107 protein-coding genes (2 of these 107 only partly in view) are annotated in these 113053 nt (G+C 63.1%); 48 read left to right on the forward strand and 59 right to left on the reverse strand.

Annotation, left to right across the window (positions count from 1 at the left end):
• From ACP146_RS18700 to ACP146_RS18715, 4 genes are all read right to left on the reverse strand, one after another.
• Window positions 1–130: the start of a C45 family autoproteolytic acyltransferase/hydolase gene (locus ACP146_RS18700; protein ID WP_422368267.1), read on the reverse strand. It extends 2081 nt beyond the left edge of the window; 130 of the gene's 2211 nt are visible here — the first part of the coding sequence; it begins with the start codon at window positions 128–130; its stop codon lies off the left edge, out of view.
• Between the two features lie 215 nt (window positions 131–345).
• The gene (gene pobA / locus ACP146_RS18705) at window positions 346–1518 is read right to left on the reverse strand and encodes a 4-hydroxybenzoate 3-monooxygenase (RefSeq protein ID WP_422368268.1); all 1173 of its coding nucleotides are present in this window, start codon (window positions 1516–1518) and stop codon (window positions 346–348) included.
• A gap of 134 nt (window positions 1519–1652) precedes the next feature.
• On the reverse strand, window positions 1653–2609 hold the full coding sequence (locus ACP146_RS18710; protein ID WP_422368269.1) for a nuclear transport factor 2 family protein: 957 nt from the start codon (window positions 2607–2609) through the stop codon (window positions 1653–1655).
• Between the two features lie 253 nt (window positions 2610–2862).
• A complete protein-coding gene (locus ACP146_RS18715; protein ID WP_422368270.1) occupies window positions 2863–3243 on the reverse strand; it encodes a MerR family transcriptional regulator in 381 nt (126 codons plus the stop codon).
• A gap of 234 nt (window positions 3244–3477) precedes the next feature.
• Here ACP146_RS18715 and ACP146_RS18720 point away from each other — a divergent pair, with 234 nt between their 5' ends.
• Complete coding sequence (locus ACP146_RS18720; protein ID WP_422368271.1) at window positions 3478–3720, forward strand: YdcH family protein; 243 nt, start codon at window positions 3478–3480, stop codon at window positions 3718–3720.
• A gap of 105 nt (window positions 3721–3825) precedes the next feature.
• Here the strand turns inward: ACP146_RS18720 and ACP146_RS18725 are convergent, their stop codons facing one another.
• The 3 genes from ACP146_RS18725 to ACP146_RS18735 form a co-directional block, all read right to left on the reverse strand.
• Window positions 3826–5424, reverse strand: coding sequence for an ABC transporter substrate-binding protein (locus tag ACP146_RS18725; RefSeq protein WP_422368272.1), 1599 nt, complete (start codon window positions 5422–5424; stop codon window positions 3826–3828).
• Between the two features lie 97 nt (window positions 5425–5521).
• Entirely contained in the window at window positions 5522–7120 is a 1599-nt protein-coding gene (locus ACP146_RS18730; protein ID WP_422368273.1) for an MBL fold metallo-hydrolase RNA specificity domain-containing protein, read from the reverse strand.
• 87 nt (window positions 7121–7207) lie between these two features.
• Window positions 7208–8392 (reverse strand): mandelate racemase/muconate lactonizing enzyme family protein, encoded by a 1185-nt coding sequence (locus tag ACP146_RS18735; RefSeq protein WP_422368274.1) that lies wholly within the window; start codon window positions 8390–8392, stop codon window positions 7208–7210.
• A 215-nt stretch (window positions 8393–8607) separates the two neighbouring features.
• Here ACP146_RS18735 and ACP146_RS18740 point away from each other — a divergent pair, with 215 nt between their 5' ends.
• Complete coding sequence (locus tag ACP146_RS18740) at window positions 8608–9555, forward strand: NAD(P)-dependent oxidoreductase (RefSeq protein WP_422368275.1); 948 nt, start codon at window positions 8608–8610, stop codon at window positions 9553–9555.
• Between the two features lie 32 nt (window positions 9556–9587).
• Complete coding sequence (locus tag ACP146_RS18745; RefSeq protein WP_422368276.1) at window positions 9588–10589, forward strand: Gfo/Idh/MocA family protein; 1002 nt, start codon at window positions 9588–9590, stop codon at window positions 10587–10589.
• On the opposite strand, the gene ACP146_RS18750 is transcribed toward ACP146_RS18745, so the two are convergent.
• Window positions 10586–12118, reverse strand: a complete 1533-nt coding sequence (locus tag ACP146_RS18750; RefSeq protein WP_422368277.1) for an alkaline phosphatase family protein — start codon at window positions 12116–12118, stop codon at window positions 10586–10588. The genes ACP146_RS18745 and ACP146_RS18750 overlap by 4 nt on opposite strands.
• Before the next feature lie 240 nt (window positions 12119–12358).
• Between ACP146_RS18750 and ACP146_RS18755 the strand changes: the two genes are divergently transcribed.
• The 10 genes from ACP146_RS18755 (at window position 12359) to ACP146_RS18800 (ending at window position 23044) form a co-directional block, all read left to right on the forward strand.
• Window positions 12359–12742, forward strand: coding sequence for a hypothetical protein (locus tag ACP146_RS18755; RefSeq protein WP_422368278.1), 384 nt, complete (start codon window positions 12359–12361; stop codon window positions 12740–12742).
• A 31-nt stretch (window positions 12743–12773) separates the two neighbouring features.
• The gene (locus ACP146_RS18760) at window positions 12774–14276 is read left to right on the forward strand and encodes a methyl-accepting chemotaxis protein (protein ID WP_422368279.1); all 1503 of its coding nucleotides are present in this window, start codon (window positions 12774–12776) and stop codon (window positions 14274–14276) included.
• Between the two features lie 120 nt (window positions 14277–14396).
• On the forward strand, window positions 14397–14990 hold the full coding sequence (locus ACP146_RS18765) for a hydrolase (protein WP_425032961.1): 594 nt from the start codon (window positions 14397–14399) through the stop codon (window positions 14988–14990).
• 128 nt (window positions 14991–15118) lie between these two features.
• Window positions 15119–15634: a PAS domain-containing protein gene (locus ACP146_RS18770; RefSeq protein ID WP_422368281.1), complete on the forward strand. Its 516-nt coding sequence runs from the start codon at window positions 15119–15121 to the stop codon at window positions 15632–15634.
• A 190-nt stretch (window positions 15635–15824) separates the two neighbouring features.
• Window positions 15825–17006, forward strand: coding sequence for a glycosyltransferase (locus tag ACP146_RS18775; RefSeq protein WP_422368282.1), 1182 nt, complete (start codon window positions 15825–15827; stop codon window positions 17004–17006).
• A 100-nt stretch (window positions 17007–17106) separates the two neighbouring features.
• Window positions 17107–17991: a squalene synthase HpnC gene (gene hpnC / locus ACP146_RS18780; protein WP_422368283.1), complete on the forward strand. Its 885-nt coding sequence runs from the start codon at window positions 17107–17109 to the stop codon at window positions 17989–17991.
• A complete protein-coding gene (gene hpnD / locus ACP146_RS18785; RefSeq protein ID WP_422368284.1) occupies window positions 17988–18851 on the forward strand; it encodes a presqualene diphosphate synthase HpnD in 864 nt (287 codons plus the stop codon). The genes hpnC and hpnD overlap by 4 nt, the downstream gene beginning before the upstream one ends.
• Before the next feature lie 4 nt (window positions 18852–18855).
• Window positions 18856–20151 (forward strand): hydroxysqualene dehydroxylase HpnE, encoded by a 1296-nt coding sequence (gene hpnE, locus ACP146_RS18790; RefSeq protein ID WP_422368285.1) that lies wholly within the window; start codon window positions 18856–18858, stop codon window positions 20149–20151.
• A 166-nt stretch (window positions 20152–20317) separates the two neighbouring features.
• Window positions 20318–22303 carry a squalene--hopene cyclase gene (shc, locus tag ACP146_RS18795; RefSeq protein WP_422368286.1) on the forward strand — a complete coding sequence of 662 codons (1986 nt, stop codon included), beginning with the start codon at window positions 20318–20320 and terminating at the stop codon, window positions 22301–22303.
• 30 nt (window positions 22304–22333) lie between these two features.
• The gene (locus tag ACP146_RS18800; protein WP_422368287.1) at window positions 22334–23044 is read left to right on the forward strand and encodes a nucleoside phosphorylase; all 711 of its coding nucleotides are present in this window, start codon (window positions 22334–22336) and stop codon (window positions 23042–23044) included.
• Here ACP146_RS18800 and hpnH read toward each other — a convergent pair.
• Together hpnH and hpnA are read right to left on the reverse strand one after the other, a co-directional pair.
• The gene (hpnH, locus tag ACP146_RS18805; protein WP_422368288.1) at window positions 23024–24175 is read right to left on the reverse strand and encodes an adenosyl-hopene transferase HpnH; all 1152 of its coding nucleotides are present in this window, start codon (window positions 24173–24175) and stop codon (window positions 23024–23026) included. The genes ACP146_RS18800 and hpnH overlap by 21 nt on opposite strands.
• A gap of 345 nt (window positions 24176–24520) precedes the next feature.
• Window positions 24521–25513, reverse strand: coding sequence for a hopanoid-associated sugar epimerase (gene hpnA, locus ACP146_RS18810; protein ID WP_422368289.1), 993 nt, complete (start codon window positions 25511–25513; stop codon window positions 24521–24523).
• A gap of 112 nt (window positions 25514–25625) precedes the next feature.
• Between hpnA and ACP146_RS18815 the strand changes: the two genes are divergently transcribed.
• Window positions 25626–26249 (forward strand): ABC transporter substrate-binding protein, encoded by a 624-nt coding sequence (locus tag ACP146_RS18815; protein WP_422368290.1) that lies wholly within the window; start codon window positions 25626–25628, stop codon window positions 26247–26249.
• An 11-nt stretch (window positions 26250–26260) separates the two neighbouring features.
• On the opposite strand, the gene ACP146_RS18820 is transcribed toward ACP146_RS18815, so the two are convergent.
• Window positions 26261–27265, reverse strand: coding sequence for a zinc-dependent alcohol dehydrogenase family protein (locus tag ACP146_RS18820; RefSeq protein WP_422368291.1), 1005 nt, complete (start codon window positions 27263–27265; stop codon window positions 26261–26263).
• 157 nt (window positions 27266–27422) lie between these two features.
• Between ACP146_RS18820 and ACP146_RS18825 the strand changes: the two genes are divergently transcribed.
• A complete protein-coding gene (locus ACP146_RS18825; RefSeq protein WP_422368292.1) occupies window positions 27423–28472 on the forward strand; it encodes a hypothetical protein in 1050 nt (349 codons plus the stop codon).
• A gap of 20 nt (window positions 28473–28492) precedes the next feature.
• On the opposite strand, the gene ACP146_RS18830 is transcribed toward ACP146_RS18825, so the two are convergent.
• The gene (locus ACP146_RS18830; RefSeq protein WP_425032962.1) at window positions 28493–29257 is read right to left on the reverse strand and encodes a hypothetical protein; all 765 of its coding nucleotides are present in this window, start codon (window positions 29255–29257) and stop codon (window positions 28493–28495) included.
• A gap of 327 nt (window positions 29258–29584) precedes the next feature.
• Between ACP146_RS18830 and dapA the strand changes: the two genes are divergently transcribed.
• On the forward strand, window positions 29585–30496 hold the full coding sequence (gene dapA, locus ACP146_RS18835; RefSeq protein ID WP_422368294.1) for a 4-hydroxy-tetrahydrodipicolinate synthase: 912 nt from the start codon (window positions 29585–29587) through the stop codon (window positions 30494–30496).
• Window positions 30497–30506: 10 nt separating this feature from the next.
• Here dapA and ACP146_RS18840 read toward each other — a convergent pair whose 3' ends face one another.
• The 5 genes from ACP146_RS18840 to ACP146_RS18860 form a co-directional block, all read right to left on the reverse strand.
• Window positions 30507–31706, reverse strand: a complete 1200-nt coding sequence (locus ACP146_RS18840; protein ID WP_422368295.1) for an O-succinylhomoserine sulfhydrylase — start codon at window positions 31704–31706, stop codon at window positions 30507–30509.
• Between the two features lie 38 nt (window positions 31707–31744).
• Complete coding sequence (locus ACP146_RS18845) at window positions 31745–32167, reverse strand: rhodanese-like domain-containing protein (RefSeq protein WP_422368296.1); 423 nt, start codon at window positions 32165–32167, stop codon at window positions 31745–31747.
• Between the two features lie 132 nt (window positions 32168–32299).
• Window positions 32300–33958, reverse strand: coding sequence for an ABC transporter substrate-binding protein (locus ACP146_RS18850; RefSeq protein WP_422368297.1), 1659 nt, complete (start codon window positions 33956–33958; stop codon window positions 32300–32302).
• A 114-nt stretch (window positions 33959–34072) separates the two neighbouring features.
• On the reverse strand, window positions 34073–36616 hold the full coding sequence (locus tag ACP146_RS18855) for a mechanosensitive ion channel domain-containing protein (protein WP_422368298.1): 2544 nt from the start codon (window positions 36614–36616) through the stop codon (window positions 34073–34075).
• Between the two features lie 58 nt (window positions 36617–36674).
• The gene (locus ACP146_RS18860; protein ID WP_422368299.1) at window positions 36675–37403 is read right to left on the reverse strand and encodes a hypothetical protein; all 729 of its coding nucleotides are present in this window, start codon (window positions 37401–37403) and stop codon (window positions 36675–36677) included.
• Window positions 37404–37715: 312 nt separating this feature from the next.
• Here ACP146_RS18860 and ACP146_RS18865 point away from each other — a divergent pair, with 312 nt between their 5' ends.
• Together ACP146_RS18865 and ACP146_RS18870 are read left to right on the forward strand one after the other, a co-directional pair.
• A complete protein-coding gene (locus ACP146_RS18865; RefSeq protein WP_422368300.1) occupies window positions 37716–37952 on the forward strand; it encodes a hypothetical protein in 237 nt (78 codons plus the stop codon).
• Window positions 37953–38009: 57 nt separating this feature from the next.
• A complete protein-coding gene (locus ACP146_RS18870) occupies window positions 38010–38633 on the forward strand; it encodes a LysE family translocator (protein ID WP_422368301.1) in 624 nt (207 codons plus the stop codon).
• Between the two features lie 23 nt (window positions 38634–38656).
• Here the strand turns inward: ACP146_RS18870 and ACP146_RS18875 are convergent, their stop codons facing one another.
• A complete protein-coding gene (locus ACP146_RS18875) occupies window positions 38657–39583 on the reverse strand; it encodes a LysR family transcriptional regulator (protein ID WP_422368302.1) in 927 nt (308 codons plus the stop codon).
• Between the two features lie 162 nt (window positions 39584–39745).
• Between ACP146_RS18875 and ACP146_RS18880 the strand changes: the two genes are divergently transcribed.
• A complete protein-coding gene (locus ACP146_RS18880; RefSeq protein WP_422368303.1) occupies window positions 39746–40630 on the forward strand; it encodes a DMT family transporter in 885 nt (294 codons plus the stop codon).
• A 14-nt stretch (window positions 40631–40644) separates the two neighbouring features.
• On the opposite strand, the gene ACP146_RS18885 is transcribed toward ACP146_RS18880, so the two are convergent.
• The 5 genes from ACP146_RS18885 to ACP146_RS18905 form a co-directional block, all read right to left on the reverse strand.
• On the reverse strand, window positions 40645–41040 hold the full coding sequence (locus tag ACP146_RS18885) for a type II toxin-antitoxin system death-on-curing family toxin (RefSeq protein ID WP_422368304.1): 396 nt from the start codon (window positions 41038–41040) through the stop codon (window positions 40645–40647).
• The gene (locus tag ACP146_RS18890; RefSeq protein WP_422368305.1) at window positions 41040–41264 is read right to left on the reverse strand and encodes an AbrB/MazE/SpoVT family DNA-binding domain-containing protein; all 225 of its coding nucleotides are present in this window, start codon (window positions 41262–41264) and stop codon (window positions 41040–41042) included. Before ACP146_RS18890 ends, ACP146_RS18885 begins: the two co-directional genes overlap by 1 nt.
• 86 nt (window positions 41265–41350) lie before the next feature.
• Complete coding sequence (locus ACP146_RS18895) at window positions 41351–42145, reverse strand: ABC transporter ATP-binding protein (RefSeq protein ID WP_422368306.1); 795 nt, start codon at window positions 42143–42145, stop codon at window positions 41351–41353.
• The gene (locus ACP146_RS18900; RefSeq protein ID WP_422368307.1) at window positions 42142–43044 is read right to left on the reverse strand and encodes an ABC transporter permease; all 903 of its coding nucleotides are present in this window, start codon (window positions 43042–43044) and stop codon (window positions 42142–42144) included. Before ACP146_RS18900 ends, ACP146_RS18895 begins: the two co-directional genes overlap by 4 nt.
• 59 nt (window positions 43045–43103) lie before the next feature.
• Entirely contained in the window at window positions 43104–44063 is a 960-nt protein-coding gene (locus tag ACP146_RS18905) for an ABC transporter substrate-binding protein (protein WP_422368308.1), read from the reverse strand.
• Between the two features lie 212 nt (window positions 44064–44275).
• Here ACP146_RS18905 and ACP146_RS18910 point away from each other — a divergent pair, with 212 nt between their 5' ends.
• Window positions 44276–45283, forward strand: a complete 1008-nt coding sequence (locus ACP146_RS18910) for an aldo/keto reductase (protein WP_422368309.1) — start codon at window positions 44276–44278, stop codon at window positions 45281–45283.
• A 38-nt stretch (window positions 45284–45321) separates the two neighbouring features.
• Here ACP146_RS18910 and ACP146_RS18915 read toward each other — a convergent pair whose 3' ends face one another.
• From ACP146_RS18915 to mgrA, 4 genes are all read right to left on the reverse strand, one after another.
• On the reverse strand, window positions 45322–45828 hold the full coding sequence (locus ACP146_RS18915) for a DinB family protein (protein ID WP_422368310.1): 507 nt from the start codon (window positions 45826–45828) through the stop codon (window positions 45322–45324).
• 20 nt (window positions 45829–45848) lie between these two features.
• Entirely contained in the window at window positions 45849–46979 is a 1131-nt protein-coding gene (locus ACP146_RS18920) for a hypothetical protein (protein ID WP_422368311.1), read from the reverse strand.
• A 59-nt stretch (window positions 46980–47038) separates the two neighbouring features.
• Window positions 47039–47584, reverse strand: coding sequence for a PAS domain-containing protein (locus ACP146_RS18925; protein WP_422368312.1), 546 nt, complete (start codon window positions 47582–47584; stop codon window positions 47039–47041).
• A 179-nt stretch (window positions 47585–47763) separates the two neighbouring features.
• Window positions 47764–48807 (reverse strand): L-glyceraldehyde 3-phosphate reductase, encoded by a 1044-nt coding sequence (gene mgrA / locus ACP146_RS18930; RefSeq protein ID WP_422368313.1) that lies wholly within the window; start codon window positions 48805–48807, stop codon window positions 47764–47766.
• Window positions 48808–49131: 324 nt separating this feature from the next.
• Between mgrA and gcvA the strand changes: the two genes are divergently transcribed.
• The 3 genes from gcvA to ACP146_RS18945 are packed head-to-tail and all read left to right on the forward strand — an operon-like array spanning window position 49132 to window position 51591.
• Entirely contained in the window at window positions 49132–50028 is an 897-nt protein-coding gene (gene gcvA, locus ACP146_RS18935; RefSeq protein WP_422368314.1) for a transcriptional regulator GcvA, read from the forward strand.
• Window positions 50029–50074: 46 nt separating this feature from the next.
• Window positions 50075–50662 carry a TetR/AcrR family transcriptional regulator gene (locus ACP146_RS18940; protein WP_422368315.1) on the forward strand — a complete coding sequence of 196 codons (588 nt, stop codon included), beginning with the start codon at window positions 50075–50077 and terminating at the stop codon, window positions 50660–50662.
• The gene (locus ACP146_RS18945) at window positions 50659–51591 is read left to right on the forward strand and encodes a DMT family transporter (RefSeq protein WP_422368316.1); all 933 of its coding nucleotides are present in this window, start codon (window positions 50659–50661) and stop codon (window positions 51589–51591) included. Before ACP146_RS18940 ends, ACP146_RS18945 begins: the two co-directional genes overlap by 4 nt.
• On the opposite strand, the gene ACP146_RS18950 is transcribed toward ACP146_RS18945, so the two are convergent.
• Window positions 51548–51985 (reverse strand): nuclear transport factor 2 family protein, encoded by a 438-nt coding sequence (locus ACP146_RS18950; protein WP_422368317.1) that lies wholly within the window; start codon window positions 51983–51985, stop codon window positions 51548–51550. The genes ACP146_RS18945 and ACP146_RS18950 overlap by 44 nt on opposite strands.
• A 187-nt stretch (window positions 51986–52172) precedes the next feature.
• Here ACP146_RS18950 and ACP146_RS18955 point away from each other — a divergent pair, with 187 nt between their 5' ends.
• Window positions 52173–52490, forward strand: coding sequence for a helix-turn-helix domain-containing protein (locus tag ACP146_RS18955; RefSeq protein ID WP_422369675.1), 318 nt, complete (start codon window positions 52173–52175; stop codon window positions 52488–52490).
• A gap of 20 nt (window positions 52491–52510) precedes the next feature.
• On the opposite strand, the gene ACP146_RS18960 is transcribed toward ACP146_RS18955, so the two are convergent.
• From ACP146_RS18960 to ACP146_RS18975, 4 genes are all read right to left on the reverse strand, one after another.
• Window positions 52511–53272: an anti-sigma factor family protein gene (locus tag ACP146_RS18960; protein ID WP_422368318.1), complete on the reverse strand. Its 762-nt coding sequence runs from the start codon at window positions 53270–53272 to the stop codon at window positions 52511–52513.
• A gap of 8 nt (window positions 53273–53280) precedes the next feature.
• Window positions 53281–53793: a sigma-70 family RNA polymerase sigma factor gene (locus tag ACP146_RS18965; protein WP_422368319.1), complete on the reverse strand. Its 513-nt coding sequence runs from the start codon at window positions 53791–53793 to the stop codon at window positions 53281–53283.
• Window positions 53794–53964: 171 nt separating this feature from the next.
• Window positions 53965–54768: an extracellular solute-binding protein gene (locus ACP146_RS18970; protein ID WP_422368320.1), complete on the reverse strand. Its 804-nt coding sequence runs from the start codon at window positions 54766–54768 to the stop codon at window positions 53965–53967.
• Window positions 54769–54966: 198 nt separating this feature from the next.
• The gene (locus tag ACP146_RS18975; protein WP_422368321.1) at window positions 54967–55755 is read right to left on the reverse strand and encodes an SDR family NAD(P)-dependent oxidoreductase; all 789 of its coding nucleotides are present in this window, start codon (window positions 55753–55755) and stop codon (window positions 54967–54969) included.
• A gap of 124 nt (window positions 55756–55879) precedes the next feature.
• On the opposite strand from ACP146_RS18975, the gene ACP146_RS18980 reads away from it, so the two are divergent.
• On the forward strand, window positions 55880–56353 hold the full coding sequence (locus ACP146_RS18980; protein WP_422368322.1) for a DUF1203 domain-containing protein: 474 nt from the start codon (window positions 55880–55882) through the stop codon (window positions 56351–56353).
• 4 nt (window positions 56354–56357) lie between these two features.
• Here ACP146_RS18980 and ACP146_RS18985 read toward each other — a convergent pair whose 3' ends face one another.
• The 9 genes from ACP146_RS18985 to ACP146_RS19025 form a co-directional block, all read right to left on the reverse strand.
• Window positions 56358–59219 (reverse strand): DEAD/DEAH box helicase family protein, encoded by a 2862-nt coding sequence (locus ACP146_RS18985; protein WP_422368323.1) that lies wholly within the window; start codon window positions 59217–59219, stop codon window positions 56358–56360.
• 88 nt (window positions 59220–59307) lie between these two features.
• The gene (locus tag ACP146_RS18990; protein WP_422368324.1) at window positions 59308–61095 is read right to left on the reverse strand and encodes an acyl-CoA dehydrogenase C-terminal domain-containing protein; all 1788 of its coding nucleotides are present in this window, start codon (window positions 61093–61095) and stop codon (window positions 59308–59310) included.
• A 22-nt stretch (window positions 61096–61117) separates the two neighbouring features.
• Complete coding sequence (locus ACP146_RS18995) at window positions 61118–63448, reverse strand: 3-hydroxyacyl-CoA dehydrogenase NAD-binding domain-containing protein (protein WP_422368325.1); 2331 nt, start codon at window positions 63446–63448, stop codon at window positions 61118–61120.
• Window positions 63448–64587, reverse strand: a complete 1140-nt coding sequence (locus ACP146_RS19000; protein WP_422368326.1) for a thiolase family protein — start codon at window positions 64585–64587, stop codon at window positions 63448–63450. The genes ACP146_RS18995 and ACP146_RS19000 overlap by 1 nt, the downstream gene beginning before the upstream one ends.
• 43 nt (window positions 64588–64630) lie before the next feature.
• On the reverse strand, window positions 64631–65029 hold the full coding sequence (locus ACP146_RS19005; protein ID WP_422368327.1) for a MerR family transcriptional regulator: 399 nt from the start codon (window positions 65027–65029) through the stop codon (window positions 64631–64633).
• Window positions 65026–66738: a long-chain-fatty-acid--CoA ligase gene (locus ACP146_RS19010; RefSeq protein WP_422368328.1), complete on the reverse strand. Its 1713-nt coding sequence runs from the start codon at window positions 66736–66738 to the stop codon at window positions 65026–65028. Before ACP146_RS19010 ends, ACP146_RS19005 begins: the two co-directional genes overlap by 4 nt.
• Window positions 66739–67077: 339 nt before the next feature.
• Window positions 67078–71400, reverse strand: coding sequence for a beta strand repeat-containing protein (locus tag ACP146_RS19015; RefSeq protein ID WP_422368329.1), 4323 nt, complete (start codon window positions 71398–71400; stop codon window positions 67078–67080).
• A gap of 377 nt (window positions 71401–71777) precedes the next feature.
• A complete protein-coding gene (locus ACP146_RS19020) occupies window positions 71778–72440 on the reverse strand; it encodes a DUF2306 domain-containing protein (protein ID WP_422368330.1) in 663 nt (220 codons plus the stop codon).
• Window position 72441: 1 nt separating this feature from the next.
• Window positions 72442–73260 carry a MipA/OmpV family protein gene (locus ACP146_RS19025; protein WP_422368331.1) on the reverse strand — a complete coding sequence of 273 codons (819 nt, stop codon included), beginning with the start codon at window positions 73258–73260 and terminating at the stop codon, window positions 72442–72444.
• 326 nt (window positions 73261–73586) lie between these two features.
• On the opposite strand from ACP146_RS19025, the gene ACP146_RS19030 reads away from it, so the two are divergent.
• Window positions 73587–74144 (forward strand): TetR/AcrR family transcriptional regulator, encoded by a 558-nt coding sequence (locus tag ACP146_RS19030; protein WP_422368333.1) that lies wholly within the window; start codon window positions 73587–73589, stop codon window positions 74142–74144.
• 44 nt (window positions 74145–74188) lie between these two features.
• On the opposite strand, the gene ACP146_RS19035 is transcribed toward ACP146_RS19030, so the two are convergent.
• From ACP146_RS19035 to ACP146_RS19050, 4 genes are all read right to left on the reverse strand, one after another.
• A complete protein-coding gene (locus tag ACP146_RS19035; RefSeq protein ID WP_422368334.1) occupies window positions 74189–75175 on the reverse strand; it encodes a zinc-dependent alcohol dehydrogenase family protein in 987 nt (328 codons plus the stop codon).
• 83 nt (window positions 75176–75258) lie between these two features.
• Window positions 75259–76539, reverse strand: a complete 1281-nt coding sequence (locus tag ACP146_RS19040; protein ID WP_422368335.1) for a TRAP transporter large permease — start codon at window positions 76537–76539, stop codon at window positions 75259–75261.
• A gap of 16 nt (window positions 76540–76555) precedes the next feature.
• Window positions 76556–77125 (reverse strand): TRAP transporter small permease, encoded by a 570-nt coding sequence (locus ACP146_RS19045; RefSeq protein WP_422368336.1) that lies wholly within the window; start codon window positions 77123–77125, stop codon window positions 76556–76558.
• 18 nt (window positions 77126–77143) lie between these two features.
• Window positions 77144–78142 carry a sialic acid TRAP transporter substrate-binding protein SiaP gene (locus ACP146_RS19050; RefSeq protein ID WP_422368337.1) on the reverse strand — a complete coding sequence of 333 codons (999 nt, stop codon included), beginning with the start codon at window positions 78140–78142 and terminating at the stop codon, window positions 77144–77146.
• Between the two features lie 178 nt (window positions 78143–78320).
• On the opposite strand from ACP146_RS19050, the gene ACP146_RS19055 reads away from it, so the two are divergent.
• Genes ACP146_RS19055 through ACP146_RS19065 form a run of 3 tightly spaced genes read left to right on the forward strand, consistent with a single transcriptional unit; the run spans window position 78321 to window position 81777 of the window.
• Entirely contained in the window at window positions 78321–79085 is a 765-nt protein-coding gene (locus ACP146_RS19055; protein ID WP_422368338.1) for a FadR/GntR family transcriptional regulator, read from the forward strand.
• A 23-nt stretch (window positions 79086–79108) separates the two neighbouring features.
• The gene (locus ACP146_RS19060; protein ID WP_422368339.1) at window positions 79109–80662 is read left to right on the forward strand and encodes a UxaA family hydrolase; all 1554 of its coding nucleotides are present in this window, start codon (window positions 79109–79111) and stop codon (window positions 80660–80662) included.
• Window positions 80659–81777 (forward strand): Ldh family oxidoreductase, encoded by a 1119-nt coding sequence (locus tag ACP146_RS19065; protein ID WP_422368340.1) that lies wholly within the window; start codon window positions 80659–80661, stop codon window positions 81775–81777. Before ACP146_RS19060 ends, ACP146_RS19065 begins: the two co-directional genes overlap by 4 nt.
• 13 nt (window positions 81778–81790) lie before the next feature.
• Here ACP146_RS19065 and ACP146_RS19070 read toward each other — a convergent pair whose 3' ends face one another.
• Together ACP146_RS19070 and ACP146_RS19075 are read right to left on the reverse strand one after the other, a co-directional pair.
• Entirely contained in the window at window positions 81791–82582 is a 792-nt protein-coding gene (locus ACP146_RS19070) for a hypothetical protein (RefSeq protein WP_422368341.1), read from the reverse strand.
• A gap of 161 nt (window positions 82583–82743) precedes the next feature.
• Complete coding sequence (locus ACP146_RS19075; protein ID WP_422368342.1) at window positions 82744–82968, reverse strand: DUF2061 domain-containing protein; 225 nt, start codon at window positions 82966–82968, stop codon at window positions 82744–82746.
• Window positions 82969–83166: 198 nt separating this feature from the next.
• On the opposite strand from ACP146_RS19075, the gene ACP146_RS19080 reads away from it, so the two are divergent.
• The 3 genes from ACP146_RS19080 to ACP146_RS19090 all read left to right on the forward strand — a co-directional run bounded on the left by ACP146_RS19080 (window position 83167) and on the right by ACP146_RS19090 (window position 85638).
• Window positions 83167–83877, forward strand: coding sequence for an HD domain-containing protein (locus ACP146_RS19080; RefSeq protein ID WP_422368343.1), 711 nt, complete (start codon window positions 83167–83169; stop codon window positions 83875–83877).
• Between the two features lie 110 nt (window positions 83878–83987).
• Entirely contained in the window at window positions 83988–84773 is a 786-nt protein-coding gene (locus ACP146_RS19085) for a transporter substrate-binding domain-containing protein (protein ID WP_422368344.1), read from the forward strand.
• A 79-nt stretch (window positions 84774–84852) separates the two neighbouring features.
• The gene (locus ACP146_RS19090) at window positions 84853–85638 is read left to right on the forward strand and encodes an amino acid ABC transporter permease (protein ID WP_422368345.1); all 786 of its coding nucleotides are present in this window, start codon (window positions 84853–84855) and stop codon (window positions 85636–85638) included.
• Here ACP146_RS19090 and ACP146_RS19095 read toward each other — a convergent pair.
• From ACP146_RS19095 to ACP146_RS19110, 4 genes are read right to left on the reverse strand one after another with little or no spacing between them, the layout of a single operon-like run.
• Window positions 85635–86357: a glutamine amidotransferase gene (locus ACP146_RS19095; RefSeq protein WP_422368346.1), complete on the reverse strand. Its 723-nt coding sequence runs from the start codon at window positions 86355–86357 to the stop codon at window positions 85635–85637. The genes ACP146_RS19090 and ACP146_RS19095 overlap by 4 nt on opposite strands.
• Window positions 86354–86923 (reverse strand): redoxin domain-containing protein, encoded by a 570-nt coding sequence (locus ACP146_RS19100; protein ID WP_422368347.1) that lies wholly within the window; start codon window positions 86921–86923, stop codon window positions 86354–86356. The genes ACP146_RS19095 and ACP146_RS19100 overlap by 4 nt, the downstream gene beginning before the upstream one ends.
• Window positions 86923–87585 (reverse strand): protoglobin domain-containing protein, encoded by a 663-nt coding sequence (locus tag ACP146_RS19105; protein WP_422368348.1) that lies wholly within the window; start codon window positions 87583–87585, stop codon window positions 86923–86925. The genes ACP146_RS19100 and ACP146_RS19105 overlap by 1 nt, the downstream gene beginning before the upstream one ends.
• Before the next feature lie 19 nt (window positions 87586–87604).
• Complete coding sequence (locus ACP146_RS19110; protein ID WP_422368349.1) at window positions 87605–88291, reverse strand: MarR family winged helix-turn-helix transcriptional regulator; 687 nt, start codon at window positions 88289–88291, stop codon at window positions 87605–87607.
• A 176-nt stretch (window positions 88292–88467) separates the two neighbouring features.
• Between ACP146_RS19110 and uxaC the strand changes: the two genes are divergently transcribed.
• From uxaC to ACP146_RS19150, 8 genes are all read left to right on the forward strand, one after another.
• Entirely contained in the window at window positions 88468–89883 is a 1416-nt protein-coding gene (uxaC, locus tag ACP146_RS19115) for a glucuronate isomerase (RefSeq protein WP_422368350.1), read from the forward strand.
• 22 nt (window positions 89884–89905) lie between these two features.
• Window positions 89906–91393 carry a mannitol dehydrogenase family protein gene (locus ACP146_RS19120; protein WP_422368351.1) on the forward strand — a complete coding sequence of 496 codons (1488 nt, stop codon included), beginning with the start codon at window positions 89906–89908 and terminating at the stop codon, window positions 91391–91393.
• 110 nt (window positions 91394–91503) lie between these two features.
• Window positions 91504–92514, forward strand: a complete 1011-nt coding sequence (locus ACP146_RS19125; RefSeq protein WP_422368352.1) for a LacI family DNA-binding transcriptional regulator — start codon at window positions 91504–91506, stop codon at window positions 92512–92514.
• A 56-nt stretch (window positions 92515–92570) separates the two neighbouring features.
• Window positions 92571–93857, forward strand: a complete 1287-nt coding sequence (locus ACP146_RS19130; RefSeq protein ID WP_422368353.1) for an ABC transporter substrate-binding protein — start codon at window positions 92571–92573, stop codon at window positions 93855–93857.
• Window positions 93858–93954: 97 nt separating this feature from the next.
• A complete protein-coding gene (locus ACP146_RS19135) occupies window positions 93955–94800 on the forward strand; it encodes a carbohydrate ABC transporter permease (RefSeq protein ID WP_422368354.1) in 846 nt (281 codons plus the stop codon).
• Window positions 94800–95669, forward strand: a complete 870-nt coding sequence (locus ACP146_RS19140; protein WP_422368355.1) for a carbohydrate ABC transporter permease — start codon at window positions 94800–94802, stop codon at window positions 95667–95669. The genes ACP146_RS19135 and ACP146_RS19140 overlap by 1 nt, the downstream gene beginning before the upstream one ends.
• A 49-nt stretch (window positions 95670–95718) precedes the next feature.
• Entirely contained in the window at window positions 95719–96774 is a 1056-nt protein-coding gene (locus ACP146_RS19145; protein ID WP_422368356.1) for an ABC transporter ATP-binding protein, read from the forward strand.
• A 40-nt stretch (window positions 96775–96814) separates the two neighbouring features.
• The gene (locus tag ACP146_RS19150) at window positions 96815–98176 is read left to right on the forward strand and encodes an MGH1-like glycoside hydrolase domain-containing protein (protein ID WP_422368357.1); all 1362 of its coding nucleotides are present in this window, start codon (window positions 96815–96817) and stop codon (window positions 98174–98176) included.
• 26 nt (window positions 98177–98202) lie between these two features.
• Here ACP146_RS19150 and ACP146_RS19155 read toward each other — a convergent pair whose 3' ends face one another.
• Entirely contained in the window at window positions 98203–99402 is a 1200-nt protein-coding gene (locus tag ACP146_RS19155) for an AGE family epimerase/isomerase (protein ID WP_422368358.1), read from the reverse strand.
• A 418-nt stretch (window positions 99403–99820) separates the two neighbouring features.
• Here ACP146_RS19155 and ACP146_RS19160 point away from each other — a divergent pair, with 418 nt between their 5' ends.
• The 4 genes from ACP146_RS19160 (at window position 99821) to ACP146_RS19175 (ending at window position 102330) form a co-directional block, all read left to right on the forward strand.
• Entirely contained in the window at window positions 99821–100537 is a 717-nt protein-coding gene (locus ACP146_RS19160; protein ID WP_422368359.1) for a Crp/Fnr family transcriptional regulator, read from the forward strand.
• A gap of 413 nt (window positions 100538–100950) precedes the next feature.
• Window positions 100951–101472: an invasion associated locus B family protein gene (locus ACP146_RS19165; protein ID WP_422368360.1), complete on the forward strand. Its 522-nt coding sequence runs from the start codon at window positions 100951–100953 to the stop codon at window positions 101470–101472.
• The gene (locus tag ACP146_RS19170) at window positions 101450–101881 is read left to right on the forward strand and encodes a c-type cytochrome (protein ID WP_422368361.1); all 432 of its coding nucleotides are present in this window, start codon (window positions 101450–101452) and stop codon (window positions 101879–101881) included. The genes ACP146_RS19165 and ACP146_RS19170 overlap by 23 nt, the downstream gene beginning before the upstream one ends.
• A 68-nt stretch (window positions 101882–101949) precedes the next feature.
• Window positions 101950–102330 carry a hypothetical protein gene (locus tag ACP146_RS19175; RefSeq protein ID WP_422368362.1) on the forward strand — a complete coding sequence of 127 codons (381 nt, stop codon included), beginning with the start codon at window positions 101950–101952 and terminating at the stop codon, window positions 102328–102330.
• Between the two features lie 128 nt (window positions 102331–102458).
• Here the strand turns inward: ACP146_RS19175 and ACP146_RS19180 are convergent, their stop codons facing one another.
• The 3 genes from ACP146_RS19180 to ACP146_RS19190 all read right to left on the reverse strand — a co-directional run bounded on the left by ACP146_RS19180 (window position 102459) and on the right by ACP146_RS19190 (window position 104944).
• A complete protein-coding gene (locus ACP146_RS19180) occupies window positions 102459–102899 on the reverse strand; it encodes a hypothetical protein (RefSeq protein WP_422368363.1) in 441 nt (146 codons plus the stop codon).
• Window positions 102900–102996: 97 nt separating this feature from the next.
• On the reverse strand, window positions 102997–104127 hold the full coding sequence (locus ACP146_RS19185; RefSeq protein WP_422368364.1) for a hypothetical protein: 1131 nt from the start codon (window positions 104125–104127) through the stop codon (window positions 102997–102999).
• Window positions 104114–104944 (reverse strand): CsgG/HfaB family protein, encoded by an 831-nt coding sequence (locus ACP146_RS19190; RefSeq protein WP_422368365.1) that lies wholly within the window; start codon window positions 104942–104944, stop codon window positions 104114–104116. The genes ACP146_RS19185 and ACP146_RS19190 overlap by 14 nt, the downstream gene beginning before the upstream one ends.
• A gap of 368 nt (window positions 104945–105312) precedes the next feature.
• Here ACP146_RS19190 and ACP146_RS19195 point away from each other — a divergent pair, with 368 nt between their 5' ends.
• On the forward strand, window positions 105313–106020 hold the full coding sequence (locus tag ACP146_RS19195; RefSeq protein ID WP_422368366.1) for a LuxR C-terminal-related transcriptional regulator: 708 nt from the start codon (window positions 105313–105315) through the stop codon (window positions 106018–106020).
• Between the two features lie 159 nt (window positions 106021–106179).
• Complete coding sequence (locus ACP146_RS19200; protein ID WP_422368367.1) at window positions 106180–106755, forward strand: hypothetical protein; 576 nt, start codon at window positions 106180–106182, stop codon at window positions 106753–106755.
• A 197-nt stretch (window positions 106756–106952) separates the two neighbouring features.
• Here ACP146_RS19200 and ACP146_RS19205 read toward each other — a convergent pair whose 3' ends face one another.
• The 4 genes from ACP146_RS19205 to ACP146_RS19220 all read right to left on the reverse strand — a co-directional run bounded on the left by ACP146_RS19205 (window position 106953) and on the right by ACP146_RS19220 (window position 110360).
• Window positions 106953–107678, reverse strand: coding sequence for a LuxR C-terminal-related transcriptional regulator (locus tag ACP146_RS19205; protein ID WP_422368368.1), 726 nt, complete (start codon window positions 107676–107678; stop codon window positions 106953–106955).
• Between the two features lie 201 nt (window positions 107679–107879).
• A complete protein-coding gene (locus ACP146_RS19210; RefSeq protein WP_422368369.1) occupies window positions 107880–108890 on the reverse strand; it encodes a nickel/cobalt transporter in 1011 nt (336 codons plus the stop codon).
• The gene (locus ACP146_RS19215) at window positions 108887–109570 is read right to left on the reverse strand and encodes a DUF1007 family protein (RefSeq protein WP_422368370.1); all 684 of its coding nucleotides are present in this window, start codon (window positions 109568–109570) and stop codon (window positions 108887–108889) included. The genes ACP146_RS19210 and ACP146_RS19215 overlap by 4 nt, the downstream gene beginning before the upstream one ends.
• A gap of 82 nt (window positions 109571–109652) precedes the next feature.
• A complete protein-coding gene (locus ACP146_RS19220; protein ID WP_422368371.1) occupies window positions 109653–110360 on the reverse strand; it encodes a hypothetical protein in 708 nt (235 codons plus the stop codon).
• Window positions 110361–110977: 617 nt separating this feature from the next.
• On the opposite strand from ACP146_RS19220, the gene ACP146_RS19225 reads away from it, so the two are divergent.
• Both ACP146_RS19225 and ACP146_RS19230 read left to right on the forward strand, forming a co-directional pair.
• A complete protein-coding gene (locus ACP146_RS19225; RefSeq protein ID WP_422368372.1) occupies window positions 110978–111280 on the forward strand; it encodes a DUF1127 domain-containing protein in 303 nt (100 codons plus the stop codon).
• A 319-nt stretch (window positions 111281–111599) separates the two neighbouring features.
• Window positions 111600–113053 carry the 5' portion of a PAS domain S-box protein gene (locus tag ACP146_RS19230; RefSeq protein ID WP_422368373.1) on the forward strand. The gene runs 2101 nt beyond the window's last position, so the window shows 1454 of its 3555 coding nt (coding positions 1–1454); it begins with the start codon at window positions 111600–111602; its stop codon lies off the right edge, out of view.

The following is a 113053-nucleotide window of genomic DNA, read 5'->3' on the forward strand; positions in this document are numbered from 1 at the left end:
TGCCGCGCTGCTTCAGCACGAAGAAAGGCTGCCCGCCGATGGTCAGGCGCCGCAGGCTGCTCTCGGCGCGGCCCTCTCCGGACGGTAAGGTCTCCGGCGCCTTGTCCAGGCCCTCGATTGTGTTGCTCATTGCCCTCTCACCCCGATTGTCGGCGCAGCCGGAATCCCAGCGTCCCGTGTGTCGCCGCCCAACACTTTAGACCTCTGGGTGTATTGCACTGTGGGGGAACTCACATTGCCCAGCGACTGGCCAGACTAGCCACGGCTATCGGAACAAACCAAAGGACAAAGAAGGGCCTGAGATTCGGCACAACCTCAAGTAAGCGGACTTGGATGAATGGGAACCTAGTAGGGCAGGCCGACGTAGTTCTCTGCCAGCGAAGCGGAGGCTGCTTCGGAGGAAACCAGATATTCCAACTCCGCCAGCTGTATCTTGTGGCCGAAGCGCCCGACCTCCGGGAAGCGGTGGAGCATCGAGGTCATCCACCAGGAAAAACGCTCGGCCTTCCAGATACGCGCCAAGGCTTTTGTGGAGTAGGCATCGAGTCCGGCAGTCGAACCGCCATTGAAATACTCAACCAAAGCTTCGGAGAGGTACCGGATGTCGCTGGCGGCGAGATTGAGGCCCTTGGCCCCGGTCGGCGGGACGATATGAGCGGCGTCCCCGGCCAGGAAAAGCCGCCCGAAACGCAGCGGTTCGGCGACAAAGCTGCGCAGGCGGGCGACTGATTTCTCCAGAGCGGGCCCTGTGGTCAAAGCGGCTGCCGCTTCCGGGTCGAGCCTCGCACGCAGCGCCTCCCAAAACCGCTGGTCGCTCCAGTGCTCGACCTTCTCATCGGCCGGGCATTGCAGGTAGTAGCGGCTGCGCGTCATCGACCGCATCGAACAAAGCGCGAAGCCGTCTTCGTGGTTTACGTAGATCAATTCCTCGTTCACCGGCGGCACGTCGGCCAGCAGACCAAGCCAGCCGAAGGGGTAAACCCGCTCGAAGGTCTCGATGGCGCGCTCCGGCACCGACTGGCGGCAGACTCCGTGAAATCCGTCGCAGCCGGCAATGAAGTCACACTCCAGCGTCTGAGCAATGCCGCCTTTCAGGAAATGCACCACCGGTCTGGAGCCGCCGAAGCCCTCCAGGTGGACGCCGGCGGCCTCGTAGACTGTCCTGGCGCCGCCCGCCGAACGCGCCTCCATCAGGTCGCGGGTCACCTCCGTCTGGCCGTAAACCGTGACCTGCTTGCCGCCGGTCAGCCCCGCCAGATCGATCCGGTGGCGGGCACCACCGAAACAGAGGTTCACGCCGTCATGGGGCAAGCCCTCCTGCCGCAGGCGCTGATCGCAGCCGGCCCGCGCGATCAGGTCGACAGTGCCGGACTCCAGAACCCCGGCCCGGATGCGGCCCAGCACATAGTCGGCCGAGCGCCGCTCCAGGATTACGGCGTCGATCCCCTCCCGGTGCAGCAGTTGACCGAGCAGCAGACCCGCCGGTCCGGCGCCGATGATCGCCACCTGCGTACGCAATTCCGCCTCCCCAGGCATTTTGCTCCCGAGGTGGCGGTCTTGCGCTTGCCCCGGGCCGTTTTTGTCCTGGGGGCAAGGGTGCAGGGCTTTGCCGCTTTAGGCAATGCCCCTTCCCCTGTGGCCGTGCGTCTTCCCTAGACCGGCGACGCCTCCGCCAAATCAAAGCTCTTGTGACGGATACGCCAGCCATCGGCCGTTTCATGCAGGGTCAGCAAATCGATGTAGACGGTCTCACCGACCGGGACCCTGGCTTTCACCACGGCGATCCGCCCGGCGACTTCGACTGAGAGTATGCGCTTGTCCATCGTCGCGCCCAAGGACGCCTGCGACGGCTGAGACACAACGAGATCCACGAAATCGGCGACGGAGAGATCCGCTCTGTCGTCGCCGAAGAATCCGACAATCCGGGCTGCAGGATCGAAAGCGCCTTCAAGGCGTGCCCGGTCGCCGTGAAAAGCGCCACGGAAATAGTTTTCGACCACCGCTTCGATGCGGCTCTCACTGCTTTCGAATTCACTCAAGACCAGGTTCTCCTGTTGTTGAAGCCAGCTGTCGTGCAGCCATTTCTCGGTGCCCCGGTGTCCGGGAAAAGTGATCCAGTGGATATCGCGCTCAAAAGTCATGACCGAGCCGTCGGCGGCCAGAATGACCCAGAAGTAGAGCCCGTCATCCAGATTGCGGAATTTCACTTTCATGCCGCTCAGCGTGACCTTGCGGCCCTCGGCCTGAACCTGCTCGTCGTGCCGGTCGATCCAGAGGATTTTGTGGTTCGACAGTAGATCGGGGGCCTGCCGGTGGAGAAACCCCAACGCCGCCTGCCGGGCTACGTCCTCCGTCGGCAAGGCGCCGTCGGAGACACCTCCATAAAGACGGGTGAAGCCTTTGAGGCGCTCCGATCCCTGTTCGACGACAAAGCTGACATGCTCGCCGCCGAGATCAACCGAAGCGCGGTCCGACGGCTGAAAGCGCCCCAGCACAATCTCCGCGTCGTCCATGCGCCCCGGCATCGACAGGGCCAGGCGATAACCCTCAGGCAGCATCGCCTCCAACGGCGGCTTTCCCTCAATGGCACTCTCATTCTGCGAATTCATGTTTTCTCCATGGGTGTCAGCGGTGCCGGCGGTCGGCGACAGAAGAATCGAAAGGCCGGCAATTACGGCTGCCCAGCCCTTCCTTTCCGACAAAAGTTGCATTTTGGGTGCTCCTTCATTCTCGATCGGTCATCCTTCGCCCGGTCGATGTTCGGCAAAGCCTGCTTCGCGTCATCGACGGCGAGGGATGAGGTTCAAAGACGGATCAGCTCATTCAACATCTAACGTCAACTGTAGATTTTGGACAAAAAAATCAGCTGCGGCCTTCAGCCTTGGCAATCAGCCCTTCCAGCTTCTTGATGCTGGCCTTGGTGTCTTTCCTGAAGCCCTGCAGCGAGGCTATCCTGGCCTCAGTTCCTTTCAGATGGCCCTGCAGAATTTCAAGGACGCGGCGCTTACCCATGATTCCGGTCTCGTCCTGGAAATAGAGATCGATCACCCCGGCGATCTCATCCAGTGACAGGCCGATTTCCTTCAATGCGGAGATCTTTTCCAGGCGCCGCAACGTCTGTTCATCATAGTAACGGTAACCACGCCCTTCCCGCTCGCTCGGCGAGATCAGCCTCTTTTCCTCGTAGAAATGTATGGTCCTCTGGCTCAGCCCGGTACGCGCCGCGAGCTCGCCTATCTGCATTTTAGACATTCATCACCTTACGTTGACTGTAGATTATGACTCTGCGGCGCCTTGTCAAGACCCTGGGTCAAGACCCTGGCCGTCTTTCCGGGCAGCCGCGGCCCTCTGGATTGATCAAGATCCCCTTCTGGTTTGACCAAGATCCCCTTCTGGTTTGACCAAGATCAATGTCGGTGGGGGCTGAAAATGGCCTGATCCTTACAGCACGTTACAAGCACTATCAGGGAGCAGCGCATGACCCATACGCCTCACGAACTGGCCGAAGAGTTCCCCGAAGCAACCGGTACCATCCACCGGCTGAAGACCGAGTCGGCACACTTCGCCCGCTTGGCCGAGGAATACCACAAGGTCAACCGCGAGATTCACCGCATCGAGGCGGAGGTCGAGGCTGCGTCGGACCAACGCAGCGAAATCCTGAAGAAGGAACGGCTGGCCCTGAAAGACGAAATCGCCCAGCTGCTCAACGACGCTTCTTAGCCCAGATCCGGGATTGATCGATCTCTTCGCGATCCATCAATCCCGGTAAATCAGCTCAATCCATTCGAAAAGGAACGGACTGCCGCTGTTCGGCGGGACTCCGGCTCAGTTCACACGGACCCAGCGCAGGATGAAGAAGTTGTCGGCGCGCTGAGTCACCTCGACGTTCTGCTTCATGCCCCAGACCAGCGGCTGGACGTAGAGCGGCACATAGGCCACGTCCTCCTGCAACAAACTGTGTACCTCGTCCAGCATCGCCTGGCGGGCGGCGGGATCGATCTCTCGCTGGATCTTCGGCAGCAACGCGTCGACCCTGGCGTCGGAGAAGCCGCCGAAGTTCCAGCTTCCCAGCTTTTTCTCCGCATCCGGCGTCGCCAGCAGGAAGCGGACCGGATGTTCGGCATCGAAGGTGCCGGGCGACCAGCCGAGCAGATACATGTCGAACTGGTCGGCCCGCAACTCCGGCCAGTACTGCCGTACCGGCATGGCGTTCAGCTTTGCAGTGACCCCCACCTTCGCCAGCATGCCGACGATGGCGGTGCAGATGCTGGCGTCATTGATGTAGCGGTCGTTGGGACAGGAGAGGCCAAAGCTGAAGCCTTCGGGATAGCCCGCCTCCGCCAGCAGGGCCTTGCTGGCTTCCCGGTCAAAGGGGTGGCGGGCCGAGAGGTCCGGGCTGTAGCCACGCATTGCCGGGCTCACCAGCAGGCTGGCGGCCGCGGCATTGCCGCGCATCACCTTCTTGATCAGTGTATCGACGTCGATCGCCTGATAAACCGCCTTGCGCACCCGCGGATCACGGAAGGGATTGGCGTCGCTGGTTTCATCGGAAAACTTCAGCGCCGCAGCCTGATGGGCAAAGCCCAGCATAATGACGCGCGCTTCGACTCCCTGCAGGATTTTTACCCCGGCAGCGCCTTCCAGCCGGGGCACGTCCTGCAAGGGCACCGGATTGATGAAATCGACTTCGCCGGAGATCAGCGCCGCCACCGCCGTTGCCTGCTGGGTGACCGGCGTGAAGACGGCACGGGTGACGTTGTGTTCGACCTCTCCCCACCACCCTGCGAAAGGCTCCAGCACCGTGCGCACACCGGGCGAACGTTCGACGACCTTGAAGGCACCGGTGCCGTTGGCGTTCAGGGTGGCAAAACCCTCGCTCTGCATCGAGGTCCGCGCGGTGCCGTTTGCCTCCGACCAATCCTTGTCCATGATCATGAAGTTGGCGATGGAGTCCGGAAAAATCGGATTGGGCGCCTTGGTCATGAAGTCAATGGTGAAGTCGTCCACCAGCTTCACCTCGCTGACCGGCGCAAACCAGGAGCGCACGTCGGCCTCCTCGGCGCTGGCGCGCTGGTAGGAGAACAGGACGTCCTCGGCCGTGAAAGCCGAGCCATCGTGAAAGGTGACCCCGCGGCGCAGATGAAAGCGCCATCCGTCTTCGCCGAGCGGTTCCCAGCGCTCGGCCAGCGCGCCCTCGATCTTCATGTCACGGTCGCGGCGCAGCAGCCCCTCATAGACATTGTTCAGAAACCCGAGCACCGGCGCCGAGTTGACCGCGTGGGGGTCCAGCGTCTGCGGATCGGTGGTCGCGGCCCAGCGGAATTCCTTTGCCTGGGCTGCGGGACTCAAGAATACCAAGACGCCAAGAACTGCGGCAAACGCGAGGGCGGACATGGCCATCTTTTTGAGATCGATTGCTTTCATCGCATCACGCTCCTTGCGCCTTGATCTTGTTTGGTGGCGTTTACCCTGGAAGTCTATGCCCGACTGTCTCCCGCGTTCAACCTTTGGGGGCGATGGATCAGGATTTGCGCTTTCCTTCCAACGCGCGGACGACGCGGCGCAGGATCACGCGGCGCGCTTTGTCGTCGGCCGCTTCGTCCAGCTTGTCGCGCAGATTGATCGAGAAGGCGGCCAGATCGTTGTGCCAATCCAGACCGCGCAGAGATTCGGCCGGCAGCCGGTGCGGCACCGGGCGGAACCGCACCCGGCTCTCTCCGGCCAACAGATCGACGACGTCGTCAAGCTGGGGAATGATGATCCGTTCCGACGGCACCCCGGCCGCCTCCAGGCCGTCGCGCAGCGCCGCCAGGCCGGCCTCCTCGCCATGGGTCAGAAAGATCGCCCCCTTCACCGGCAGGCGGGCATTCAGCCAGTCGAGTAATTGATCCCCATCGGCATGGCCGGAGTACACGTCGATCTGGCGGATCGCCGCCTTCACGCGCAGATCCTCGCCTTGGATTTTCACGGTGGAAACACCGCGGGACAGCAAGGCGCCCAGCGTGCCCGGCGCCTGATAGCCGACCAGCATGACAGTGGCGTCATGGCGCCAGAGATTCTGTTTCAGGTGATGGCGGATGCGCCCCGCATCACACATACCGCTGCCGGCAATGATGATGGCGCCGCCGGAAAAGCGGGCGATCATCTTGCTTTCCTCGACGGATTCAGTGAAGCGAATGTTCGGGCGCCGAAAGAGATCCGGCACATTGTCGGTGTCTTCCAGATAGGCCGCATTCTTCAGGAACACCTTGGTCGCCTTGATCGCCAGCGGCGAGTCGAGGAACACCGGTACTTTCGGCAGCACGCCGCTGTCGAAGAGGACCGAAAGATCGAGCAGCAGTTCCTGGGTGCGTTCGACGGCAAAGGCGGGAATCAGGAGGTTGCCGCCGCGTTCCAGCGCCGCGTTGACCTCCCGCGCCAGGGTCTCGCGGCGCTGTTCCGCTGTAGCATCGGTTCTCTTGCGCCCTCCGTAAGTCGCCTCGCAACAGACGTAGTCGAAGTTCTCCGGCGCCTCGGGATCGGGATGAAACAGCTTGTGCTCCGGCCCGATATCGCCCGAAAAGAGCAGTCGGCAGACCCGTGGACTGGGCTGCCCGGTGGCGACTTCGATCTCGATCGACGCCGCGCCTAGAATGTGGCCGGCATTCCAGAACCTTGCGCGCACGCCCTCACCGACCTCGCGCCAGGTTTCGTAACCAACGATCGAGAAAGCCTCCAACGCCGCCTCCACGTCACGTCCGTCGTACATCGGCTTGACGGTCGCACGCCCGCGCTGGGCATTGCGGCGGTTAAGCCGTTCGACTTCGGATTCCTGGATGTAGGCACTGTCGGGCAGCATATAGCTGAGCAGGCCGAAGGATCCCTCGGTAGCAAAGATGGGCCCCTTGAAGCCTTGCTTCACCAGCTTGGGGATGAGGCCGGAATGGTCGATATGGGCGTGGGTCAGCAGGACGAAGTCGATCTCGGCAGGATCGAAGGGAAAGGCCCCGTAGTTCAAGGCCTTCAAGGTTTTGGAACCCTGAAACATCCCGCAGTCGACCAGAAACTGGCAGTGTTCTGTCCGCAGCCAGTAACAGGAGCCGGTCACCGTGCCGGCAGCGCCGCAGAAACTTAGCAACATGAACTGCGCCTGAGATCCGTGGTGGTGCAAAAACTCAAAACCGGCTCCCCGAGCCGAGCCTCAGAAGGTACCGGCAATCGATATCGCTTACACTGGCTTTTCGCGCATCTCCAGATGCAGCGCCGTGCCATTATAGGGGTTGGCCCTGGCCACTGCCTCGTTCAACTCGACACCCAAACCCGGTTCGCTCGGCGGAATCACATAGCCCTCCTCCCAACGGATCGGGCGTTGCAGGATCTCGCTGTGGAAACCGCCCCAGGTCTGGATGGATTCGAGGATCAGAAAGTTGGGGCTGCAGGTGCTGATCTGGATGTTGGCCGCGCCGACCACCGGCCCGCAGTAGAGATGCGGCGCGATCTGGGCATAGAAGGTCTCGGCCATGCCGGCGATCTTCTTGGCCTCCAGGAGACCGCCGACCCGCCCCAGATTCATCTGCAGAATAGCCGCCGCTTCGGCGCGCAGCAGTGCTGAAAACTCGTACTTGGTGGTCAGCCGCTCGCCGCTGGCCACCGGAATGGTGGTGGCACGGGCCACCTGCCCCATGGCCGCCGGAACCTCCGGCGGGGTCGGTTCCTCGAACCACAGGGGATCGTAGGGCTCCAGGCGCCGCGCCAGACGGATCGCCCCCGCCGGGGTCATCTGCCCGTGGGTGCCGAACAGCAGATCGCAGGACATACCCACCGCCTCGCGCAGGCGCTTCATGAAAACCTCGCAACGCTCCAACGCCTCCAAAGAGAGCTGGCGTGGATCGAAAGCGCTGTAAGGACCGGCGGGATCAAACTTTACCGCCGTGAAGCCCTGGGCCAGGTATTCGCTGGCCCGCTCCGCCGCCAGGTCAGGATCGCTGTAGACGCGCTCCTCCTCCCCCGGCTTGGGATAAAGATAAGTATAGCTGCGCAGGCGCTCGTGAACCTTGCCACCCAGGAGATCGTAGACCGGCCGGTTGAGTTCCTTGCCGATGATGTCCCAGCACGCCATCTCGATGCCGCTCAGCACCCCGAGCAACGATGGATCGGGGCGCTGGCTGTAACCACTGCTGTAGACCCGGCGCCACAGGGCCTCGATCCCAAAGGGGTCGGCGCCGAGCACCATGCGCTCGCAGACATCGGCAACCATTTTCTCAACGCTGCGGGGATGAAAAGGAACGGAGTAGATCTCACCGATCCCGGTCACACCGCCGTCGGTGGTCAGCTTGACGAAGACCCAGTAGCGCCCGCCGAAGTGCGGCGGCGGCGTGCCGACAACGAAAACCTCAAAGGCGCTGATCTTCATCTGCAAGTCCCCCTTTGCGACCCTCCGCCTCACCCGGACCGGCGAATCGCAGGCCTCGGCGGAGCGATGCATGATTACGCGGCTTTGGTGATGGGCCCGTCAAGCCGGGAAAGGCGGCATCGAAGTCTTTCGGCTCACCTTGCAATAGCACTGGACAGCTTGAGAGGTTCGGTCTCTTCTGCCTTCTGGAAAAGACTCTGGAACGTGAGAGCGCCATGCAGATCGCCTTTATCGGCCTGGGCAACGTCGGACTGCCCCTGGCCCGCAATCTCCTGAAAGCCGGACATCAGATGACGGTTTTCGACCTCGACCCCGAACGCGCAGCCCCCCTGGTCGACGCCGGCGCCAGACTGGCAGCGTCGAGCCGTGAGGCGGCGGAGGGGGCCGAGGTGGCCGTCACCTCGCTGCCCAATCCCGCTGCCGTCGCCGCGGTGGTGCCGGGTGAAACCGGGCTGCTCTCGGCCCTCGGGCCGGGCAGCCTGTGGATTGAAATGAGCACTACGGACGAAGCGGACATGCGGCGCTTCGCCGAGGAGGCCGGCGCACGCGGCATCGACGTGCTGGAGGCGCCGATCACCGGTGGCGCCAATCGTGCCTGGACCGGCGAAATCTCGATCCTGGTCGGCGGCGACGAAGCGGTCTTCGAACGCTATCGCGATCTGCTCGGCGTCATGGGCGGCGCCATCGAACACATGGGGCCGATCGGTGCGGCCTCCGTCGTCAAGGTAATCACCAACATGCTGGCCTTCGTCCATCTCTGGGCCAGTGGCGAGGCCATGATGCTGGCCAAGCGTTCGGGCGTCGACCTGGCGAAGGCCTTTCACGGCATCCGTGTTTCCTCCGGCAATTCCTTTGCCCACGAAACCGAAGGCCAGCTTGTCCTGAACGGTTCCTACAACTGTGCCTTCACCATGGCGCTGGCCCTGAAGGACATGCGCTTGGCGATGAAACTGGGACAGGAAACCGAAACGCCCCTGGCTTTGGCCGAGTTGGTCAAGAATTACTTCGAGCAGGCGCAGGAAGCTTATGGCGAAGACGCCTGGTCTACCCAGGCGGTGAAAATTCTGGAGGATCAACTGGGCGACGCACTGCGGGCACCCGGCTTCCCGCCCCTGCTGGCCGGCATGGGCGGCGAAACCGACAATGCCGCGGCCCGGACCTGATCGGGATAGACGACAAGAGAGGGCGTTGAACGATGGGTGAGCTGAGGTGGGGTGTCCTGAGCACTGCGAAAATCGGCCTGGAGAAGGTCATCCCCGGCATCCAGCGCTCTAAACGGGGCCGGGTGACGGCCATTGCCTCACGCGACCTTGACCGCGCGCGGGCGGCGGCGGACGAGCTCGGTATCGAGAAGGCCTATGGCAGCTACGCGGACCTGCTGGCCGATCCCGATATCGACGCCATCTACAACCCCCTGCCCAACAACCTCCATGTCCCGCTGACCCTTCAGGCCGTTGCCGCGGGAAAGCCCGTGCTGTGCGAGAAACCCATCGGCATGGACCGGGCCGATGCGGAACGGCTCTTGTCCGTCGAAGGCGAAGTCCCGGTGATGGAGGCCTTTATGGTGCGCTTCCATCCGCAGTGGCTCTGGGCACGCGCGCAGATCCGTGAGGGCCGTCTGGGCGAGTTGCGGGCGATCCAGTCCTTCTTCTCTTACTTCAACCGTGATCCAACGAACATCCGCAACGCGCCGGAGACCGGCGGTGGCGCGCTGCTCGATATCGGCTGCTATCCCATCGTCGCCGGACGGTTTCTGTTGGAAGCCGAACCGCAGCGGGTCTTTGCCCTGATCGAACGGGATCCGGACTTCGGGGTCGACAGCCTGACCACCGGTATTCTGGATTTCGGCGGCAAGGGCCGGGTCGACTTTACCGTCTCCACCCAGGTCATCCCCTATCAGCGCGTCCAGGTCATCGGTACCGAGGGACGCCTGGAGATCGAGATACCCTTCAATGCCCCGCAGGGGGAAGCGACCCGGGTTTTCCGGGATAACGGCGGCAATCTGCGCGGCGAGTCCGTCCAGATACAGGAAATCTCCGCCGCCGATCAGTATGCCGAACAGGCCGACGCTTTTGCCGCAGTGGTGCTGGATCAAGCCCCCCTGCCCTACGGAATCGCCGATGCGGTCCAGAACATGCGGATCATCGACGCCTTGTTCCGTTCAGAAAAGTCGGGCGCCTGGGAGTCTCTCAGTTAGGCACGGGCATCCAGCGGGCCGTCCGCCGTCAGCGCGATGCCGGTCAGGCGCCGGTCAAGATAGCGGCTGCGCCAGGCCAGAAGCTTCTCGGCCATCGCAAGACGCTGACCCTGGTAGCCCGCATCTTCGGCAAGGTTGTGAAGTTCGCCGGGATCTTTATGCAGGTCGAAAAGCAGCGACGGCAAACCGGCAAAGTGGACATATTTGAAACGCGCATCCCTGATGACGGCGAGCGAACAGTCGTCGAGATCCAGCCCCAGCGCCGCCTGGGCACCGCCGCCGGCCACGTCGCGGAAGTCGAATTCCCAGTGCACCTCCTTGCGCCAGCCGGGCACCGGTTCCCCGCGCAGGAAGGGCATCAGGGAATGGCCGTCGGCCGGCCCTTCCCGGCACGCGCCGGTCGCTTCGACAAGCGTCGGCATGACATCGACCGCCTCGGTGAAGTCCGTGACGCAGGCCCCAAACCCCTGCGGGTGGCGCGGGTCCCGCACGATAAGCGGAATATGATAGGCCTGATCGAAGTAACCGAACTTTCCAAGTGTCCAGTGGTCGCCCATCATCTCGCCGTGATCCGAGGTGAGGACGATGACCGTATCCTCCCAGGCGCCGGCGGCCTCGAGCGCTGCCATCAACCGGCCGATCTGGCGATCCACCTCGGAGATCATGCCCCAGTAAGTGGCGCGGACAGTGCGAAAGGCCTCTTCCGGCCAGTCGGCTACGAGGCCATTGCCATCCTCCAGAAAACAGAAGCTGGCGGTCTTGGCCTGGCCCAGCCAATAGGCGAGATAAGGATGCTGCGCAGCCTCAACCGCCACGTCCGGGGCCCGGCGGAAGGCCGGCCCATCGGCGGGATCGTAGAGGCTGTTGAAGGGCGCCGGCACGACGAAAGGCGGATGCGGATGCAAAAAGGATACATGGGCGCACCAGGGCGCACCCTTGCGCCGCTGCGAAAGCCAATCGATGAAGACGTCGGTCAGAAAGGCAGTGTCGGTTTCGTCCTGACCGAAGCGCGGGGGGGCCGTTGACGGCAGCTTCGGCCGCCCCTCCGGCGGCCAGAACAGCGCCCAGGGGTCTTCCGGCAGACGATGTCCCCGCGCGGCCATCCAGTCGAACCAGGGGCCGTTTTCTTCCGTCATCTGGATCTCGGCGGCGAACCCGGGCAGCACGCCCTCATAGCTGCGAAGCCGGGGATCGTCCGGCGTCGTGGTTCGCGGATCGACGGCCTGGTCTGTGTAGCCGAACAGCGTCGGTTCGTAACCCTGACGCCGCAGCGCCAGCGCCACATTGTCGTGCCGCGCATCCAGCGGCGTTCCATTGCGCAGGACGCGGTGGTTCATCTGGTAGAGGCCGGTGTAGAGCGATGCCCGTCCGGGCGAACAAGGCGCTGCCTGGGCATAGTGCCGGGCAAAGAAAACGCCTTGGGCCGACAGCCGGTCGATTGCCGGCGTCCGCAGAACCGGATGCCCGGCCACGCCGAGGCAGTCGCCGCGCCACTGATCGGCGGTGATGAAAAGAACATTCGGTGTCATCGACTGGCCCATAGCGTTTGAAATCAGCCTTGCCATTCAACACGCTTTGCATTGCGAAGCAACACCTCGAAAATCCACTCACTCAAAACAGCAGAGCGCCCGCCCGTTAGCCGATCCCAGGTTATCGGCTATCGGCAAACAATCAAATTACTTAATCAAAACAACTAGCTACGCATTCTGGTTTAATAAGGCCTAAAGGCTTTTTTGGCTTAATCGCCGGCGACCAGAGATCGAAAGCCGATGACCAGTCAAAACAGATCATGTCCGCGTGCCGCAGCGAACGCGTCTGTTCGAACCAGCCGTTTCACGACCGGCCTTGTCGTCACGTTCCTGCTGCTGTTCAGCATGGCGCCGTTGCTTGCGGTTGCCGATCTTCCCGGCGATGCACAAGGCACAGTGGCGGCAGTCTTTCCGCCCGGAACCGGGAAAGAGGAAGCCATGACCGCCGTCACCGAGGCCGATGGTCTGGTGATCCGTACAGGAAGCTGGGACACGGTGCTGATCGTGCACAGCGACATCAGCGGTTTTGCCAAGCGGCTTCGCGAAGCCGGCGCCTGGCTGGTGGCCGATCCGCAGACCGCAGCCGGCTGCCTGCTTATCGGCAAGACAGACATCAACACATAAGGGTCGAAACATGCTTCAGGCGACAAGAAAGGTGGGAGACCTTCCCGCTGTCATCGAGGAAAACGAAAAGACAGAAGGAATCACCGCGTTACGCCGCACCGCCAGCAAGTGGTCCAGCCTGCTGCTCTTTGCCGTGGTGCCTGCGGTGGCGGCGACGGCTCTGCTGACGGGCAATGCCTGGCTGACGCCGACCGTCGCGGCTTTGCTTGTCGCTTGTTGTTCCTTTGCCATCTGGAGAGTTGCCGGCGGCGATGCCGCCCTGACGCGCTATGTCATCGCCGTCGCAACCGTGGTGCAGGTTTCCTTGATGGTGCTCGCGGCGGCCGGGCCCTGGCAGATCGACTTCCATATGATCTACTTCGCTGCCCTGGCGATGCTTGTCGCCTTTTGCGACTGGCGGACCATCCTGGTGGCGGCTGCGGTCACGGCCGTGCATCACATCGCCCTGAACTTCCTCATGCCCTGGGCGGTCTTCCCTGACGGTGCGAACTTCGCCCGGGTGGTTCTGCATGCGGTCGTCGTGGTTCTGGAGGTGGTGGTCCTGGTTCTGCTCAGCCACAAGCTGGTCAGCCTCTTCGACAGCGCCGCGGCCGCCGTGGCGAAGGCCGAAACCGCCGTCGCCGAAACCGAGAAGCTGAGTCGGGAGCAGCAGGAGTTACAGGGCAAAGCGGCCAGGGAACGGCAGGAACTGCTGCTGTCTCTTGCCGACAAATTCGAAACCGGCGTCAAAGGCGCCGTCACCCAGATCCGCTCCTCCCTCGACGACATGCAGGGGGAGACCAAAGCCATGCTGGAGCGCGCCGAGAAGACCCAGGGCACCGCTGTTCAGGTGGCCGATACGGCGGACAGCACCACCGAAAAGGTGGATGCAATCGCCGGTGCCGTCGGTGAACTCTCTTCCTCGGTCAGCGAGATCACGGCCCGGGTGCGCGAAACGGCTGATATCGCCGCGCAAGCGGAAGGCAAGGCCGATTCGACCTCCGGTCAGGTCGGGGACCTGGCCGAGGCGGTATCCGGCATCTCCGAAGTGGTGGGACTGATCGCCGAAATCGCCGAGCAGACCAACCTGCTGGCGCTCAACGCAACGATCGAAGCGGCACGCGCGGGCGAAATGGGCAAGGGCTTCGCGGTCGTCGCCAACGAAGTAAAGTCGCTGGCCACACAGACCGCCCGTGCAACCGAAGACATCACCGGGCGTATCGAAAAAGTGCAGGGCTCCACGCGAATCACCGTCGACGCCATCAAGGAGATCCGCGACGTCATCAATCAGTTGAACGAACACGCCACAAAGATCGCCGGGGCCGTCGAGGAACAGGACGCGACGACGCGCGATATCTCCCGCAATATCCAAGAGGCCGCGGACGGCAGCCGGCAGATGAACGAAGCCATGGCCCTGGTCCGCCAGAATACGGAAACCGCCAGCCGATCTGTGCACAAGGTGGTCGATGCCTCCGGTATCGTCGCGCAGAACACCCAGGAGCTGGATGAAAGCCTCTCCAACCTGCTGGACGGTCTGCGCAGCAAGCACGCCTGAATACGGCGCAGAGGTTCCACCCTCAGCCCGCAAGGGCAGCGTCGCATTTGGCGGCTTGCGCCGGCGGCATCTGCCGCCTATGCCTTCTTTTCAACCTTGAGCGGCAACGAAAGGGCCGAAGTGGGCACAGGGAACGAAGCGCGGGCTTGGCAACGCATGCTTTCGGGACGGCGGCTGGACCTGCTCGACCCCTCACCGCTCGACATCGAGATCGAGGATATCGCCCACGGCCTCGCAAGGGTGGCCCGTTGGAACGGACAGACCAGCGGCGCATCGGCTTTCTCAGTGGCTCAGCACAGTCTTCTCGTCGAACAGATCGCCGGGCAGCTTCGGCCCGCATCGGGCCCCGGTGAACGCATGGCGGTGCTCCTCCATGACGCACCGGAATATGTGATCGGCGATCTCATTACCCCCTTCAAGGCCGCGGTCGGGCTCGACTACAAAGCCTTGGAGAAGCGGCTGATGACCGCGATCCGGATTCGCTTCGGCCTTCCCGGCCGGGAGCCCGCCGCCCTGACCAAACTGATCAAAAAAGCTGACCGCACGGCCGCCTATCTGGAAGCAACCCAGCTCGCGGGCTTCTCCGTCAGTGAGGGCCGCCGCCTTTTCGGCCAGCATAAGCGCTTCGAGTCGATCACCCTGACCCCCTGGCCCGCGGGCAAGGCGAAGCGTCTTTTTCTGGAGCGCCACAGCAAACTGTCGAGACTCTTGTAATCGTTCCAGCTATATTTACTTCTTGCAGGGGGAATGGTGTAAAAAAAACTCCCGTAGAGGTCGCAATTCTGGGATGATGGGGCTCAGGGGCAACTGCGAGTCGCCACTGGGCTGGGAGACGAAATCATATGCAGTTCGCAGCGCAACTCGGCGAGCCGGTGCTCGGCGAGCTTTATCAATACTGGCTGACCAAGTGCGACGGTCGCCGTGCAGCAGCCCGATCCGACATTGATCCCATCGACATCCCGCAGCTTCTGCCTCACCTTACGCTGACCGAGGTCATCGGCGGCGGGGAAAGGTTTCGCTACCGCCTTGCCGGCACCCAGGTGGAAGAACGCTTCGGCTGCTCGCTGACCAACTGCTACCTCGACGATTTGATGCACGGCAGCTATCTGGACTACGTTCTGGATCTCTATCGCAAGCTGCTGGACGACTTCGGCCCGATCTACTCGGAGAGCACCTTCGGGCGCGATCCATCGCAGAAGCTGCGCGCGAAGCGCTTGATGCTGCCACTCAGCGACAATCAGAAGTCGGTGAACATGGTCCTTTCCGCCATGCTCTATCTGCCCAGCGACCCGAATGACCGCAGCACTGTTCTTCGCGCGCAGAATCAGTTCAGTCCACCGCAAAGCGACGCGGTCTGACACTCAAGTTCAAGTCCCGACCGCAGATTCACCGGTTTGTTTGGATCGCTCCCCGTCGGGTTTCCGGGTTGATTTTTCCGGATCGATTTTCTGGGACGATTCCATCAATCCCGGATCTGCTCTAGTCTGTGGGTTTCACTGATTCGCCGTCTCGCAGTTGCAGATGGCCCAGTTCGGGAAGCCGCCCGCTTTGCCAACGCCAGTCTTTTGGATCGTTCTCCTTTCAGCAGCTATCTGGGTTTATCTGCTGCTGTTCCGCGGCGGGTTCTGGCGTTGCGCCGAACGGCTCGGCAATCCGCCCGCACCGGCAGACTGGCCGGCGGTTGCCGCAATCGTTCCGGCACGCGACGAGGCGGACGTGATTGAAGAAGCGCTCTCCTCGCTCCTCGAACAGGACTACGCGGGCGACTTCTCAGTCTTTCTGGTCGACGACCACAGCCGCGACGGCACTGCAGACCTTGCCCGAAAGACGGCGGCACAGAGTCCGCAGGGCGGGCGCCTTTCGGTGTTGCAGGCCCCGGCCCTGCCGGAGGGCTGGACCGGCAAGCTCTGGGCCTTGGAACAGGGCCTGCGCAGGATCGACGGCCGGAGCCGCTATGTCTGGTTCAGCGATGCCGACATCAGCCAGCCGCCGGATGCCCTGACCCGGCTGGTGGCCAAGGCGGAAAACGAGCGGCGCGATCTCGTCTCCCTCATGGTGGCCTTGCGATGCGAAGGGTTCTGGGAGCGGTTGCTGATTCCCCCTTTCATCTACTTCTTTCAGAAGCTTTACCCCTTTGCCTGGGTCAACGACCCGAACAGACAAACGGCGGCGGCGGCCGGCGGCTGTGTCCTGATCAGGCAGGAAGCCCTGATACGGATTGGCGGACTGGCAGCGCTGAGCGACGCGCTGATTGACGACTGCAGCCTTGCGGCGAAGGTCAAGGAGGATCGGCAGGCAAACAGCGGCGGCATCTGGCTGGGCCTGGCCGAGCGGGCGCGCTCCATCCGGCCCTATGCCGGGCTCGGCAGCATCTGGACCATGGTGGCCCGCACCGCCTACACACAACTGGCGAACAGCCCGGCCGTACTGCTCGGCACCCTGATCGGTATGTTCCTGACCTATCTCGCGCCGCCGCTTGCCCTGCTGAGCTATCCCTGGCACCTGAACACCGAAGCGGCAGTTCTGGGGGGGCTCGTCTGGACCGCCATGACGGTATCACTGCTGCCGGTCCTGCGATTGTATGGCCAATCACCCTGGCTTGCGGCTTTGCTGCCGCTCGCCGCTGCTTTATACAGCGCCATGACCGTCGATTCCGCCCGCCGACATTGGCAGGGCGCGGGCGGCAACTGGAAAGGGCGAATTCAGGCGCGAAACCAAAATTCGGGTTGATTACGTAAGTCAGTCCGAGTTCGCGCTGCGACAAGGGTTGGATCTTTCCTTAAGACAACAGCAGAATGAGCGGTCCCGGTACCGCAGAAAGAGATCATGGATGGCGCTGGCAAGCGTCGAAACACCTTCTGGCAAAGGCGCGGGCGACGAGAACTTTCCCGTCGGCTCCTGGCTGCTGCCGGCGGAACTGCGACCCCAGGTCGCCGTTTACTATGCTTTTGCCCGGGCCATTGACGATATTGCCGATAATCCTGAACTCGCCCCGCAGGATAAGATCGACCGCCTCAGCCGTTTCGACGCGGCGCTCGGATCTGCGGAGAGTGACGGACCCGGTCTGGAAAAGGCCACAGCCCTGCGGCTCTGCCTCGCCGAAAATGGCATATCCACTGCACGCGGCAGCGATCTCGTTGCCGCCTTCAAACAGGACGCGGTCAAGCTGCGCTACCGGAACTGGGAAGAATTGTTGGGCTATTGCCGCCTCTCGGCCAATCCGGTCGGGCAGTTCCTGCTCGACCTTCATGGTGAGGACCCCAGCGGCTATGCCGCCTCCGATGCGCTCTGCACGGCCTTGCAGGTCCTCAACCATCTGCAGGACTGTCAGGACGACTACCACGCCCTCGATCGGGTCTACCTGCCGCTCGATTGGCTGGAGACCGAAGGGCTCGATGTAACGGTGCTCGATGCCGAAGCCAGCCCGCCCGGACTGCGGCGGGTGCTCGATCTCTGCCTCGACCGGGTCGACGGCCTGTTGACCGAAGCCCGGCTTTTGCCCGGCCAGCTTCGATCCTCCCGCCTGGCGATGGAATCGGCTGTGATCGTAAAGCTGGCAACGCGCCTCACCCGGCACCTGAGAGAGGGCGATCCGCTCGCCCGGCGGGTTGCCCTCGGCAAGACGGACTTTGCACTTGCCGGACTTGGCGGGATCTTCGGCGTCCAGATACAGCGTCTGTTCGGCAAACCTCAAACCACAGGCCGGACCAAGTGACCGCCCTTCGGCAAGAGAGCAGCGACACCGACGAAGCCCTTCAGCAGGTGCGCGCCATTGCGACGGCTTCGGGCTCTTCCTTTCTCTGGGGCATGCGCCTGCTGCCGAAGCCGCGGCGCGATGCCATGTATGCAATCTATGCCTTCTGCCGCGCCGTCGACGACATCGCAGACGATGGCGGCGCGGCGCCTGACAAGCAGCGGGATCTCGCGAGCTGGCGTGCGGAAATCGAGCGCCTCTACGACGGCTGTCCTGAAACGCCTATCGCCCGGGCTTTGTTGCGGCCGGTGAAGGACTACCGGCTTCCGAAGGAAGAGTTTCATGCCGTGATCGACGGCATGGAAATGGATGCGCGCGAAGACATCCGCGCTCCGGATATGGAGACCTTCCGGCTCTACTGCCGCCGTGTCGCCGGGGCGGTCGGCGTTCTTTCGGTGCACGCCTTTGGCGCCGAGGAACCGCAGGCCCGGGATCTGGCCCTCGCCGAGGGCGACGCGCTGCAGTTCACCAACATCCTGCGCGACATCGGCGAGGATGCCGAGCGCGGCCGGCTCTATCTGCCCCGCGACCTGCTGCTGCGGCATGGCATAGACAGCCGCGATCCGGTCACCGTCGCCAGCGATCCACGCCTGCCGGCGGTCTGCTTCGATCTCGCCGCCATGGCCGAGGAGCGTTTCAATGAAGCGCGGCGTCTTATGGCTTCCTGCCGGCGCGGGCCGATGCGCCCTGCCCGTATCATGCTGGCGGTCTATCAACGCCTGCTCACCCGCCTGCAGAAAGAGGGTTGGGCCGACATCAATATCCGGGTACGTCTGCCCAAAGCGGAAAAGCTCTGGATCGCGCTCAGAAACGGATTCTGATCCGATGACGGGAACCACCAGCCGGCCGCGGGTCCACATCGTCGGCGCCGGTCTCGCCGGGCTCTCGGCTGCAGTGCGTCTGGCTGAGCGGGGCCATCCGGTCACAGTCTATGAGGCCGCCGCGAATGCCGGCGGGCGTTGCCGGTCCTTTCACGACGCGAAGCTCGACCGGCTGATCGACAACGGCAACCACCTGATGATGACCGCCAACACCGCCGTGTTGGATTACCTGGCGCTAATCGATGCCGGGCCGGTGCTGACCGAGCCGGCACGCGCGAGTTATCCTTTCCTGGATCTGACCAGCAGCCGGACCTGGCACCTGCGGCCGAGCCGCGGACGGTTTCCCTGGTGGATCTTCGATCCAAAGCAGCGCATCCCGGGAACCGGCACCCTCGATTACCTGAAGGGCCTGCGCCTCGGCTTCGCCGGCAAAAACGACAGGGTGACAGACTGCCTCGACAGGGAGAATCCCCTTTGGCGGACCTTCTGGGAACCCCTGGTGGTCGCGGCCCTCAACACACCGCCGGAAGAGGCCTCGGCCTATCTGTTGCGGCGCGTCCTGACGGAGACCTTTGCGAAGGGCGAGGCTGCCTGCCGCCCGCTTGTCGCCCGCGAAGGCCTGGGGCCGGCCCTTGTCGATCCGGCTCTGAGGTTTCTGCAGCACAGGGGCGCCGGCCTTCGTCTCGGCCAGCGCCTGCGCAGGCTGGACCTCACGGACGGGCGGGTTGCGGCTTTGGATCTTGCCCAGGAGACAATCGCTCTGGGCCACAACGACCGGGTGATCCTGGCGCTGCCGCCGCAGGCGATCCAGACCCTGCTGCCGGGCGTCGACGTTCCGCTGGAGAGCCATGCCATCGTCAATGCCCATATCCGCCTGAACCAGGCCCCGGCCTGGCCCTTCGGCAACGCAGACGAGGCTCTGCCCGAGGTGCCCTTCCTCGGTCTCGTCGGCGGCACGGCCGACTGGCTCTTCCTGCGCGGCGATGTGGTCAGCCTGACGGTGAGCGCGGCCAGCAGGCTAGCCGAGAGTCCGAACGATGCGATCGCCGCCCGCCTCTGGGCCGATACCGCCAAGGCGCTGCGCCTCGACCCCGCAGAACAGCCGCCAATCCGGGTGATCAACGAGAAACGCGCGACCTTTGCCCAAACACCGGCGGCCCTGCGCCGGCGCCCGGGCCCGCAGAGCGCCTGGGGTAATCTTCTGCTGGCGGGCGACTGGACCGATACCGGTCTGCCGGCGACCATAGAATCGGCAATCAGGTCCGGCGAAGCAGCCGCCAAGGCACTGACTTTGCCATGAAATTGCCCGATTGCGGGGGCTTGCAAGCAACCGGCGGCTTCTTCACAATCGCAGCGATTGAACCGGCGATTCGCGGCTTCGGGCGGGCGGCCGCGCTTTCCGATTGTTATGGCATTGGCGGGGTTATTCCTTTGCTCCTTTCCGGGCGAAAGCACAGAAAATCGATATGACAAGAAGCAACGCGATCAGAGACGAGCGTGCTCTGGCACGCCCGGCGGAAGCCGAGTTGCCGGACCTGCAGGCCGTGGACCAACTGGTCGACGAGATGTCCCAGGCGCTATTGGCGCAGCAACGCCCCGACGGCCACTGGCTTTACGAGCTGGAGGCCGATGCGACCATTCCGGCCGAGTACATCTTCCTGCAGCACTTCCTCGGCTCCATCGAGTCCGCCGCTTACCGGGACGTCGAGCCGAAGATCGCCAACCATCTGCGGGCCATTCAGGGGCACGACGGCGGCTGGCCGCTGTTCCACGCCGGCGACATGGACCTCAGCGCCAGCGTGAAAGCCTACTTCGCCCTGAAGCTGGCCGGTGACGATCCCGATGCCCCGCACATGGCCAAGGCACGGGCGGCGATCCTGGCCCAGGGCGGTGCGGCCCAGAGCAACGTCTTCACGCGGATCGCCCTCGCCCTCTTCGGCGAAGTGCCCTGGCGCGCGGTGCCGGAAATGCCGGTGGAAATCATGCTGTTGCCGCGCTGGTTCCCTTTCCACCTCTCCAAGGTTTCCTATTGGTCGCGTACGGTCATTGCGCCGCTGCTGATCCTGATGGATCTGAAGCCCAAGGCGGTCAATCCGCTGAAGGTCTCCATCGGCGAACTCTTCGTTCAGCCGCCCGAGCGCGCCCAGTATCCGATGAACGCCACCGGCAGCCCACTGGGGGCGATCTTCGCGGGCATCGACCGGGTGCTGCGCCTCAGCGATCCGCTACGGCCCCGCGCCCAGCGCCGCAAGGCGATCAACGCTGCCATCGACTTCGTGAAAGAACGCCTCAACGGCGAAGACGGCCTCGGTGGAATCTTCCCGGCCATGGCCAACGCCGCCATGGCCTTTCACGCCCTGGGATACGACTGGGACGAGCCCAACTACCGCATGACGCGGGAAGCCATCGACCGCCTGCTGATCGCCCGCAACGGCGAGCGCGTCACCTGTCAGCCCTGCCTTTCGCCGATCTGGGATACCTGCCTGGCCGCTCATGCAATGCTGGAAGCGGGCGAACCCGGTGACAGCGACAGCTTCGACCGGGCCTTTAACTGGCTGCTGGAGCGGGAAATCAAGGAGGTGCGGGGCGATTGGGCCTGGCGGCGCCCCAACGCCCCGACCGGCGGCTGGCCCTTCCAGTATCAAAACGCCCATTACCCGGATGTCGACGACACCGCCGTGGTGGTGATGGCCATGGACCGTGCCAAATCGGAAGCTTCTGAAGGCGCCGTCAGCCGCGCCGCCGACTGGATCATCGCCATGCAGAGCAAGAACGGCGGCTGGGGCTCCTTCGATGCGGACAACGCTTTCGACTATCTGAATCACATTCCCTTCGCCGACCACGGCGCCCTGCTGGACCCGCCGACGGCCGACGTCTCGGCACGCTGCCTGTCGATGCTGGCGCAACTGGGCTACGGCCGCGACAACACCGTCGTGCGCCGCGGTCTCGACTATCTGCTGCGCGAGCAGGAAGCCGACGGCTCCTGGTACGGCCGCTGGGGCGTCAACTATGTCTACGGCACCTGGTCGGTGCTCTCAGCGCTCAATGCCTGCGGCGAAGATCTTTCCTCGACGCCGGTCCGCCGGGCGGTGGCCTGGCTGGAAAGCCGCCAGCGCGAAGACGGCGGCTGGGGCGAGGACTGCGCCACCTATTGGGCCGCGCGGCGTTACGAGGCCAAGGCCTCCACTGCCGCCCAGACCGCCTGGGCTTTGCTCGGCCTGATGGCCGCCGGCGAGGTCGACAGCGATGCGGTGCGCCGCGGTATCGCCTTTCTGCAGAACTGCCCGCGCGACGAGAAGCGCTGGCTCGACACCCACTGGACCGGCACAGGCTTCCCGCGGGTCTTTTATCTGCATTACCACGGCTACAGCGCCTACTTCCCGCTCATGGCCCTCGCCCGCTACCGCAACCTCATGCGTGCGAACGAGCGGCGCGTCGCCTTCGGCATGTGATGCCGGGCGGCATGTAGTGTCGAGCGGCAGGTGAGCGGCAACCGGCCCAGCTCTGTTGGTGTTGTCACCGGCCTGGCCGCAGAGTCCCGTTTGATCGCCGACGATCGAGGCTTACCTGAGGGCGTACGTGTTTACTGCGCCGGCGCCGACAGCACACGTGCCGGAGAACGGGCAGAGTTGTTGCTGGCCGAAGGCGCAACCGCACTGATCAGCTTCGGTATCGCCGGGGCGCTAGACCCGGCATTGGCAAGCGGTGATCTCGTCCTGGCCCACAGCGTGCGCGCGCCCGAGGGACAGCATTACGCCGTTGACGAGACCTGGCGAGTGGCCGTTGCCGGAAGTCTACCCGGCCAGGCTGCCACAGTCCGCCAGGGCGTGATCCTCGGGTCAACGGAAACCTTGCTCACGACCGATCAGAAGGCCGCAGCCTTTGGCGCCAGCGGCTGTCTGGCGGTCGACATGGAAAGCCACGCCGTCGCCGCCGTCGCCGCGCGCCACGGCGTCCCCTTCCTGGCGCTGCGCGCCATCGCTGATACCGCCGATACGCCCTTGCCGGCTTTCGTAACCGACGCGGTCAAGGCCAACGGCGAAACGGCAGTCTTAAGAGCCCTGGGCGCGCTCGCAGCGCAACCCTGGCAACTGCCGGCGGCGCTCCGCCTGTCCCGGCGCAGCACCCTGGCCCTGGCAAGACTTGGCGAAGCGATGCGAAAATCGGAGGCGCTATTCCGCCGCGGCGGTTGAGGAACTACCTTCTTTGGCAGCCGTTTCCGGCTTCTGCGCCGAAGCTTCGGCGACGAATTCCTCGAAGGTATAGATAGCGGGACGCTGATTGGAGAGATCGATCTCCGGCGCCATCTCGCCTTCGGTGGCAGGGCCCTTCAGCGCTACCTTCAGCGCCTTCAGGGGATGCTTCACCGTGTCGGCGACTGCCGTGCCTTCGAATCCGCAATGGACCATGCAGTTGGCGCACTTCTCGTAATTGCCGGTGCCGTAGCCGTCCCAGTCGGTCTCTTCCATCAGGGCCTTGAAGCTGGGCGCATAGCCTTCGTTCAGCAGATAGCAGGGCCGCTGCCAGCCGAAGACGTTGCGGGTCGGGTTGCTCCAGGGCGTGCAGTGGTAGCTCTGGTTGCCGGCCAAAAAATCCAGGAACAGGCTGGACTGGGAGAAGCGCCACTTGCGGTCTTTACCGCGGCGGAAGACATCGCGGAACAGTTCCTTGGTCTGGCGCCGGTTGAGGAAGTGCTCCTGATCCGGCGCCCGCTCATAGGCATAGCCCGGCGAAATGGTGACACCCTCGACGCCCAGATCGCGGGCGAAGTCGAGGAACTCCGAGACTTCTGCCGGCTTGGCGTTGTTGAAGAGGGTGCAGTTCACGTTCACCCGGTGGCCGCGGTCGCGGGCCGCCTCTATGGCCTTCACCGCGCGCTTGAAGACGCCCTTCTGATCGACCGCCCGGTCGTGCTCCTCCTCCAGGCCGTCCAGATGGATGGAGAAGGTGAGGTACTTGCTGGGCTTGAAGAGATCGATTTTCTTTTCCAGCAGCAGCGCGTTGGTGCAGAGGTAGACGAAGCGCTTGCGCTTCACCAGTTCGGCGACGATCTGATCCATCTCCTTATGGATCAACGGCTCACCCCCGGGGATCGAGACGATGGGCACACCGCTTTCCTCGACCGCCTCGATGCAGTCCTCGACGCTCAGGCGGCGGTTCAGAATCTCGTCCGGATAGTCGATCTTGCCGCAGCCCGGACAGGCCAGATTGCAGCGGAACAGGGGTTCCAGCATCAGCACCAGCGGATAGCGCTCGTTGCGCTGCAGGCGCTGCTTCATGATGTAAGCGCCGACGCGCAGCTGCTGTATCAGGGGAACCGCCAAGGCGAGACTCCAAAAAAGGTCAGAAAAGCGGGAACCGAACGGCGCCAGTCTAGCGATTTTGCGCCGCAACACCACCCCAAACACCGTGGGGTTATAGAGCGAAAATGGGGCTGCATGGTTCGAGACGCCGCCTAGATCGGATCATGTTTTGACGGAACCACTTCGTGGTTGCGCCAAAACATGTGAATCCGATCGACATCAAATAGTTAGAGCAGATTCACCGGGTTGGATGGATCGCTAACGCGATTCCATCAAACCCGCATCTGCTCTAGGGGCGGCTCCTCACCATGAGGTCTCACTTCGCCCTCGTCCTGAGGAGATGCGCCAGCACCTTCTCGAAGGACCCTAGCCCAGATATCCTTCCCTTTCGAACCAGGCGACGGCATCGCGGATCGCTTCGCCGGCCGAGCGGGGCTGATAGCCGAGCACCCCCGCGGCCTTGTCATGGCGGAAATACATCGGCTTCGCCGCCATTTTCAGCCCGTCCACCGTGAGCAGCGGCTCCTTTCCGCCACTGACGCGGGCCCAGGCCTCGGCCCCATAGGCCAGGGGAAAGAGGGGCCGGCGCGGCAGGCGGATCTTCGGCGGGCGGCGCCCCCGCAAAGCCGCCACTTGTGACAGGATTTCCGCCAACTTCAGGTTTTCGCCGCCCAGCAGGTAGCGCTCCCCGATCACGCCTTTGTCATAGGCAAGCAGGTGTCCGGCGGCGACATCGTCGACATGGACAACATTAAGGCCGGTATCGACGAAGGCGGGCACGCGACCCGTCGCCGCCTCCACCACCAGGCGCCCGGTGGGGGTCGGCTTCACGTCACGCGGGCCAATGGGGGTGGAGGGATTAACGATGACGACCGGCAGTCCCGCCTCCCGCTGCATCCGGCGAACCTCTTCCTCGGCCAGGAACTTGGAGCGTTTGTAGACGCCGATCATATCGTCCAGGGCGACCGGGGTTTCCTCGTCCGCCGGCGTCCCGCCCGGCGCCTTGCCGAGCACCGCAACGGAAGAGGTATAGACCACCCGCTCGACCCCCTGGGCGAGGGCCGCGGCCATGAGCTGGCGGGTACCCTGTACGTTGGCGCGGTCCATTGCCGCCGGATCCCGGACCCAGATGCGGTAGTCGGCGGCGACGTGAAACAGCGCAGAGCAATCCTGCAGGGCCGCCGCAAGGGAATCGGCATCGGTCAGGTCGCCCTCGACCAGATCGACGGCGAGATCGTTAAGGTTGCGCCGGTCGCTGCCGGGCCGCACCAGACAGCGCGGCCGCTCGCCCCTGGCGATCAGCCCCCGCACCACCGCAGAGCCGACGAAGCCCGTGCCGCCTGTAACCAATGTCGTCATGGCCGGCAGCTTGCCCGCGGCAGCCCGGTACGGCAAGTCGCAGACACAGATAGAATGGAATAGAAAAGCCCTTGCACCCCCGCCATTCATCCGTACATCTGATGACAACGAGATGAAGGAACCCATTGTGAGACTGCCCAGCCTCCCCGCTCTGGCCCTCGCTCTTTTGTTCGCCGCCGGACCGGCGACGGCGCAGGAAAGCGCCACCGCGCCGGTTGAGCGCCTGAACACCGCGTTGCTCGACGTGATGCAGAATGCCGAGGCCCTGGGGTACGAGGGCCGGGTCGAGCGTCTGGCGCCGCAGCTTGAGGACGTTTTCGACTTCGCAACCATGGCCCGCATTACCCTGGGCCGCCACTGGCGCGACCTGAAGCCGCCGCAGCAGGAAGCCTTTACCGAGGCCTTTACGGATTTCAGTGTCGCCGTCTTTGCCGACCGTTTCGACGGCTTCTCCGGCGAGCGCTTCGAAATCCTGGGCGAGCAGCCGGCGCGGCGCGGCGCCGTGCTGGTCCGCAACCAGATCGTGAAGAGCGACGGTGAAGCGGTGCCGATCAACTATCTTGCCCGGCCCGGCAAGGGCGGCGAAAGCTGGCAGTTGGTCGATATCCTGCTCGACGCCAAGTACAGCGAACTGGCCACCCGCCGCTCCGAATACAGCGGTATCGTGAAGAACCAGGGCATCGACGCCCTGATCGCCGCCCTGAAAGACAAGACCGCAGGCTACGCCGCGCCCTGATCCGCTCCCGCTCAGACCTCGATCACCAGTTTGCCGAAATGGCCGGCGGCCTGCATGGCACGGTAGGCCTCGGGGGCTTCCTCGAAAGCAAATGTCCGGTCGATGACCGGGCGCAGTTCGGATGCTGCAATGGCGCGGTTCATATCCTGGAACAACCGCCGCGAGCCGACATAGATGCCCTGCAAGGTGATCGACTTGGCCATGATCGGCCGTGGATTGATGGTGCCGCCGCTGAGCACGCCGATGAGGCCGATGGTTCCGGCGATCCGGGTGGCGGCGATCGACTTCTCCAAGGTGCCGGCGCCGCCGACCTCCACCGTCAAGTCGACCCCCCGCCCCTCAGTCAGCTCAAGAACCGCCTCTTCCCAGTCCGGGCTGCGACGATAGTTCACCGTCTGCCAGGCGCCCAGACTCTTCGCGCGCGCCAGCTTCTCATCGCTGGAGGAGGTGATGATCACCCTGGCCCCCATTAGGCCGGCGAACTGCAAGGCGAAGATCGAGACACCGCCGGTGCCGAGCAAGAGCACCCTGTCACCGGCCTTCACCCGACCAACGTCGACCAGTGCGCGCCAGGCCGTCAAGGCCGCGCAAGGCAGGGTCGCCGCCTCCGCGTAGCTCAGGTGACCGGGGATCTTCACCAACCCGCCCGCGCTGACGGTTACTTCCTCCGCCAGCATGCCATCGAGCGCGCCACCCAATGCCGAGGCCATGGCCTCCGGCGTGCAGGCGCCGTCGCCCCAGTCCTGGAAGAAGCAGCCGGCCACCCGGTCGCCGGGCGCAAACTCGGTGACCCCGGCGCCCGCCGCCAACACCTCGCCAGCGCCATCAGAATTGGGAATGCGCGGCAGGGCGATGCCGCGGGCCGCTGGGTCGCTGACCACACTGAGATCGCGATAGTTTATGGAACTGGCGCGGTTTCGCACGCGCACCTCGCCGGGGCCCGGCTCGATCGGGCGCAACTCCGCCATCTTCAATCCGTCAATACCGGTGGGCGTTTGAATCTGCCAGGCCCGCATGTCATCCACTCCCTCTGTTTTGTTGACAGCGATCATAGGGCGCCAAGTCGGCTGGATGAAGGGCGACAGATGAGAGCCACTGTCAACGCATGGCGATTGGCGATAACACCCCCCTCTGCTAGCGTCGGCCCAGAACTCGTTTTGGGGGAGTCCGAAGATGCCGCTGCTGACCACCACCATCGGGGCCTATCCGAAACCCGAGAGCGTTGCCGTGCCGGACTGGTTCGACCCCGGCGCCATGGACAGTTCCGTCGCCACCACCGGCTATACAGCCGCCCTGGAGCGTCTGGGTTCGGAGGCCGAGGCGATTTTCGCTGAAGGCACGCGCCAGGTGATCGAGGACCAGGTTTCCTGCGGCATCGATATCCCCACCGACGGCGAGGTCAGGCGGGAAAACTATGTCCACTACCATTGCCGCCACCTCGACGGCTTCGACTTTGAAAACCTGACCCATCGCGTGCTGCGCGGCGGCGCTTACGAAACCGATTTGCCGACCATCCGCGGTGCGATCCGGGCGCGCGCGCCCTTCCTGCCGCATGACTGGAAGGTTGCCCAGGGCTTCACCGACAAGCCGGTGAAAATCACCCTGCCCGGGCCGATGACCATCGCCGATACCACCGCGGACGAGCACTATGGCGACCCAAAGACTCTGGGGCATGACCTGGCCGCGGCGCTGAACGCCGAGGTGCTGGCCCTAGCCGAGGCCGGTTGCAAGGTGATCCAGATCGACGAACCGCTCTTCGCGCGCAAGCCCGAAGCGGCGCTGGACTATGGCATGGCCAACATCGACCGTTGCTGGCAGGACGTACCGGAAGACGTTATCAAGGTGATGCACATGTGCTGCGGCTACCCCAACTACCTGGATCAGGAAGACTACGCCAAGGCCGACCCCAACGCCTATCTGGCACTGGCCGAGGCCGTGGATGCCTCGCGCGTTGATGTGGTCTCCATCGAGGACGCGCACCGCCACAACGACCTCGGCCTGCTCGACCGCTTCAAAGACACCGCTGTCATCTTCGGCGTCATCGCCATCGCCCGCAGCCGGGTGGAGAGCGTGGCGGAAGTGCGCGAACGCCTGCAGGCAGCCCTGCAGCACCTCCCCGCCGAACGCCTGATCGCCGGCCCGGATTGCGGCCTCGGCCATCTGGGGCGGGACCTCGCCATGAAGAAGCTGCGGGTACTGAGCGAAGCGGCGAAGGGAGTCTAACGCCGCAGACAACGGGCTCATCAGTCGGGCGATGCCGGATCGATGCCCGGCTTTTTGTCCGCCGAAGGCGACTGTCGCGCCTCTGCCGTGATGCTATCTTGCAGCGACAGATCGAGGATCATGATTTTCTGCCAGATCTTGCGGGAAAGGTTGGTGGATAGTTCCTCCAACTCGTTCACCGTATCGATGACCACGGAGTCCTGGACACTCTGGGTATAGAGGGCGGCGATCTTGCCGGAGAGCGACAGCATCTCCGAACAGTAGTCGAGATAGCGTTCGATTTCCTGGCGGCCCATCACGCGCTTGGGGGAGCTCGCGGTCGGCTCTATGGTATCCAGCAGCACGCTGGGGTTCTTGGTCAACTGGTGCATGTCGATCACATGGATCATCGAGCGCAGCGAATGCAGCGAGACCAGGGCCCGCTTTCTTTTCCAGCGTGATTCCAGACTGACGATGAAGGCGATACCAAGCGCAACAATAATGGCAATGTTGGCCGCCGGCTCGATGATCTGCACCAAGGTGGTGGCCTCGGTTACCGGAGAGCTGAAATGAAGCTCTTTGAAAACCATCGCGAAAAGAGCAAGGCCTGCCGCCAGAATCCCAAGAGTGATCAGGCGGAGGCGCCAGTTGGGCCGCCCCAGCGCCAGGGCATCGCCGCGCATCTCGCGCGCCACCTGCGTGAAGTCCTCGGCCACCCGGCGCAGCCCCGATTCTGGAAAGCGCTCGCCGATCCGCTGAGCCAGTGTGTCCACCGTCGCAATGATGCGATCCGCATCGAGCGTCATTCTCATATCGTACCGTACCCCGACGATGAAATCCGTTCGCGAGCCTAGAGCAGATCCGGGTTTGATGGAATCAATCCCTGGCGTCTCATCCGGGCAATCCGGGAAGCTGCAAGACACCGCCGCCTTGACAGCTCCGCGCAAGAACTGCAATAAACCGCCCATGAGCCAAGTCTTCCGCAGCGCTGCCAAACTGAAAAAGTCCTCCTCACCGGGGGCCGGGATTCGTTGCGCGCTTTAGGAAGTGGACCATAACGACCCGATTGAACCCCGCCGGTTTCGACGGGGTTTTTTGTTGCTCCGTCTGCGGCCCGCAAGGAGAGAGACAACATGGACAACAACCCGGCGAGACTGAGCGGTCTCTGGCTGCCGCTGATCACCCCCTTTAATGACGGCGCCTTGGACGAGGTTTCCCTGCGCCGACTGCTGCGACACTACGCGGCCGAGCCCATCGACGGCCTGATCCTGGCTGCGACATCGGGGGAGGGCCTGGCCCTGGATGAATCGGAGACGGAGCGTCTCGTTTCGATCACCGCGGAAGAACTTGGTGACAGGCGCGAGAGCCTGCCGGTCTATCTCGGGCTCTCCGGCAGTGCTACCCGCAAAGTCGCCCAGATGCTGCAGCGCACGGACGGCTGGCCCCTCGACGGCTACCTGATCGCCTGCCCCTCTTACATCAGGCCGAGTCAGGAAGGCCTGCTCCAGCACTTTACCGCCTTAGCCGGGGCGACGGCGCGGCCGATCCTCATCTACAACATTCCCTATCGCACGGGGGTAAATCTGGAGAACGCGGCCATGCTGCGTTTGGCCGCATTTTCCAACATCGTCGGGCTCAAGGACTGCTCGGCCAATCCCGCCCAGTCCTTCGACCTGCTGCGCCGCCGGCCGAAAGACTTTGCGGTCCTGACTGGCGAGGACGCCCTCTTCTACAGCGCCCTGGCCCAGGGGGCCGACGGCGGCATCACCATGTCCGCGCATATCGAACCCCGTGCCTTCGCCGATGTTCGCAACAAGCTGCGCGCCGGCGATCAGGCCGCCGCGCTCTCGGACTGGTACGGGCTTTCGCATTTACCGGAGTTGCTCTTCGCCGAACCGAGCCCGGCGCCGGTAAAGCACTGGCTCTGGCGTATGGGCCTGATCGACAGCCCGGAACTTCGCTTGCCGATGACCGGCATCAGCGAAGCCCTGGCACAGCGGATCGACCGGACAATCGAAACGCGCGCCCTGGCGAAAACAGCCTAGACCGGAGTCTTCAGGCCTTCAGTGCCAGGTCCAGATCCTCGATCAGGTCGGCAGGGTCTTCCAGGCCGACCGAGAGCCGCAGCAGACCATCGCCGATACCCAGTTCGGCACGTTCCTCGATCGAGAGGCGCTGATGGGTCGTGGTCGCCGGATGGGTGACGAGGCTTTTGGAATCGCCCAGATTATTAGAGATGTCGATCACCTCCAGGGCGTTCAACAGGCGGAAAGCCCGGGCCTTGCCGCCCTCGACCTCGAAGGCCACCAGACTGCTGCCGCCCTTCATCTGGGTCTTGGCCAGGGCTGCCTGGGGATGGCTGTCGAGACCGGGATAGAGCACCCGGGTGACGCCGGACTGTTGTTCCAGGAACTGTGCCACGGCCAGCGCATTGGCGCAGTGGCGCTCGACCCGCAGATCCAGCGTCTCCAGGCCCTTCAGCATGACCCAGGCATTGAAGGGGCTCATGGAAGGGCCGGTATGGCGGTAGAGCATCTGCAGATGATCGGTGATAAAGGCCTGGCTGGAGAGGATCGCCCCGCCCAGGGTACGGCCCTGGCCGTCAATGTGCTTGGTGGCGGAATAGACCACCACGTCGGCGCCGAAGTCGAGCGGCCGCTGCAGCATCGGCGTGGCAAAGACGTTATCGACCACCACGGTGGCGCCGGCGGCGTGGGCCAGATCGCTCACCGCTTTCAGGTCGATGATCTCCAGCGTCGGATTGGAGGGAGTCTCCAGAAATACGCAATTGGCTCCCGGCTTCAACGCCGCTTCCCAGGCATCCAGATCGGTGCCGTCGACCAACTGGGTTTCGATGCCGTAGCGCGGCAACATCTCGGCAACGATGTAGTGGCAGGAGCCGAACAGCGCGCGGGAGGCGACCACCCGGTCGCCCGCCTTCAACTGGCAGAGCAGGGCGGCGAAGACGGCGCTCATGCCGCTGGCGGTGGCGCGGCAGGCTTCCGCGCCTTCGAGCAGGCGCAGCCGCTCCTCGAACATCGACACCGTCGGATTGGCGTAGCGGGAATAGACGAAACGATCCTTGTCGCCCTTAAAGGCCGCCTCGGCCTCTTCGGCGGAGGCATAGACATAGCCGGAGGTCAGGTAGAGCGCTTCACTGGTTTCATCGAAGCCACTGCGGGACTGACCGCCGCGCACCAGTTCGGTTTGCGGGCGCCAGCGCCGCGTCGTGTTTGAATCCTTGGGCACTTTCATCTTCCTGTTCTTGCAGTCGGCGCGGCTATCGTCTCGTTCTAGCCCTGAGCCCAGGGCAGGCCGGCGACCTTCCAGCCCCCGACGGAACCACGATGGAGATCGCCGTTCCGATCCCCCTCAAAACCCTCAGCCACATTGTAACAGGGCCCGAAGCCCGCAGCGGTGAGCGCCATGGCGGCGGAGCGCGACCGCGCACCGGAGCGGCAGATCAGCAACACCGGCTGGTCCTTGGCGACGCCACGGGCAGCGACTTCTCCAGCGAAATCGGCATTCATGTCCATGCCCGGGAAAACCTGCCAGGAAACGCAGATCGTCTCCTTGCTCAGACCGTCAAGCCGCGGCAGGCCCACGAAGTTCCACTCCGGCATCGTACGCACGTCGACCAGAACCGCTTTCGGGTCTTCCTTCAACAAGGACCAAGCCTCGGCAGGGCTCAGATCACCAGCATAGCCTTCTTGCATTTCGCCTCTCCCAAGTCAGCATCATAGGCACGACAGGCAAAGCCTCCTCTCACGGCAGCACCTGCGGGCCCTTTCGGGGCAGCGGAGTTTAGGCGTCCCGGCCGCAGACGCAACAGCCTTTCTGGTGTTTTGCTAACTAACGACCGAATAGTCGGCGGCAGAAAGCAGGGTGGTGGGGTGCAGGCGGAAGCCCTTAACCTTCTTGGAAACCACCGTCACCACGGAGAGCCAGGACGGTTGGACCATAGGACCAATATCCTGAATACGCTGTTCGAGACGGCGTAGAACCTCCCGCCGCCGCTCCACATCCAACATCGCCTCCGCCTCCAGAATCAGCGTATCCACCTCGGCATCGGAAAAGCCGGTGCTGTTCCAGGGCACGTTGGAGCGCAGCGTGAGCCCTGGGAGCATGAAGCCCAAGGGCCGGGGCGCCCACTCCACGAAGGCCAGCGGCGCCTCGTTCCAGACCTCCCAGAAGCGGGCCGCCGGCATCAAGTCGATGGTCGCGCGGATGTCCGCTTCGCGGTATTGCTCGACCATGGCCTGCACGGCAGCAAGCTCCCAGCCCGGCCAGTTCTTGCAGGTGATCTCTATATCGATACCGTTGGGATAGCCGGCTTCAGCCAAGAGGCGGCGGGCCTGATCGGGATCGGGCTCAAAAGCCGGCAGGGCGGCATAATCGGGGTGCGCCGGAGAGACGAGATGATGTTCCGCCGGTGAACCGAAACCCCGCAGGGCCAGCTCGGTCACCGCCGCCGTATCAATCGCCAGACGCATGGCCCGGCGCACGCGGACGTCATCGAAGGGCGCCTGGTTCACCTTCATCTGCAGCATGGCGGTTGCCGAGGTCGCTGTGCGATGCACCGTGAAATCCGTGTGTGCCGCAAGACTCTCGGCCACTGAATAGTCGCAGCGGTCCAGACCGTCGACCTGCCCGGAAAGGAGAGCCGCGGTCGCCGCCGCCGGGTCATCGCCGAGATCGACAAAGGCAAGTTCGTCGATGCACGCGCGGCTGCCGTCCGCCTTCTCGACCGCGCTCAACAAGGCGCCTTCGCCGACCGCAAACTCCCGCAGCGTAAATGGGCCGGTGCCGTTGGCGCCAACGCCGAAGCGACCGTCGTCTTCCGGATCCAGCATCACATTGGTGTAGTGAAAAAGGTGCTCCGGTACGGCGACCTGCGGGCGCTTCAGATTAAGCCTGACATGGAAGTCATCGATCTTTTCAATGGCCGCGGCATCCCATAAAGCCGGTCCATCGGAAACCAAGGCCGGGTTATCCTGCAGCAGATAAGACTGCATCAGGCCCAGCGTCGAAGATCCGGTGGCGGGATCGAGCAGATGGCGCAAATTCCAGATCACATCGTCGGCAGTGAAGCGCCGGCCATTGTGCCAGTTGACATCCTGGCGCAGAAACAGATCCCAGGAGCGCAGGTCCGGCGAGGCGCGCCAGGATGACAACAGATGGGGACGGGTCACGTTGTCGAAGCCGGTCCAGGTTAAGGGCTGACAAACCTGTTGGACCAGATTGGCGGGTTGCAGCCAGCTCAGGGCATGGGGGGAATCAATCGGCTGGATCCGCATGCCGAAGCTTAACCGCCCGCCTGCAGGACCTTTACCGGAGGTTGTCGCGGCAGCGGCTTCGCCACCGGAGAGACCTGCCATGTCGTAAGCAAGCGGCGCCGCAACGCCCAACAAGGCCGCCGCGCGCAAGAAGGAACGCCGGCTTATCGCCCCCTCTGAAAGCCGGCGTCTCAGCCGTACAAGCAGCGGATTCCCTTGGTTTTCATCCATTGCCGATCCTCGGCAAAGGGTCGCCAACAGCGACCGTTCCGACCAGGCTGCAATTGACGCAACCGCCCCTGTTGAGAGGATAGTGCGACCCCGGGAAATGTCTACCGACCGATCTCAGCCGCCGGGGGGTGGCAAAGGGGGCTTCGGCTTGTTCGGATCAGGCGAGGGCGAAGACCCGCCGGCCCGGGATTCGTCGGGCCTAGATTCGTTGGGCGTGGATTCGTTGGGCGAGGGGTCGGCGAAATGCACGACCCGCTGCGGGAAGGGAATCTCGATCCCGGCTTCGCGGAACAAACGATCGATCTCAAAGCGCAAGTCACTGGCGATGATAATGCGATAGCTGACTTCGTTGGTGAAGCAGCGCAGTTCGAAGTCCAGGCTGCTCGCCCCGAAATCCATGAACACGACAAAAGGTTCAGGTGACGTGAGCACCCTCTCGTGACGCCCTGCGCAGCCGAGCAGGATCTCCCTCACCTTCTCGACATCGGACCCGTAGGCGACGCCGACCGCTACTTCGATGCGGCCGTAGTGATCTTTGTGGGTCCAGTTGACCACAGCCGTCGAGATGAAGTCCGAATTGGGAATGATGACCGACGCCCGCTGAAAGGTCTGCAGCTCTGTGGAACGCACGGTTATCTGTTTTACGAAGCCTTCGTTCGCTCCGACGATCACCCAATCCCCCACTTTGATCGGACGTTCGATCAGAAGGATGATGCCGGAGACGAAGTTGCTGACGATGGTCTGCAGGCCAAAACCGATACCCACGGAGAGCGCACCGGCGATAAGCGCAATGTTTGAAAGATCGATACCCAGGGCGGAAATACCGAAGACTGCGGCGAGGATGATACCGACGTAGCCAAAGCCGGCGGAAAGGGAGTGCTGAACACCGGAATCAAATCCGGTTTCCGGCAGCACCTTGGTCCGCAAAAAACGTTGGCTGAGCCGGGTGACGAGCAGGATCACGGCGAAGACGATGATGGCCGCCAGCACATCGGTGAAGGCGATGGTCACGCCGCCGATGGTAAAGCCGGTGAGCAACCGGCGCGCCTCGCCCCAAAACTCACCAAAGGGCGACAGCCATATGGCGGCAATCAGGAATGCGCCGGCGACGGCGAAGGCTGCGTCCAGCAGGGTGCGCAGCCAGAACTTGATCCGCCTGCGGGCAACATGGCGGATCTCCAGGTTGTCACGCATGAACCCGGAGCGCAGCGAGATACCGATGAGCTCCCGCCCAAGGCCGCGCAGAATGACGACACCGCCCAGGCTGATCGCAGAGAGAACTAAATTCGTCAGTAGAAAGTCACCGAAGTCCACATAACCGATCAGCGACACCAGAACGCTGGCCACCGCCAGCGCCATCACCAGGCGGCGCACCAGGCGCCAGAACCCTGATTGAATGAACATCTTGGGTTCGGGGGCCGGCGCCCCTTCTTCATCAGCCTGTTCCGCGGCCATGAGCCAGCGACTGCGACGCGCCGTATCAATGAGCACCAGCGCCGGCAGGGTATTCAGCGCAAAGGTCGCCATCGAGAAGTAGATGTCCGTCACGCCGATCTGGCTGTGCGCCTCGGTCATGAAAATCCCGATGGCGAGGAGGGCGGCCAGCAGCGTAAACCGGCGGCCCAGTATGCGGGCATTGTCCGGCGAAACCGACAGCAGGCGCCACTGCGGCATGTCCGGCGAAAGCACTGCATAGGGCAAGGCCCAGGCCAGGGAGAAGAACACCATCACCGCGAAAAACAACGGCACCAGCGCCCAGAACAGGCTGTGGTCCGACGACCTGCCGGAGAGTGCGAGATAGAGCAGACCACCGAAAACCAGCGCCGGTATAATCCCGCGTGCCACCGCGTTGGCGATGGCGGCGATCAGCCGGCGGCCGTAGCTCGGATCTGAGAGAGCGGGATCGCGGTCATAGCGTTTGAGCAGCCAGCGCCGCAGCAACCAACCGATAACCAGAGCCAGACCGAGGATGAATGCAATGCGAGCGGGAACCGCGTTCTGGCGCTCTTGTTTTTCCAGACTCAGCCACCAGACCACCGGCGAGCGGCCGATCTTCTGAATGACCACCACGAATTCGGGAACACCACGAACCCATGTGTCCGGCGCCCAAGGGAAAGGATAAACCTGGAACAGGGCGTCGAAGCGTTTCTTCTGAGAAAGGGAGCCGATCAGACGGTCCAGCTCGTCGGCGCGTACAATAGCCAGATTCGCCTGTGCGACGCGGGCTCTGAGCCCCTTCAGCTCCTCATCAAGGGCTTGGCGCTGGCTCGCGACTTCCTCGGCCTCGGCCAGTTCCTCGCCCTCGGGGGCCGGTCCGAGAACGTCCAGGCGCCGCTCTATACCATCGACTTTTTCCTGTGCCAGATTCCTGATCTCAGTGGCTTCACGACGGACCCGTGCGGTCAGGTCGAGAAACCTGCGGGCGCTCTCAGCGGTGGTATCCGCACGGCGCAGTTCCTGCTCTATGAGATCGAGCGTTCGGGTCCACTGATCGACAAGCACCGACGACGTGTCGGCCTTGGTCGTGGTCTGGGCAAAGGCCGCCGTCGGTACGCCCAGGCCCAGACAAACCGAGAAGAAGAACAGAACTGCGAAAGCGGCCGGAAAGCGCAACGTCGTCACCTCATCCGGCAGAGGCCGGTCCGCGAACGCTAGCATGGCGCGGGCTGCCGTTGGAAGCGGGGCGCGGCGGAGGAGGCGCGTCAAATACAGGCCGTCAGGGATAGTCGCAGCGATCCGCCGTAACGCTCAGGAATCCGCGTGCGCCCGGCAAAACCGTGAAACGGTACTCGTTGCTGCCGACAACCACCGAATGATGCAACGGCAAGCTTCCTTCCGCCGTCACCGACTTGCCCCCCAAAGCCGTAAAGGAAACCGATATCGGCTGATTGGGGTCGAACCAGGCTTCGATGTTGCCGTTTGCATCGCGCGCCGCTGTTCCGTTGCCGGTCACCGTGATGCTGCGGTCGGCGAAACTGACCGCATCGTTGGCGCCTTTTTGCAGCGAGGTGGTGACGATAAAGCGCTTGGTCTCCGGTTGATCGTCGCAGGTCCGCGGTTTCTCCGCCGCCGAGATCAGGAACGCCAGGCGCTCTTCATCGGCGCCGGCGCTGAGCTTTTGCTGAACCATGCTCATCAGCTCGCGCACGAAGCCGGTCGGCACCTCTTTTTCGTAGCGGGCCTGCCAGGCAGTGATGGATTCCTTGGACTTTGCGAGTTCCGCTGCCAAGGCGGCAGACTGGCGTTCCAGCCCCGACACTTCTTCGCTCAACTCCGCGATCCGCTGTTCCGCCTTGGTCACGTCACGGGCGGCAAGCTGGGCGCCGATGCGATAGGAATAGGCTCCGGCAGCGACAATCGCAGCCAAAGCCAGAGACCACTTGGTCACGCCCCACCAGAATCGCCGACGGCGGCGCTGGCGATTTTCATGCAAGCCCAAAGACATACCGGTTAACGCTCTCGTTCTTCCTGGTTCCCAACCTCAAAGTCAGTCCCACAAAGCGAATTCCAATCAGGCGGCGCGGAACCGGCTCAAGACTGTCGGAGGCCGGATCTAACCGATTGAAATCGCGCTGTCTTTGATCGAGACGGGCGCATCTTCTACCATTGTGACCCAGTGCGATCAAGCCGACAAGCCGGACAAACCCTAGCTTATAGGCGATCCGGGGGCGTTAACGAAAGATTGCCGCCTCGCCTTGTAGAATGACAAAAATGAGTCAGAACGCCTCGCGGTTTTTGAACCCAGCAAGCGATCCGAATGAGCGGTTCTTCGAAAGATCTTCGCAGTGATCTGCTGCGACAATTGAGCGCCCTGCGCGGGCGGATCGATCAGCGCGTCCTCGATCATTTTCTGACCAAGGTCGATGGCTGGGAACCTTATGATCGTGAATCCGCCGGCGAGGCCGTGCGCCAGTTTCTGGCGACCCGTCAGGACGGCGGTAAGTTCCAGGACCGACTGCGCGGCGAGATGGCGAAGAAGAAAGACAACGACTGATCCAGGGCGCTAGACTGCGGCATCGTCCCTTTCCGTCCCGGCGTTGGACCGCTGCCCATGTCCTTTGATCTCTGGCTCGCTTTCACTCTGGCCGCGGCGCTTCTGATCGCCATCCCCGGTCCCACCAATCTGCTGGTCGTCGCCTACACCCTGCAGCAGGGCAAGCGCGCCGGGCTGGCAACAGTCTTCGGAGTTCTGCCGGGGATCGCAACCAGCATGGCGCTTTCCTTCGCCGGTCTGGGTGCCGTGCTGGCAGCTTCTGCAGAAGCTTTCCTGGTGATGAAGTGGATCGGGGCGGCCTATCTGATTTATCTCGGTATCCGTCAGTGGCGTGCGCCGGTTGCGGATTCCGGTCTGGCATCCGGCGTTATGGCATCGACGAAGCGGCGTATGCTGCGGGAAGCCTTTCTGGTCACGTTGCTGAACCCGAAAGGCATCATTTTCTTCTCCGCCTTCTTTCCGCAGTTCCTCAACACCGGCGAAGCTGTCGCGCCGCAGATGGCAATATTGGGGGCGACCTTCCTGCTGCTCGTTCTGCCGATCAACACGGGTTATGCCTTGACGGCCGAGATCCTGCGCAAGCGCCTGTCCCGCGCCGACTGGCGCCGCGCGCTCAATCGAGCAGGCGGCGCCCTTCTGGTCGGCGCAGGTTTGCTCACCCTCTCTTTGCGGCGGTCTTAGAAACAGGCAGCCAAGCTGCGCGGTCACGCAGCCGTCAGATCTTCTCCGCTCAAAAAGCGCCGCTCGGCCGCAAAGAGTGCTTTCAAGGCATCGGCAATCGCGCGGACCGCTGGCTCGCGCAGCATGTCGCGATGGCTCAGGAGGTGCTGACGTTTGCCGAGGCCATCGATCGGCGGGGTCAGGCGTTCCAGGCGCGGATCGCTGTCGGCCAGGCAACAGGGCACGACAGCCAGACCGACCCCCTCGGCCAGAGCCTCAAGCACCACATCCATGTCGGTGCTGCGCAGGCGCGGCGGGCGTGAAAGGCGGCTGTCCAGCCACTTTTTCTGCATCGGAAAGAACAAACGGTCCTCGCTGAAGCCAATCCAGTCGCAGGCGTCATAGCGCGCCTCGCTGCGGGCGGCCGGCTGACGGGCAATCAGTTCCCGCGCGCCATAGACCGCGTAGCCGACGTCGCCCAGGCGTGTGACGATCAGGCTGGCCCCCTCCGGCAGGCATTCGCGGATCTGCAGGTCGGCTTCGCGGCGCCAGAGGTTCACGTCCGCATGAGCCGGCAGAAGTTCGATCTCGACCCCGGGCGCCGCCGCGAACAGCCGATCCATCCGGCGGCTGAGGTAGCGCGACACCGTCTCCATGGCCGAGATCCGCACCGTGCCGCTGGCACTTTCCGGCAGCGCCGGGCGCAGACGGGCAACCGCATCCGCCGCCTTGGCCATCTCCGCCACCAGGGGGATCATCTGCCGGCCCGCCGGGGTCGGGGCCAAACCGCTCGGCAGCCGTTCGAAGAGGCGCGCGCCCAGCATGTCTTCCAGCGCCCGTATGCGGCGGCTGGCTTTTGGCTGGCTGATCCCCAGATGCCGCGCGGCTGCCGAAAGGCTCATGCTGTCGGCGGCGGCATTGAGCACCCGCAGGTCGTCCCAGTTCATCTCCGCCAGCACATTGTGTTTCATCGCCGTTCCTCCGGTCTCCGCGCTCCATTCATCAGAGCATGACAGATATACAATAAATCCATCTTCCATGCACCAATGATATAACCCACAATGCCGCCGGTGCAGACGTTCCGGCCTGGACATTCCCTGACCAACCGCTCGAAATCCGGAGGAAGGCGCCTCTTGTCGCGCGATCTCGCAAAGGCCATGACCTGGGTGACCCTGGGGGCCTTTCTCTTTGCCTTTATGTTCATGCTGCCGAAGCTGACCTCGGCGGCGGTGACACCGCCTCAGGTCGCCTTCCTGCGCTATCTCGCGGGCTTCATGATCATCCTGCCGTTCTTCCTGCAGGCCCACGGCGCCCGCGGTGCATTACCGGAATTGATCGGCCCCCGGCGCCGACGCCTTAACAAGTTGCATGGCCTGCGGGCCTGCTTTGGTATTGCGAGCGTCTGTTTCGGTACCTATGCGGTGACGCATATCCCCCTGGCCAACGCCCAGGCGATCGCCATGACCAATGGCGTCTTCGCGGTCATCCTTTCGGCGCTTTTCTTGAAAGAGCGACTGACCATCGCAGACGCGACGGCCGGGATCATCTGCCTGACCGGCGCCATCGTCGTGGCCGAACCTGATATCAGTGCTGCCGGTTGGATTTCGCTGGGCGCCGCCGCCGCCCTCGTCCAGGCCTTCGCCTGGGGGGCCGAGGTGGTGCTGCTGCGCTTCACTGCGGTGAACGACACAACCCAGCGCACCCTCACTTTGGTCAATGGCAGCGCCAGCCTGTTGCTGCTGTTCCTTACCGCCTCCTGGTGGGATCAGTTACCGGCAGGCGACATCGCGATCCTGCTCGCCATGGGCCCGGTCGCGATCATCGGCCAGTACTGCAACATCCGTGGCTTTCGCCTGGCCGCCGCCAGCGAACTGGTGCCGATCAAGTACAGCGGCGTGGTCTTCGCAGCGCTTCTCGGTATCTTCTTTTTCGATGAGTGGCCCAGTCTGGCCGCCGTGCTCGGCGCCGTGATGATCTGCGGCGGCGCCGGATACCTCGCGGTGGCCAAAGCGCGCTAGTAGCTGTTCTGCCTTCAACCTTCGATTTTCGGCTTCGAAGAGTCCTCAAACCACCGGGCCAGGAACTCTTCATCGACATTGCCGGCCGCCAGATCGAGAATGACTTGAACAACCGCTGTCTCTTCCGGCTCAAAGTCATAACCGTTCAGACTGAGGAAAACGGCACCAGCCAGAATACCGCTGCGTTTGTTGCCATCGATAAATGGGTGGTTGCGGATGATGCCGAAGCAGTAGTCGGCCGCCAGCGCGAAGGGAGAGACTTCGTCCTCGTAACCGGCCCGGTTCCGCGGGCGGGCCAGCGCGCTTTCCAGCAGGCCCTGATCGCGCACCCCGTCGCTACCGCCGAAGCGGGCAATGGACTCACGGTGAAAGGCCATCACCATGGCGAGGGTCAACCAACGGCGGTTCATTACTCAGCCAGCTTCTTCATGGCATTGGGGTACCTCCGGACAAAATCGCCGGCGGCTTCCAAAGCCTCTGCAAAGTCGGGGTCATAGGGTGTGAGTTCGATACCGTCGCGAGTTTGCACGACGTAGAGGCTATCCCCCTCCTTGAGACCCATTGCCCGCACGTGCTCTGAGAGCGTCACGCCAAGAGAGTTTCCGATCTTGCGGATTTTCACGGGTTCGGACATCGATCCGGCTCCTTCGCTGACCCAGGGAACAGCTGCAAGATACACCATATAATTATACAATTGTATAATTATATGGTCGTCGATCGCTAGCTCAGCAACAGGGAATCGCTGTCCAATTCTTCGCCACGCACCTTGGCGAAGAGGGCCATGAGATCGCCGACCTCAAGACGGGATCTTTCCTCACCCGCCACATCCAGCACCACCTTGCCCTCATGCAGCATGAAGCTGCGGGTACCAAGCGAGAGCGCCTGGCGCATTGAGTGGGTGACCATCAGGGTGGTGAGTTTTTCGGCCTCCACCAGCTCGCGGGTGAGGTCCAGCACAAAGGCCTGCATGCGCGGATCCAGAGCCGCGGTGTGTTCGTCGAGCAGCAGGATCTTGGTCGGCCGCAGGGTCGCCATCACCAGACTGACCGCCTGGCGCTGCCCGCCGGACAGCAGGCCCATGCGGTCGCCGAGACGGTTTTCCAGATTGAGTCCGAGGCGGGAGATCTTGCTGCGAAACTCCTCACGGCGGGCGGCGGTCAGGGCCTTGTCCAACCCGCGGCGGGTGCCTCTTGCGGCGGCGAGGGCGAGGTTTTCTTCGATGGTCAGGCCTTCGCAGGTACCGGCCAAGGGGTCCTGGAAAACGCGGGCCACCAGGGCGGCGCGGCGCGGCGCCGGCCAGCTGCTGACATCGGTACCATCGATGACGATGCGCCCGGCGGTCGGCGCGACATCACCGGTCAGGCAATTCAGCAGGGTCGACTTGCCGGCACCGTTGGAGCCGATGACGGTCACAAACTCCCCGGCAGCAACCTCGGCGGAGAGACCCTGCAGGGCACGGGTTTCCATGACCGTGCCGGCGCTGAAGGTAACCCGTAGATCCTCTACCCGGATCATGCGTCGCCTCCCCGCCTGAACAGGCTTTTGAAAGGGTTGCGCGCACCCGGCAGGATTAGCGCCAGCGCCACCAGGATGGCGGTCACGAGGTTCAGGTCGGCCGCCTTCAACCCCAAGGCATCAGCGTTGAGTGCCAGAGCAATGGCCATGCGGTAGAGGATGGAGCCGACGACGCAGGCGACCACGGCAATCACCACACCGCGCGCGCGGAAGATCGCCTCTCCGGCAATCACGGCGGCCAGGCCGACAACGATGGTGCCGGTGCCAATGGTCACGTCGGCGAAACCGTTCATCTGCGCAAAGAGCGCGCCGCCGAGCGCCACCATCGCATTGGAGAGCGCCATACCGACGGCGGTCACCTTCGCCGTGGCGATACCCTGCGCCCGGGCCATACGGGGGTTGGCGCCGGTGGCGCGCATGCCAAGGCCGTAGTTGGTGGTCAGGAACCAGGCCGCCAGCCCGGCGACCGCGAGCACCACGACAAGGCCAACAAGAGGCTTCAAGTAGAGGCCCGAGAGCCCGAGACCCTCGAAAGGAGTCAGTACCGTCGGCTCGGTGATCAGCGCAATGTTGGGCCGCCCCATGATGCGCAGGTTGATCGAATAGAGCGCGATCATGGTGAGGATCGAGGCAAGCAGATGAAGGATGCCGAAGCGCAAATTCAGAACCGCCGTCACCAGACCGGCAAGCGCCCCGGCGACGACCGCAAAAAGCGTCGCCAGGTACGGATCGACGCCGGAGACGATGAGGGCCGCAGCGACGGCAGCGCCCAGGGGAAAGCTGCCGTCCACCGTCAGGTCCGGAAAGTTCAGGATGCGGAAGGAGAAATAGATCCCCAGGGCGACCAGCGCATAGACAAGGCCGATTTCGATCGCCCCGAGGAAGGAAACGAGATTCATAAGCTTTGCAGGCCCGTTTGCGGCGGCACGGTCCTTGGGCGTCTTTCGTTCAGATGGTCTTAGCGCACGACCTCTTTGGCTTGTTGGATCAGCGCGTCTGGAATGGTGACGCCCATCTTCTCCGCCATGCCGGGATTCACATAAAGCTCGGTGATGTCGACACCCTCAACCGCGATGTCGCCGGGTGCCTCGCCCTTCAGGATGCGCAGGACCATCTTCCCGGTCTGGCGGCCGACGTCGTAGTAGTTGAAGCCGAGGGCGGCAATGGCGCCGCGCGCGACCGAGTCCGTATCGCCGGCATAAACCGGTAGCCTGTTGTCGATGCCGACTTTCACCACGGCCTCGAAGGCCGAAATGATGGTGTTGTCGGTCGGTACATAGATGACGTCCGCCTTGCCGACCAGACTCTGCGCCGCCCCCAGCACCTCGGAGGTCTTAGTAGCCGGTCCCTCGACCACGGTAAGGCCGCGCCCTGGCGCCTCCTGCTTCACCAGTTCCAGCAGGCTGAGCGAGTTGGCCTCACCGGGATTGAACATCACGCCGAGGGTCTTGGCCTCCGGCGTGATTTGCTTGATGAGATCGAGGTGTTTGCCGATCGGCGAGAGATCGGACATGCCGGTCACATTACCGCCCGGCTTCATCGGATCGCCGACCAGCTTGGCACCGACCGGGTCGGTCACCGCCGAAAAGACGATCGGAATGTCCTGGGTCGCCGAAGCGACGGCCTGCGCCGAGGGAGTGGAGATCGGCACGATGACATCGGGCGACTCGCCGACGAACTTGCGGGCGATCTGCGCGGCGGTGGCCGGGTTGCCCTGGGCGCTCTCATAGAGGAAGCGCAGGTTCTGGCCTTCCACATAACCGCCGGCAGCCAGTTCGTCACGCACCCCGTCGCGCGCCGCATCCAAGGCCGGATGTTCGACGATGGCGGTGGTGGCCACGGTGACGTCGGCCGCCTGGGCCGCGCCGGCGATCAGTGCTGCAACGGCGAAGGATGAAAAAAGCTGTCCGACACGCATGACGATCTCGCTCCCGTTCCGCATATTCAAGACGTTTCTGAAGTTGCCTATTGGCTTAGCACGCGCCCCCGCGGCAGTCCAAGACCCAAGCTGTTTCAGTCATGCAACAGATGTGACGGAAGGTTGCCCGAACGGCCGGTATCGGACTACACTCGCGGCGTCACTTCATCCCTAAATCCGTCCACGAATAAGCTCCCGCAGCGAGGATCCCCATGGATATGCGCAAACTCGGCCGCTCCGGCCTGACCGTCTCCCCCATCTGTCTGGGCACCATGATGTTCGGCGACCAGACCGAAGAAGCCGAGGCCAAACGCATCATCGACCATGCCCGCGACCGGGGCGTGAACTTCATCGATACCGCCGACCAGTATGCCGCCGGCGAGTCGGAGAAGATTGTCGGCCGAGCCATCGCCAAGGACCGTGATTCCTGGGTTCTGGCCACCAAGGCCGGCAATCCGATGAAGGGCGACCAGCCCAACGGTGCCGGTCTGGGGCGCAAGTGGCTGCTGCAGGCCATCGAGGAAAGCCTCGACCGGCTGGACACCGACTATGTCGACATCTGGTATCTGCATCTCGACGACTACACCACGCCGCTGGAAGAAACGATTTCTGCGGTGGCCGACGTGCTCGGCGCCGGCAAGGCAATTTATTGGGGCGTCTCCAACTTCCGCGCTTGGCGGATCTGCGAACTGGTGCGCCTGGCTGAACTGGCGGGCATTGACCGGCCGGTCGTCTGCCAGCCCTACTATAACGCCATGACCCGGGTGCCGGAGGTGGAGATCCTGCCGGCCTGCGAATACTACGGCCTGGGCGTGGTGCCCTACAGCCCGCTGGCACGCGGCGTGCTGACCGGCAAATACGCACCGGGCGCGACGCCAGCGGAAGGCACCCGCGCCGCCCGCAAGGACGTGCGCATGATGGAAACCGAGTTTCGCGAGGAGTCCCTGGTCATCGCCCAGAAGATCAAGGAGCACGCGGAGGCCAAGGGCATGACCCCCGGTGACTTCGCCGTCAATTGGGTGCTGGCCAATCCCATCGTCACCTCGATCCTGGCCGGCCCGCGCACCATGGAGCATTGGGAGGGTTATGTCGCCGCTCTCGACAAGACCTTCGACGCCGAAGACGAGGCGCTGCTCAACAGCCTGGTCCCGCCGGGCCACCCCTCGACGCCGGGCTACAACGACCCGCGCTATCCGATTACAGGCCGGCCGGGATGGTAACGACACTCGACCGGGTGTTTGAATTGCCTTTGTGAACCCTAATAAGGACTGTCCGGCCTGAAGGGGATGTCGGTGCCGCCATAGTCGATGCCCATGCGCCAAAGCTCCGAGAAGACTTGGCTGCGGTGATGGGTCTGGTGGCTGAACATCTGGGTCACATAGAGCCCGCGGGGAATCTTCCTGATGCGCCCGAAAACCGAGCTGTCGAATTCGATCACCGCATCGAGCCAAGCCTGGTCGACGCGATCGCCCAGCTTCCGGATACGCTCATCAAGGCGTTCGCGCTCGGTTTTCAGTTCAGCCCAGCCGGCGTGGATGATCTCCTTCATGTCGAAGCGCCACGGCTCCGCACCGTCCAGCACCTCCAGAATCCAGCGGTCGATGGCCGCGATATGATCCAGGGTATGGTGGATGGAGCCGAAGAACATGCCGCGCTCGCGGCGGCGTTCCCTATCGTCAAGCGGATCGACAAGGCCGAAGACCACGCCGTTCTGCCAGGTGTTGTGCGCCGCCATCTCCATCACGTAGCCGGGCATGATCAACATTGCATTTTCCTTGGGTTGGTCTATCCGCTGTCACGTACCAAGAGTACATCGTAGATCGCCTGAACCAAGGTAAAGGCGTCCCCCAGCGAGACGGACTCAAGGTCCGCGTGGTCGAGACCGCCCAGCAGATGAACCCGGGCGCGCGGCGCATCGCCTGGCTCTGTTACCGCCGCGGCGAGAGCCAGGCTTTCGCTGTAAGGCACGATGGCGTCGTCGCGGCCATGAACCAGCACCAGCAGCGGGCCGGGTCCGCTCAGGTCCTGCGCAGAAAGATCCAGGGCCTCCATCTCCGCGCGCACGCCGGGCGGCAAGGCGGCGATCAGTGCCGCCGCCCGCGCCGGATCGCGGTTGTTCAGAAAATCAGAAACCGCCTTGCCGTCCGGTCCCAGGCGGCCTTCAAGATCCTCCAGAGGCGCTAACGGGTCGGCAAGCCGGCGGTCGGCCATGGCGGAGAGCAGCCATTGGTCACGGGGTTCACGCAGGCGTTCGGCGTTGGCCCGCACGAAAACCCACTTGCCGTAGCTGTTGGGTTCCAGGTAACGCAATGACCCGGTCTCGGGATCTTCGAAATAGCCGGTGGTGAAAAACGTCGCCACCGCCGCGCTGTCGTAGTAACCGCCGATACCGACGAGAAGATCGACCCGGTCCCGCAATTCCGGCTGGTGCGTCGCCAGTGCCGTCGGTCCGACCGCGTAGGAAATCGCGACGGCGCCGAGCGGCCGGTCGCCGCCCTGTTGCCGGTCAAGATAAACCAGAGCGTCGGCGATGACCCGGGTGTCGTCGGAGGAAATCGTCAGCCGGCGCAGGTTCTCGATCTCCGGTACCAGAACCGCGAACTCGGCATCGGCCAATGCAGCGGCAAAGGCGACAACCCTGGGGTCGTCACGGCCCTGCGGGCTCGCGCCCGGCAGGACGACGAGGCCGGCCCGCGGCGTCTCACTCATGCTCCGATAAAGGTCACCGGCCCCTTCGCGGTCCTCAACCTTAAAGGTGACGGCCTGCCGCTCGATGCCGGGCGGCACTTCACCCGCAGCGATGTCAGTGAGCAGGTCAACCGACTCGATAACCCGCAGCGGTGAACAGCCCCCCAAGGAGATGAAGAGAAGAACAACAAGACAGAGACGCAGCAAGGGCAGTTCAGAGCGAGTCACTGATTGTTCGTCCGGTGCGCCGTGCATCCGGCAGAGCGTGATCATCGCAGCCCGGCAAGTCACCCGCGCAGGCGGCCGGCGGCTTCGCGCTTCGTCGGTTCCGCCAGGTCATTCACGGGAACGTAGACGAGCTTCTGTTCCTGCATCACGGCGATATCGAGATCGACCAGGGTTTTGCGGACCGTCGCACCGATCAGTCCATCCGCCGTTTCTCCATCGCTGGACAGCGGCAAGGCCAGGCGCTCACCCAAAGCGACACGGTCGGTACAGCGGTAAACCGGGCCGACAGCCAACATTGCCGCTTCCTCTTCGATCACACGGCGGAAGGCCGCGTTCACCGAGTCGAAGCGATCCGCCGAGACAATCTCAGACAGCAGGCGTCCGTTGACCGACTGGCCGAAGGCATCGTTCACCTCTTCGCCGGCGAGGCGGTAGCGAAAAGTTCCGGCGGCGGGTTCGTATTCGCTTATCCAGATGACGGGCAGGGCGCTGCCCAGCTTCAGCGCATCGATGTCCTGGCGCGACGGCAAACGCTTGGCGCCGAGTGTTTCCAGATAATGGGAGAGCAAAGCCTTCAGCGCCGCGCTCTCGATCGACGATATCACGCTGATCCCATCCCTTCCTGCCCTGCGCAGGACCCCAACCGCGCAAGCTTACGCGCCAACACCCAGCGCGATACAGGGGCTTAGCATAGCATAGCCTGTCGCCGGGTGTCGCCTATCGCTGCGCGCCTTGACAGCAGGCTTTTGGCACAAACCCTGGATACTCGGAGGCAGCTTGCTTTCTATCCATGGGCGCTGGAAGCCGCCCAGAGGTTGATGCCGCTTTCGGTCGCCAAACCGTCGATCTCTGCCAGCTCGGCCTCGGTAAAGGTCTGGTTGTCGAGCGCCGCCACACAATCCTCGACCTGTTCGACCCTGCTGGCGCCGATCAGGGCGGAGGTGATCCGCGGATCGCGCAGCACCCAGGCCACGGCCATCTGCGCCAGGCTCTGACCGCGCCGCTGGGCGATCTCGTTCAAACCCTTGATCTTCTCCAGATTGTCCTTGGAGATGAGCTTCGGATTCAGCGACTTGTCCGCCGCGGCGCGGCTGTCCACCGGCACCTCCTTCAGGTACTTGCTGCTCAGCATGCCCTGGGCCAGCGGCGAAAAGGCGATACAGCCGATCCCCTCTTCCTCCAGAACCGGCAGCAGGCCGTCGTCTTCGACCCAACGGTTCAGCATGGAATAGCTCGGCTGATGGATCAGGCAGGGGGTTCCCAGTTCGCGCAAGATACGCGCGGCCTCGCGCGTCTTCTCCGGCCCGTAAGAAGAGATGCCGACATAGAGCGCCTTGCCCTGGCGGACCATGGCGTCGAGCGCGCCCATGGTTTCTTCCAGAGGCGTCTCGGGATCGACCCGGTGCGAGTAGAAGATATCGACGTAGTCGAGGCCCATGCGCTGCAGGCTCTGATCGAGACTGGCCATCAGATACTTGCGGCTGCCCCAGATGCCATAGGGGCCCGGCCACATGTCGTAGCCGGCCTTTGAGGAGATCACCAGTTCGTCGCGGTAAGGCGCAAAATCAGCCTTCAACATGCGCCCGAAATTGGACTCGGCGGAGCCCGGCGGCGGGCCGTAGTTGTTGGCCAGATCGAAATGGGTGATGCCGAGATCAAAGGCGCGGCGGCATATGGCGCGGCCGTTCTCATAGGGCCGGTCGCCACCGAAGTTGTGCCACAATCCCAGGGAAATCGCCGGCAGGTGCAGCCCACTGCGGCCACAGCGATTGTAGGTCATGCTGTCGTAGCGTTCCGCGCGGGCAAGGAAAGGCGAGAATTCGGACATGGCGATCTCCTGTTGCGTCAGGGATGTTCTTTTCAGGGCGGCGGCGAGGACGAAGTGTCCCTGCCTTTCCTATAGCACAGCTTAGCGTCTGACAACGCAGAGGCGCGCGATTTTACGCCTGGTTGAAACCTGGGAACCCGCGTGACGACAAGCGAAGGGCGGTGCTTTCCATCACGCGGGTCCACAGAACGCAGCCATCCTGGATGGGAGGGAGGACAGCCACTCACTTGGGGAGTGTGGTCGGAAGATGGTCTCGCGCCCGACGCTTGACAAACGAAAAGAACTAAGCTGAGACTAAGTTTAACTTATCTTTTGGAACTTGCCTTGGCCCGCGACCTGCCGCCCCTGATCGCCATGCGCGCTTTTGAAGCCGCCGCCCGCAACGGCAGCTTCACCAAGGCGGCGACGGAACTGGCGATTACACCGGCGGCCGTCAGCCAACAGGTCCGGCACCTGGAGGAGCGCCTCGGTGTGAAGCTCTTCCTGCGCCAGGCCAGAGGGATCGTTCCGACCGCGGCGGGAAAAGACTACGCCCAGGCGCTGGGCCCGGCCCTGGACCAGATCGCCACGGCCACCCAGCAGGCCCGCTATGCCGACCGGGGCGGTCGGCTGACCGTCGCCACCACACCGTCCTTCGCGGCCAAATGGCTGGTGCACCGGCTGGCCCGGTTCCAGGCCGAGCAACCCGACCTCGACGTCCGCCTTTCCACCGCCAACAGCCTGACCAGCTTTGGCGAGGACGACATCGATCTGGCCATACGCTTCGGCAGCGGCAACTGGTCCGGCGCGGCGGCGCGGCTCCTGATGACGACGGAGCTGTTCCCGGTCTGCAGCCCGGCCCTGTTGCGCAGCCCCCGGCCGTTGCGCAGGCCAGAGGATCTGCAGCACCACACCATGCTGAGGCTGATGTTCCCCGACTGGATCAAATGGTTGCAGGCGGCCGGGCTGGAGCAGCTTGCCCAGCGCCGCGGTCCGCAGTTCAGCGATGCCGGCCTGATGATGCAGGCGGCGATCGAAGGCCAGGGCGTGGCGCTGGGCCAGAGGGTTCTCGTCGCCGATGACCAGGCTGCCGGCCGCCTGGTGGAACCCTTCGATCTGCGGGTACCGAGTGAGCCCGCCTACTTTCTGGCAGCTCCGCCGGGCGCCTTCGAGCGGCCCAAGGTGAAGGCCTTCTGTGCCTGGCTGGAAGACGAAGCACAGAGCGCCCAGGCAGCATCCTGATCCGCTTCCCTTGACAAAACTAGAACGTTCGTTCTAATCACAAGACATGAGCAGCAAGCGCGATACGCTGGTCGCGACCGCGGACCGGCTTTTCTATACCGAGGGATTTGCCGCCACCGGCATCGACCGCGTGGTTGCGGACGCCGGCGTCGCTCTGGGAACGCTCTATCGTCATTTCAATGGAAAAGCTGATCTTGTTGTCGCCGTGCTTGACTACAGAGAAGCCGCTTTCTTCGCCAGGCTTGACGAAGTCGCAGCGGGCAAGAAGGGCCCGGACCGGGTTCTCAGTCTGTTTGACGGCATGTTGAGTTGGGCCGAACAGAAGCCTGGCAACGAGAATGGTTGCCTTTTTCTACGGGCGGCATCGGAGCACCCCGAGGAACCGGCGGTCCGCACACGTGTCCAAAAGCACAAGAAAGACTACTTGGCGTTTTGCCGCAAACACCTGCGCGAAGGCGGTTGGGACGCCGCCGCCGCGCGCAGGCTGGCACCCAGAATCTTTCTTCTGCTTGAAGGCGCAGTAGCCACTTGCGGCTTTCTCGGCAACCGGGCTGCCATCAAGCAAGCGCGCGATGCTGCGGAAGATCTATTGAACCAGGAATCGCCAATACCGACGACGCAGCACCGCACATGAACCGTGCGCTGCTGGTCACGCTGCTGCTGGAAGCCGCGATGGTGGTCGCCTGGAGTTCCGGCTTCATCGGCGGCAAGCTGTCAGCCGACACGCCGGGAGTCTTTCTGGTTCTTTTCTGGCGCTTTCTGATCGCCAGCCTGCTGCTCGCCCCCTTTACTGTCCAGGCTCTGCGCAAAGGCCTGAGCGCTTCCCAGTTTTGCCGGCAGGCGATCATCGGGTTCTTTGGCATGACGGTCTATCTGGCCGCCGGGTTAAAGGGTATCGAACTGGGCGTACCCGCCGGTCTGGCCGCTCTCATCGGGGCGCTGCAACCGATGGCCACCGCGGCACTGGCCGGCCCGCTGCTCGGGGAGTTGGTGGGACGGCGTCAATGGTTCGGCCTGCTGCTCGGCTTCGCCGGTGTCGCCTTGGCGGTCGGCGGCAGCAGCGGCGACGCGCCCGTCTGGGCCTATGGTCTCTGCCTCTTGGGCATGGCCAGTCTGGTCGGGGCGACGCTCTATGCCAAGACTCCAGGCGACTCAACCGCCCCTCTGCCCGCTCTCGCCATCCACTGCCTTGTCGCAACGCCGGTTTTTCTGATCCTGACGCTGTCGGAAGGTAACTTCGTCCCGCCGCTGGATCGTGATTTCCTCTTCGCCGTGGCTTGGTTCATCGTCTTTTCGACTCTGGGCGGCTACGGCCTCTACTGGCTCTGCCTGAAACGCACCACGGCGACGCGGGTCTCCAGCCTCATCTACCTGACGCCCCCCGTCACCATGATCTGGGCCTGGGCGATGTTCGGCGAGGCCCTCAGTCCAGCCGGCTGGGCCGGCTTCGCCCTCTGCCTTCTCGGCGTGGCGCTGGCGAACCGGCACCAACACCCAGAAGGCAATAACAGGGGTAAGCTCAGTACTGTGCCAGCTTCGGATCGATCTGCCAGATCTCCGTGACCAAGTCGGCGCCGCGGTAGGTCAGTACATAACGCACGGGAATGGTCTTCTTTCCCTTGAACATGACGTCTGCTGTCACCGTAGAACCCTTAGGATTGCCATTCTCGGTAACGTTGGCAACCGCTACCTCCAGCTTGCCCTGGGCAGCGGTGAATTTCCGCCAGACCTCGGCAATGGCTGACTTGCCTTTGTACTCACCGTCCAGCGGCCCGCCGATCCATTGAAATGTGCTGGCATCGGTGTAGGCGGCGGTAACGACATCGAGTTGGCCCTGCCCGATCGCCTGAAAGTGGGCGGTAGCGCGCTCGGAGGCGGTCTCCGCAACTGCCTGGCCGGCAGCACATCCCGTGAGCAGGACGAGCCCCAAAAAGCTCGAGAGATGAGATTTCACCATCAAGAAAGACTCCGGTTTCATATTCGCGGCATCTGACCTACGGATGAACCCACAGGTTTATTCCCTCGATCCCTTCGCTTCTTCCGATGGAGTCATCTTCTTGTTCCGATTCCGACAGTCTTTCTACGCGCGAATAAAGTAGTAAGTACGTCGACATGGGCAAAGAAAGCGCCGTGTTTCGCAAAAAATCTCACCTCGGTACCTTCAGTCGCTATTCAGTATCGAAGGCGTCAGCCCGTCGCGCTGGATCTGGACAAGACGCCTGGAAAGATGCCGCGAGGACCTGGAAGACCCGAAGCTTGCAAAGACCAGCATCACGACAATCAGTTACGGCTGGGGGTTCAACGACAGCACCCATTTCAGCCGCGCCTTCAAGAAGCGCTTTGGCCAGTCTCCCAGAGACTTTCGCCGTGCAAGCCAGTCTCGACGGCAAAACCAGACGATAACGCCCGCCACAGGACCGCTGGCCGACAACCGCGAAGACGTGACGCTGTCAGCGCTCTAACCCATCCGAGTCGGGTTGGGTCAGGAAGAGAGTTGGGCCTGTATAAGATGTGCTACCGGTAACAGCTCCTCTTCTGAAAAGGCGCCGGCGAGGCCGAAACCGGTGGCCCCCCTCGCCCAGATGACGACCCCTGTCTTTCCAGCGCGGGCATAGCGCGGCTCAGCGGCGGTGGCCTCCGGCAGGTCATTGCGCAGATAAATGACCAGGCGGCGGCCCTGTCCGTTTTCGTACATCAGAAGGGCGGCAGGCGCCGAGTCGCCGACCATCAGCCGGCCGCCGACCAGTTCGAAACCAAGATTGCCCAACCCAGGGATCTGAAAGGTCATGCCCATGCGGTTGGAGAGCCAGGCCGAAAGATGCTCGGAGTCCGACGCGGCGACCTCTACCGGATGGCGTTCGTCCGGCGCGTAGACCACATAGGCAGCCGCCGACCGCTCGGCGAGTTGGCCGAGAGCAAGCTCGTCGGCAGCATCAAACCCCTGGGCGAACCAGGTAAGACCGATACCCAGCAACAGCCCCGCCGCGGCAGCTAGAGGTACGGCAAAGCGCGGGCGGGCATCTCGTACTGCGGCGATCTGGTCGGCCGGGATCGGTTCGTCGAGTACCGTGTCGAAAACACTGCCAAGCGCCCGGTTGATGCGCCGATAGTCTTCCACCTCGGCGGCCTTGTCCGGGTGCTCCAGCAGATAGGCCTCAACCTCCTCGGCGCGCTCTGGCGGCAGCTTGCCGTCTACGTAGCCATGCAGGTCTTCAGTGGTTATCAAAGCGCGCGTGTTTTTCATTGCGTCCATCACTTTACCCGGCGGATCGCCGGTGTGCCCTCCGTCATTTCCAAGTGCTCGCGCAGCTTCGCGCGGCCGCGGTGCAGTCGCGACATCAGAGTTCCCGGGGGAATGCCCAAAATCGCCGCCGCTTCGCCGTAGCTGAGCTCGTTGACGCCGACCAGCAGCACCGCATCGCGTTGCTCCGGCGGCAGACGGTCGATCTGCGCCAGCACGCGCCGGGCGGTCAGATGATGCTCCTGACTGGCATGCTGACTGGGCCGGCTAGCGGTCTGCTCACGCAGCGCCCCCGCCGCCGCGCTGGCGCGGTGCCTCAGGCTGTCGACGTGAAGGTTGTGCAGCATGGTGAACAGCCAGGGGCGCAGGCGGCGCTCCGGCTGCCAAAGATGGAAGCGCGACAAGGCCCGTTCCAGGCAGCCCTGTACCAGATCGTCGGCAACATCAGGATCGCGCGCCAAGCTGCGTGCATAGCGCCTGAGATGTGGAATCTCGGCGATCAACAAGGAACGGTTCCTCAACATACCCGGGCGGTCCTCTCGAGTTTCCCATGGGCTTGCTTGGGATCGGCGATGCCTTTCCCTTATATACGTGCCATCGGGCGATTTTATTTCAGGCGCGGTGACTTTAGAGACCGGATCGGCGCGATGTCGCCGGGGCCGATGGCCCCGGCGAACGCTGGGAATAGGATAGGATTATTGGACCCAACCCTCCGACGCGAAGAGCGCAGCTGCTTCAGGACCCTTCAGGAAGGCAAGGAAGTCCTCTGTTGCCGGGTCCGCGTCGGATGAGACGACCGTATTGGTCACCCGATAAATCCGCCGCTCGGGCTCCAACTCCACAAAGTCAGCAACTTCAGTGTGATCGAGGGGCCAATGCACCCAGGTCAGCCATGCATCAGCATTGCCCGACTTGAAGGCGCGAAAGCTGGCGCCACTGCCTTTTTCGAAGGCAACGATGTTGGCCCGCAGGTCTCTGACGTCCTCAAGGGCGCCGAGGCGGCCAGCGATATCCTCCCAGAGGCCGGTACCAGAGGTGTTGTAGACACCCTTTCCCTCGGTCACGACAATCCGCATTCCCGGCTGCAAAAGATCGTCGAAACCGGCAATCGCCTTAGGGTTTCCTTTGGGGACAACAATGACCGAGCGGCGAATGAAAAGCGGTTCAACATCGCGGCTGTCGACAAAGCGGTAGGTCTCCAGAAACGCCGTCATCGACTGTTCGGAACTGCCGAAGATCATATCCGCGCCGGCCTGTGCATCCTTGGTCCACTTGCTTTCCGGGCCGAAGACAACCTCGACCTTGACGCCGGTCTTTGCTTCAAATGCAGCGGCTGCTTTGATGAAGGCACTATGCGGCCCGCCTGGGCCGAAGACGCGGATGACGCCGTCCTTCGGCGCATGGGCAACTTCCGGATCGTAAAGGCCTGAAGCCTTGGCAAGGCTGGCCGTAGACAATAGGGCCAGCACGGCGGCACCGAACAATGCAAATCTGTTCATGAGTTGGAATTCCTTCACTCGGTCAAAGAAAGACGCCAAGCTGGCTTTCGGGCCGGCGCTGACGCCTCTGACCTACGGGCCGCAAGTCATGGCTATTCCACGATTGCAGCCGCCACGGCATCACATCGCCGTGAAGCAGCCCGATGACCGCTTCGATTCGTGGGGAACACCCGCCTCTAGGAAGGGGTTTGGTTCCGCTCAGGCTGCGCTGATGCCGCCGTTCACCGAAATCGCCTGACCGGTGATCTTCGCCGCCGCCGGGCTGGCCAGAAAGACGATGAGTTCGGCCAGATCCTGCGCCGTGGTCGGACCAAGGCCGGCAAGCGGCCGCGCCTTCTCAAAAAGTTTCTTGGAAAAGGTGCCGTCGGCCATCAAGCGCTCGGTCAGGGCCGTGCCCTCGACCAACGAAGGCGTGATGGCATTGGCGCGAACACCGTTGCGCTTGCCTTCGATCGCCAGGCCGCGGGTGAACTGGATAATGGCGGCCATCACCGCACCGATCACGGTTTCTCCTGGCGTCGCCACCTTGCCGGCATCGGAAGCGACTGTGAGCATACAGCCACTCCCAGCCTGCATCATCACCGGCAGAACAGCGCGACAGGCGTTCAAGGTCGGCGCCAGGTCCTGCAGCAGCGTGTCGTTCAACTGGGCGATAGGTTGGCGGAACAGCAGCTCCGGCAGGTTGTTGCCACCGGGCGAGCAGACCAGCAGGTCGATGCCCTCCATGCCCTTGGCGGCCGCCTCGGCCATCTTCTCCGCCTCCACCCCGTCACCGCAATCCAGAACCAGAGCACCGACATCTGCCCCCTCGTCGATGCGCCGCAGATCGTCCACGGCCAGCGCCGCCCGCTCAGGGTTGCGCCCCACCACACGCAGCCGCGGCACCCCGGCCCTCAGCAGGGCCTCCGCCGCCGCGAAGCCGATGCCGGAGGTCCCGCCGACCACCAGCGCGGATATCTCGGATAGATCTTTTGCCGTGACTGTCATTGCAGAACTCCTGATCCTCGCCGCCAGCAAATGAGCAGTTTCCGACGGCGAGCACAAGAAGCGGATAGAGCGCTGAGCCGAAGCCTCGCATCCTCCGGAAATCGGCCTAAACCCGGAGGAACCCATGACTTCTCTGCGATTTGTCGCGTTGGACAGCGAGACCGTGAAGAGCCTGCGCAACGGCGGCAAGGATGCAAACGGCCAAACGCCGGAGCCCCAGGTTTCCGACGGCGGCGGCAACCCCTGCCGCCACTGCCTGGAGGATATGCCGGAGGGCGATCCCTTTCTGGTTCTGGCCCACCGCCCCTTCCCGGGCGCCCAGCCCTATGCCGAGGTCGGCCCGCTCTTCATTCACGCCGGGGATTGCCCGCGCCATTCGGAGTCTGCCGGCGTCCCGGCCTATCTGAAGACGCGTGAAGGGATACTGATCCGCGGCTACGGCACGAACGATCGGATCGTTTACGGCACCGGCAAGGTGGTCGCGCCGGCGGAGATCGAAACCGCCGCGGCGAAAATCTTCGCGGACCCCAAGATCGCCTACATTCACGTTCGTTCGGCGAACAACAACTGTTTTCAGTTCCGCATCGAGCGCGGATAGCCCGCTATTCCCAACGCAGCTTGCGTTCCGCATCGCCCCGCAGCCCGGCGGAATAAGACAGGATGCGCGCCCGCAGCAGCAGATTGCGCCCGTCGCGGGTCCGCGTGTTGACGAGCTCACAAGCGCCGATGCGCCTTTCCCAGGCGCGCTTCAGCATGGCCCGCGCCGCTTCGTGATGACCGATAGCGTCGGGAACGGCATGATAGTCGATCTGCTTCAACCAGCCGCGCCGGTGACGGCGGATCAGAAGATATCTGGGTGACTCAATGGGCCCAAAGAAGGTGACCATGGCATCGGCGAAAACCACTTCATCGTGGTGGGCCCCGCCGGTAACCCGGCAAAAGCGTATCGCCTGGGGCGCAGAATCCTCGACCCAGACATCGACCTGGTGCCGCGGCGTATGCAGTTCATCGGCAACCGCCAGGCTGTCGAGCAGCGAACGGCCGATCTCGGCCATGTAGCGCGCGGGCGATCCGGCCCGCAGGGTCCGAAGAATGGCCCCGCTTGAAAGAAGCGTCACCAGGATCAGCCCTCCGCCGCCAACGGCCAGCACGGCGCGCAGCCCCAGGCTGCTGAAGTTCAGGGAAAACTGAAGCGCCTGTATGATCAGACCGATGAAGCCGGCCATCAGGGCCGTCGTCCCGAAGCGCACCACCGCCTTGTGCCCCTTGACCTGCGGCACAGAGGCCCCGGTCGCCGGCCTCTCGACCTCCGCCTTGAAGTCGAAGGCCGCCTTCCAGGCATCCCCGACCGAAGCACGGGCTGCCGCCCTTTCCAGCATGGTTTGATTCCAGGTTGCCGCAGAGGACTCCGTCCAGCGGTGGGTCTGTATGCCGAGCCGGTCAATACCCGATTCGATGACATAAGGCGGCTTGTGCGACACCCCGGCAAAAACCTTGAAACGCCGGAAAACGGTTACGGCATCCCGGCCCAGCCAGGAAGGATTGACGTCCAGCCGGCCCCTGGCTTCGGTTTCCCGTTTGGTGAGACCCAAACGCTCCCAGACCGAGACCTCGTTTTGCGAAAGCGTCGCCGAAGGCGGCAGGATGGTGGCCAGATGCCAGATCGCCGCCACCTTGTCGGGGTTGCGCCGGGAAACCCTGATCGCCCGGCCGCGCATCTGGTTGGACAGCATGAAGGACTTCACCGAGGTGGCCAGAACAAGGGCGTTGATCGAAGGCGCATCCCAGCCCTCGCCCAGCAGCGCCGCGGTCCCGATGAGGCAGCGCAGATGCCCTTCTTCGAAAAGGTGGGTGATGACCCGCAGCCTCAGCGGCGCCTTGCTGTTGGTGACCGAGATCCGCGACCAGCCCGGCAGATGCGGCAACGACTTGATCGCCATGTCCTCTTCCAGCAGGCCGAGCTTCGCGGCCTCGCTGCGCAGCGCCGGTATGACCTCGTCGGGGATTACGACCCAACTGCCGGTCATCAGGGCAGGCCGCAGAGCGGGGGCCAGACCCGCCTGCCCCAGGCGGCGAAGAATGGGGCCCGCGCCCAGGACGTTGCTCGATTGGTCGGTCGGGCGCGTCAGAGCGGCGGAACGTACGAAGTCGGTGAGCACCACCAGGCGCAGCGCCTCGCCCTGACTCTCCAGCTCGGCCCGGGTAATGTCCTCGATGCTGGCCAGCTTGCCGGCGGTCCCGGCCAGGGCCCGCGCCAGCTTCTCTTTTTTATGAAAACGGGTTTTGCCGCGCCACAGCGCACCGACGGCCCGAAGATCCCGGCGCAGCCGTTCGGCCAGCAGGCCGCAGTCGAAAGGCGCCTGATTGTCGAGCAGGTTCTGGAACAGGCTTTCGAGAACGTTGGAAGCGGGTTCGGGAATCTCCTCCAGGTCGAAGTCGAGAACCGCCAGAGCCTCCGCGGTGATTTCCAAGCCGGCCAGCCTGGCAACCGAGAGCGCGCCCAGATAGGCATCCGGCGCGCGAAGAATGTCGAGCTCGTGGGCCGCAGGCTGCTGCAGCCAGATGAACTCCCTCACCCAGACCTGCAGTTCCTCGTCCCGCGCCCAGGTCCGGGCCAAAGCCTCCACTTCGCGGGCAAAGGTTTCCAGGCTTTCGATGACCTCCCCCTCGGCAACGCTGAAGTGGAGAAAATCCTGATGCGGACAGAGATCGCCTTGTTTCACCAGTTCGGGGATCGAGATTTCCGCGTCGATCGGCCCGCAGACCTCAGCATAGCGGTCCCATTCCTCCTGCTCGACGTCGTAGGGCGGGGTTGCGGTAAGGCTGACGATGTGAAAGCCGGGCCGCCGCTCTTTCAAATGGCCGATGACTTCCTGCAGACTCTCCCACCAGGCGCGGCGCAGGTGATGGGCCTCGTCGAGCACCAGGGTCTCGATCCCGGCACGCTCCAGGGTTTGGAGCAAGGCCTCGCCCGCCAGACGAGCCGGATCTTTCGCGGTGTCGGTATCTGGCTCTTCTTCATCGTCATCGTCGTCGACGTCACCGGCTTCCTCTTCTTCCGATCCTTCATCCTCCGCCGCCATATCGGGATCCAAAAGACCGCGCAGGGACGAATGCAGGGACTGATAGGTGGCCGAGGTCAGCCAGCCGGCCGCGGCGAGGTCGATGCCCAGGCCGGCGGGCCAGTCTCCTTCCTCGGGCTGGAAGAGTTCATGCAGACGGGTAATCCATTGATCGCGGATCGCGCGAGTCGGCGAGAGCACCAGGGCCGGGCGGCCGAGGCGGCGCAGAACTTCCAGCCCCAACACCGTCTTCCCCGCCCCCGGCGCCGCAACGATGTTCAGGCGCGCGTCATCCAGGTGGCCCTGCAATTCCGCCAGCACCCGCGCCTGGTAACCGCGCCACGTCCCGGCAAAGTGAAAGGCCGGAAAAGCCACCGGTTCCGTTTGTGAAATCGCGTCCACGCGTCCCCCGAAAACATCTGACCTTCGCAGGCTGGGAGACTAGCGTTCCGGATCAAGCCTTGCCATCGGCAAATCAGGGACGCGGCGATTAGAACGCCGCTTCCTTCATCTCCATCAGCGGCGCCTTGCCGGCCATGATGGCGGCGAAGAGGCCGGAGCTTTTGGGCAGGAGACGCTGGAAGAAGAAGCGCGCAGTGGCGAGCTTGGCCTCGTGAAACTCGGGTATCTCGCCGTTTGATGCGGCGAGACTGACCTTCACCATGCGCGCCCACATATAGGCCAGTGCCGTCAGGGCGAAGAGGTTCAGATAGTCGGTGGCGGCAGCCCCTGCCTCCTCCGGATCCTTCAGGCCCTGCTGGGCGATCCAGAGGGTAGACTGCTGCAGACGGCTGAGGATCTTCGCCAACGGCGCGACGAATTCGGCCATCTGCGGGTCGCTCTGGTTGTCCTCGATGAAGGCTTGCACCGGGTGGAAGAAGCGGCGCAGCAGGCGGCCCATGTTCTGGCCCAGCTTGCGGCCCACCAGATCGAGGGCCTGGATGCCGTTGGCGCCCTCATAGATCTGGGCGATGCGGGCGTCGCGCACCAACTGTTCCATGCCCCATTCGCGAATGTAGCCGTGCCCGCCGAAGACCTGGACCCCGAGGTTGGTGTTCTCGAAACCCTGATCGGTGAAGAAGGACTTGATGATCGGCGTCATCAGGGCCACGAGATCGTCGGCCTCCTGGCGCTTCTTTTCATCCGGATGCTTCTCGGCAATGTCCACCGCCATGGCGACCCAGAAAGCGAGAGCGCGCGAGCCTTCGTTGTAGGCCTTCATGGTCAGCAGGTTCTTGCGCACATCGGGATGCACGATAATCGGGTCGGCTGCCTTGTCGGGATGCTGCGGCCCGGCGAGGGAGCGGCCCTGAAGGCGTTCCTTGGCGTAGGCCGCCGCCGACTGGTAAGCGGTTTCCGCCAGGCCCAGGCCCTGCATGCCGACATCCAGGCGCGCGACGTTCATCATGGTGAACATCTTGGCCATGCCGGTGTGGGGCTCACCCACCAGATAGCCCTCGGCTTCGTCGAAATTCATCACGCAGGTCGACGAGGCCTTGATGCCCATCTTGTGTTCGATGGAGCCGCAGGCGACGCCGTTTCGCGGGCCGACAGAGCCGTCGTCCTTCACCAGGAACTTCGGCACGATGAAGAGCGAGATACCCTTGGAGCCTTCCGGCGCATCCGGCAGCTTGGCCAGCACTAGATGAACGATGTTCTCGCTCATGTCGTGTTCGCCGGCGGAGATGAAGATCTTGGTACCGGTGATCTTGTAGCTGCCATCGCCGTTGGGATCGGCCTTGGTGCGAATGAGGCCAAGATCGGTGCCGCAATGCGGCTCGGTCAGGCACATAGTGCCGGTCCAGCGGCCGTGAATCATGTTGGGAAGATAAGCCGCCTTCTGCGCCTCGCTGCCGTGCAGCTCCAGAGCATTGCAGGCGCCGTGGGTGAGACCCGGATACATGCCGAAGCTGAGGTTGGTCGAACAGATCAGCTCGGTCAGCACGAACTGCAAGGTCTTGGGCAGCCCCTGTCCGCCATGATCGGGGGAGAGCGCCAGACCGTTCCAGCCGCCCTCGCAGAAGGCCTCGTAGAGTTCCTTGAAGCCCTTGGGCGTGCGCACCACACCGTTCTCGAAGGTGCAGCCTTCCTCATCGCCGGAGCGGTTCAGCGGCAGCAGTTCGTTCTCGCAGAACTTTGCGCCTTCCTCGATCACCGTATCGACCAGATCACGGCCGGCCTCTTCGTAACCGGGCAGGCTGGCGACCTGGCCGTCGTAGTCCAGCAGGTCGTAGAGCACGAAGCGGATGTCGTCCAGGGGGGCGGAATAGCTAACCATGATGTCGTTCCTCCAGCGCCGCCTAGTTGCGGAGCGGCTTGCCGGTTTCCAGGGTGTGTTCGACGCGCGCCAGAGTGCCCGGGGTGCGCACCAGCCGCATGAAGGCCTCGCGCTCCATCTTCAGGACCTTCTCCTCGGGCAAGGGCTCGGTATGGTCGGCGTCGTCGCCGCCGGTCAGCACATCGGCCAGTTCCGAGGCCACGACCATGTCGTGTTCGGTGGCGAGGCCTTTGGCGTAGAGATCGCGCAGGGCAAAGGCCAGCGACGCCTTGCCCGACGGTCCCGGCAGCGACAGTTCGACGGGTTCGGGCGGCTGATAACCCTCGACAAGCGAAAGCGCCTTGGCCTTGGCGTCGGCCAGCAGGCGTTCGCGGTTGAAGGTGACCTGGTCAGAGCCGCTCAGAAAGCCCAGTTCCTTGGCCTCGAAGGCGGATTTCGCCACCTTGGCCATGCCGATGGTCTCGAAGGCCGCGGCAACGGCGGGCATGGGCCCTTTGGGCCGCCGCGGATCGGCGGCGAGACGGCTCAGCAATTCCTTGCAGCCGCCCCAGGCGGGCACCACGCCGACCCCGGCCTCCACCAGACCGACGTAGCTTTCGGCATGGGCCTGCACCGCATCGGCGGCGAGCAGGATTTCGCAGCCGCCGCCCAGCGCCAGGCCGGAAGGTGCGGCAACCACAGGAAAGGGTGCGCGCTTCAGGGCGGTGTAAATTTTCTGACCCTGGGCCACCATGTCCTCGATCATCGGCCAGGCGCCGACGTTGGCGGCGAACATGGCAAGGCCCAGGTTGGCCCCGGCGGAGAAATGGCTGCCTTCGTTGTAGATCACCAAGGCCCTGTAATCCTTGCCGACGATGTCCAGGGCCTTGGCGATGATCTTGAAGACTTCCGGGTCCATGGTGTTCAGCTTGGTGTGAGCCTCCAGGCAAACCACACCGTCGCCGATGTCCCAAAGGCTGGCCGAGCCGTTCTTGGCCAGGGGTTCGCCGCGCAGCTTCACGTCGGAGAGCAGCAGCACGCCCGCGCCGCGTTCGACATCGACATAGTCGCCGTCGATGGCCATTACCTGCTGCCTGCCGTCCTTCACGCGGTAGAAGCCTTCGGCGGCGGCAGCTTTTTCAAGCAGCGGCGGCACGGCCTTGCCCTCGGCTTTCAGCCGTTCGGCAAAGTCGGCGGCGCCCAGTTTGTCGATCAGTTCGAAGGGGCCGAATTTCCAGTTGTAGCCGAGGCGCATGGCACGATCGACCGAGGGCACGTCATCGGCAATCTCCGGCACCAGGGCGGCGGCATAACCCAATGTCTGAGACAGCACCGCCCAGGCGAACTGACCGCCCTTGTCGTCATGGGCGACCAGGGCCTTGGGACCGCCGCGGCGGCTGGCGGAAACGCTGGCCAGCGACGGCTTGGCAGCCGCTGCGTAGTCGCCGGTCGTCAAGTCGACGGCTTCCTTTACCCGCGCGCCATTGGTCTTGTTCAGGCGGTAGAAGCCACCCTTGCCCTTACGCCCGGTATAACCCTCGGCAATCATCTTTTCCAGCAGCGGGAAAGGCCGGCGCAACGCCTGATAGGGATCGTCGTCCGCCAGGGTCGCCGCCAGGGAGGCGTCGACCTTCGGCATCAGATCCAGCCCCACCAGATCGAGCAACGCAAACACGCCGGTCTTGGGCACACCGACGGGGCGGCCCATGACGGCATCGGCCTCTTCGATGGTGAGCCCACGCTCCAGCGTTTCCACGACCGCGCACTGCAGCCAGAAAGTGCCGATGCGGTTGGCGACAAAACCCGGCGTGTCGTGACAGAGCACGATGCCCTTGCCCAGCACACGGTCGGCAAAGGCAGACAGCGTTTCCAGGACCTCGGGCTTGGTCTTCGGCCCGGTCACCAGCTCCAATAGCGGCATGTAACGCGGCGGATTGAAGAAATGGGTGATGAGGAAGTCGGCGCAGAAGCGTTCCGGCATCTCCTTGGTCAGCAGGGACAGCGGCAGGGTCGAGGTGTTGGAAGAGATGATGGAGCCGTCCTTGCGCACCGCCTCCAGACGCTCATAAAGCGACCGCTTGATTTCCGGGTCTTCCAGCACCGCTTCGACAATCCAGTCGACCGCGCCCAGCTTGTCGAGATCGTCTTCGATGTTGCCGGGGGTGACGAACTTCGCCATGCGTTTGGACATGAAGGGCGCCGGATCGGCCTTCAACATCCTGGCAATGGCCCCTTCGGCAAGAGCGTTGCGGTTGTCGCCTTCCTTGGGCACGACATCCAACAACAGGACCGAAACCCCCGCGTTGGCGAGATGGGCGGCAATCCCCGCCCCCATCACGCCGGCGCCGATAACGGCGGCAGTGGCGATGCTCATCACGCGGCCTCCAGCACCGTGGCGATCCCCTGTCCGCCGCCGATGCACTGGGTGGAAAGCGCCAGTTGCTTGCCTTCGCGCTGCAGAAGCTGCGCAGCCTTGCCGGTGATCCTTGCGCCGGTGGCGCCCAACGGGTGCCCCAGGGCAATGGCGCCGCCGTCCAGGTTCACCTTGTCCAGATCGAGCCCCAGTTCGTCGGCACAGGCCAGCGCCTGGGAGGCGAAGGCCTCGTTCAACTCGATGATGTCCAGGTCGCCCGCCGATATTCCGGCCCGTTCCAGCGCCTTGCGGCTGGCCGCCACCGGGCCGATGCCCATGATATCGGGATCGCAGCCGGCAACCGCGATGGAACGAAGCTTCGCCAGCGGCTTCAGGCCGTGGGCCTTGGCATAGTCTTCGGAAGTCACCAGAACGGCCGAGGCCCCGTCGGTCAGCGGCGAGGCGGTGCCCGCCGTAACGCTGCCGTCCGTCGAGAAGGCCGGCTTCAAATCGGCCAGCGCCGCCGCCGAGGTGTCCGGACGGATGCAGCCGTCGGCCTCCACCGAGGCGCCGTTGGCCTGGATCGCGACGATTTCGTCTTTCAGCTTGCCGGCGGCCTGGGCAGCCGCCGCCTTCTGATGGCTGGATACCGCAAACTCTTCCTGGCGCGCGCGCGGGATCTGGTGCTTCTGGGCGACGTTCTCCGCCGTCTCGCCCATGGAGATGTAAGCCGCCGGAAAGCGCTCGGCCAAACCCGGATGCAGCAGCGGATTGAAGCCGGCCATGGGCACCCGGCTCATGGACTCGATCCCGGCGCAGATAAAGGCTTCTCCCGCGTCCATCTGGATGTTGCCCGCCGCCATGTGGATGGACTGCATGGAGGAACCGCAGAAACGGTTCACCGTGGTGCCGGCGACCGAGATCGGCAGGTCGGCGAGAAAACCGATCAGACGCGCGACATTCAGGCCCTGCTCGCCCTCGGGAAAGGCGCAGCCCACAATCAGATCTTCGACATCCTTGGGGTCGATACCGGTGTTGCCGAGCAAGCCGCGCACCACCTGCGCCGCCATCTCATCGGGCCTGACTTTCACCAGGTCACCCTTGTTGGCGAAGTGAAAGGGGGAGCGGGCGTATCCGGCGATGACAACGTTCTTATGCATGATCGGACCTTTCGGCGTTTGGGTCGGCTTGGGGACACTGCGGCTATTCGGCCGCTTCGGCGTCGGCCCCCTTTGTTTTCAGAAAATCGACAACGGCGGTTTCGATGCCGCGCAGCTCTTGCAGGGTTTCTTCCAGGTCCCTGTGCCGCGCCTCCAGGGACTTGATGCGCTTTCGCGTCTTCGCCAGGGTCAGGCGCATCTGTTCGACCTGGTCGGGGTCCTGGTCGTAGAGATCGAGCCACTCGGCGATCTCCTTCAGTGAAAACCCCAGGCGCTTGCCGCGCAGGATGAGGATGATGCGGCCGCGGTCGCGATGACTGTAGACCCGGGTCTTGCCGGCGCGCTGTGGCGCGATCAGGCCTTTGTCCTCGTAGAAGCGCAGAGCCCGCGGGGTGACCTTCAACTCCGTCGACAGCTCGGTGACCGAATAGAGTTTGCTCACGAGGGCTTGTCCCCGGCCTGCTTCGCACGCTCTTCGGCGACCAGTTCCTTCTTGGAGAGCTTGCCGATGATGGTCTTCGGCAGGGCGTCGCGGATCTCGATCTGACGCGGCATCTCCATGGGCGAGAGCTTGTCTTCCAGAAACTCCTGCAGCGGCTCCAGTTCCAGGCTTTCGCCGTCCTTCAAGCGGATAAAGGCCTTGGGGATTTCGCCGCGGTAGTCGTCAGGCACGCCGATCACCGTCACCTCGGCGACGGCGGGATGGCGATAGATGGCCTCTTCGATGTGGCGCGGATAGACGTTATAGCCGCTGGAGATGATGACTTCTTTCAAGCGATCGATCAGGAAAGTGTAGCCGTCAGCATCCATATAGCCGACATCACCGGTATGGACGCTGCCGTTGCGCAAGGTTTGGGCGGTTTCTTCCGGGCGCTGCCAGTAGCCGGCCATAACCTGGGGGCCTCTGACGCAGATCTCGCCAACCTCGCCTTGGGGCATAAGCTTGTCGGGATCGTCGAGGGAGCGGATTTCGATGGTCGTCGCCGGCATCGGCAAGCCCACCGAGCCGTCTTTCTGAGTCCCGAACAACGGATTGCAGGTCACTACGGGCGAGGTTTCGCTGAGGCCGTAACCCTCCAGCAGGGTGGCGCTGGTGATCGCCTCGAAACCTTCGCGCACCTCCTGCGGCAGCGACGCGCCGCCGGAGAGGCAATAACGGATACAGGAGAGGTCGTAGCTTTCGATCTTCGGTGTGTTGATGATGGCGTTGTAGAGCGTCGGTACACCGGGGAAACAGGTCGGCTTGGTGCGGGCGATCGCCTTCAGCAGCATCTTGATCTCGAAACGCGGCAGCAGAATGATCTCAGCGGCGCCACGAATTCCCAAGTGCATGATCACCGTCATGGCAAAGACATGGAACAGTGGCAGCACCGCCAGCATCCGCTCCTTGCCCATCTCCGCACCGATGAACCAGGTCCAGAGTTGGCTGGCATTGGCCGAAAGGTTGCCATGGGTCAGCATCGCCCCCTTGGGAACGCCGGTCGTGCCACCGGTGTACTGCAGCACCGCAACGTCCTCTGTGGTGACGCTGGCCGGCTCGAAGCCGCCGTCGTTATCGATCAAGTCGGCAAAACGCAGATAGCCATCGCCCGCCGGGGCCTTGGCCAGGTCTCCCCGCTTGGCAATGGCAAAGAGCTGACGACTGGGAAACCGCAGGATGTCGGTCATGGCGCAGACCACGACCTTTTTCAGCGGCGTGCGCTCAAAGGCGGTGACCAGCTTCGGCAGCAGGATTTTCAGATCCAGCGTGACCGCGATCTCGGCACCGGAGTCTTCGATCAGGCCGAGCACCTCTTCTTCGGCGTAGAGCGGATTCACATTGACGACGATGGCGCCCAGCTTCATCAGGGCAAAGTAACTCACCACATAGTAGGGCGTGTTGGGCAGGAAGAGCGCGACCCGCGAGCCTTTCTTTACCCCCAGGTCCTGAAAGCCGCGGGCGGCCCGATCAACCAGCGCGGAGATCTCCGCATAGCTGTAACGCTTGCCAAGAAAATCGAGACAGGGGCGGTCGCCATAGCCGGCGACAGCGCGGTCGAAGGCCTCGTAGAGGGGCTCCTGCAGGACATCACCACCCCACTCGATCTCGGGCGGATAAGATTCATCCCAGGGCTGCGCCTGCGTCTGTACTTCTGAAGTTCCCAAGGCCACGTTCCACCACTCTGCCGACGTGAAAGGGATCTGCGTTTCTGGCGGGCGGCGCCCCAGCGGGCCTCCGGCACCAGCCTCTCCACACCTTTGACTATGTGTAGATCGTAAAGGTTACGTCAATAAGATGACGTAAAGGTAAACTCGCCGAGGCTGTGTCAAATTCGGCCTTGGCGCGGATACCGCCAACCACTATCTGAAATTGTGTCACATGGAAAAATAAGCGAAAAAGGCGAAATTTGGGCCTGGATTGCGCTTCATGGCCCGGAAAGCAAGAACGGGCGGTGGCTTTCGCCACCACCCGTCTCGCTTGGCCGAACCCGACCCCCCCCACGGGCTGGGTCAGGCTGCCAGATTGCCGCTGTCGATCAGGGCCTGGATGATCTCGGCATCATTGTTGCCAAGAGCGGTCAGGTCCACACCCTGCAGGACAATCGTCGTCGTATCTTCGCCGGCGCCTTCGCCGTCGAGATCGACGGTTATCGTGGTGTCGGTGCCGTCAAAGTCAAAGTCCAGGAAGGCATCCAGATCCTCTGCGGACGCCTCTTCCGGCGCAGCCTCAAGTAAATCAACGAGGTTGAGCACATCGCCGCCGTCACCGGTCGTGAAGTCACCGATCGTGTCGGTATCGCCGGTATCCGCAGCGGTGAAGACGAACTTGTCACTACCCTCACCGCCGAAGAGAACGTCATCGCCCTCACCACCGAAAAGGATGTCGTTGCCGGCACCGCCATCGAGGAAGTCGTTGCCGAGACCACCAAACAACTCATCACTACCTTCACCACCGAACAGCTCATCACTACCTCCACCACCGTAGAGATCATCGTTGCCTGCCCCGCCATAGAGCGTGTCGGCACCGCCGCCGCCGAAGATGTTGTCTTCTCCTTCGTCACCGTAGAGCAGATCGGCACCGCCAGTCTGCTCGCTGCCGTCGCTGGCATCGCCGTAGATAACGTCGTTGCCGCCGCCGCCAAAGATGGTGTCGTCGCCACCAATGCCGACCTCCGTCGAGCCGCCCCCGGTCGCCAGGGCGTCGCCGGCGATCAGATCGTCGCCCTCGCCGCCCAGGATGGAGTCGTCGCCACCCTGATCGACCCTTGCGACCCCACCAACGGACAGCGCGTCGCCCGAGATGGTGTCGTTGCCGTCGCCGGCAATGATGGTGTCCTGGCTGACCCGGTTGTTGGGGTCGCCGCCGGTCGGATCGTTCACCACCTCGGCATCGCCGCCACCGGTCGCCAGGGCATCGCCGGAAATCAGGTCGTTGCCGGATCCGGTTTCGATCAGATCACTGCCGACGATGGCAAGACCGGCGACATTGGAATAGGTGTTGACGACCCGGGCCTTGGCCCCGGCGCCCGTTGCCAGAGCATCACCGGCGACAACATTGTCACCGTTGCCCGCCTTAATGGTGTCGTTACCGGCGGAGGCTAGGCCGCCGAAGAAGGCCACGACATTGTTTTCCACCGTGGCATCGCCGCCATCAGCACCCGTGCTGGCGGCATCGCCGGCAATCACATCGCCCTGGTGATCGTCCGACGCCGTGATGGAGTCGTTACCGGCCTGTGCAATGCCGAGCAGGCTCGCTTCGGCATCGTTACGGACAGTGGCGGTGCCACCCGCCCCGACCGCCAGGGCATCGCCCGCGACCGTGTCGGAGCCGCCGCCGAGGTCGATCACATCGCCGCCGGCGCGGCCAATGCCCAGCGTAGCCATCACCTTGTTCACGACCGTGGCAAGGGCACCGGCGGAAACCGCCAGCGCATCACCGGCAACGAGATCGTTGCCGCTTCCGGTGTCGATGTTGTCGTTGCCGGCAAAGGCGCCGTCAATAAAGTTTGCCGTCACGGTATTGGTGACGTCAGCCGCCGCTTGGCCATTGGTGGAGATTGCCAGAGCATCACCTGCCACCCGGTTGTTGCCGTCGCCGGCATCGATGCTGTCGTTGCCGGCCCGGCCGATGAGACCGCTCGCGGTGTTGACCTGAGTGGCTGTTGCCCCGTTCACGCCGTCGGCCAGGGTATCGCCGGCGATGCTGTCGTTGCCGCCGCCGATGATCTCGTCGTTGCCGGCGGAACCGCTGTTGGCGGTGTTTCCGGCTTCCACGAATGCGATGCCGGAGGCACCCGTGGCTACGGCCATAGCGTCACCGGCGATCCGGTTGTTGCCGGCACCGGCAGAGATGCTGTCATTGCCGGCAAAGCTGCCCCTGCCGCTGGCGTCATTAGATACCCCAGCCGCCGCCCGGCCTTCCGCTCCATCGGCAAAGGCCAGGGCGTCACCGGCGATCAGATTGTCGCCGTCACCGGCAGAAATGGTGTCGTTGCCGGCGCGCGCGAGATTGGCGGCCGAATTCTCAGCAACGGCATTGGCGAAGCCAAAGTCGCCGATAGCGACCGCCAGCGCATCACCGGCAATCACATTATCGCCGTCGCCTCCGTCGATGAAATCGCTGCCGACCGGAGCCTGGGAGGCCCCAAAGACCGCCTTGTTGACGGCCATGGCTTCTGCAAAAGCGCCGAATGCGTCTTTGTTGCCGGCAATGGCCGCAGCGTCGCCACCGATCACGTCAGAGCCTTCACCGCCGTCAATCACGTCATTGGCAAAGCCGGTATCTGCAGAATTGTTATCGGCGCGATTAACACTATCGTCAGCGTAGGCATAGGCCCGCGCGGTCTGCGCATCGGTCGCCAGGGCATCGCCGGAGATCAGGTCATCGCCGTTGCCGGCAATAATGCTGTCGTTGCCGCCGAGGATGGCGATGGCATCGAACTCCGTTCCGTCGAACATGTCGCTGAGGGCCGGATCGCCGTACTCGCCGACGCCCCCTTCGCCGCCATCGCCGTCATCAAGATTCTTCACATTGTTCAGCGCGTCGCCGGCAATCACATCGTTGCCGGCATGGTTCAGGTCATCCTCGGGCAGGCCGCCAACCTCCCCGGCGCCGTCACCGAAGAGCTGGTCGTCGCCGGTGCCGCCGTCCAGGGAGTCGTCGCCCTGGCCGCCGATCAGGAAGTCACTGCCGGAGCCCCCATAGAGGGCGTCGTTCCCGGCCTCGCCGAAGAGGAAGTCGTTGTGGTCGCTGAACAGCGGTTCCTGATCCAGACCGGCCGCACCCTCGCCGCCGTCGGTCAGAAGCTGTTCAAACTGGTCAAGAATTTTCTGAGCCTGCTGCTCCGCCAAGTCCTGCGATCCGCCGTAGAGGGAATCGTCACCGCCGGCACCGAGCAGAAAATCGGGCCCGCCGTTGCCTTCAAGCAGATCGCCGCCGTCTTCGGCCTGCAGAAAGTTCTGTCCGGCCAGGGGGTCCGGGTTGTCCTGACCCGGGTCCAGGTCGTCGTTCAAGGGATCGCCGGGATTCAGATCCGGCTCGCCGAAAACCTCATCCGTGTTGTTGGCGTTGCCGTCGGTCGGCTGCGTGCCCGTGGTCCAGTCGTCCTGGCTGTCGGTGTCGTCAGTATCTACCCGCGAGAAAATCTTGTGACCGCTGGTGAGGATACCGTTGAAGGTCTCGAAATCGAGGTTGAGCAGCGGCGAGCCGAAACCCTCCGGCGCCCCTGCGAAGTTCGGATTGTTCAGCCCGTCCTGATCGGCGCCGTTGGCGGCAAAACCGTCGACATGCTGGTCGCCCTGATTATCTTCACCGGCGCGGAACACCACGTTCACAGCGATGGGGTCGGTCGTATCCTCGCCCAGGTCCCAGAATTCGGCATCGTCGATTTCGAAGCCGTCGACCACGTTGCCGTCGGCATCGAAGACCCGCGCAACGATGATTTCCTCACCGTCTTCGCCGGTATCGTCGGCGACTTGGTAGAAAACGATGTATCCGCCCGGCGGGATGGTGACGCCATCCGGAATCACCACGGTTATGACATCGCCATCGGGATTGACGATCTCGATTGTCACGTCGTCGAGCGAAATCTCGTCATCTGAAGTGTTCAGAAGCTCGATATAGTTGAATTCCTGGAGCAGCTCATTGGAAGCGCCTTCCTCATCTGCCGCAGATTCGGTGCCGGGCAGATCGGGAATGCGCAGCGCAACCCCCAGGCCGATCTCGTTGACCAGGACCGGCGGCGGGACGAAGACAAACTCGATCTCGTCGGGTTCGACGCCTGCCGCACCAAATGCGAGTTCGGTGGTGCCCAGCGTATCCTGGGCCGACAACAAATCGACCGTCTCGCCAAAATCGTCGTTGTACTGCGATCCGCCCCCACTGAGCGGTCCCTGGCCGGCAGCCGTTTCGAGGCTTGTGTCGTCGGTCCCCGCCAGCGCCAAGGCTTGGCTCAGCAGCACCTCGGCGCCGATTTCGACACCGCCGACGGTGAAGCTCGGAGCGTCGCCGCCTTCGACCAGGGTGACCATGTCGAGGAACACAATCTGGCTGTCCGGGGTGCCGTCGCCGTTGTCGTCGAAAGCCAGAATGAAGTTGGCGCCCTCGACCTGCACCTGCGCCGCGCCCGGGGCGAAATCAAGATTGTAGACCTGGCCCGCCGCTGCCTGAACCTCGACCGTCTGGCCGGGCGTCGGGCGCGGAAGGCTTATGACCGCGCCGGCCTGACCGGTGGTCTCCGTGTCGCTTCCGCCACCGCTGGCGTGGTCGGTTTCGGCGAGCGCCGCCGTGATGTCTTCCCGACCTTCAAATCCGCTCGACAGATCGTCCGTCATGTACTTTCTCCAAGAAAAAAATGTTCATCCAAGTCACAGACGAGCGGACCGAGCGGCGATCCGTTTCTATAGCTGTGGTTGCGCAGAATGTTGTCGCAGCCCGGTGCATTAACAAGATTTTGACGGTAACAAAGCATCAGTTTATGTATGAGTTTTTTGTTACAATCGGCAAAAATCTTCATCATTGCTGATGTATAAGACTATTTTCCTAGGAAAATTTGGAGATTCTGCGACAAATGTCCTATTTGACCCGAAAATCGATTTGGCACCTTAACCACCAGGATTCGGGCAAAGAGTTTACAACCACACGCCAGAGGCGAACTTGACAGGGTCCACCTGAAGGGCGATTTCGCCCGCGTCAGCGACGTTTGCTATTCCTACGAAACTGTGTCGGGAACAGCTTCAGATTCCATGCCGCGACGCCGCATCCACCAAAGCATCATCTCGGCCAAGACGACGTTGGGCAGCCAGCAGGAGAAACTCAACAGTGCCGATGTCTGGTCGTAGTCGAAACCCAGCACTTCGAAGACAAGAAGTTGTATGCGCAGCGAAATGGCGGCCGCGGTCAGGGCAAATGACCTCAACATCCAGCGGCGGTGGCAGTCGACGCGCCGCGCGACGGCATGTCGCCAAGCCACCACCGTGACGCCGATCCAGGCGAAAGCGAGGGCCGAAAATCCCGCTGTCGCAACCGGGCCGCTTTCGACATCCGGCGCAATCCAGAAGGCAGAGAAAGCGCCGGCGGCACAGCACGCTACATAGCACCGTCCCGCCCAGCGATGAACCATCGGCCAGCGTCGGCGCAGTGCGGCCAGAAACTGGACCGCGCCAACCATCAGCGCGATGGCCGAAGCGGTGGTGTGCATGACAAAGATCCAGCCATTCGCCAAAAAAGAGGCCTGCATCGACGGCGGTACGACGGCCGGATCGCCGGAAAGGTAGCGCAGCGAAACCAGGCCCACGCCAAAAGCCAAAAGCAAGAGAACCGTCAGCGATACCCGGCGCAGCGGCCCCGTTCTCATGCCATAGAGGCCAGCCATCTTAGAACCGGAACAACACGGCCAGGCCGGCAAAGGCCTGATCGGGCGATCCCTCGTCATCGACGATCGGACTGTCTGCGGCATCACCGACCAGGCGCGTGTACTCGACCCGGCCGACCACGCCCCAGCTTTCAGAGAAGTTGTAGCTGAGGGTCGCCTCCGCCGTGATGTCTTTCAGGCCGGCATCGGACTCATAACGGCGCAGGCCGCTGCGCGCGGCATCACGGGCATCGACCCCAAAATAGGTCTGCATGTAGTCATCGCTGGCAAAGGTGGCCTCCGTCCCGAGCCCCAAACGCCAGCGCTGGCCAAAGAACAGCGCATAGCCGCCGCCCAGCGTCGCGGTCAGGCCCTCGTGGGTGCCGGTGACATCGGCCAGCACCTGGGCGCTGAGTTCAAACTCATCGCGGGGATCGAGCAGTTCGGTGAATTGGTAGCGTACGAAACCGCCCAGCTCGAAGGCGTCGTCAATCGAGGAAAGGCGGTCAACGGTATCGTTGCTCACATCGTCGCGTCCGGGACGATAAGTCGCGGCGGGCCCGAATTGAAAGCGCGAGCGGGGCAACACATTGAGGCGGGCGTCCAGGCCTTCGATCTCCAGGCTGAGATTGAAAGCGTCCACCCGGCTGATGATCAGTGGGACCGGCTCATAGTCGGACGACCCTTCAAACTCCGGCGAGACTGCCGGGCCCAGCGCCACGAATCCGCTGACGCCGCCATCGTCCCGCGGCGACGGCGGTTCCTCGGCCAAAGCCGGCAGGGAGAACGCGGACGCGGCCGCCGCAACGAAAAGTCGGAAAGATGAAATAGGTTCCTGCACGCTCGAAAAGCTCCTCTTCTCAGGTCGATTTGACCCGCATTGTGAGAAGAAGCCCGCGGTCTGAAAACTCGCGTTCCGGCGCCGCAAAAAGATCGGCGGCGGCGTTCAGCCAACCACCGAAAACACTGGAAAAGCCGAGGACGAGCCGCATTTAAGACTCTGTCTTCAGAATCGCTTACTCGCGTTTTGCGGTGAGCGCGGAAGCTGTAAACGACCGCGAAGCCCTACCTGAAAGTGCCGCTAATATGAGCAAGTCGTCACACAAGAGAGCCGCCAACGACTCGACCCGACCCCGGCGCATGCCGCGGCAGGAACGATCCCGCGCGATGGTCGACGTCATCGTCGAGGCCACCTGGAAGATCCTCGCTGAAGAAGGCTATGCGGCGGCCAGTACAAACCGCATCGCCGAACGCGCCGGCACCAGCGTCGGCTCGCTCTATCAGTACTTTCCGAACAAGGACGCGATCGTCGCGGCGGTGCAGCGGCGCCACCACGCCGACCTGGGCGCCGTCATGGCGGCCGCCTTTTCGGAAGCCGCCGGAATGCCGCTCGAGCAAGCGACTCGCAGGCTGGTGCGTGCCAGCCTGGAGGCGCATCTGCTGGATCCGGACCTGCACCGCACGCTCTCCGAAAGGGTGGCGGACTCGGTGAACCCAGAAACACGGGAGACTCTGAAAACCGGTATCCAGGGGCAGATTCGCCATTGGCTGGAAGCCTATCGCGACGACTTGACCGTCACCGATCTCGACACCGCCGCCTTCGTCGTGTTGCATATGGTCGAAGGCGTCACGCACGCCGCAATCCTCGACCAGGAACAAACCCCGGACCCCCAGCGGATCGAAGATGAGCTGACCGCGACGGTCGTGCGCTACCTGACGGGCTGACCGGACGCCGCTGTGTTCCGTCCGACGCTACCGGCGCCGGGATTCTAGGGCCGCAGCACGGCGGCCCCCTGCAAGCGGCCGAAACGCAGGTCGTCCAACGCCCGGTTGGCCTCGGCGAGCGGATAATCCTGGGTGTGGGTCTTCACCGGCACCTTGGATGCCAGGGCCAAAAACGCCTCGGCGTCGCGGCGCGTGAGGTTGGCGACGGAGCGGATCGTGCGCTCCTCCCAGAGGATACGGTAGGGGAAGCTGGGGATATCGCTCATATGAATGCCCGCGCAGACCACGGTGCCGCCGCGCGCGGTGCGCTTCAGCGCCTCCGGCACCAGGGCGCCCACCGGCGCGAAGAGGATGGCGGCGTCCAGTTCATGCGGCGGCGCTTGGCCGGAAGCGCCGGCCCAGGCAGCGCCGAGGTCACGCGCGAAAGCCTGCGCCGCATCGTCGCCCTCGCGGGTAAAGGCATAGACCTCGCGCCCCTCCCAAAGCGCCACCTGGATCATGATGTGGGCGGCGGCGCCGAAGCCGTAGACGCCCAGGCGTCGCGCCTCGCCTGCCATGCGGTAGGCGCGGTAACCGATAAGCCCGGCGCAGAGCAATGGCGCAGCCTCCGAATCACTGTACCCCTCCGGCAAGGCAAAGCTGTAACGGGCGTCAGCCAGGCAGTAGCCGGCATAGCCGCCGTCGATCTGATAGCCGGTGTAGCGCGCCTCGCCGCAGAGGTTCTCCCGGCCCGATCGGCAGTAGTCGCAGACACCGCAGGAAAAACCCAGCCAGGGCACGCCGACGCGCTGTCCCAGGGAGAACCGGTCCACGCCTTCGCCCAGAGCATCGACCTTGCCGACGATCTCATGGCCGGGCACCACCGGCAGCTTCGGCTCCGGCAACTCGCCGTCCACCACGTGCAGATCAGTGCGGCAGACGCCGCAAGCCTGCACCTTCAGGCGGATCTGCCCGGGAGCGGGCTCGGGCAGCGGCAGTTCCGCCTTCTCGACCTTGCCTGCCGCCGCCTCACGCAGGATCATCGCTTGCATGGTGTCTCCGCTCATGCTCGCAGCATAGCAGGAGAGAGACACCGGCTGGATTGAGGCGCATCAATTCGCGCTAGCGCCAGAACCTAGCGATACAGCAGGGTCGGCAGAAACATCGAAAGCTGCGGCACGAAGGTCACCAGCAGAAGCACGGTAACCAGGGGAATCAGGAAGGGTGCGGTCGAAGCGACGCAACGCTCAAAGGGGACGCCCGAAACCCGGGAGAGTACGTAGATCACCATGCCCACCGGCGGTGTCAGCAGCCCGATCATCAGGTTCAGCACCATGACGACACCAAAGTGCACCGGATCGATGCCCAGTTTCACCACGATAGGCAGCAACACCGGCACCAGGATCGTGATCGCAGCGATGGTCTCCATGAAGCAACCGACAATCAGCAGGATGACGTTGATCATCAGCAGAATGAGGATCGGGTTCTCGGTGACCTGCAGGATCAGGTCGGCAAACAACTCCGTCACTCTGTTGCTGGCAAGAATCCAGGCGAAGATAGAAGCGGCGGCGACGATGAACATCACGATCGCCGTGGTTTCAATGGTGTCGAAGCTCACCCGCAGCAGACGGCGCGGGGTCAAGGTGCGATAGACCAGCAGGCCAAGCAGCAGCGCATAGGCGGAAGCGGCGATCGCCGCTTCGGTCGGCGTGAAGACCCCGCCCAGAATGCCGCCGACGATAATCACCGGGGTCAGGAGCGAGAGAAAAGCGCGCTTGAAGCCGGCCAGCAGGATGGCCCAGGCGAAACGGGCATCGCGCGGATAGTTCCGGGCCCGGGCATACCACGCGACCATGGCCATCAGGGACCCGGCCATCAGCAGGCCGGGTATGAAGCCGGCAGCGAAGAGCTGGCCGATGGAGGCGGAAGCCACCACGCCGTAAATCACCATCGGCAGCGAGGGCGGAATGATCGGGCCGATGGTCGAGGAGGCTGCGGTGACGCCGACCGAGAAATCGGCATCGTAACCGGCGTCGCGCATCGCCTTGATCTCGATGGTGCCGAGACCGCCGGCATCGGCGACCGCGGCGCCGGACATGCCGGCGAAGACGACGCTGGCGCCGACGTTCACATGGCCCAGACCGCCCCGCATCCAGCCGACGCAGGCCTTGGCGAAATCGAAAATGCGATTGGTGATGCCCGCTGTGTTCATCAGGTTCCCGGCCAGGATGAAGAAAGGCACCGCCAGCAACGGAAAGGAATCCACCCCGTTCACCATACGGTGGATGACGACGAGGTCCGGCACCTGACCGGACAGCAGGATGAAAACCAGCGAAGAAAAACCAAGGGCGATGGCGATCGGCACACCGAACACCAGCAGCACGAAAACCATGATGAACAACAGGGCCATCAACATGAAACGTGAGCTCCGCTCAATCGATCATCTGGCGCGCGCCCGGCCGGGTCAGCACGGAATACCCCTGGCGCCAGTGCCGCCAGGCGACCCAAAGGGCATAGAGGGTCATGAGAACGAAGGCGACGAAGACGACCCAGTAGACAACATCCTTGCCCAGTTCGATGGACGCCATCTTCTGGTTGGTCTTCAACGCCAGCTTGGCGGTGATCCAGGCGGAAACCGCGAAAAAAGCGATGCGCAGCAGATCGACCAGGGTCGAAAGCCCCCGTCCCCAGGCGCCGGGCAGATAGCGATAGAAAAACTCGACGGCGATGTGGCTGTTCTTACGCACTGCCAGCGCCGCACCGACGAAGGTGACGCCGATCAGCAGGTAGCGCGCAATCTCTTCGGTCCATCCGATGGAATCGTTCAGGACGTAACGGGAAAAGAACTGCAGGAAAACCACCCCGGCCAGCACCCAGAACAGAACCAGGACGACGGAGTCTTCCGGCCTGATGTCGCTCAGATCGACGGGGCCGTCATCCTCAGGAAAGGTGGGAGGCGCCGGCGACGCCTCCCCTTTCTCATCCTCCATGGTATCGGCCATATGACAAGTCCGCGCGCTTTACTGGATGGCTTGCAGCTTGTCGTAAGTCGCCTGATCCCAGGTCGCTGCCGGGCCATTATGCAGCGGCACCACGGCGGCACGGAAAGCCGCACGGTCGACCTCGTTCACCGTCTTGCCCTGGTCACGGAACCAGGCCACCAGGCTGTTTTCAGCCGCGATGATATCGTCGGTGCAGTTCTGCGCTGCTTCCTTCAGCACGCCGACAAGCATCGCCTTGTCCTCGTCCGACATGCCGTTCCAGGTGGACCCGGAGACGATGGTCATCAACGCGTCGGTGATGTGGCCGGTCAGGGTGATGTAGTCCTGCACTTCGTAGAACTTCTTGAACTGAATCGTCGGCAGCGGGTTTTCCTGCGCGTCGACCACCCCCTGCTGGAGCGCCAGATAAACCTCGGCGAAAGCAATCGGCGTCGGGTTGGCGCCCACGGCTTCCGGGAACATCTTGTAAAGCGGCGCGTTGGGCACGCGGATCTTCAGGTTGTCCATATCGCCGGGGGCTTTGATCTCCTTGTTGGAGGTCACGTGACGCTGGCCGTAGTAGGTCAGGGTGATCACCTCGTTGCCCGTGCTGTCACGGTAACCGCCGACCATCTCGCCGAACAGGTCGCTGTCGCGGTAGGCCACCCAGTGGTTATAGTCGCGGAACATATAGGGCGAGCCGCCGATGGCGATGGGACCATAGGAACGGCCGGCAAAAAGCTGGCCGGTGTAGATGATGTCCACAGTGCCAAGGGTCAGCCCTTCATTGATGTCAACTTCCTTGCCCAGCGAGGACGCCGGGAAGACTTCGATCTCGTACTCGCCGCCGGAGCGCTTCTTCATCTCCTCGCCGGCCCAGACGGCCCATTTGTGATAGGGCGAACCGGTTTCGTAGACATGGGCCCACTTCAGCACCTGGGCGGCAGTCGCCTGGCCGGGCAGAGCCAAGACCAGCACCGCCAGGGCAAAAGCGAGGACGCCAAGGCCAAGAAACGGCCGTTTGTATGAGATCCGCATTGTTTCCTCCGAGTGTTTTTTGTCGATCAGCGCAGCTTTTCGGCGCTTTCCATCGGTCAAGAAATTGGCCTGACCACCTGATAGCTTGACCTTTCTATCATTCCTTATCACCCTATGGCCAGTGGGAATCAGCGGCACAAGCTGCCGGTACCCGTCCTCAAAGACGAGAGATCGCCCCATGCCGGTCGAGATGATCCAGACCAAGCGACTGTTTCAGCAGGTTTTCGAACAGTTGGCGGAGTTGATCGGCAAAGGGGAATTCCCGCTGGGCAAAAGGCTGCCGGCGGAGCGCGATCTGGCGCGGCAACTCGGCGTCAGCCGGGCAACCGTGCGTGAGGCGATGATCGCACTGGAACTCTCGGGCCTGGTCGAGGTGCGGGTAGGCTCGGGTGTCTTCGTCATTGCCGAACGCCCGGCGACCCCCTCACCGATACCGCAACAGGACCTCGGCCTGGGGCCTTTCGAACTCATCGAAGCCCGCCGCCTGGTGGAGGGTGAGATCGCTTACTTTGCCGCACAGCAGATTGAGAACAGCGACCTGGAAGCGCTGGAGGCCGCACTGCGCCTGATGGAGCACGAACACGCGGAAGGCTTTGAGAGCGAACGCGGCGACCGCATGTTCCACATGGCCATCGCCCAGGCAACCCGCAACAATGCCCTGATGAAGATGGTGGAGGTTCTCTGGGACCTCCGCGAAGCCTCCCCCATGTGGGCAAAGCTTCACGAAAGGGTCCGCGCGGCACAGGTACGCCCGGCCTCCCTTGATGACCACCGCCACATCATCGAGGCATTGAAACAACGCGATCCGGCACTGGCGCGCAGCACGATGGACCTTCACCTGCGGCGCGTTGCCGACGACCTCTTGCGAATCTCCGAGACGGAGTTCGCCGGCGAAGTCGATGATCTGGAGAGACAGCGCGGACGGCGCGCCGTCGGCCGCTGACAAGCGCTTTGAAAGAAACGGAAATGAATATGACAAGTGCCGATTCCGCCAAGGGTGCAAGCCTGACCATCAGGCTCAGCCCCAACGACAATGTGGTGGTCAGCCGCGCCGAGATTCTGGAGGCAACCGATGTGCCTCAGGAAAACGTGACGACCCGTAACATCATCCCCACCGGACACAAACTCGCCACCCGCGCCATCGCCGCCGGTGAGGCCGTGGTGAAATACGATCAGATCATCGGCTTTGCCAAGCAAGCCATCGCCGCCGGCGAGCATGTTCATGTTCACAACTGCGGCATGGGCGACTTCGAACGCGATTATGCCTTTTGCGAGGGCGCACGACCGACGGACTTCGTGGCACCGGAGGCAGCCGCAACTTTTCAGGGTTTCCGCCGTGCCGACGGCCGTGCCGGGACCCGCAACTACATCGGCATCCTGACTTCCGTGAACTGCTCGGCCACGGTGGCGCGTTACATCGCCGAGGCCTTCAACAAGACGGGGATCCTCGACGACTACCCCAACATCGACGGCGTCGCGGCTTTCGTGCACTCCACAGGTTGCGGCATGGCGGACAGCGGCGACGGCTACGAGGCGCTGCAACGCACGCTCTGGGGCTACGCGCGTCATCCGAACTTTGCCGGCGTGCTGATGGTCGGGCTCGGTTGCGAGGTGAATCAGATTCCCTTTCTGCTGGATGCCTATGGTCTGAAGCCGGGCGACGGGTTTCAGACCCTGACCATTCAGGAGAGCGGCGGCACCCGGCGCACTGTCGATGAAGCCATCGAGCGGATCCGCGCCATGCTGCCCGCCGCCGAGACCGCGCGGCGGGAGACCCTGCCGGCCAGCGAACTGACCCTCGCTCTTCAGTGCGGCGGCTCTGACGGCTATTCGGGCATTACCGCCAATCCGGCCCTGGGCGCAGCCGCGGATCTGCTGGTGCGCCATGGCGGCTCCGCGATCCTCAGCGAAACCCCGGAAATCTACGGTGCCGAACATCTGCTGACACGCCGCGCCGTCGACCGGACGGTGGGCGAAAAACTGATCGAGCGCATCCGCTGGTGGGAGGACTACACCAAACGCAACGGCGGCCAGATGAACAACAACCCCTCCCCGGGCAACAAGGCCGGCGGCCTCACGACGATCCTTGAAAAGTCTCTCGGGGCAGCCGCCAAGGGCGGCACCACCAACCTGACCGGTGTTTACAAGTACGCCGAACCTGTCACCGCCAAGGGCTTCGCCTTTATGGACAGCCCGGGTTACGACCCCTGCTCGGTCACCGGCCAGGTCGCCGCCGGCGCCAACGTCGTCTGTTTCACAACCGGCCGCGGTTCGGTCTTCGGCTTCAAGCCCTCGCCTTCGATCAAGCTGGCAACCAACTCGGCCATGTACCGGCGCATGGAAGAGGACATGGACATCAACTGCGGCGGCATCGCCGATGGCGACAAGACAGTGGCGGAAGTGGGCGAGGAGATTTTCCGGAAGGTCCTGGACGTCGCCAGCGGCAAGCCCTCGAAGTCCGAAGCCCTCGGTTTCGGCGACGCCGAGTTCATCCCCTGGCAGATCGGAGCGGTGATGTGAGCGAAGCCCGCAAAACCACAGCGGCGACAGCGGCGTCAAAGCCCGGGATCGAAGAGGCCGTCAGAATAGAAGAACAGGAGTTGGCGCGCTTCCTGGGTGAAGCCCTTTCCGCCGCCGGTGCCGATATCCCCTCAGCGGAAGCTACCGTGCGGGCGCTGATCGGCGCCTCCCTAAGGGGGGTCGACAGTCACGGCGTCCGCCTGCTGCCGCATTACGTCAAGGTGCTGCAGGGCGGCCGCGTCAAGGGGCGTCCGCAGATGCGCTTCGAGAAGCGCGCCGCCGCGGTCGGCAATCTCGATGCCGGCCATGCCCTGGGGCACCTGGCCGGCTACCGTGCGATGGAAGAAGCCATGACGCTGGCGGAGGAGGCCGGCATCGGTGCGGTGGCCGTCAGCAATTCCTCACACTTCGGCGCCGCCGGCGCTTACAGCCTGGCGGCGGCAGAGGCCGGGTATCTTGGTCTTTCAGTCTGCAACAGCGACGCCGCCGTCCTGGCGCACAGCGGGCACGGCGTCTTTCACGGCACCAACCCGATCAGCTTCGCCGCGCCGGTCGCGGGGGAACGGCCCTATCTGATCGACATGGCGACCAGTTCGATCCCCTTTAACCGTGTCCTGCAGTTCAAGGCGATCGGCAAAACCCTGCCGCCGGAGGTCACCGTGGACGATCAGGGACAGGTGACACAGGACCCGTCGGCAGCCGATGCCCTACTGCCCCTGGGCGGCAGCACCTATGGCTACAAGGGCGCCGCGCTCGCCGGCATGGTCGAAGTCATGTCCGCCATGCTGAGCGGCATGCGCCTCAGTCACGAGATCCCCAACATGATCGCATCGGATTGGGCCGAACCGCGGAAGATGGGCCAGTTCTTCCTGGCCCTGAAGCCGGAAACCTTTCTGCCGGGCGCCGTTTACGCAGAGCGTATGGCGGAATATCTGAAAGCCCTGCGCGGCGAGAGGGCCCAGAGCGGTGAAAAGGTCATGGCGGCGGGCGATCGCGAATGGGCGGTCGAGCGCAATCGTCGAGCCGAAGGCATTCCCCTCGACGCCCACAACTGGCAGGTCTTCAATGAACTTGCGGAAAGCTTCGGCGTAACGGCACCGCAGGCGAAGGTCTGATAGAGAACCAGGACTATTCGAAACAGATCGTGGTGCGGTTGAAAGACCGGCGCAGCTGTCTGAGGATGAAATAGAGAAACAGAAGAACGCCGCTGTATTCAAGCGTCTCTTCGATGGTCGTGAATATCCGGTACTGCAGCGTTTCAACGCCGCCCACTTCGGCGACCGAACCGCCGAGCATCTCCATACCGATAGCACCGGAGAGGAAGACAACCGCCGAACCAGCCAGAAGGATGCGGTCAATTCCCTTGAAGCTGAGGATGAAGGGTATGAAACAGATCAGCCCCGCAAGGCAGATCACCAGAGCCGGAATGGTCCAGGCGAAGTAGAACAGACCGCTGTTGTCGATCCGGGCGCTCAGAAACCCCGAAAGCCATTCATGGATCATCGCGATTTCATCAACTGAAAGCGCACAAAAGACAACTGCCAAAAAGAACCAGGGGATGGCCTTGCGCGGTTGCTCACGCTTTACCTGTACGGCAACAAGGAAAAGCAGCGCGGAGGCGCAGGCCATCAAGGCGCTGGCCAGCCAGGTCGGCAGGCTGGCCTCGGTATCCAGGTCGAGACGGTAGATTCGCTCGGAGAGGCCGGCATCCGGCAGCCCGAAGATCAGCAGATCCTGCAGCAGGCTCAGCATCACGACGCCGGCCACGGCGACCCAGAGAAAGCCGAGAACATAACTCAGCTTGATGGTCAGGATATGCCGCGCCTGACCCGGGCCTGCAGCCTCAAGCGCCGTATCGACCTCGGCCGGATTAGAGGGGTCGAAAAGGGGCGGTTGCGCGGCGGCGGAAGATCGGGGCATGACAAGCCTTGGCAGCATTGCAGCGACATCTGCCGACAGCATGCGTCACGTAACTGTCATGTAATTGTAATATATCTGTGATCTGTCGCAGCCTTCAGACGCGGTCCCTTCAGTTGACGAGAACGGCGCGCAGCCCAGCCTCTTCCGTCTCTACAACAGGGTCACGCGGCGCTCGCTGCTGGCGATGCCAAGCCTGCATTGCCGGATCTCCCGATACGCTGCCAAAAGCGCTCATGGAAAAAGAACACCACGGTGTTGACCGCCGGTTCGATGAGCGCGACGCCGGTCGCAATCACCACCGAGCCGGTGAGCGCGAAGGTCACGCCAAAGCCGACAGCGAAGTGAAGCACTGCGAAAGACACGGTTTTCGCCAGATCCCGCTTCATGGTTTGCCTTCCTCGATAGTTTCTAATTGCGAATGCTTCTTAGATACATTCTAAATACAGAAATGTCAAGACAGGACATAAATTCCTATTTCAACTCCGGCTTTGACAGCCAGTCAGAGTTCTTCGACACTTCCCGCTAAGCAAAGCGGCAGCGAACAAGACTGCCGACAGGGGGATAGAGGACAACAGGGGCGTGAGATGGGCGACCGCAGGACGCGGGCTCCGGATATGGAGCACAGCAGCGGCATCCGGCTTGACGGGGGCAATAGCCGCGGGGCGGTGATGGCGTCGGGACACGACGCCGCCGAGCGCAGCCCGCTGCTCCGCAAAGACTGGCACTATGTCGATAAACCGGAACTGGACGACCTGACGGCCGGCGAATGGGCTTTGCTGCAGAAACAACGCAACGCCTACTACGCCGAACAGCAGGCGCTGCAGGCCCTGCGGTTTCTCGCCGCCGCGGAGCAGGACGCCAGCTTCGGCTATCAGATCAACAACTACCGGCACTGCCTGCAGGCGGCGACCCTCGCCCACCGCGCCGGCGAAGACGAGGAAACCGTCGTCGCCGCCCTGTTCCATGATATCGGCTTTGTGGCCTGCCCCGACAGCCACGGCGCCTTTGCCGCCGCGCTGCTGGCCAACTACGTCTCAGAGAAGAACATCTGGATGCTGCGCCACCACGCCATCTTCCAACAGGTTCATCTGGCCGGGGTCCACGACCACGAGGTCGACCCGGAGGAGCGGGAACGCTGGCGCGGCCATCCCCACTTCGACTGGACTGCCCGTTTTGTCGACTGTTACGACCAGCGCGCGATCTGCGCCCGCTACGACACGGCGCCGCTCAGCTTCTTCGAACCGATGGTGCAACGCGTTTTCGCGCGTCCGCCGCGCCGGCTCATCGTCGACTGACACGGGCGGCAAAGGCAGAGGATTCTTTGCGGCGCGAGGCCGCGTTCTTTGATGCAGAGGGCCGCTCCAGATGCGTGCCCGCATAAAATCCTGGGAAAAGGGAAACGACAATGAAAACACTGAGGCTTCTTCTGGCATCCTTTCTGCTGACCGGGCTCGGCTGGGCGATCCCGGCCGCGGCGCAGGACTCCACCCTCACCAAGATTCTGGAATCCGGCAAACTGCGGGTTGGCACCACCGGCGACTGGAACCCCATGTCGATGAAGGATCCGGCCAGCGGCGGCTACACCGGCTTCGACATCGACGTGATGACCGAACTGGCCAAGGACCTGGGCGTCGACATCGAATTCGTGCCGACGGAATGGAAGACACTGGTGCCGGGCATCGTCGCCGATAAATACGACATCTCAACCAGCGCTTCCATCACCCCGCAGCGCATCCGCAGCGTCGGCTTCACGGAATCCTACTACACCCTGGGTACCGTGCCGCTGACCCAGCAGAAGAACGCCGGTCGTTTCACTGCCTGGGAAGACATCAACCAGGAAGATGTGACCGTGGCGGTAACGCTTGGGACCAGCCAGGAACAGCAGGTGAAGAAGCTTTTCCCCAAAGCGATGATCCGCACCATCGAAGCACCCGCCCGTGACTTCCAGGAAGTGCTGGCCGGCCGCGCCGATGTCTCGGTCACCAGCAACGTGGAAGCCTCCAAGCTGGTCGAAGCGCACGAGGTCCTGACCATCGTGCCGGTGGACGAACCGGCGGCCCCGGCTGACATCGCTTTCCTGGTGCAGCAGAACGACCAGATCTGGCTCAACTACCTGAACCACTGGATCCGCATCAAAGAGAACCAGGGCTTCTTTGATGACCTGACCGACAAGTGGATCCCGCTCGACTGAGCAATTCCTGACCCTCTGACGGAGAGGCGGCGCGGGCCTGGAATGTATTCACTCCAGGCTCGCACCGCCGCCTTTTTTTATGGCCCAGACCACGACCCGCTTCTTCGCCACTCTCGGCGCGCTCCTCGCCGCTCTGCTCCTCCTCAGCGCCTGCGGCAACGCGGGGGGCGTCTCCTGGGGCTGGTACGAGGTGCTGCCGACCACGCCGCGCGGACGCGACAACTTCTTCTTCCTGCTCAGCGGGTTCTGGCTGACCATCGCGATCTCCGGCGTCTCGATCTTCTTCTCGGTGTTGATCGGCCTTTTCGTCGCCCTGCCCGGCCTTGCCAAAGACAAAAAGCTGCGGGCCTTCAACAGGGTTTATGTCGAGATTTTCCGGGCCATCCCGATTTTGGTGATGCTGCTCTGGACCTACTACGGCCTGCCGATCCTGCTCGGCATCTCACTCTCGCCCTTCGTCGCCGGGGTCATCGCCCTGGCGCTCTGCGACAGCGCCTTTGAGGCCGAGATTTTCCGCGCGGGCATCCAGTCCATCGAGCGCGGCCAGATCGACGGCGCCGACTCCCTCGGCCTTACCTACTTCCAGAAAATGCGTCTGGTGATTTTGCCCCAGGCGATCCGGCGCATCCTGCCCGCCATGGGCAACCAGTTCGTCTACATGCTGAAGATGTCGTCGCTGGTCTACGTCCTCGGCCTGCCGGAGCTGACCCGCCGCGCCAACGAACTCTCAGTCACCGTCTACCGCCCGCTGGAGATCTATACCATCCTGCTGCTCGAATACCTGGTGCTGGTACTGGTCGTCTCCTGGCTGGTGCGCCACTTGGAGAAACGCATGGGCGCCAACGTGCTGGAGGGAGCACACTAGGCGGACGCGGCCTCTCTCTCCGCCGAATGCAGCCAGGTCTCCAATGTAGCAGCAGATGCCGTCGCCAAGCCGTCGCCGAAGCGCCTCGCCTGCGCCCGAAGTCCCGGCACATCGACGCCGGGCGTCGTGGCGATCTCCAGGGTGTGGCCGATGAACCAACGCTCCAGACCTTCTACCGTCGCCTCGATGTGGAACTGGGTCGCCAGAGCGAAGTCGCCGAGGGCGAAGGCTTGGTTCTCGTAGTGTTGGTTCGAGGCCAGCCGAACAGCGCCCTCCGGCAGGTCGAAGGTGTCGCCGTGCCAGTGGAGAACCGCCGCTTCGGCCTCTGCGACCGGCGCCAGGACCCGCCGCCCCGCATCGCTGTAGGTCAGGGTGCCGTAGCCGATCTCCTTCACCCCGCCGGGATAGACCCGCGCGTCCAGGGCGCAGGCCATGAGCTGCGCCCCGAGGCAGACACCGATGGTCGGGCGTTGCCGCGCCAGCCGCTTTTCGATGCTGGCGATCTCATCGCCCAGAAAGGGATAGCTGTCATCTTCATAAGCACCGATGGGACCGCCAAGGACGACCAACAGATCGGCCGCCAGCAGCGCCGGGTCCGCCAGATCGTCGAGACCGGCTTCGCGGTAGCTGACCTCAAAGCCAAGCTGCCGCAGCGCGGGCTCAAAGCTGCCGAGGTCTTCGAAGGCGACATGGCGGATGGCCACAGCCGTTTTGGTCATACAGTACAGACTCCCTCTTCGCAGCGGCCGGCAAGAGGTTCCGCCACAGACTGCGGCTGCCGCTCCGGTGACGCCGGGCTCTCAGCGAGCAGTCTGCTGACGGCGGCGCCGAGCTGCAAGTCCGGCAAATGACCGAAATGGTGGCGTCTCAGCCGGCCCGCACGGTCCACCAGCAGCAGGCCGGGGGTTCCGCGCAGGCCATAGCGGGCCATGGTCTCCGGCACAGGGTTGTCTTTCCGAGGCAGATCAACGGCGATGGGAAAGGTCAAACGATACTCGTGGATAAAAGCCGCCAGCGCCGCCGGGCCCATGGCCTCGTGATGCTCGAAGACCGTGTGCAGGCCGATGACGGCAAGATGGTCTTCACGGAAGGTTTCACGCAGTCTCTTCGCCTGCGGCAGGGTCTCGGCGACGCAGCCCGGACAGAGCATCTGAAAGCTGAACAGCATCACCACCCTGCCGCGCAGGTCCGAAAGACTAAGCGGTACTTCGGTGTTGAACCACTGCGCGACCGACCAGTCCGGCAGCAGCGGCCATTCCTCCACCGCCTGCTCCAAGGTCTCCATCAGAAGTCTCCCTCGCGGATGTAGGGGTGGCTCCAGAGAATGGTCTGCAGGATGACGGCCTTGGTCCAGGCGGCATACATCTTCTCTACCGTCTCAGGCGCGTGACCCTTGTTCGCAAGGAACGGTTTCACTGTTGCCGAAATCGGATAGATGAAGGCGACGAGATAACGAAAATGGATGTGATCGACCGACGGGGCGGCATCGACTTCGTTCTTGCCGATACGGTGGTGGCGGCGGCCGATCTCGTGCTGATAGTCGAGCCAGACCTGGTCGTAGTTGGCCGCCGTGATGTCGCGGATCCAAAGCGCGAAACGCTGGCGTACCCGGGCCAGGTACTCCGTGTTGGGTGAACCGTCGGCCTTGTTGGTGAAGTAATAGATGAGATGCGGGTTGGCACCGACGAAGCCGTACCACACATCCAGCACCGCCTCGATCTGGTCCGACAAGACCTCACCGGCCAGCCGCAGATGAGTCACGTCGTCCTCAGTAAACAACAAGGTCTTCTTCAGCAGATCGAGGTCGCTCAGAGTGACCGGCGAGCGGGGCAGATCGGTGCTGGCGTAACGGTAACCGGGCGCCTCCTCGGCACCGGCGGAGGCAGGCAAAGCGATAGCGTTCAGGGTAATCGCCGTGGCGGCGATCCCCGCTTTTAAAACGGACATGGGTTTTGCTCCTAAGCTTCTAGGGGTCGTTTTGGGGGGTAACGACGGACTCCAGAAAACGGCTCCAGTTCAATTCCTGAAGCGGCGGTTCGGCGGCAACATGATCGGAACAGTCGAGGCGCAGTTCCTTTTCACCAAAAGCGGCATCGACGAAGGCACAGTGGTGCGGGCGCAAGGGATCGTCATGAACCCCGGGGCGGAAGTAACGGCAGGTGACGCACATCTGCGAGACCGGGATCTGGCCGCGCTGTTGAAGGTTGCGGATCATCTTCATCAGCGCCCGGTAGAACACCTGCTGTTCGGCAACCTCCAGGTCGTCGACAGCGGCCAGGAGGAAGTCCGGCCAGAGCGATGCTTCCGCCGCCTGACGCCGGCCTTCCGCTGTTAGCTGCAAGGCGACGGCACGGCTGTCCTTGGGGTCCGGTCCCTTCGCCACCAAGCCCTTGCGGACCAGAGTTCCCACCGCCTCGCTGGCTGTCGGCCGGGTAATCCCCAAAGCCTCAGCCACGGCGGCAAGACGCAGGCCCGGCTGATCCGCCTGGATGCCCGCCAGAACGGCGAGAACCTGGCCTTGGGTCGGCGTCAGCCCCTGGCTGCCCGCCCCTTTCCAGGCCTGGCTGCGGATTGCCTGGCCGATTTTGCTGAGACCCAGACCGACCTTGCGGTTCAGGGCATCGCTTTCTTCCTGGAAGGGTTTCGGGCTCATGGCCATCTCTTTAGTTCGTAGTCCTAACTAAATAGAAGCCCCTAAGTCCGATGTCAAGTGCGGGAGAGTGGACAAGGTCGGGGAAGGCCGCTTTACCCTTGCGGCCAGGCTCTGCCATAACTTGCGGCCACCGAACTGCTGCACAACGACCAGCCGAAGAGGAAAAGAAGAACCGCATGGGCAAGCCGCTGCAGCTTCACGAAGACCGCCTGTTTCCCGCCGAGGCCGCGCAACGCGCCGTTGCGCGGCGGCTCTATGCCGAGATCAAGGATCTGCCGATCGTCTCGCCGCACGGCCACACCGATCCGGCCTGGTTCGCCGAGGACCGGCCTTTCGGCAACCCCGCCGAACTCTTCATTATCCCCGACCACTATCTCTTCCGCATGCTCTACAGCCAGGGCGTCGATCTGGAGGACCTCGGTGTGCCGCGCCGCGACGGCGGAGCGGTGGAAAGCGACGGCCGCAAGATCTGGCGGCGCTTCGCCGAGCACTACCACCTTTTTCGCGGCACGCCTTCGCGCCTCTGGTTCGACCACGCGCTCTCGGAGGTGCTGGGCATCGGCGAACTGCTGACAGCGGAATCGGCTGACCGCATTTACGATCAGCTCTCAGAGCGGCTGCAGCAAAACGATGCGCGGCCCCGCGCGCTCTTCGACCGTTTCAACATCGAAGTGCTGGCGACCACCGAGTCGCCCCTCGACGACCTCGCGCATCACAAGACGATCCGCGACAGCAACTGGAACGGACGGGTGATCACGGCCTTCCGGCCCGACCCGGTGGTCGATCCCGATTTCGAGGGTTTCGCCGAAAACCTTGCGGCGCTCGGCAACCTGACCGGCGAAGACACGACGACATGGAACGGCTATCTGGCGGCCTTGCGGCAGCGCCGCGCGTTCTTCGCGGAGATGGGGGCGACCTCGACAGATCATGGCCACCCCAGCGCCGCAACAGCCGATCTCGATCCGGGAGCCTGCGGCGCGCTCTTCGCCAAATGCCTCGAAGGCAGCGGCACGGCCGAAGACAGCGAGTTGTTCCGCGCCCAAATGCTGACGGAAATGGCGGCTATGAGTCTGGACGACGGCCTGGTGATGCAAATCCATCCCGGCTCCTTCCGCAATCACAACGCCGGGCTGTTCGAGCGTTTCGGCCGCGACAAGGGTGCCGATATCCCCTCGGCGACCGATTATGTTTCGGCCCTAAAGCCCCTGCTCGACCGCTTCGGCAACGAGAAACGACTCTCTGTCATCCTCTTCACACTGGATGAAACCAGCTACAGCCGCGAATTGGCTCCGCTGGCCGGTCACTATCCGATCCTGAAGATCGGCCCCGCCTGGTGGTTCTACGACAGCCCCGAAGGCATGCTGCGCTATCGCCGCGCCCTCACCGAAACGGCGGGTTTCTACAACACCGTCGGCTTCAACGACGACACCCGCGCCTTCCTGTCGATCCCCGCCCGCCATGATGTCGCCCGGCGGGTCGACTGCGCCTATCTGGCAGAGCTGGTCTGCAGCCACCGCCTGGACGAAGACGAGGCCCTGGAGGTCGCCCAGGATCTGACCTACCGGCTGGTGAAGCAGGCCTACAAGCTATGACGCCGAAGGGTCCATTTGTCCGATGAAGCGGCTGAGCGACAAGACGCTGACCGCGCTGCCGTCGGAGATCAGGCGCCCGGCCTACGACCGCAGCGCCTGCCGGAGCGGCATCGTCCATCTCGGCATCGGCGCCTTTCATCGCGCCCATCAAGCGGTCTACGGCGACGACCTGCTGGCTGCCGGACATCATAACTGGGCAATCTGCGGGGCGAGCCTGCGCGGGCCCGGCGTGCGCGATCAACTGGCGCCCCAGGACGGTCTCTATACCGAAGCCGTGGCCGGACCGGAGGGCGAAAGCCTGCGCGTCATCGGCGCGGTAAGAGAGGTGTTCTTCGCCGCGGAAGACCCCGGCGCCCTGGTCACGCGCTTGGCTGATCCGCAGACCCGCATCGTCTCGCTTACCGTCACCGAAAAAGGGTACTGCCACGACCCAGCCAGCGGCGCGCTGCAGCACGACCACCCGGACATCCGCCACGACCTGCAGCACCCGGAACAGCCGCGCTCGGCTTTGGGATTTCTCCTCGCCGGGCTGCGCAAGCGCTACGAGGAAGGACGAAAGCCCTTTACGCCGCTCTCCTGCGACAACCTGCCCCACAACGGCACCACCCTGCGCGGGCTGATGCTCGAAATGGCCGAGGCCGCCGATCCGGCCCTGGCCCGCTGGATCGAAGCCGAAGTGCCTTTCCCGTCGACCATGATCGACCGCATCGTGCCGGCCACCACCGAGGCGGACCGCCGGCGCATCGCCGAGAAGCTCGGCCTGCGCGACGAAGGCGTCGTTGTCTGCGAGCCCTTCCGCCAATGGGTCATCGAAGACCGCTTCGCCGATGGCCGCCCGCCCTGGGAAGAGGCAGGCGCGGAGATGGTCGGGGACGTGGCGCCCTATGAAGAGATGAAACTGCGGCTGCTGAACGGCAGCCACTCCCTGCTCGCCTATCTCGGCTATCTCTGCGGCCACGAGACCATCGCCGATACCATGGCCGATGATACCCTGCGGAACCTCGCCAGGACCTTCATGGACCGCGAGGCCGGTCCCACTTTGAAGCTGCCACCCGGCGCGGATCTGGAGGGCTACAAAGGTGCTCTGATCGAGCGTTTCGCCAATCCCGGCCTGCAACACCGCACCTGGCAGATCGCCATGGACGGCAGCCAGAAGCTGCCGCAACGGCTGCTCGGCACGATCCGCGACCGCCTGCAAGCCGGCCAGCCCATCGATCTCTCGGCCCTGGCTGTTGCCGGCTGGATGCGTTACGTGGCCGGCAAGGATGAGAGCGGGCAGGACATCGACGTCCGCGACCCCTTGGCCGCAAAGCTCGCTCGCGCATTTGCCGAGGGCGAGGGGGATGCGGCGCAGACGGTCACCGCCTTCGTCGCCCTCCAGGAGGTCTTTGATCCCGATCTCGCCGGCAACAGCGCTCTGCGCCAGGCGCTGAGCGAGGCCCTCGGGCGCCTTCTCGCTGTCGGCAGCGCCCGGGCCGTCAAAGCAACCCTGGCGCGCATTTCCGCGTAGCACCGCGACGGCCAGGCCGTTCGGATCACGAGTCTCGAAGAAATAATATTACGTGTTGACGGCAATAATCATCCGAAATACACTTTCCAAAACGTTTTGGATCATGAAAAATGACCCTTAAGCGCGTCGCCGAAGACTTAAACCTCTCTATCACAACCGTTTCCAGGGCGCTGAACGGCTACCCTGACGTGAGTGAATCGACGCGCGAAAAGGTGAGAGAGGCCGCTCAGCGGGTCGGCTATGTGCCCAATCGCCTGGCCCAGGCCCTGCAGCGCGGCACCGCCGAGGCCGTCGGCATCATCCTGCCGAGCCAGTTCGGCCACTTCGAGGACCCCTTCTTCCTGGAACTGCTGGTCGGCGTCGGCGAGCGTCTCCACAACGCCAATCTGGATCTTGTGGTCTGCGCGGTGCCGGAGGGGCCGGCGGAACTCGATGCCTACAAACGCCTGGTCGAAGGCCGCCGGGCCGATGCGGTCATCATCGCCCGGACCCGCCGCCATGACGAACGGATCGACTATCTGATCGGGCGCGGCATTCCCTTCGTCGCGCACGGCCGGGCCGAAACAGCCACACCCATCGCCTTCATCGATGCCGATGCGCGGACAGCCTTTCGCCGCAGTACCCGGCGCCTCATCGAACTCGGGCATCGGCATATCGCGCTCATCGGCGCGCCGGAGGAACTCTTTACCGCGGGCGAGCGCCGGGCCGGCTATGAAGATGCCCTGCAGGAGGCCGGCATCGCTTTCGATCCGGATCTCTACGCCGTCACCAAGCTGAACGAACGCGGCGGCACCACCGCTGCCGAACGGCTGCTGGGCGCCGCAAAGCCACCGACGGCTTTGCTCTGCGCCAACGATTCCATTGCCCTCGGCGCCCTGCGCATCGCCCGCCGTCTGGGCATCGCGGTACCGGAGGAACTGTCGATCGTCGGCTTCGACGACCTGCCGATGGCCGCCCAGGCCGAACCGGCCCTCACCACCATGCGCCAGGACATCCGCGGGGCCGGTGCAAGGCTCGCCGACATGGTCTGCGCCCGTCTTGGCGGCGCCGCCATTGCCGATCTGCAGGAACTGCTGGAGGCCCCCTTGATCGAACGCGAGTCGAGCGGGCCCGCTCCCTGAAACCGAATCAAAACCCAAACGAAAAAGAAAAACGAAAAAACACAGTGGAGGAAAAGATGAAGACCATGCTCAAGACCGGCCTGTCGGCCGCCGCCGTCTCCACCCTTCTGTTCGCCGGCTATCCCGCTTCGGCTGAAACCATTTTTCTCTCGACCCAGGCGCGGCCCATCGAAGAGGCGGAGGCCATGCGCAACACCGTGCTGGGCGCCTTCGACGGTGAGGTCGACTACATCCCACAGGAAGACGGCCCCTTCCTGAACCGTATTCTCGCCGAAGCCGAGGCCGGCGACGTTTCCATCGGTCTGGTCGGCGCTTTACACGGCAACTTTCCAGTCCTGGCCGGCGCCGACGCCCTGGCCCCGGTGGACGACATCATGTCGTCGCTGGGCGACCGCAAACTGATCGGCACCTTCGTCGAGCTCGGCAAGCTCGGCACCGACAAGCAGCATTACGTTCCCTGGATGCAGGCCAGCTATGTTATGGCCGCCAATCGCGAAGCCTTGCAGTACCTGCCAGAGGGTGCTGATGTAATGGCGCTGACCTATGACCAACTGGCGGCCTGGAGCGCCAATATCCAAGCCGCCACCGGGGAGCGCAAACTGGGCTTCCCTGCCGGGCGCAAAGGCCTGATGCACCGCTTCTTCCAGGGTTATCTCTATCCCTCCTTCACCGATTCCGTGGTCACCGAGTACCGCGGCGAAAAGGCTTCGGCCATGTGGGCCTCTTTCCGGGATCTCTGGAAAACCGTGAACCCGCGCTCCACCTCCTACGACTTCATGCAGGAACCGCTTCTGGCCGGTGAGGTCTGGGTCGCCTTCGACCATACGGCACGCCTGATGGACGCTTTCAACCAGCGCCCCGACGATTTCATCGCCTTCCCCGCCCCCGCCGGCCCCGAAGGACGGGGTTTCATGCCCGTGGTCGCGGGCCTCGCGGTGCCGGCCAACGGACCCGACCGCGACGCCGCGGCCAAGTTGATTGACTACATGACGCAACCGGAAACACAGATCGCCACCCTGAAAGCCATCGGCTTCTTCCCGGCGATTGAAATGGAGTTGCCGGACGACCTGCCGCGCGGCGTGCAGATCGCCGGGGCCGCAGTGACGGCACAGTCGGCTTCCGCCGATGCGAACCCCAGCCTGTTGCCGGTCGGCCTGGGTGACAAGGGCCGCGAGTTCAACAAGGTCTTCATGGATACCTTCCAACTGATCGTGCTGCGCAATGCCAACATCGACGAAACCCTGGACCGCCAGGCCGGCAACCTGCGCAAGCTGATGGAGGAGACCGGCGCACCCTGCTGGGCCCCGGACGAGCCGAGCGACGGCGCCTGCCCCGTAAAATAGCCGCAGCGGGAAGACCCGTATCTTTGATCGTCCGCTGACGGGGGATCAACGCCTTAAGGCGCCAGATCCCCGTCAGCGGAACGATAAAGGGGGAACGATGATCTCTGAGAAAACGCTGCCCTACTGGCTGCTGGCGCCGAGCCTGGTCTTTCTGATTGCGCTCTTTGCCTATCCCTTCGCCGACGCCTTCATCATCGCCTTTCAAGCGGACGGCCAGTGGACCTTCGAAAATTTCCGGACCATGGCCGACGACATCAACTTCGGTCTGTCGTTCTGGAACACCCTGATCCTGGTGCTGATCGTCGTTCCCCTGCAGCTCGCCATCGCCCTCACCATGGCGATGATGCTGACCAAGATCCGCGCCGGGCGCGACCTCGTGCTTTACGTTTGGACCATCCCTCTGGGCATCTCCGACCTGGCCGCCGGGGTGGTCTGGCTCGCCTTGCTGAGCGAGCGCGGCTATATCAACACGGCCCTCTCGGCCCTCGGCCTGCTGGACGGACCCACGCTCTGGCTCAGCTACGAAACACCGGTGGCGCTCTTCGCCGCCGTTATCCTTGCCGAGGTCTGGCGTGCCACCGCCATCGTCATGGTCATCCTGGTGGCCGGTGTTCAGCTGATCCCCAAGGAATACAACGAAGCCGCGGAAATCTTCGGCGCTTCGGCCTGGCAGCGTTTCATCAAGATCACCCTGCCGCTGCTGAAGCCGAGCCTGCAGACGGCGCTGATCCTGCGCACTCTGCTCGCTTTCGAGGTCTTTGCCGTGGTCGTCGCCCTCGGCGGCCGTGACCTGCCGGTCCTGATGGGCGAGGCTTTTCTCTGGCAGTTCGACTACCGGGACAGCGGCGTCGCCTCGGCCTATGCCGTGCTCATCCTGCTCATCTCCATCGCCTTCACCCTGGTCTATCTGCGGGTGCTGCGCGTGAAAGAGGAGCCGCAATGATGACCGACGCCACGCAAGAAGACCTTCAGGACAAACGCAGCCTGCTCGACCGCCTGCTGCCGCGCTGGAGCGTTGGACAGTGGCTCTTCGCCACCATCTGCCTGATCCTCTGCCTCTGGGTGCTGTTGCCGATCTACCTGCTGGTGCTCAGCGCCTTCTCGCCGCGTGATGCGGTCTTCGCCTGGCCCAAGGCCTATCTGCCTTTCGATATCTCCACCGATACCATCGCTTTTTTCTTCGGGGTCCGCGGCGTCTTCTCGGCCTTCCTGAATTCGGTAATGGTGGCGGCACTGACCATGGTGATCTCCATCGGTCTCGGCGCCCCGGCCGGCTATGCCCTGGCGCGCTTCCGCTTTCGCGGCAAGGACAGCTTTCGCCTGCTGATCGTCATGACCCGCGCCTTCCCCATCGCGATCCTGGCCCTGCCGCTCACCGTCACCTTCATCAAGCTCGGCCTCTACGACACGGTCTTCGGGGTGGCGTTGGTGCACTCGGCGCTTGCCCTGCCCTTCGCCGTGCTGATCAGCTCCAGCCTCTTCATGGGCATTCCCTTTGAGTTGGAAGAAGCCGCCTGGACCATGGGTTGCACCCGCTTTCAGGCCTTTTTGCGCGTCGTCATGCCGATTGCAACGCCCGGCCTCGCGGCCGCAGCGATCTTCGCCTTCGTGATTTCCTGGAACGAGGTTTTCGCGGCGACCATCCTGACCCTGCAGCACCCGACACTGACCGCCTTCCTGCTGACCACGCTGTCGGAATCGCCCCTCTATTTCCGCTTTGCCGGTGGTTTTTTCCTGGTGGTGCCGGCGCTGGTCTTCATTTTTGCCGTCCGCAAATACCTCTTCAGCATGTGGGGTATTGCCAACCGCTGAGCCAAAACCGAGCGCAGCCAAGACTGCGCGACGACTAGGGAGTAAAACCATGGCCGCTGGTATCTATGTCGACAAGGTTCGAAAAGTCTTCGGCACCTTTGAGGCCCTGAAGTCCGTATCATTGGACGTCCAGCCGGAGGAATTTACCGTTCTCCTCGGGCCCTCGGGCTGCGGCAAGACGACCCTGCTGCGCATCATTGCCGGCTTGGAGACGGAAACCTCCGGCGTTTTGAAGATCGGTGACAAACAGGTCAACGGCCTGCCGCCGCGCGACCGCAATATCGCCATGGTTTTTCAGAACTATGCGGTCTTTCCGCATCTGACGATCTTCGAGAACATCGCTTTTGGCCTGCGCATGAAAAAGCTGCTGAACAGCGAGATCGAACCAAGAGTAAAAAAAGCCGCCGGCATGATGCATATCGAACACCTGCTGGAGCGCTATTCCGGTCAGCTTTCCGGCGGCCAGCGCCAGCGGGTCGCCGTGGCCCGCGCCCTGGCGATGGAACCGGAAGTCCTTTTGATGGACGAGCCGCTGTCCAATCTCGATGCGCTGCTGCGCCTGGAGATGCGGGCCGAGCTGAAAGGCCTGCTGGCGGAGAGCCGAACCACGACGATCTACGTGACACACGATCAGGTCGAGGCCATGAGTCTCGCCGATCGCATCGCCGTCATGCATGGCGGCCACATCATCCAGTACGACAGCCCGATCCAGGTCTATCAGAACCCCGCCAACGAGTTCTGCGGCGGCTTCATCGGCAACCCGCCGATGAACTTTCTCCAGGCCGAGCGCCGGAACGGGCATTGTCACATTGCCGGGGCTGCCCTCACGGCGCCCAGCCAGGGCAATGGCCGGGTCACCCTGGGGATCAGGCCGGAAGACGTCGTCGTCGCCGAAGCGTCCGCAGCAGATCATTTGAGCGGACATGTCACCGTGGTCGAGCCGCTCGGCCCCCATAACCTGCTCACCCTGTCGGTCGATCAGCAGCTGTTCCGGGTGACGACCGCGGCCGATTCGCCGATCAGAAGCGGTCAGGAAGTGCATCTGGCCCTGGCACCGGGACGACTGCGATGGTTCGACAGCGAAAGCGGCCAAGCGCTGCACTGACAACCGCATTCCAATACCTTTGTAAGGCATTCCAAGAAACATGGTTGAGGCTGGAACACCTGGCGCAAGCTGGCGCTTTAGCGACGCGGAAGACTGCACGAAAGAAGCGCAGCGGATCCTGAGGCAAAACGACAGAGGCGGCTACACCGTACCGACCCCCAACATCTATCCCTTCCAATGGAATTGGGATAGCTGCCTCGTCGCGCTCGGCTGGGCGACCTTTGACGAGACGAGGGCCTGGCAGGAGATCGAAAGCCTCTTCATCGGGCAGTGGCCCGACGGCATGGTCCCGCATATCGTCTTCCACCGAGACGATCCGGGCTACTTTCCGGGCCCGGATATCTGGGGTACGGCCTCACTTTGGGGCGACCGCCTGGCGGTGCCGACCTCCGGCATATCCGATCCGCCACTGGCCGCGACCATCACCCTGAAGCTTTGGCGCAGCGCCCGCGATCAGCAACAGGCCAAGGCTGCTGTTGAGCGGCTCTACCCAAAGATCGCCGCCTGGCATCGCTGGTTCCACACGGCGCGCGATCCGGCGCAAGACGGTATGGTTGCGATCCTGCATCCCTGGGAGTCCGGCCGCGACAACAGCCAGGACTGGGATGCGGCCCTCTCGCGCGTGCCGACCGATGACCTGCCGCCGTTCCAGCGCCGCGATCTCGACCGGGTCGACGCCGCCCAGCGCCCGCGTAAGGAGCAATACGAGCGCTATCTTTCCCTGATCCTAACCTTCCGGGGAAAAGGCTATGAGCCGAAGGCCATCTACGAGGCCTCGCCGTTCAGGATGGTCGACATCGGCACCGTTGCGATTCTGCTCCGCGCCGACCGCAACCTCAGGGTGCTGGCCGAGACCCTGGGCTATCGTGAGGACCTGGTTGAAATCGATCGCTGGATCGCAAGAGGTGAATCGGCGCTCGACCGGCTCTGGGACGAGACGGCCGGCGTCTTTCGCTCCTATGACTTGATCTCGGGCAGCTTCACCGACGCGATCACTTCGGCATCTTTCCTGCCCTTCTATGGCGGCGGCGTGAAGCCCGAGCGCTGCACCAGGATGGTCGAGGTACTGGAGCGCTGGGGCACACAGAGCAGCTATCCCGTCCCCAGCTTCGATCCGGGCGATCAGCGCTTCGACAGCCTGCGCTACTGGCGCGGGCCGACCTGGGCCATCGTCAACCACATGATCGCCGAAGGGCTGACCGGCTGCGGCCACGAGGGTTGGGCCGCGCGGATTGCGGGCGCCACGGCAAGAGCCATTCGGCAGAGCGGGTTCTGGGAGTATTTCGATCCGATCACAGGGCGCGGCCTCGGCGGCGACGACTTCACCTGGACCGCCGCCATGTGGCTGGCCTGGGCCAAGGACTTTTCACCCCCGAATGACTCCTCCGAAGACGCCGCGTGACTGCGATTCAGCAGCCGGAAATCAGTTCAGGGGCGGTTGGGTGCCACACGCAGAGTCTCGGCAATCGCCAGAAAAAGGTGATAGAGGCTGCTGGCCGGAATCCCCGGGGCGATCACCTTCCCCGCACCATCCAGTTGATCCTGCCAGAGCGCATGATCGAAGCTGACGAAGTCTGTGAACATCGACTGAAGCAGGGGGTCGATACCGGCCGCAGCCGTCCGATCGCCACTGCGCTCCCACAAGGCAAGACAGGCTTTCAGGGCCTCCGTCTGAGGCCACAAGCGCTTGCTGCCGCCCTTCAGCACCTGGCCCGCCGGATCGACTTCGTCATAAGCCCCGAAGGCTCCGCTCTCCCGCCGGTCAATGCCGTGGCGCCAGCCCCAGGCGAAGAGCTTTTGCATTATCGGCAGAACCGCGTCCTCTCCGGCAAGCACACCATAGCGATGCAGCAGCCAGACCCACTCAAAGTGATGGCCGGGTTCGCGAACGAAAACGCCCTCAACAGGCGTTTCATGCCAATCGTTGTCGAAGAACTCTGTTAGCTGTCCGCTCTGCGGTGAGAAGAAACGCCGCCTGAACAGGTCGAGAATACGACCGGCGCGGTCAAGCCAGCCGCGCTCACCACTCGCCTCGTAGAGGGCGAGCAAAGCTTCGAAGAGATGCATGTGCGGATTCTGCCGGCGCGGCAGCGGCGCAGGTTCATCCGCCGGCACGACGTAATCGGCGTAACCGTCAAAGGCGCCTTCGCGTTCGACCGCCATGGCCCTGTCGAGATAGGCCATGGTCTGCCTGGCCCGGTCGAGAACCTGCGGCGCGCCCGTTGCCCGGTAGAGCCAGGCCATGGCTAGCAACATAAACGCGTGGTCGTAGCAATCCTTGCGTCGGTCCAGCGGACTGCCCTTGCGGCTCAGCCGATGAAACCAGCCGGCTTCTTCGATGTCCCAGGCATTGTCGATCAAGAAGTCGTAGGCACTGCGGGCCAAAACAAGACCTTCGGGGAAAAGGCCCAGAGTCTGCGCATGGGCATAGACGTAAATCTGTCGGGCCTGGACCCTGACGCGCGTATAGTCCTCTTCGCTCGGCCTTGCGGAGAGATCCAGCTTCTCTACAAAGGCGCCGCTTGCAGAATCGAAGCCCTCACTCGCCCAGAACGGTAGAACCTTCGCCCTCAGCCAATCTTCGAGGGCCGGATAAGGAAAGGGCGAAGGGGGAAGGTCCTGTGACATTTTTTCGTTTCCGCAGCGCATCGCGGCGCATGTTAAGCTGCAAGCGAAGGCTCATAACCCTTTGGCTTCGGTGACTCAAGGGGCCAGATATCTGGATTATCAAGCTGAGTCCGGCGTCACGGCCGCCCACTGACGCGATTTCGTTTGCGGCTTACGACCATGAGCCAGTTGCATCCCTTCTTTGTCAGGGTAGTATTGCCCAGGCACATTTCCGCCCGGATGGGCCGATCTGCAGCACTTCGTTTTTGAGACCGGCGATCAGGGAATTGGCTGGCAGAAGCCGGTTAACAGGGACCGGCCAATGGGAGACGGGGTGGCGAGAATACGAGGGCTTCGGACTTTTTGGTGGCTAGGTCTCGCTTCACGGACCGCAAATCGCGGTCGTTGAGAGGGACCCAAAAAAGCAAAGATGGGGTCGATGACAGCCAACCAGCGGCTTTCAGGTGGCACAGGCTACGCGCTTGAGCGGATCGAGATCTTCAAGGGTCTGGAAGCGCGGGAGATCGAACGTCTGTCGCAACGCATGCACTGGCGCAACTATACAGCGCAACAACAGATCATCGGCCACCAGGAGGTTTCCACCGACGTCTACTTCATGGTTTCCGGAACGGTCCGCGTAATTCTCTTTTCGAGCGCCGGGAAAGAGGTTGCCTTTCGCGACATCTCGGCTGGGGAGTGCTTCGGAGAGTTCTCGGCGATCGACGGTGCTCCGCGCTCCGCCAACGTCATCGCCCTGACCGATGTGATGATCGGCTCCGTTCCCGCCGAGACCTTCCGCACGATCCTGGAGGAGTATCCGCCGGTCTCCATGGCGATGCTGACCTATCTGACCCGTTTGGTCCGGTCTTTGAGTGAGCGGATCTTCGAGTTCAGCACGCTTGCAGTGAAGAACCGCATTCATTCGGAATTGCTGCGGCTCGCCCGTGACAACGTCGGCGACGACAACACGGCGCACCTCTCGCCGGCGCCGACCCACGCCGACATTGCCAGCCGTATTTCGACTCACCGCGAAGCGGTCACCCGGGAACTGAACGATCTGACAAAATCCGGCTTGATCAAACGCGACGGCCGGACGCTGATCGTCAGCGACGTGGCCGAGTTGGAGCGTATGGTCCACGAGGTCTCCGGCGACTAAGGCCGCAAAGCGCCTCTCTCGCGGGGCCCGTTCCAAAAGGCCGGTCGGCGCGCCACCTTTCCTCAGACACCAGAATGCCCCCAGGCATGAGAAAGCCCCGTCCGATGGGCGGCGGACGGGGCTTTGGGCTCACCTAAGGTCCGTCATCGTGGCTTGAGGGAGGACCTCCACAACAACGCCCTGAACATAGGCCGGCGGCGCCAAAGACACTGTGGGATTTGTCACACCCGACGCATAAAAGCGCAAAATCCGCAAAAACGGCTGAATTCCTCACTCTTAGGGCGTAGGAGAGCCTCCGGCGGCCTAAGCCTCAAGTCCCGGTCACTCCTCCCCCTGCTCCCTCGCGGATTCACCAGAGAGCCGTCAGACTCGACGGAATCGCTGCTGCAACCGCACTTTCGGGAGAAAGCACCATGATCAGCGCCCTTCGCAAGTCAACGCCTCTCACCCGGACCTATCCTTCCGCGCTCAAGTGCGCCGGTTCTTCCGCGCTGAAGCGCGCCTGCCTTGCTGCAACAATTGCCGCCGGCACGGCCCTGATGGCGGCCCCTGCAGCCGCCGAGCCGGAGCAATGGAACGTGGTCTGTGGCCAGTCCGCCTGTCTTGCCGACTATCAAGCGCCGGGACTGCAGATCCTGATCGCCCCTGAGCGTGGCAGCCGCCGGTTGCGCGCCATCCTGCGGATCAGTCACCAGGCCGGCACAAACGCGCCCATTGCGGTTCAGCTCGACAGCGGCTGGAAAACCCGCTTGCTGACGAACGCCTGCAATAATCTGTTCTGCCAGGCGGTGATCAGCCTGGAAGCCACCGATCAGGTCCTCGCCCGGTTCCGCAAAGACCTGGAAGGGGTCGCCGCCTATCGCGTGGCGGACAAGACCGTCGTCGCCCGCTTCTCGCTGAAGGGCTTCAGCAATGCGCTCAGCCAGATCCAATAGCGCCCGCAAGCTTGGCGATCCGCGCGACGGACAACGCCGGCATGGGATGGTCAAGATCAAGGATTGCCTGCTGCTGGCCGGCGCCTGCCTGACCGCCGGCCTGTTCTGGGCCTCGCTGCCGCTGGTTCCGGCTGCTCACGGCGATGAAATTGCGGAGGGGCGCGCTTTGGTTGCCGAGCATTGCCTGCGCTGCCATGCGGGACCGGACGCCCCCTACAGCACGACGGCGGCGCCGACTCTGCGCGAAATGGCCCAGGCGGCCGACTGGTCGACTCTGCGGTTTCAGGCCTGGCTGGCGGCGGACCACCCGCCGATGCCCCAGTTCATTCTGACCTCGAGCGAGGTCTATGCCCTGCGCAGCTACCTCTCCTCAATGAAGAGCGACTCGCTGTTGCAACCGGCCTTTTAGGCTCGCCGGCGACGATGCGCAGCAGTCTCAGCGACTCGAAACAGGCGTCCGCAAGGCGCGGCACTGCCTTGGCTCTCGCGATAATGGCGCCGCTCTGTCTTGGCGGCTGCGTGACCGGCCTCGCCGGGGCCGCCGGCATGGCCTTGAACGCGATCGGTGGTGGCGGCACAGGCGAAACCGGCAGCAGCACGGCGGGCCAAAACGGGCCCTTTGATGCAAACTCCCCCCGGGAGCTGCAGGACGCACTCGCCCAGACCGACGATCGGGCCACACCGCTCTGCCGCCAAAGGCTGCGGGCCTATCTGCGCGCCCAAAACGGCACCCAACACAAAGCTCCGGAAGTCACCCCGACACCCGCCGCAAGTCCACCCTCCCGGCGCTGTGGCCTGCAAGCGCTTTGCCTGCCGGGCGCCGACCGCCCGACAGAGATGATGGTCTGTCGGAATTAAGCGACCCGAAAGTCTCGGTCCAATCCGCAAATGCGGTTTGAGTGATGGAAAGCGAAACGGCGGCCCAAGGCCGCCGTTGATCGTTTCTCTTTTGAAGAACCCCGGCACAACAGCCGGGTTGTCTCTCGTTATTGGCTGGCCGTGTCGCCCGCCAGAATCTCGCTGACCTCGTCAGTGCCGTTGTTCTGTGTCTGTGTCGTGGTGCTTTCCGCGTTCTGATCGCCAACCGCATCCTGGCCGATGCTGAGGGCGCCGTCGGAGTTGTTGAGGATGATGCAGGAGGAGTTGCCCCGCGCGCCCGCGCTGCTTTCCCCGCCGCACACCAGAAAGGTCGTGCTGCCGGTCACCGCTGCGGCTGAGCTGCCGCTGTTGCCGTCCAGCAGCCCGGCTTCGACCTGTTTCATGACGACGGCCATGTTGCCGCCGTTGCGTGCGGCGAAGCCCCAAGGCTGTTCGTACATCTGGGCCGATGCATCGGCTGCCAGCCGCGTTACCAGCGCCAGGGCAAAGGCCGCATAGACCAGCAGGGTCAAACCATCGATCGTCAAGCGCATCAAAGTCCGTTTCATCTCCACCTCCTGAAAACAAAGCGGCCCCGGTGAGAGAGGGGGATGAGGGAGCAGAATGACTCTGCTCCCTCCCCGGGGTCGGTAGGCTGGTTTAAGGTTAGCTGCCGCCGCCGATTTCAGGCGTGCTGACAGAGATGGACAGGTTGTTGCCAACGGCCGTGGCGACCGATGACACCAGGGGACGGTCCAACTGACCAAGATTGGTATAGTTGTTGACCTCAACCCCATACTCCATGCCGCCGCATTCCTGATCACAGGCGCCGAAACCGACCTGGGACAGGGCTGAGGTGTTGGCATAGGCGAACTGGGTGATGTCGCCCATGACCACGGCGTCATCGGCGACCTTGGCGTCGACGGTGATCGCCTTGTTGTTGGCAACCGCCGTCGCGGCGCTGTCAACCGAAGCGTTGAGGATGTCATCGACCTGCGAAACCGCAGAGATCTCAGACGGCTCGATCACGTTGAAGAGCGCAGCAAAGGTCAGCAGCGCCGCCGCATCGTGGAACTCGTTCCGGTTGTTGCCGAAGTCCGCACCGTCTTCAATCGACGCAAGGCTGATGCCGTCGCCGCCCGGCCCGATCGGCACCGGCGTCGGGCTCGGATCGTCGCCGAACTCGCCCGTGTTGAAGACATACTGGCCTTCGTGGATCTCGACCATCACGTCACTGTCGATGCTGACGTTGTTGGCGATCGCCGTTGCGGTGCTGACCACCTCGGGCAACTCGGTGAGGGCATCGAAGGAGCCGGTCGGCTCGATTTCGATGTTCTCCACCGGGATGTCCTCGAAGGTCATGACCACGTCCAGATCGTCGGTGCCCTCGTCGAGGGTGCCGGAGACATCGGAAGAGGTTCCCATCAGATCGCCGCTCAGATCGGCAACACCGGAAACGGTGCTGGGATCGGTCTCGTCGTCGGTCATGCCGTCCAGGGTGACCGTGAAGTCGACCGTACCGGCACCGACGCCGCCGCCTTCGTTCGGCTGGTTGTTGTAAATCCCCCGAACCTGGGATTCGGCCGTCACGTCACCGATGTAGATCTGCAGATCTTCGAGCAGAACCAAACCGACGGGATCGATATCGACATCGATGTCCACATCCTTGGTCACGTGCTCGATGACTTCCAGATCCCAGTGCCAATCGACCTCATCGAAGGCCGCCGCAGGCGACACGGCAAGACCGAGGGCGGCCACCGCAGCTCCACAGAGCAGTACAGACTTATTCGCTTTCATCGTCTATCTCCTTTAGGTATCCAGCGAAGTGATCGGTCTCCACGAGATCGCAGCCTTGGATCGCGGGCAGACCCAGAAAGTCCGTCATAAGAAGGTAGACACCCATCTCCACGACGGATCTGACGCCAAGTTGCAACGGCTCGTTGCGGATCATTCCAGCGTCAAATTCAATGAGGGTATTGCCGAAGAAGCGGAAGACGTTGGCCTCCACTTCGAAGCCGTAAATCTGCTTTTGCAGCGAGGTTGCATAGGCAACCGAGAAGTTGCGCGCGTTGACCACACGCAGGTCCAGCGCAACGTTGATCACCACCGTGCGCCCGCCGCCGCCAATCCCATTGACGAAGAGGCGCGCACCGCCGGAAGTGATGTTGTAGTTCAGTTCCGTGAGCGCGCCGACGACGATGAAATCGCTGGCCGGCAACTCGTATTCGGTCAGATCGCGGCCCAGCCGCCCCTGTTCGGAGAGCTTCATCTCCGCCAGGGGAATCCGCAGATCCAGGCGCTCTATGAGCCGCGCCTTGCGGGTCTTCCAAAGGGCGGAGATCATCATCTCGGAAACGCCCTGGCTGAGGGCATGACCGTTGTCGTCGTAGTTCACCTGCCCGGTCTTGTCGGCCACCTCGCCGACCGAGAAGACCGGCAGATTGGCCCCCGGCGTATCGGCCAGGCCGCTGAGGCACTGGCTATAAGGCGTGTGATTGCTGGTAACCGGGAAACTGAAGACCGGCGCCACTCCGGTATCGGGAAACGGTGGTCCGGCACAGGCCGAAAGCGCCATTCCGGCCGCAACTACGTAGGCGCAAGCTCTTGCTCGCATGTTCCATCCCCTATGCATCGATCTGTCTCCATCGATCCGCCCGCCGCTGTCTTGGCGCGGGATCAATGTTCAGGGATGGTACGGGATCTATTTAAATAATAAAGTGAGCGAAGGGATGTATTAAAATAAAACTGAATTAATACTTTCAAAGATGGGTAACTATATAGATATTCGACACCTCTGTATTACCACCCTATACCAAAGTATTACTATGCCTGCGCGAAAGAATGTGGGAAAGCTCCGTGCTAGTCTCCGGGAAATCGTGGCGCAAAGCTCGGGAAAATGGGCAGAGACCGCGCCATGACACGGCATCCTGGAGGTTCACCGCCATGTTCGAAGACAACACTCAACAGATGAAGAGAGGCAGCATGACCGACAACCAACGTTGCGCATTGTTGGCATCGGGCGTCGACACCGCTCCCCTTTTGGAAGCGCTGCGCCGCGTCCCGAACACGCGCGTCGGCGACATCTGCATCTTTCCCTCCAATGGGCTGGGCGAGCCGGAAGCCGATTACCTGATCCTGGCGGTGGACGACGGCAACCGGCTCGGGCGTCTGGAGCAACAGATCGAACGTTGGTCGGGAGAAAAGACACGGGTGCTGCTGGCGGTACCGGAATCCAAATGCGCCCACCTGGGTGATCTGGCGCGGCGGGCAGACGGTCTGATTCTTCTCGAGGCCGGCCTGAACTATCTGGAGGAGAGTCTCTGTCTTGCCCGTGAGGGCTATTCGGTTCTGCCAACCACAAGAGAAGACGGCGGCGGCTCCTACTGTCATCTCGACATGCTGTGCCGCCTCAGCGACGGTGAGCAGGCGATCCTCAAACTGCTGGCCGATGGCGACAGCAACCGCAGCATCGCCGAACAGTTGGGTGAGAGTGAAACCCGCGTGAAGTCACTGGTCCGCTCCATCCTCGTAAAGCTGGAATGCCGCAACCGGACCGAAGCGGCCGTGCTGGCGGCAACGGTTCTGCTGCCGCTTCAGGAAAGTCTTCAGCAGAAAGCCGCTTTCGGAGAAGACGATACCGTGCCTACCTCCAATGGCGCGCCAGGCCAGGGGCCGGACGACTGGTCCTGAAGCTATAAGGGGGTATTACCTCTTCTGGCGCGTTGAATTGCGCCGCCATTCCCCGAAAGTGATAAGTTACACGCCATAGCGGTCTTCCGCTTGCTCCTTGGACCGGCAAAACGACCGGCCGCCGTGGTGTCCCTTATTGCTCACCATAGGAGTCCGGGAATGGCTTTCCGCCCGCAGTCTCAGAATCGGCAGCTTCGGTCGCCGTATCGATTGGCCCTCCACAGCCTCGGCGCTGCCCTCATCGGTATCGCAACACTGGGCGTTGCGCCGGAGGCCGAAGCGCAGTGGAACAATAGGCCTTTTTCATTCAACAGCGGCGGCGGCGTGGGCATGAGCTTCGCCGGCCGCCAGGCCATCCTGCAGCAGGAGATCCTGGGTCTCACCCCGGACAACCTGCGGCGCGGCGCGAACGGCGCCTTGGTCGACGTCTCGGAAGGACCGGGTTCGACCGCCATCGTCAGTGGTCAGGTCGCTCCCTTTATTCCGGGCGCTGCGGCGCGCGGCAGCAGCTTCCGGCGCAGCCCGGCTGACGGCGCAGGCATCTTCAATCCCTTCTTCGCACCGAAAAGCGGCGGCGGATCCTCCACGCCCAGCTTTCTGTCGAGTCTGCGCACCTCCGCCACCATCGCCGCCTGGACCAACATGGTGTCGGCAGGCTCCGGCAGGGGGGCTGTGGTGATCTATCCAGGCAGCGGCAGTTCGATCGACGCCTGGACGGCGCAGGTCGGGGGCTAGCACTCGGGGCTAGCATCGGGAAAAAGAACCGGGCCGGAACCCGGGCCCGGCGGAAAAAGGAAACCGACGGTCGGCCGCCACGGGGCCCACCGTCGGTGGAATGGAAGAGGCATCGGCTGCCGGGTCCCAAGGCCCCTCAAAAAGGACCTTGTTTCAAGGGATGCTCCGGCAGGCCCAGAACACCGAAACCTGGTGCCTCAGCCGGTCAGTTGAGAAAGGGCCGGCGCCCCGCTGGCAGCGGGAAACATAGGCTCGGCCCCACCTCCGAAAGGCAGACCCGGGGCCATTCCGTGATTCAGCGCCCAGATTGCCGCCTGCGTCCGGTTGCCTGCCTTGATCTTGCGCAGCAGGCTCTTCATGTGCACCTTCACCGTCGCCTCGGTGATGTCGAGGCGATTGGCAATCACCTTGTTGGCGTCGCCGTAAACAAGGCAGCGCAGAATCTCCTGCTCGCGGTCGGAGAGGCCGTACTCCTCGATGCGCTTGTCGCCGACCGGCGCAACACCCACGGCCCCGTTGATCAGGGCTGTGGCAAGATCCGTCGGCATCACCTTCTGGCCCATCATGGCCAGCTTCAGCGAATGGATCAGCGCCTCCAGAGAAATATCCTTCAGCAGGAAGGCATCGGCGCCGGCGTTCAGGCAGGCGGCCAATGTCCGCGGGTCTCTCTCGTCGGTGAGAACGACGATGGGCGTATTCGGCAGTTCGTTCTGCAACTGGCGCAGATCGTCAACCAGCCGGGAAACCTCACCACGCAGTTCGATGAGGATCAGTTCCAGATCCGCCGCATCGGTAACTTCGCCCAGCGCCGAAACGCTGGTCAGCTCGCTGCAAACGTTGAAGGAACTTCCTCTCAACAGGCTCTTCAGCCCTTCGAGGAACAGGCGATTGCGCCCTACCAGTAGCGTATTGACTTCAGACATAACGGTGCTCTCCCTTCCCTTTCGCCCACCAACCCCTCGGCTCGACAAAAGCTTCCCCGGTCCAACGGATCCGCCCCCCCGGGGCGGTCAGGACCAACGTCCGTTAACGAAGAAGCTAAAGCTCATACAAGGAAGGGTCTGTGAGGATTACCACAGAAGGAGAAAATTGAGATTTATTTATCTAAAACAGCACCTTAATGCTCACAATGGCCCCTGAAGGGGGCTGGACATCTGCAAGGATGTGACAAAAAGCGCACCGCCTAGAAGGATCAACAGCGCCGCACCACCGAAACCAAGGAGGCGATAAAGGGTATCGACCAAGTGACTTCGCGGCCCCACCGCCGCGATCGCCAGGCGCTTCGACCAGAGCGTCAGCAAAGCGAGCACCGAGACCGTCAGCGCGGTTCCAAGTGACATTGCCGCGGTGGCGGCGACACCCGCGGCAAAAACATCCTGCGCCAGGGCGAACAACAACACCAAGACGGCCCCGCTGCAGGGCCGCAGACCGACGGCGGTGACGATACCCCAGCCTTTTGACGACAAACCTTGGCGCGACAGCAGTGCCGGGTCCGGTGCGTGGTTGTGTCCGCAACCACCGCAGCCTGCCCCGTCATCATTCCCCTTAGCGTCTCTGCCGCGCATGTACAGGGGCCGCACAAGCGACCAGAGGAGCCAGAAGCCGACCAAGGCGACCAGGGCATAGCTGGCACTCTCCAGCACACCAACCGAAGCGCTTACCCGCAGGCCGCTCATGTCGAGCAGCACCGCCAACAGCCCGACCAGAGCGATCGCCGTAAGGCCCTGGACGAATGACGCAAAGAAAGCCAGGGCTATGCCGCTCCGGACAACGGACTCGTTGGCCAGGAGATAGGTGGAGATCACCGCCTTGCCGTGGCCGGGCCCGACTGCATGGAAAACCCCATAGAGGAAACTGAGCACAATCAGGAAAAGCGCAGCCTCGCCAGCAGCATCCCCTTTTAGGGCACGCACCGCGCCGGCCAGCCGGCGATGCAGGTCACCCTGCACCTGATGAATGTACACCAACAAATCCTGCCAGGGGCCGGACAGCGCCTGTGCTCCGGAAGCCTCGGGCGATGGCACCAACGCGGTTTGAACCCCGGTCGGCGAACCATCCCAAAGGATGATCAAGGTCAGCAACAGCAGGACGCAGAAGCCGGTCAAACCCAACGACCTGTAAACCAGAACCTTCATTGGGTAACCGTTCGGCTGCTGCAGTCGAGTGCCGCGCGAGAGGCGAAGCGGGCGGCGATGCTCTGGGCATTGCCGAAAAGTTCGGCATCGGAGAAATTCAAGGTTTCAGTCTCCGCGCCTCTGGTCATCAGCACCGCGCAAACCTCTGGTGCACCATCAGACAGCACAACGCCATCCTGCTGCCGAGGTTCGATCGAGATGTAGAAGCTGGGATCATAGCTGGTAAGGGAAAACTCTGCCTTGCGTGGATCGACAGGCACCGTCAAGGGCAGCACGAAGCGCAAACTGAGAATACCCTCCCCCTCCGCAAAGCTGGAGCTGTACTCGCGGACCTCACCATAGGCCGCATCGGCACCGTCGACCGTGACATAGGTAAAGTAGCGGTAGCTTTCCAGGGAGGTGATGTTCAATTCGGCCAAGGGTCTCAGCTCGGCCTCTTCCAGTTTCCCGTCACCGTCCTTGTCCAGGCCCTCGATGGCAAAGAGGCTGTAGAATTCGTCAAACCGCCAGTCGATCTCCAGTGCGACGACATGATCGTTCTCGTCAAAGATCACGCGCACATAGGAGTCGATCCAAACATGCGGATGCGCCGCGGCCGGGCCCGCCATCAATGGCCAAGCCAGTAACGCCGCCAGCACAGCCGTGAAAACCCTGCGCAGCGGTGCAGCTAGGCGTCTCATCTCATCTTTCTCCAAGGCATCTATGACCCTCGTTGGAGCGTAACACCTCGGAAAACTTGTCGCATAGCGACCTAACGTCACGTTAACGGGATTTTTGTGACCTCTGAGCTTCAGGCAGCACGGATATCCAAGAAACCCTGAGGTGAAAAGCGGCCCAAAGCACTATACCGACAAATTTCGACCCATCCTCGACCACCCAGGGCCAGTTCCCCGGCATAACCGCGGTCAGCCTGCCGAGATCAGCCACAACGCTGACGCCCAGCAGAGCAACCGCGAGCAATGGGGCCAAAACGCCAAATCTGCGCAGAACGTGCCGAAAAGCCAGGATGTAACCAAGGGCGAGAAGTCCATAGAGGGTGAACAAGGCGATGTCCCCCTGCGGAAACCGCAGAGTCAGATTCTCATGCAACATGAATAGATCGTCGAGCATCAACACCGCCGTGAAACCGGCGGCCACCAACAGAAAGACACCGGCCCGCCGGTCGGCGGCGCCGGCGGCCAGACGCAGGCCGGTGAAGGCGCAGACGCTTGCTGTCATGCACCAAAGCAAAACACCGAGATTGGACAGAGAACCCAGGTGCGGCGCGCTCTTTTTACCCATGATGGCGAGGGGGTCCCGGGTCAGATCCGAGAGCGGAATGCGTGTCTGAACGGCCAGCAGCAGAACCAGCAGGACCGCGGCGCCCACCGACAACACAACGATCAGCGTGGTCACGGCCTGCGCCGAAGACGCGGTTAAGCGCCCCGGCCGCCGGCCAAGCGGCAGATCAGATGCGGGCAAAGGAGTCATTGCGGCCCTCCGTATGACGCCCGGATGTCTTTTCCGTTACTGTTTTACGAAGGATAGGAGGATCGCCGCCGCAACAGCAAATGTCCTAATTGAGGCGAATTTCTGCACAGACTCGCACGCATTCCGAATGCTGTGTCCTCCCAACGCCCCGTCGCGTGGCAAACGTTGCGAACACAGGGCGAAGGATCGCTTTCGAGCCCATTGTTTCAATTGTTTCCGGCGTCTTCGCTCCATTAAGGAGCCCTCTCGAACCTCAGCCTCTCTTCCATGACCCAACAGCAAATACTGTAAAGCCTTATCCGAACTTAGGTTTATCACCAACACTCCAGGCCGGGAGTGGCTCCGGCGCTTCAGCCTCGACGTCTTTGCCAGCCGCAATTCCCGCAAGCGCGCCCAGAATGCCGGCGAACAATTGATACGAAAAACGCCCGACCGAGAAATCCGCGGGAAACAGCCGGGGCCTATATCTGGCAGCCATGTTGATCGGCGACTGCGAGGACAGACGTCGCCGGCCTTCTTGGGCGAACCAGACAACGAATTGCCAGACAACGAATTGCCAGACAACGAATTGCCAGACAACGAATTGATTGAAGAGTTTTCAGGAGCTTGGTGGAGCAATGAGTAATTCAAACTTATTTGGCTCGCCGATGGTTCTGCCCGGCATTCGACCGGCCAGCCCCTTTGGCGCAGCCGTGAAACCGTCCCTTAGGGGCAGGGTTTTGCACAGCTTAAAGGATTTAGCAGCACGGACCTTCGGTCCGCTGTTTCGCGATCTTCGGGTCCGCCGGACTGTTTTGGAACTTTCCAAGCTGGACGACCATATGCTGCGCGACATCGGCTTGAACCGCTCGTCTATTGTCAGCAGAGCACAGGCGACCGAAGAGCGGTTGCACGGTCGCAGCGAGAGCATGCGGATCTAAAGAACACACCCGGGTCAGCGCGTTGGGAGCCGCGCTGATCCGGGCAACAACACAGTTGGGGAACGCAAGGGGTGATCTTCACCCAGGGTCAATCTTACTGGGGCGGGTTAAATCGATGGCGGAACCATTACAGCATGGAGCGGCCGTAGAGCTGCGAAAACGCTCGGCATCTGCGGCGCAAACCCCTGATTCCATCGGTTCTTTTCTCTGGTGCGCCCCTCGGCTAACCTGTTTGCCTGCTGATTTTGCGGAAGACCTTCCTAGTGAAGAGGCCCTCCGCCAAGGCGAAAAACAGAACGTCGTCACAGGAGGCCCAGCGATGGCGCGGGCAACACCCGATAGCCATAACGCCCCTGACACGCCCGGCGGCAAGCCTTCTGACTGGGACTTGTCCAACGGGGCCGAACGTCAGTTGCTTGACCTCGTGGCCTCGCGGCACGCCCTGCTTCTTTACCGCGGCCGGCTTGTCGAAAAGCAATTGATCCTCGATTTCGTAGGACCCGGGGCGGAACGGCACTTCGGAAAGCCCGTCGATGCGATCCGCGGATCAGAAACCGCCATCACCGACCTGATACACCCCGACGACCTGGATCAATACCGGACGGCCCTAGCCGATCTCCTTGAGCACCGGGCAGCCAGTGTCGAATACCGAGTTGCGATGGGACCGGAAAACTACGCCTGGCGTCGCGACGAGATGTCCCTCGGCAGCGCCGAAGGACACGATGCTTCGGCAGCTTCGATCGTCAACGGCTGCGTCACGCTTATCGACGAGAAGACGCCGACAGCAACAACCGGTCCGGACGAACTTGCCAGCCAGCGCAGCGCCATTATTGATCAGGCCGCCCATCCTATCCTGATCTGCGAGCCCGGCGGCCTGATCACTGAGTTTAACCGCGCTGCCGCCAAGCTGCTTTTTGACGGCGCAACCGCCCCTCCCCAAGCCATGCAGGCCGAAGACCTGTTTATCGAGGACAATCGCGGGAGTTTCAGAGAGGCCGTTGAGCGGCTGCTCCGGGGCAAAGGCGAACAGGCCGCTTCCGAGACCCTTACCCTGACGGCACGGCGAGGCAGCGGCAGTCAGCTACCGGTCGAGGTGATGCTGTCGGCCATCGATCTTGGGAAGAGCCGCGCGGTGATCACTGAACTGCGCGACATCAGCGAACGCGTCAGCGCGGAAGCGACCATCAATCATCTCTGGCAACTGCTCCAGGACGCCGTCGAGAGCATCCCCAACGGCTTTGCCATCTATGACGCGGAAGAGAAGCTGGTTCTCTGCAACGCCGCCTTCTCCGAGATCTATGGCAGAACCCCGGAATCCATGGTGGGCAGTTCCACCTATGACAACTACTGCGAAGTGCTGCCGCAGTTGCAGAGCATCAACGGGGAGAGCATCGAAGGTCTGTCCATCACGCCGGAACTATGGATGAGCCATGTCCGCCAGTCCGAAGATGTGCCGGTGGAGTTTCAATTAAGGAACGGCGACTGGAAACAGACCACGACGCACCCCATTCGTGGCGGCGGACGGGTCTATATACGCACCGACATCACAAAACTGAAGCAAGCCCAGATTTCCCTGCTGCAAAGCGAGCAGCAGTTCCGTAGTCTGGTCGAGAACAACCCCTTCCCGCTCTGGCTCACCGACGTCGATTCGGGCATCGTGCTCTATCACAGCCCCGCGGCGGCGGCGCTGCTCGGCTACGACTGGCCGGTGACGGAGCATTACAAGTCGGAGCGCGCCTACGCCGATCCGGCGGACCGGCGGGCCTGCACCGA

Origin of the sequence: Pelagibius sp. (genome assembly GCF_965249265.1) — a bacterium.
In the GTDB taxonomy this organism is placed as follows: Bacteria; Pseudomonadota; Alphaproteobacteria; order Kiloniellales; family Kiloniellaceae; genus Pelagibius.

Excerpts from the sequence above, each read along its gene's own strand:
- ACP146_RS18990 (WP_422368324.1), bottom strand. The coding sequence starts at position 61,095 with ATGGTTAGCTATTCCGCCCCCCTGGACGACATCCGCTTCGTGCTCTAC.
- ACP146_RS19040 (WP_422368335.1), bottom strand. The coding sequence starts at position 76,539 with ATGTTGATGGCCCTGTTGTTCATCATGGTTTTCGTGCTGCTGGTGTTC.
- ACP146_RS19090 (WP_422368345.1), top strand. The coding sequence starts at position 84,853 with ATGGCCCAGACCACGACCCGCTTCTTCGCCACTCTCGGCGCGCTCCTC.
- ACP146_RS19075 (WP_422368342.1), bottom strand. The coding sequence starts at position 82,968 with ATGAAGCGGGATCTGGCGAAAACCGTGTCTTTCGCAGTGCTTCACTTC.
- ACP146_RS19055 (WP_422368338.1), top strand. The coding sequence starts at position 78,321 with ATGCCGGTCGAGATGATCCAGACCAAGCGACTGTTTCAGCAGGTTTTC.
- ACP146_RS18735 (WP_422368274.1), bottom strand. The coding sequence starts at position 8,392 with ATGAAGATCAGCGCCTTTGAGGTTTTCGTTGTCGGCACGCCGCCGCCG.
- hpnC (WP_422368283.1), top strand. The coding sequence starts at position 17,107 with ATGGCGCTGGCAAGCGTCGAAACACCTTCTGGCAAAGGCGCGGGCGAC.
- ACP146_RS18915 (WP_422368310.1), bottom strand. The coding sequence starts at position 45,828 with ATGTTGATCATGCCCGGCTACGTGATGGAGATGGCGGCGCACAACACC.
- ACP146_RS18890 (WP_422368305.1), bottom strand. The coding sequence starts at position 41,264 with ATGTCCGAACCCGTGAAAATCCGCAAGATCGGAAACTCTCTTGGCGTG.
- ACP146_RS18905 (WP_422368308.1), bottom strand. The coding sequence starts at position 44,063 with ATGCGTGTCGGACAGCTTTTTTCATCCTTCGCCGTTGCAGCACTGATC.
- ACP146_RS18730 (WP_422368273.1), bottom strand. The coding sequence starts at position 7,120 with ATGTTGCTAAGTTTCTGCGGCGCTGCCGGCACGGTGACCGGCTCCTGT.
- ACP146_RS19220 (WP_422368371.1), bottom strand. The coding sequence starts at position 110,360 with ATGACTCCTTTGCCCGCATCTGATCTGCCGCTTGGCCGGCGGCCGGGG.
- ACP146_RS18900 (WP_422368307.1), bottom strand. The coding sequence starts at position 43,044 with ATGAATCTCGTTTCCTTCCTCGGGGCGATCGAAATCGGCCTTGTCTAT.
- ACP146_RS19140 (WP_422368355.1), top strand. The coding sequence starts at position 94,800 with ATGACCGACGCCACGCAAGAAGACCTTCAGGACAAACGCAGCCTGCTC.
- ACP146_RS19155 (WP_422368358.1), bottom strand. The coding sequence starts at position 99,402 with ATGTCACAGGACCTTCCCCCTTCGCCCTTTCCTTATCCGGCCCTCGAA.
- ACP146_RS19000 (WP_422368326.1), bottom strand. The coding sequence starts at position 64,587 with ATGCATAAGAACGTTGTCATCGCCGGATACGCCCGCTCCCCCTTTCAC.
- ACP146_RS18885 (WP_422368304.1), bottom strand. The coding sequence starts at position 41,040 with ATGAACCGCCGTTGGTTGACCCTCGCCATGGTGATGGCCTTTCACCGT.
- ACP146_RS18850 (WP_422368297.1), bottom strand. The coding sequence starts at position 33,958 with ATGGATGAAAACCAAGGGAATCCGCTGCTTGTACGGCTGAGACGCCGG.
- ACP146_RS19045 (WP_422368336.1), bottom strand. The coding sequence starts at position 77,125 with ATGGCCGATACCATGGAGGATGAGAAAGGGGAGGCGTCGCCGGCGCCT.
- ACP146_RS19035 (WP_422368334.1), bottom strand. The coding sequence starts at position 75,175 with ATGCAAGCGATGATCCTGCGTGAGGCGGCGGCAGGCAAGGTCGAGAAG.
- ACP146_RS18980 (WP_422368322.1), top strand. The coding sequence starts at position 55,880 with ATGACTTCTCTGCGATTTGTCGCGTTGGACAGCGAGACCGTGAAGAGC.
- ACP146_RS18875 (WP_422368302.1), bottom strand. The coding sequence starts at position 39,583 with ATGAAACACAATGTGCTGGCGGAGATGAACTGGGACGACCTGCGGGTG.
- ACP146_RS18755 (WP_422368278.1), top strand. The coding sequence starts at position 12,359 with ATGACCAGTCAAAACAGATCATGTCCGCGTGCCGCAGCGAACGCGTCT.
- ACP146_RS19100 (WP_422368347.1), bottom strand. The coding sequence starts at position 86,923 with ATGGAGACCTTGGAGCAGGCGGTGGAGGAATGGCCGCTGCTGCCGGAC.
- ACP146_RS18715 (WP_422368270.1), bottom strand. The coding sequence starts at position 3,243 with ATGCAGATAGGCGAGCTCGCGGCGCGTACCGGGCTGAGCCAGAGGACC.
- ACP146_RS19165 (WP_422368360.1), top strand. The coding sequence starts at position 100,951 with ATGATCAGCGCCCTTCGCAAGTCAACGCCTCTCACCCGGACCTATCCT.
- ACP146_RS19095 (WP_422368346.1), bottom strand. The coding sequence starts at position 86,357 with ATGACCAAAACGGCTGTGGCCATCCGCCATGTCGCCTTCGAAGACCTC.
- ACP146_RS19085 (WP_422368344.1), top strand. The coding sequence starts at position 83,988 with ATGAAAACACTGAGGCTTCTTCTGGCATCCTTTCTGCTGACCGGGCTC.
- ACP146_RS19210 (WP_422368369.1), bottom strand. The coding sequence starts at position 108,890 with ATGAAGGTTCTGGTTTACAGGTCGTTGGGTTTGACCGGCTTCTGCGTC.
- ACP146_RS18845 (WP_422368296.1), bottom strand. The coding sequence starts at position 32,167 with ATGCAAGAAGGCTATGCTGGTGATCTGAGCCCTGCCGAGGCTTGGTCC.
- ACP146_RS19180 (WP_422368363.1), bottom strand. The coding sequence starts at position 102,899 with ATGAAACGGACTTTGATGCGCTTGACGATCGATGGTTTGACCCTGCTG.
- ACP146_RS19050 (WP_422368337.1), bottom strand. The coding sequence starts at position 78,142 with ATGCGGATCTCATACAAACGGCCGTTTCTTGGCCTTGGCGTCCTCGCT.
- ACP146_RS19160 (WP_422368359.1), top strand. The coding sequence starts at position 99,821 with ATGACAGCCAACCAGCGGCTTTCAGGTGGCACAGGCTACGCGCTTGAG.
- ACP146_RS19205 (WP_422368368.1), bottom strand. The coding sequence starts at position 107,678 with ATGTCTGAAGTCAATACGCTACTGGTAGGGCGCAATCGCCTGTTCCTC.
- ACP146_RS18725 (WP_422368272.1), bottom strand. The coding sequence starts at position 5,424 with ATGAAAGCAATCGATCTCAAAAAGATGGCCATGTCCGCCCTCGCGTTT.
- ACP146_RS19030 (WP_422368333.1), top strand. The coding sequence starts at position 73,587 with ATGGTCGACGTCATCGTCGAGGCCACCTGGAAGATCCTCGCTGAAGAA.
- ACP146_RS19060 (WP_422368339.1), top strand. The coding sequence starts at position 79,109 with ATGAATATGACAAGTGCCGATTCCGCCAAGGGTGCAAGCCTGACCATC.
- ACP146_RS19110 (WP_422368349.1), bottom strand. The coding sequence starts at position 88,291 with ATGAGCCCGAAACCCTTCCAGGAAGAAAGCGATGCCCTGAACCGCAAG.
- ACP146_RS18770 (WP_422368281.1), top strand. The coding sequence starts at position 15,119 with ATGCAGTTCGCAGCGCAACTCGGCGAGCCGGTGCTCGGCGAGCTTTAT.
- ACP146_RS18960 (WP_422368318.1), bottom strand. The coding sequence starts at position 53,272 with ATGAAAAACACGCGCGCTTTGATAACCACTGAAGACCTGCATGGCTAC.
- ACP146_RS18815 (WP_422368290.1), top strand. The coding sequence starts at position 25,626 with ATGAAGGAACCCATTGTGAGACTGCCCAGCCTCCCCGCTCTGGCCCTC.
- ACP146_RS19105 (WP_422368348.1), bottom strand. The coding sequence starts at position 87,585 with ATGTCCGTTTTAAAAGCGGGGATCGCCGCCACGGCGATTACCCTGAAC.
- ACP146_RS18720 (WP_422368271.1), top strand. The coding sequence starts at position 3,478 with ATGACCCATACGCCTCACGAACTGGCCGAAGAGTTCCCCGAAGCAACC.
- ACP146_RS19170 (WP_422368361.1), top strand. The coding sequence starts at position 101,450 with ATGCGCTCAGCCAGATCCAATAGCGCCCGCAAGCTTGGCGATCCGCGC.
- ACP146_RS18840 (WP_422368295.1), bottom strand. The coding sequence starts at position 31,706 with ATGAAAGTGCCCAAGGATTCAAACACGACGCGGCGCTGGCGCCCGCAA.
- ACP146_RS18750 (WP_422368277.1), bottom strand. The coding sequence starts at position 12,118 with ATGACACCGAATGTTCTTTTCATCACCGCCGATCAGTGGCGCGGCGAC.
- ACP146_RS18710 (WP_422368269.1), bottom strand. The coding sequence starts at position 2,609 with ATGAATTCGCAGAATGAGAGTGCCATTGAGGGAAAGCCGCCGTTGGAG.
- ACP146_RS18745 (WP_422368276.1), top strand. The coding sequence starts at position 9,588 with ATGGGTGAGCTGAGGTGGGGTGTCCTGAGCACTGCGAAAATCGGCCTG.
- shc (WP_422368286.1), top strand. The coding sequence starts at position 20,318 with ATGACAAGAAGCAACGCGATCAGAGACGAGCGTGCTCTGGCACGCCCG.
- ACP146_RS19135 (WP_422368354.1), top strand. The coding sequence starts at position 93,955 with ATGATCTCTGAGAAAACGCTGCCCTACTGGCTGCTGGCGCCGAGCCTG.
- ACP146_RS18940 (WP_422368315.1), top strand. The coding sequence starts at position 50,075 with ATGAGCAGCAAGCGCGATACGCTGGTCGCGACCGCGGACCGGCTTTTC.
- ACP146_RS19185 (WP_422368364.1), bottom strand. The coding sequence starts at position 104,127 with ATGAAAGCGAATAAGTCTGTACTGCTCTGTGGAGCTGCGGTGGCCGCC.
- ACP146_RS19150 (WP_422368357.1), top strand. The coding sequence starts at position 96,815 with ATGGTTGAGGCTGGAACACCTGGCGCAAGCTGGCGCTTTAGCGACGCG.
- ACP146_RS18865 (WP_422368300.1), top strand. The coding sequence starts at position 37,716 with ATGAGCGGTTCTTCGAAAGATCTTCGCAGTGATCTGCTGCGACAATTG.
- ACP146_RS19190 (WP_422368365.1), bottom strand. The coding sequence starts at position 104,944 with ATGCGAGCAAGAGCTTGCGCCTACGTAGTTGCGGCCGGAATGGCGCTT.
- ACP146_RS18970 (WP_422368320.1), bottom strand. The coding sequence starts at position 54,768 with ATGAACAGATTTGCATTGTTCGGTGCCGCCGTGCTGGCCCTATTGTCT.
- ACP146_RS18820 (WP_422368291.1), bottom strand. The coding sequence starts at position 27,265 with ATGCGGGCCTGGCAGATTCAAACGCCCACCGGTATTGACGGATTGAAG.
- ACP146_RS18855 (WP_422368298.1), bottom strand. The coding sequence starts at position 36,616 with ATGCTAGCGTTCGCGGACCGGCCTCTGCCGGATGAGGTGACGACGTTG.
- ACP146_RS19070 (WP_422368341.1), bottom strand. The coding sequence starts at position 82,582 with ATGCCCCGATCTTCCGCCGCCGCGCAACCGCCCCTTTTCGACCCCTCT.
- uxaC (WP_422368350.1), top strand. The coding sequence starts at position 88,468 with ATGGGCAAGCCGCTGCAGCTTCACGAAGACCGCCTGTTTCCCGCCGAG.
- ACP146_RS19215 (WP_422368370.1), bottom strand. The coding sequence starts at position 109,570 with ATGAGACGCCTAGCTGCACCGCTGCGCAGGGTTTTCACGGCTGTGCTG.
- hpnA (WP_422368289.1), bottom strand. The coding sequence starts at position 25,513 with ATGACGACATTGGTTACAGGCGGCACGGGCTTCGTCGGCTCTGCGGTG.
- ACP146_RS19120 (WP_422368351.1), top strand. The coding sequence starts at position 89,906 with ATGAAGCGGCTGAGCGACAAGACGCTGACCGCGCTGCCGTCGGAGATC.
- ACP146_RS18965 (WP_422368319.1), bottom strand. The coding sequence starts at position 53,793 with ATGTTGAGGAACCGTTCCTTGTTGATCGCCGAGATTCCACATCTCAGG.
- ACP146_RS18945 (WP_422368316.1), top strand. The coding sequence starts at position 50,659 with ATGAACCGTGCGCTGCTGGTCACGCTGCTGCTGGAAGCCGCGATGGTG.
- ACP146_RS19080 (WP_422368343.1), top strand. The coding sequence starts at position 83,167 with ATGGGCGACCGCAGGACGCGGGCTCCGGATATGGAGCACAGCAGCGGC.
- ACP146_RS18740 (WP_422368275.1), top strand. The coding sequence starts at position 8,608 with ATGCAGATCGCCTTTATCGGCCTGGGCAACGTCGGACTGCCCCTGGCC.
- ACP146_RS18910 (WP_422368309.1), top strand. The coding sequence starts at position 44,276 with ATGGATATGCGCAAACTCGGCCGCTCCGGCCTGACCGTCTCCCCCATC.
- ACP146_RS19195 (WP_422368366.1), top strand. The coding sequence starts at position 105,313 with ATGACCGACAACCAACGTTGCGCATTGTTGGCATCGGGCGTCGACACC.
- ACP146_RS19015 (WP_422368329.1), bottom strand. The coding sequence starts at position 71,400 with ATGACGGACGATCTGTCGAGCGGATTTGAAGGTCGGGAAGACATCACG.
- ACP146_RS19200 (WP_422368367.1), top strand. The coding sequence starts at position 106,180 with ATGGCTTTCCGCCCGCAGTCTCAGAATCGGCAGCTTCGGTCGCCGTAT.
- ACP146_RS18870 (WP_422368301.1), top strand. The coding sequence starts at position 38,010 with ATGTCCTTTGATCTCTGGCTCGCTTTCACTCTGGCCGCGGCGCTTCTG.
- ACP146_RS18830 (WP_425032962.1), bottom strand. The coding sequence starts at position 29,257 with ATGACGCTCGATGCGGATCGCATCATTGCGACGGTGGACACACTGGCT.
- ACP146_RS18895 (WP_422368306.1), bottom strand. The coding sequence starts at position 42,145 with ATGATCCGGGTAGAGGATCTACGGGTTACCTTCAGCGCCGGCACGGTC.
- ACP146_RS19145 (WP_422368356.1), top strand. The coding sequence starts at position 95,719 with ATGGCCGCTGGTATCTATGTCGACAAGGTTCGAAAAGTCTTCGGCACC.
- ACP146_RS19130 (WP_422368353.1), top strand. The coding sequence starts at position 92,571 with ATGAAGACCATGCTCAAGACCGGCCTGTCGGCCGCCGCCGTCTCCACC.
- mgrA (WP_422368313.1), bottom strand. The coding sequence starts at position 48,807 with ATGTCCGAATTCTCGCCTTTCCTTGCCCGCGCGGAACGCTACGACAGC.
- dapA (WP_422368294.1), top strand. The coding sequence starts at position 29,585 with ATGGACAACAACCCGGCGAGACTGAGCGGTCTCTGGCTGCCGCTGATC.
- ACP146_RS19020 (WP_422368330.1), bottom strand. The coding sequence starts at position 72,440 with ATGGCTGGCCTCTATGGCATGAGAACGGGGCCGCTGCGCCGGGTATCG.
- ACP146_RS18995 (WP_422368325.1), bottom strand. The coding sequence starts at position 63,448 with ATGAGCATCGCCACTGCCGCCGTTATCGGCGCCGGCGTGATGGGGGCG.
- ACP146_RS18975 (WP_422368321.1), bottom strand. The coding sequence starts at position 55,755 with ATGACAGTCACGGCAAAAGATCTATCCGAGATATCCGCGCTGGTGGTC.
- hpnE (WP_422368285.1), top strand. The coding sequence starts at position 18,856 with ATGACGGGAACCACCAGCCGGCCGCGGGTCCACATCGTCGGCGCCGGT.
- ACP146_RS19125 (WP_422368352.1), top strand. The coding sequence starts at position 91,504 with ATGACCCTTAAGCGCGTCGCCGAAGACTTAAACCTCTCTATCACAACC.
- ACP146_RS18860 (WP_422368299.1), bottom strand. The coding sequence starts at position 37,403 with ATGTCTTTGGGCTTGCATGAAAATCGCCAGCGCCGCCGTCGGCGATTC.
- ACP146_RS18825 (WP_422368292.1), top strand. The coding sequence starts at position 27,423 with ATGCCGCTGCTGACCACCACCATCGGGGCCTATCCGAAACCCGAGAGC.
- ACP146_RS18950 (WP_422368317.1), bottom strand. The coding sequence starts at position 51,985 with ATGGTGAAATCTCATCTCTCGAGCTTTTTGGGGCTCGTCCTGCTCACG.
- ACP146_RS19225 (WP_422368372.1), top strand. The coding sequence starts at position 110,978 with ATGAGTAATTCAAACTTATTTGGCTCGCCGATGGTTCTGCCCGGCATT.